We start from the raw sequence: 107,001 nt of genomic DNA on the forward strand, positions 1-107,001 counted from the left end.
CCAGGTCTTCCTCGGACAGGCGTCCTTCCATGAACGCCCGGGCGTACATGCCGGGGGAGGCGTGGCCCTGGAAGAAGACCTGGTCCCCGCCGCCGGGGTGGTCCTTGCCGCGGAAGAAGTGGTTGAACCCGACCTCGTACAGGGTCGCGGCCCCGGCGTAGGTGGAGATGTGTCCGCCGACCCCGATATCGGGCCGCTGCGCCCGGTGCACCATGACCGCGGCGTTCCACCGCATGTACGCCCGGTACCGGCGCTCGAACTCCTCGTTGCCCGGGAACGCAGCTTCCTGGTCCACCGGGATCGTGTTCACGTAATCGGTGGTGGTCACCATCGGCACACCCACGCTCTGCGCGCCGGCGCGCTGCAGCAGGCTCCGCATGATGTATTGGGCACGCTCGGTGCCCTGTTCCCTGATCAACGCGTCCAGGGACTCAACCCACTCGGCAGTCTCTTCCGGATCACGATCAGGCAGCTGGTTAGTCAACCCGCTGAGGATATGGGAGGTATCTTCTCCTGCAGCCACGTCCAACCTCTCTTTGCGCGCATGAATCGGCGCACTCAGGCCAGGCAGGGTGACTGCCCGGCGTATATACGCCGTGTGCGACGTATCGGTTACAACAGCCCGGTCATGTGTGCCGGGCAGCTTCCTAGCGCTCCTATGTCTGCACGGAGTCACAAGGTCGTCGTCCGCAGGCATAGTTGTCATCAGCCACTCTAGCCGTCACGGCAAGACGATGCGTAGCTGCGGTCCGGGTGCTGCAGTTGTATTTCGTTCGTCATACTGGTTGTGTGACGAAAAGCCCCTGTGCCGGGGCCGCTGTGGCCCGATGTGACGCAGAATATGCGCAGTCCAGGGGGCGGCAGCTTGAAGCGCGGGCACAAAGGGTGTTGGCTTGGGAGTAATGGAAATCACTATGCACACCGCATATATGAGGTATTGGAGGAACACGTGAGCGAGGCCGACGCCGCCACTTCGGTAAATGTGGCGGAAAAATTGGGTTTCAAAAATGGGGATCTGATTCAGGAGTTCGGTTACGACGACGATGTCGATTTCGACTTGCGTGACGATATTGAGGACCTCACCGGGTCCGAAATGCTTGACGAGGACGACCATGAGGTGGCGGACGCCGTCATCCTTTGGTGGCGCGACGGCGACGGGGACCTGGTGGACAGCCTGATGGATTCCCTCACCACCCTGAGCGAAAACGGCGTTGTCTGGGTGCTCACCCCCAAGTCGGGCCGGGACGGCTACGTTTCGCCGGCGGAAATCCAGGAGGCTGCTCCCACGGCGGGCCTGCATGTCACCACCTCAGCCGGGGTCTCAAAGGACTGGAGCGCCGTCCGCCTGGTCAGCAGGAAGAACAAGTGACGGCAGCGGTTGAGGCCGCGTCTGCAGCTGTTCCTTCGCTGGGCGCCGCAGCTCCCGATTTTGAGCTGGCCAACCAATACGGCGAGCCGGTGAAGCTCTCCTCTTTCCGGGGGCAAAACGTGGCGCTGGTCTTTTACCCCTTTGCGTTTTCGGGTATCTGTACCGGTGAACTTTGCGAAATCCGGGACAACCTGGGCATGTTCGAGTATTCGAATGCGGTTGTCCTGGCCGTGTCCGTGGACAGCAAGTTCAGCCTCCGGGCCTACGCGGCGCAGGAGGGCTACACCTTCGACCTTCTGGCTGATTTCTGGCCCCACGGCGCCGTGGCGAATGCCTACGGCGTGTTCGACGCCGGCAGCGGCATGGCGAAGCGGGCCACCTTCATCATTGATGGTGACAGGAGGGTCCGCTACAGCGTGGTGAACCCCCGCGGCCAGGCCCGCGACTTCAGCGAATACCGCGCCGCGCTGGCGGATCTTAAGCAGGCCTGAGGCAGCATGGCTGGGGAACGGCGGGGGACGGGCCTTACCGGCTTCGCCAGCATGCCGCCGGTAGCCCCGGCCCCGCCTTCCGGCAATGACCTCGACGTTCTGGCACGGATCCGGGACCTTCTCGCGGGCGCCCCCTTCGCCCTGCTGACGGGTGCCGGCCTCAGTACCGACTCCGGCATTCCGGATTACCGCGGTCCGGATTCGCCGCCCCGTTCGCCCATGACGTATCAGGAATTCGTCCGGGACGCGGCCAACCGGCAGCGGTACTGGGCCAGGAACCACATCGGCTGGTCCCACATGCGGCATGCAGACCCGAACCAGGGCCACTATTCCGCCGCGGCGCTGGAGCGGCGCGGATACCTCACCGGGCTGATAACCCAGAACGTCGACCGCCTGCACCAGGACGCCGGCAGCGCCAACGTGGTGGATCTCCACGGAAGGTATGACCAGGTGGTTTGCCTGGACTGCCGGCGCACATACTCCCGTCGCCTGCTGGCCGGTGTGTTTGAGGAACTCAACCCCGGCTTCCTGGAGCGGGCAGCGGCCGGCGGACTCGTGGAAATGGCCCCCGACGCTGACGCCACCGTGGAGGACCAGGCCCTCATCAGCAGCTTTGTGGTGGCGGTGTGTCCCGCCTGCGGCGGTACTCTGAAGCCGGATTTCGTCTACTTCGGCGAGAACGTGCCCAAGGACCGCGTGGAGCGCTCGTACGCAATGGTGGACCAGGCTGCGGCGCTGGTGGTTGCCGGGTCGTCGCTGACTGTCATGAGCGGCCTGCGGTTCGTCAGGCACGCCGCCAAGGAATCCAAGCCCGTCGTCATCATCAACCGGGGCGCCACCCGTGGCGATGACAAGGCAACCATCAAGCTGGAAACCGGTGTCAGCCAGGCACTGGATTACCTCGCCGCAGAACTTCCTTCGCTGTAGGCGGGACACTTCTTCCATGGATTCGCGTTTCCGGCCCACAGTCGGGTAGAGTCTATGTTCGTTGGTTACGGCGGAACGGCCGGAAACCACGCGATTTGGGTCTTTAGCTCAGCTGGTAGAGCGCCACGTTTACACCGTGGATGTCATCGGTTCGATCCCGGTAGGACCCACCAGCAAAACCCCGTTGCCCCCGCCTGATGGCGGAGGCAGCGGGGGTTTTTTTGTTGTGCCGCCCTCCCGGCGCCATTGTCAGTGCCTTGCCATAGCTTGCAGGAATGGAACACGTCATAGTGCACACAGACAGCGATGGAATGCCGACGGCGGTGCTGAGCCGGGGCAGGGAATGGGCTGTGGGTGCCGAGCCGGTGAGGTGGTTCGAGCGCGTCAACTGGTGGGAAACCAGCCGCCGGATGCCCAAAGGCAGCAGCGGTGTGGACGTCGAAGTCCTGCAGGTACAGGTCAGGCTGGGAAACAACTCCAGGTCGGCCCTGACCACTATGTATCTTCAGCGGGACGGGCCGGGCGGCGGCTGGCGGCTGAGGGAACCGGTGGCCGGCGCAGCGTAGGAGATCAGGCTCCGCGCCTTTGTCCGGGCATTGGAAAACCCTCCACCGCGACTATTGGGGGATGCCGCGGTGGAGGGCCTGGGATGAATATACCGTGAACTCCCGGAAACAAAAAGTCACATGTCGCGGGTATTACACGTTTCTTCCCGGTTCCCGCTGATGCTTACTGCCGAACAGGAATAAAGACCCGCGGCTGTTCCGTCCAAGTATCGGCCATTTGGGACATCGTGCGCCGCATGATCCGGTCCGAGGCCTCACGCGCGGACACAGCGTCGCCACGGGCGATCGCTTCCGCCACATCCTCATGCCACTGCAGGGCGGCCTGGTGCGGGTGGTCGGGCATCAGTCCGTGGACGGTGCGGCCTGTCAGGGTTTCCGCCACCTGGCCCATAAGGTTGGCGAACATCTCGTTTCCGGAGCCTGAGAGCAGGAGCGAATGGAAGCGGATGTCCAGTTCCAGGAACCGGGCCACCTCGCCGTTGTTGCCGGCCTCCCGCATGGCCCGGGCCACGTCCACGAGTTCCATCCGCAGCGCTGCCGGAGCGTTCTGCGCGGCCAGTTCGGCAGCCGCAGGCTCCACTGCTGCCCGCAGTTCGGCAAGGGAGCGCAGCTGGGCGCCGCGTGCATCGCTGGCCAGACGCCACCGGATGACCTGCGGATCAAAGGGATTCCACCGGCTGGCCGGCAGCACCCGGATACCCACCCGCTTGGTGGTTTCCACCAGGCCCAGGGACTGCAGGACCCGTACCGCTTCCCGGATCACGGACCGGGAAACCTTCAGTTCAACCTCAAGCTGCTCCGCGAGCATGACATGGCCGGCAGGAAGATCCCCCGAGATGATCCGCGTGCCCAGATTGTCGATGGCACGGTGGTGGAGGCTGCTGGTCATGAAGCTAAGCCTAGTTGTTGGCAGGCGTCCGGAGATCAGGCAAGCCAACGGCCCAGGACACTGCAAGGCAGCAGCCCTAGACTGGCACCGACACAAAGGGTTCCATGACGCGGACGTTACTTTCGCGTCACCGCCAGAATATATATGCTTTATTCCGACCCCCTGATCTGGCCCGGTGACTTCCCGCCCGCGGAAGCCGGCAGCCGAGGCCACCAATGAATTGGAGTTATTGATGTCTGCACACATCGGTGTCACCGGACTCGCCGTCATGGGCGCCAACCTCGCCCGGAACCTGGCCCGCAACGGCTTCACCGTTGCGCTGCACAACAGGTCCGTGGAGAAGACGGATGCGCTGCTGGAAAAGCACGGCTCGGAGGGTGACTTCGTCCGCACCGAGACCCTGCAGGAACTGGTGGACTCCCTGGAGAAGCCCCGCCGCGTCCTCATCATGGTCAAGGCCGGCAAGCCTGTCGACTCGGTCATCGAACAGCTGGAGCCGCTGCTGGAGCCGGGCGACATCATTATCGACGCCGGCAACTCCCACTACGAGGACACCCGCCGCCGGGAAGCGGCCTTGGCCAAGAAGGACCTGCACTTCGTGGGCGTCGGCGTGTCCGGCGGCGAGGAAGGTGCGCTGAACGGGCCGTCCATCATGCCCGGCGGTTCCAAAGAGTCCTACAAGGCACTTGGCCCGCTGCTGGAAAAGATCTCCGCAAAGGTCGACGGCGAGCCCTGCTGCGCCTGGATCGGCACCGACGGCGCCGGTCACTTCGTCAAAATGGTCCACAACGGCATCGAATACGCCGACATGCAGGTCATCGGCGAGGCTTTCGACCTGCTGCGCTCCGGCGCGGGCATCGAGCCGGCCGAGCAGGCAAAGATCTTCTCCGAGTGGAACCAGGGCGAGCTGTCCTCCTTCCTGATCGAGATCTCGGCCGAAGTGCTGGGCCACGTTGACGCCAAGACCGGCAAGCCGTTCGTGGACGTCGTCGTCGACGCCGCAGGCCAAAAGGGCACCGGCCGCTGGACTGTCATCTCCGCCCTGGAACTGGGCTCGCCGGTGTCGGGGATCGCTGAGTCGGTCTTTGCCCGTGCACTGTCCTCCCAGGCCGCGCAGCGCAAGCTGGGCCAGGAACTGCTGGCCGGCAACGAGGCCACAGTGGAGATCCCGGAGACGTTCGTCGAGGACGTCCGCCAGGCGCTCTACGCCTCCAAGCTGGTCTCCTACGCCCAGGGCCTGGACATGCTCACCTCCGCGGCCAAGGAATACGGCTGGGACCTGAAGCTGGACGAAATCGCGTCCCTGTGGCGCGCTGGTTGCATCATCCGCGCCGAGCTCCTCAAGGACATCACCAAGGCGTACGCCGCCGACGAGAAGCCGGCCAACCTGCTCTTCGCGCCGGCGTTCACCAAGGCCATCGCAGACGCCCTGCCGGCCTGGCGCCGCGTTGTTGCCACCGCCGTCCAGCTCGGCATTCCGGTGCCGGTGTTCTCGTCGTCCCTGGCGTACTACGACGGCCTGCGGCGCAAGCGCGTGGCTGCCGCCCTGATCCAGGGCCAGCGCGACCTGTTCGGCGCCCACACTTACGGCCGCGTCGACGCCGAGGGGACCTTCCACACCCTCTGGGGCGAAGACAAGTCCGAGGTCGAAGCGGTGGACACGCACTAGTCCGCACCGTTTCCGGCCCGGCGGCCGGCGCTACCCGATACTCTGGGGGCGCCGGCCGCTGGTGTTTCCTGCCGGAACGACCGTCGATCCGCGCTGCCTGCCCGTCCCGCCGCACCGTCCCAAGGAGTCCCGCCCATGAGCCAGCCTGTCGTTTTTGTCACCGGCGCGTCCACGGGAATCGGCTTTGAAGCCGCAAAAAAGCTCGCGGCCCACGGTTTCACCGTCTACGCCGGCGCCCGCCGGGTGGAGAAAATGGAACCGCTCAGGGCTGACGGCGTTCGGATCCTGCCGCTGGATGTGACAGACGAGGAGTCCATGGGTGCGGCCGTGGGGGAGGTTCTCGCAGCCCACGGCAGGATCGACGTGCTGGTCAACAACGCCGGGTACGGGTCCTACGGGTCGCTGGAGGAAGTGGAGCTGGCCGAAGGCCGGCGGCAGTTTGAGGTCAACCTTTTCGGGCTGGCCCGGATGACGCAGCTCGTCCTGCCGGCCATGCGCGCCGCCGGCAGGGGCCGGATCATCAATATCTCATCGATCGGCGGAAAGATGTACGAGCCGCTGGGCGCCTGGTACCACGCCACGAAGTTCGCGGTGGAGGGCCTCAGCGATTCGCTCCAGGTGGAGCTCAAGCCGCACGGAATCGACGTGGCCATTATCGAACCGGGCGGTACCCAGTCTGAATGGGGGGCCATCTCCTCCGAGGGCCTGTTGGCCAATTCAGGCACGGGACCTTATGCGGTGCAGGCCAAGGTCGTGGCAGCCGCGCTGGCCTCCACCGACGGCTCGGCAATGTCCTCGCGCCCGGAGGTTATTGCGGAGGCGATTGTCCATGCCGCCACCTCGCCGCGGCCCAAGACCCGGTATCCGGTGGGTAAGGGCGCGCGGGCCATCCTGCTGCTGCGCCGGCTGCTCCCGGACCGTGCCTTCGATGCCGTTCTGTGGGCCATCTACAGGCGTTTCCCCGGTTAGCAACGCAGCGGGCCGGCCCCGAACTGCGTCCGCTAGATCCGGTACTCGATGTCGTATTCGGCCGGATCCACCGCGGGCTTGGTCTCCCGCTGGGCATCCCGGTGCCGCCACTTGGCGGGAACTCCGGTGATGATGGACTCCGGCGGCGCGTCCTTGACCACCACGGCGTTGGCTCCCACGGCACTGTCCCGGCCAATGGTGATGGGCCCCAGGATCTTGGCGCCCGCACCGATGGTCACGCGGTCGCCAATCGTGGGGTGCCGCTTGATCCTGGCCAGCGAACGGCCGCCCAGCGTCACACCGTGATAGATCATCACGTCCTCGCCGATCTCGGCAGTCTCGCCGATCACCACCCCCATGCCGTGGTCGATGAAGAAGCGGCGGCCAATGGTGGCGCCTGGATGGATCTCGATCCCGGTCCAGGACCTGCCCAGCTGCGACAGGAGCCGGGCCGGGAAACGCAGCTCCGGCTTCTGCCACATGCGGTGGGTCAGCCGGTGGATCCAGATGGCATGCAGCCCGGAATAGGCGAAAAAGTTCTCAAAAGAACCTCGAGCCGCCGGGTCGTGGGACCGGGCGGCGTCGAGGTCTTCCTTTAGTCTTGCGAAAAAGCCCACAAAGTTCTTTCTACAGGAATCGGGCGGAGAGCGGACTGATCAGCCGCGGATGTCGTCATAGAGCACGGTGGAGATGTAACGCTCACCGAAGTCGCACACCACGGCCACGATCAGCTTGCCGGCGTTTTCCGGCCGCTTGGCCAGTTCCAGGGCAGCCCAGACGATGGCTCCGGAGGAGATGCCGCCAAGGATGCCCTCCTTGATGCCCAGGTCGCGGGCGACGCGGACCGAATCTTCGAGGGTGGCGTCGATGACCTCATCGTAGACATTGGTGTCCAGCAGTTCCGGGATGAAGTTGGCGCCCAGGCCCTGGATCTTGTGCGGGCCGGGGGCGCCGCCGTTCAGGATGGGGGAGTCCTTGGGTTCCACGGCCACGATCTGCACGCCGGGCTTGCGCTCCTTCAGGACCTGTCCGACGCCGGTGATGGTTCCGCCGGTGCCGATGCCTGCCACGAAGATGTCAACGGCGCCGTCGGTGTCGGCCCAGACCTCTTCTGCCGTGGTCTTGCGGTGGATCTCCGGGTTGGCTTCGTTGGCGAACTGCTGTGCCCAGATGGAGTTCTCGGTGTTGGCCACGATTTCCTGGGCCTTCTCCACGGCGCCGCGCATACCCTCTGATCCCGGAGTCAGCACAATCTCGGCGCCGAAGGCACGCAGCATGACCCGGCGCTCTGTGGACATGGTCTCGGGCATGGTGAGGATGACCTTGTACCCGCGTGCGGCACCCACCATGGCCAGGGCAATGCCCGTGTTGCCGGAGGTGCCTTCAACGATGGTGCCGCCGGGCTTCAGGGCGCCCGACTTTTCCGCGGCGTCGATGATGGCGACACCGATGCGGTCCTTGACGCTGTTGGCCGGGTTGTAGAACTCCAGCTTCACGGCAACGGTGGCGTCCAGCCCTTCGCTGAGCCGGTTCAACCGAACCAGCGGGGTCCCGCCGACCAGCTGCGTTACATCGTCATAGATCCGTGCCATGTACATACGCCTATCTCTAAGGGGTGGATACTGAGGTCAGCCTAACGAGGCCGCGTAACGCCGGGCTAAGCGTTAAGCCATGCAGAGTAATATTTCCTGGCCTTGGCCAGCTTGGGGTTGATGATCACCTGGCAGTACCCCTGTTCCGGGTGCTTTGCGTAGTAATCCTGGTGGAATTCCTCCGCCACATGGAACCGCGGCAGCCGGCTGACCTCGGTAACGATGGGGTGGGACCACAGGGCCTGGTTGCGGTCGATGGCTTCCTCGAACAGGATCTTTTCCTCGTCGGTTTCGTAGAACATCGAGGAGCGGTACTGCGTGCCCACGTCGTATCCCTGGCGGTTCAGCGTGGTGGGATCATGCAGGGCGAAGAACATGTCCAGGACCACCTCCGCCGGGATGATGTCCTCATCGAAGGTCACCGCCACAACTTCGGCGTGCCCGGTGGTCCCGCTGCAGACCGAGTAGTAGTCCGGGTGGGGGTCGTGCCCGCCGGTGTAGCCGGATACAACGGAGGTGACGCCCCTGGTCTTCTGGTAGACGGCGTCAAGGCACCAGAAGCACCCTCCGCCAAGAACAAAAGTTTTCATGACCTCTTCAATGGTTGACAGCGCCGGAAGATTCCCCGGGCACCCCGGCACAGCGCCGCAAACTGCGGCGGCGGGAAGCCCATGGGGTAAAACTAAGACTATGGAACCTGTGGACACCGACGTTACCGGCCAGGCAGATTACGACGGCGAGGCCTCCTCCGACACGCCGCCCGCGGCCGGTTCCGCGGACGCCCCGACTTTGGCTGAGCTGCTGCTTGCGGTTGAGGAGCTGTGGCCGGAATCCCTGGCGGAGACCTGGGATGAGGTAGGGCTCGTCGCGGGCCACCCGTCCGCCCCCGTCAAAAAGGTGATGTTCGCGGTCGATCCCACCCTGGAAGTCATTGAGGAAGCGGTTGAGTGGGGAGCGGAGCTGCTCATCACCCACCACCCCCTGCTGTTGAAGGGCGTCACGTCCGTGGCAGCCACGTCGGCAAAGGGGCGGGCGGTGCACCGGCTTATTGAGTCGGGGACGGCACTGCTGACCGTGCACACCAACGGCGACTCCGCCGTCGGAGGTGTCTCCGATGTCCTGGCTGACGCCCTGGGACTCCAGGACGTCGCCCCGTTGACCGTGGCGGCCAACGGGCTGCCGGAGGAAGGCATCGGGCGCGTGGGCGACCTCGCGGATGCCATGAGCCTGGGCGACTTCGCCGCCCGCGTATTCGGGATCCTTCCCTCCGTGGCCGGGGGAGTGCGTGTTTCCGGCGATAAGGACGGGCTGGTTCGGCGCATCGCGGTGTGCGGCGGTGCCGGCGATTCGTTGTTCAACGAAGTGCGGGCCAGCAATGCCGACGTCTACGTCACCGCCGACCTTCGCCACCACCCGGCGTCGGAGGCGCGCGAGGCCGCCCTCAATGGACGGCCGTACCTGGTGGACGTGTCGCACTTTGCCAGCGAATGGCTGTGGCTGCCTGCCGCCGCCGCGGCCCTGGGCAACGTCCTGTCCGACCAGGGCCATGACGTTGAGATCCTGGTCAGCACCACCAACAGCGATCCGTGGGACTTCATCCTCACTCCCGGCTAGAGTCTAGGAAGCGCCGGTTCGGTGCCCGGCCCCGGCCGGAAGGGATCTAGCGGAGGTAAACGTGGCCAAGGCAGCACCGGCGGAACAGTTGAAGTTGCTCGAACTGCAGGGGCTTGATGCCCGGCTGAAGGGCCTCGCCAACCGCCGCCGCACGCTGGAAAACGATCCCCGGATTAAGGACCTCGAGGCCGCCCTGTCCGTCGCCAACGGTGAACTGGGCGCAGCCAAGGTGGCCGTGCACGACGCCGAGGCCGCGCTGAAGCGGGCAGAGGCCGACGTCGAACAGGTTGCCTCGCGCATCGAACGCGACGAAGCCAGGCTCAACAGCGGCACCGGCCTGTCCAAGGACCTGGTGGCACTTCAAAAGGACATCGCGTCGCTGAACAAGCGGCGCTCGGACCTTGAAGACGTGGAACTGGAAGTCATGGAGCGGCTCGACTCGCTGCGGGAGCGGCAGGCAGCCCAGCAGCAGATCGTCGATGACATCCAGGGGTCCTTTGGAACCATCAGGGCCGAGCTCGATGCGGCCCTGGCCGAAGTGGAAACGGAAGCGGCGGGCCTGCGTGCCCAGCGCGGCGAATTTGCCCAAGGCCTGGACGCGGGCCTGGTGGCGGTCTACGAGAAGACGCTGGCCAAGCGGGGAGTGGGTGCGGCCAGGCTCTTCCACGGAACGTCGGAAGCCTCGGGCATGAAGCTCAGCCCCGGCGACCTCGCCGAGATCAAGGCAGCTGCTGCCGACGACATCGTTTTCTGCCCGGACTCCGGCGCCATCCTGGTCCGTTCGGACGAGTGGTCCTAAGCAGCCCACAGGCACCCTGCCGGGCGGTCAGCCCGGCAGGATGATGTTCAGGGCGTGCGGCTTGCGTGCGGTCCCGGGCACCAGTTCGGCGTCCCACTGTTCGCGGGCAGCTCTCAGGAGGTCCGACGGCGTGGCCGGGGCTTTGCCGCGGCGCACCAGCAGGTGCCGCGCAAGTTCGCCGCGCGTGTGCTTGGCGAAGTGGCTCACTACCTTGCGGACTCCTGCACTCTCGGTGAAGACATTCACGGAGACGGTCTGTTCCGCCGGGGGCGCCCACGCCGCTGCGTACGTGCTGGACCGGCAGTCCACCACAAGGTGTCCCTGGGCTGCTGCGCCCAGGGTGTCGGCAAGCTGCGCCTTCCAGAAGGGAGCCAGCCGGCCGACGTCGGGCAAGGACGTGCCCATGGACAACCGGTAGGCAGGAACGCTGTCGCCAAAGCGCAGGGCCCCCCACAGCGCCGAGATCACCAGGACGGACTCATCGGCCTTCCGGCGCTGAACCGGCGTCAGCGTCCGGTAGCCCAGGGCGTCATACAGGACGCCCGAATAAATGCTGTGCGCCGGCGCCGCCGGTTCGGCATGCAGTCGCGTATTGCGTTCGACGTCGTCCCGCAGGGATGCTCCGACGCCCAGCAGGGCGAGGGCATCCTGATGGGCGCTGACTGTTCCCAGCGCCTCAAGGACCTTGGCGCGGTACGGGTTGAGCTCCGGGAAGCCCAGGGCGGTCCAGTCGACGGCGGGGCCGCGGAGCGCGGGTGTCTTGCCTTCGGAAGGGGGAAGCAGAATCAGCACCGTCCGATCCTACCGGCGGCAAAAGGCGGCCGGCGGCGCCGGTAGACTGGGACCCGGATGGGACAGCCAGACGGCCGCGCGCCACGCAAGTGGCTCGAGGAACGTCCGGGCTCCGCAGGGCAGGGTGGTGGGTAACGCCCACTCGGGGTAACCCGCAGGCCAGTGCCACAGAAAACAGACCGCCTGCATTTCCGGCTCCGGCCGGGGAGGGCAGGTAAGGGTGAAACGGTGGTGTAAGAGACCACCAGCTTCCCGGGTGACCGGGAAGGCTAGGTAAACCCCACCCGGAGCAAGGCCAGACAGGACACGTTCGAGGGCTGCCCGCCCGAGTGTCCGGGTAGGCCGCTGGAGGGTGCCGGCAACGGTACTCGTAGATGGATGGCCGTCGCTCCCTTTCCGGTAACGGCAGGGGAGAACAGAACCCGGCGTATCGGCTGTCCCATCCTTTCAACAGGCCAGAATCCTCATGCAGACGGGGATTTTGGCCCTGTTTCCCGGGGATTATGCAAGCGGTGCTTGTCGCGGTAAATCGCGGTTCGATCCTGCTTAGATGGGATGTCTTGCCCATAATTTGCCCATAGGTTCATCCCTCAAAACTGTACGTACCGACCGTGCCACTCACCCTCGGCAGGGCGGCGCACGTCAGTCGCTGGGACCCAGCAGGTGCAGTGAGCGAAGACGTCATCGGTCCATTCCAAGCTGACCCAGTCTTGGGTGTAGTGGGTCGCGTAGCCGTGGACCTCGACCCCGCCACCGGCCTTCAGGGGGACTTGCGCGATGACCTTGGGCTCTCCGCCGTAGACGAACCTCCTGACGATCCCAGGGGCCAGCTCCGGGCGCAGATCCGCGTGCTCGTACTCGGCGCCGTCCTGCACGAACTTGGTCTGATCCTCGAAAAGTCCCACGACACCCACTTAACCACCAAGAAGGCCCCGCACCACTTCGGGGGAAATGGGTGCGGGGCCTTCGCTCGGCGGTTCGGATCCTTGGGGGAAAGCCCCGAACCGCCTCGACTAAATTACTGGCTGGAACGAGGGTCGGCAACATGCGTTTTTGCAGGCATGGTCTGCAGCCGTACACATTCAAAAGGCCAGCCCCACCTGAGTGCACAGGTTGCCGGGAAAGTGCAGGTGTTCCTGGGGCGCTCGATAGGCTTTAAGAGGTCAGCAGAATGCGGGCTACGACAGCGAGAGTAAGGGGATATCGAATGGCTGAAGAATCGGTGGAAGAACTGCGGGCTAAGGTGCGGGAGCTGGAGGAACGCGTCGCCAAACTCGAAGGTGACGTCAAGCCAGCTAACCTGGCGGATGCCGTGGCAAGGCGGCAGCGCGACTTGTCGGTCTGAGCATCACCTCGGCCTAGATCCTGACACAGCAAATAGCGCCCCATCTCTTCGGAGGTGGGGCGCTATTCAAAACCTCAGGCTGAAAAGAGATCCAGTTGGAGCTGGTCGGGGGATGATGCGGTTGCTGCTGCTACTGCGGAGTCTTCCCAGATGTGCCCGAGTCCGGCGGCCCGGTCTTTGTAGACCTGGCCCATGCGTATCCGGGTTGCCCCGAGGTCCTGGGCGAATTGGTTCTTCAGGACGGTGCGCACGCGGTGGCAGTTGGCGCACACGACGTCGCATTTGGCGACTTCCGCCTTGAAAGCTTCGAAGGTTCCGGAGGTCATGCGGTCCGAGATGTGGAAGAGCTTCACTTCGTCCGGCCGGTGGTCGAACTCAAGGACCTGCGTGTACTCGGGGTGGAGCCCACAGTCCATACAACCGGTCTCGCGTTTGATCTGGTCGACGTAGTCTTGGCGGGGTGCGCGCTTCTGCTGCTGGTATGCCTGGTTGCAGGACCTGCAGGGCAGAGTGGTCTTCTTTCCTCTGCGTGCGGCGGCGCGAATCTCAGCGTCCACGTAGAACTGGTCGATGGGCTGTGCCACTTTGCAGCGGTGGCAGGTGCGGGAGACAATGGACATATCAGCACTCCTAGAAAGTGTTGGTCACGCCCCCGGATTGTTGACGCAATCGCGGGGGTTTCTGGTCCCCTAATTGTCCCATGCCGCGCCGACAGTTTGGGCGCAGCATGGGGCGATCTTAGTTAGGGAACTATTCCGGTCTTATTGGCCGTAACCGGGGCCGGGTAGAATCGGGCCTATCACACTTCTCTTGGGGGATTCTTGAAACGCTTTGCCCTGGTCTCTGCTGTCGCTTTGCTCGCTCTCACGGGCTGCGCTCACACTCCGCCGCCGGTGTCGGACAAGGTGGCCGAGTACTATTCCCACCCTCCGCAGCCGTCAGCGGCGAAGGTTCTGCTCCCTCAGACTGCCCGCCCGCCCGTTGCCGAGGCCGCTGATCTGCTGCATGATCCCAATAGGGAGTGGTCGATGGTGGTCTTTGGTGACTCCACCGGGAACGACTCGGACGAGTTCGTGTTCCTCCTGGCGAAGCAGATGAGTGACCACTACAACCGGCCCGTGCTGATGCACCGCTGGATCAACTCCGCCTACACGGCGCCTCTGACTATCGGCGCGGGCGGTAACGCGCCAATCAACATCTGGAACGGTTCCGTGCCGGGCCAGACAGGTGACTATGCCCTGACGAACTTGGCGAAGATGGCCCCGGACGGTCTCGCCGTGGACTTGGTGATGATGAACTACGGGCACAACTACAAGGGCGTCTGGAACGCCGAGCAAACCACGCTGAAGCTCGCCCAGGCGGTGGACGACAAACTGGGTGCGAAGGCCATGCTGTACATGCTTCAGAACCCGGAGAACCCCGAGGCTGATAACTCTGCCGCCGTCGTGAACCTGTTCCGGAACCTGACCAAGGATTCCGGTTACGAGGCCGTGGACGTTTACGCAGCGTTCAAAGCCAAGGGTGACATCGCCCCGCTGCTGGTGGACAACATCCACCCAAACCCTGCCGGCAGCAAGGTCTGGGCGGACGCCGTCGCACCGAAGCTCATCCGCTAAGCCTCTGCCAGTACCACGTTCGGGATTTTCGCCGACCCGGTGGTGCCGAGGGTGACCGTGGCGGGGATCGGGAACATCGATGAAACGGTGCGGGCGAACGCTGTGCCATCCATCATGGTTCCCTGTGCTGCGACGACGGCGGACAGACCGTAAGCCTGCGCCGTGGTGTTGTCGAACGCGATGGCGATCCAGTACTTCGTGCCCGCTGTCAGTGCCACGCCGGGGCTGACAGTCTCCACTTTCGCGCCCGATGTCAGTGCCGTTGAGCCTTTGGACCACAGCCGGGTGCCGGTCGCGTCCAGGATGGCGATGTCGTAGTTGCCCGAGGCGACACCGGGCATCCAGCGGAGCGTGTTGATGGTGCAGTCCCGGTGCGGGATGACCGGCACACAGATGCCCTGGTTAGCGGCGCCCACGGTGAACTGGGTGTTCCCGGCCAGCGAGAGGGTCGGGGACGTGCCGAGGGTGGACAGGTGGTCCATCTGCGTAATGTTGGTCCCTGCCGGTCCCGCCACCCCGGCCTGGGCGTTAGCTGCCGAGTGCGGGTACTTGCCGACGGTCATTACAACGCGGTCGATGCTGACGTTACCGAGGCCGGCGGACGAGTCCGCATAGATGATGGCGCGGCAGTTCGTGGCCGTGGCCGGGATGAACCGGGTCACCGACAGCCAGCGGAAACCGCCAGTGCCGGAGGGTCCGGACGGCAGCAGGGTGGAGCCGGTGGAGTCGCTGATCCCGATACGCCCGACCGTGAGCGCGGCCCCTGCTGGGACGAACATGCGGACGGCGATGTTGACCCAGCGGCCCTTGACCCGGTTGATCGGCACGTACTGGGTCAGGGTGGCGCCCGCCGCCGTGCCGGTGATCTTCACCGAGTAGCCGGCGCCTGACTCGTAATTGGTGGTGTCCTTCGCGGCGGTGGCGTTGGTCAGGGTCCACTGGTCCGGGGTCGAGCCGGTAAAGGTGGAGAAGTCGCCGTTCTTCAGCAACTGTTCCCCGGCCTGCGTCAGCGTGGAGGGCTGCTGCGGGCGCGGGGACGCCTTCTTGGACAGCTTGAACGCGGCGTGCACGGTGTCCGCCCAGAGCTGGGAGCCGACAGCGCCCGGATGGATGCCGTCCACTGTCAGGTCCGCACCGTAATCGAGGAACGCCTGGGTAACGTCGATGAAGCCGTACCCCTTGCGGGACGCGACTTCGCGGACCACTTCGCGGCGCTGCTGCTGGTAGTTGTTCGCCGTCTCCGGGTTCTGCGCGACACAGACCAGGTCCGCACCCGGCAGCCGTTCCGTCAGGGACTCAGTGAGGCCGACGTACTGCCCGAACCACTGCGGCTCAGCGATGCCCACCTGCTCGTTGTGCATCAAGGACAGGACGATGAGGTCCGGGGTGAGCGAGTAGAGCGCGGCGTCGGCGCGTGCGGCCTGCCAGGAGTAGGTGGAGAAGCCGGGCACCGAGGCGTTGTAGATCGTCAGCGTCCGGGTGCCGGTGCCCGCCTGTACCGTCTCGGCTGCACCATAAGTCTGCGCGGTGTCGTCCCAGAGCCGGTAGAGGACCTTCCAGCGGGGCCAGTCAGCGGCGAGCTTGCTGGCGTGCAGCCTGATCCACTCGCCTGCTTCGTTGCCCGTCGAGTCGCCCACGTAGAGCAGTGAGGTGTCCCGCTGCTCGTTGTTCAGCAGCGCCATGAACCGCTGAGTCGAATCCACTCCCTGAAGAGAGTATGTGGACGCCGCCGATGCCTTGTCCACATAAGTGGCATTTCCTGCCGCACGCGTCTGGCTGTTTGGGTTGCTGAAGAGGGCCGCAACCGACGCGTCGTCCGCGATGCCGGCTGGGCCCGGGTCGCCCTTGGACGCGTACGGCAGGGCCGTCCACGTAGAGGTGCCGTTGCCGAACTTCTGCTTGCCGGTGTCCGTCTCAACACCGGGCTCACCAACAGCCAGGACCGGGTTCGCCGCGGCCCACTCGGCCGCCGTACCCCGGCGCAACTGAATTCGCTGTGCCATCAGACACCGCCTCCATCCATGATTTGTTCTGTGGCGTACACCGTGGATGGCGTCCCGCCGTCGTAATGAGCAGGAAGACGCTCCTGCAAGGCGGCGATCAGGTCCTCAGCCGTTTGGGCGTTGTCCGCGATCATCTGCGCTCCGCGCTTCACGAGCTCGGTGGCGCTGTCGGGTTTCTTGAACCCGTTCGGGGTGACCTCCACGGCCATGCCGGGCCTCCTACTGCTTGTCGGGTGCCAGCCAGGGAAGGTAGCGGCGGGCGAAGTCGATGGCCCGTGGCAGCGCCATGATGCGGGTGATGACCGCAGCTACTCCAGTCACGCCGGCGGCCACAGCAAGCATCCACAAGCGGAAGCCTGCCGGCAGATGCTCGCTGAACTGGTCAAGGATGGCTTGGACGATTTCCGGGAGCAGCGCGGCGAAGGCAAGGAACGCCGGGATGCCGACCTGCACGACTGTCCGGATCACGGCCTGCCACGGGAACAGGGCCTGCGTGGCCACGTTTGCGCGGTGGTCTGCCATCACTTGCCTCCGATCAGCTTGACGAGCTCGTCGCGGACGGCCTCAGCCAGCCCTGCGGCGTTGATCTGAGCGGCCACCCCTGCGGGGCCCTGTGCCACCAGTGCGCGAGTTGCCACCGCCTGGAAGTCCGCGAACCCGGCCAGGGTGGCCAAGCTCGTGGTCTGGCCCGTGTCCTGCCCCGTCACCGGGTCCTTGTAAGGGACCTGCTTGGTCAGGGTCGCAGCGGCCGACGCCGCGGCGATGTCCGGGACCTTCCCGTTGACGTGCTCCCGGGTGGCCACGTGGTGGGCGCCGTTGAGTTCATCGAGCTTGCCGACGACCTCGGAAGTGATCCGGTCGTACAGGTGGTTGATGGCTGCCTGGGTCGCTTCGGCGCTTGCCGTGACGATCTTGTCGATCTGTTCTGGGGTGGTCACGTCGTCCTCCTGGGATGTGGTGATGCTGCCTTGGTAGTTGATGGAGCTTGATGTGCGGGGCCGCAGGAAGCCGATGAGGCCGCGGCGGGGGAGGTACTGGATGGTGGCCGGGCCGGAGGACCACTTGGGGTAGGGGTTATCGGCGCGGGATGAGGTGCTGTTCTGCGAGGCGCACAGCAGCTGCAGGTTGGCGTCCCGGATCAGGACGGCGACATGGGTGGCTGGGTAGTACTCCTTGTAAGAGTCACCCCAGACCGCGATGTCTCCGGCCATGCCCGGCTGGTCGGGCTGGATTAGCTCATACGCGGCCTCGATTGCCGGCGTCTGGGGGTAGGCGGAGACCATGTTCCCGGCCCAGCCAACCCAATTGCCCGGGTAGCCGGTGTTGATCACGGGCAGGCCCAGGGTCTTGGACCAGTTCGCGGCGAGGTCCCAGCACTGGGCGCCGAAGCCCTCGTTCTCCGGGTTCCAGTCCTCGTTGATGTACTGGCCCTGGACCTTGGGGATCCAGACGCCGAGTGTGTCTTGCACGGCTTGGAGGGTGAGTGTCATGCCATGTCCTCCTCGGTCGTGGGTTTGTAGCCGTGCGGCGGGGCGGGGATCTCCACGTGCGGGAGGTGGTCCTCGATGATCTTCAGCAGAGTGGTGATGTAGGCGTACGCGGATGCGAGCCCTCGCTGCAGCATGTCGACCAGGGCGCTCAATTCCGCTTGTGCTTTGCCCTGCTCCTTCTGCTTTTCCTCGACGGCGGTCAGCCGCTCCTGCAGCTTGCCGTTGTTGGCCAGCAGGGTCGCGTTCACTGCGAGGACGGCGTCGAGGTTGGCGCGGTGGGTGGTGGCGACAAGGTTGTCGACCTCGGCCGGTGTTTTGAGGTTCCGGGCGTTCGCCTCGGACTTCACGTTGCGGCGGTTCACCAGCACCCCGGCGAGCGTGACCAAAGCGGTCAGGACGCCGGCGCTCATGATCGTGGGAAGGATTTCGTTCACTGCTCGTTGCCTTCCTCGTTGTCGGGCAACGGGAGTTCCTTGATGAGTTGGAGCCGGTTGTGCGCTTCGATCCACAGGGCCCGGGTTTTCACCACGCATGCGCCAGCAACGATGAAGTAGGTGAGGCAGCCCATGATCGCCCTGGTTCCGCTTTGGGTGATGCTCTCGGCGAGGCCGCCGGCGTAGGTGAAGAACACGATGGCGGCACAGACCATGCCTGTCATTTCGAGGCCGAAGGACCAGCGGTGGCGGCCGCGTAGGAGCCCGGCCAGCATGAGGGTCCCGGCCAGTAGGACAAGGACCCGGAACAGGATGTTCCATGGCCACTCCAAGGCGGCGATGGACGATGGTGTGTACTTCTCGTCTATGGCCATGGCAAGGCCCGATGCGAGCAGCACCAAGGCGATGGCTGACTCGAACGGTTGCGCGTAGACAGTGGCCAGGCGGTGGCCAACGAACCGGTGCGGCATCAGACGGCGCTCGTCTGGTACTCGATTTCGAACTCCATGTAGTCGCCCAGCCCGCCGGGGTATCCGGCCTCGCCGGGGGTTTTCACGGGGATCGTGGGCGCCCACACGGACGCCGTGGTCGAGGACCCAGCGAAGATGAACAGGGGCCGGATGATGCCCGTGGAGGTGACGTGGGAGCCGCCGCCGAGGTAGGCGTTCTCGCTGCCTGCGATCGGGTACCCGGCCGGGAGAGGGCAGTACACGGCGGCCGTGCCCATCTTCTCCGCCGGGGTTTTCGCCGCGTCCCCGAACTTGGCCTTCGCCCGGACGGTGACACGGTCACCGCTCACCCAGTACGTGCCGGTCAGGGAGCCGCCGGCGCCGAAGTCAGCGACACCAGACCACAGGGGCGTGTAGGAGACGCCGCGCTGGGAGGTCCAGGAGGAGCCGTTCCACCATTCGAGGGTGCCGCGGAAGTCCAGACGGCGGACGGTCATGCCGACGAACTTGTCCGTCAGGGCGTCCCGCTGGTCCTGGCTGCTGACGGGGATGATGACGTTAGCGGAGGTGCCGAACTGCTTGAGGTGTTCGGCGAGGTCGTAGTTGTCGCCGTTGGTGATTGATTTGATGCCGTTTTGCAGGGTCTGCATTATGCGGTCCAATCCATGTCGATCTTGCCGGATTCGGGGTCTTCCAGCCGGGACTGGAACCAGACGTAGTCGCCGCCGGCGATGCTGATCCCGCCGCCGGCCGCGATGATGGGCCCGAAGCTGGTGGGGAGGTTGATGATCTGGGCCTCAGCGTTGGGCTGGACGGTGACGGTGAAGGGGCCAGCGACCCGGGCGACGTCGTCCCGGGGTTTGTAGCTGGAGTTGTGCGCGTAGATGTTGACCGTCGCGGGGGTGTTGTAGTTGCCCGCCTTCAGCCGTCTCGGAAGCCTGAACCGGACCGCGGTAACGGTCTTCCCGGCGAGTTCCGGGCGGGGTGCCCCGTAGAACCAGGCACCGGTGAGGACGGTCCCGGCCCACGTCCCGGAGTAGATATGTTCCCGGCCCTGGGTGGAGAGCGCCCACCGGCCCCAGCCGCCGACACCGAACGTGTCCGTGCCGATGGCCGTGAGCGTCGTCGTGCCGCTGCCCACGACAGCCGCAGGCGGCGGGGCGATGGCCGGGGGTGGGGTGGCGATGGAGGGGATCTTGCCGATCACCGTGGGGGTGGCCGCGTCCCACGTGATGTACACGGGGTCCCCAGGGGAGTAGGAGCCGATGAACCGATCAGTGGTGTACTCGATCCCATCAGCGCCGGTGAGGACGATCTGGGTGGCGACCCCGGCGGGGATGATGGTATCCACCGTCCCCGTGGACGGGCGTGGCTGGTCCGTGTACCCGCCGATGACGAGGGCGCTGTATTGGCCGCGGCCCTCGTTGGAGATGTCCACAACGATGTTGCCGCCCTGCAAAGGCTGCATGGGGTCCAGCCAGCGGCAGCCCACGAGCTTGCCGTTGATGTTCGCCCACCACGCCGTGCCGTCGAAGTACGCGGTCCCGTAGGTGCGGCGGGTGCCGCCGTCTGGGATGGACTCCAGGGTGTGTTTGAATCCATCCACAGGCGGGCCTCCTAGGGCAGGTCGTTCCAGGTCAGGTCCGGCAGGGTGCCCCAGTTAGCGGGCATCCGGTCCCAGGTGAGGTCGGGCAGGTTCCCGGTGATGTGGTCGGCCCATTCGGTACGGCCGAGGGCTTGGATCACGTCGTTGTAGCTGCAGGACACGGTGAGGGTGGTGTAGCCGGGGACGTTGGTCCCTTCCCGGCGGATCCCGGTGATGGTGCCGAGGAAGTAGGCGACGTGCCCGGCGGGTACCGGGTATCCGACTTCGATGCGGTCACCGGCCTGCAGTTCCGGGCGGGGCACGGTGGTGACGGTGAGTTCCACGGCCAGGGAGGCGAGGAACTCTTCCCGCTGGGATACGCCGTAGGCGGCTGCCTGGTCGGCGCTGGTGATCATCTCCGAGGTGTAGAAAGTCTGGGCGCGGCCGTGGTCCCCGCCAAACCGCAGCGGGCCCGTGTCGATGGACACGGTCACCCGGACCGGGGCGCCGGACGTCGCCTCCTTCCCCTCCACCACCCACCGGTTGTACAGCCCATCAATGGCCTGTTTCCGGGAGACTTTGACGAGCCCGTTCCGGGGTTCCACCCGCCACACCGGCGGGGTGATCCGCGGGTAGATGTGGCATTCCCCGTCGCCGCCCATCCGGTACCGTGCACCGACCCGGGAGGCGAGGTCCTGGCAGGCGTCCATCCGTTCCCGGTCAAACACCGTCAGCCGGGAGATCCCGACGTCCGTGACGCCCGGGTCGAGGACCACGGGGAAGTAGTCGCGGGTGAGGCGTGCGAACTCGCCCAGCACGGTCGCCAGCGGCCCCGGGGATTCCGGGCCCTCCAGCTTGTCGCGGTCCGCGTTGTAGGTGCGGTCCACGGCCTGGAGCTGCACAACACCCTTCACCACGGGGACAATGCGTTCGTGCGGTGCGGTGTCGCTGTCCGGTTCCTCCAGCCCGTACTCCGGCAGGGTCCGCCACTCCACGACCTCGTCGGGTTCGTTGCTGATGATCCGGAGCCGTGCGAAGTTCACCGCGCCGGCGCCGCCCACCCGGTAGATGACCTGCAGCTCCGTGCCGCCCACACCCAGAGGGTCATCGAACCGCCACGCGCCGAGGGTCCCGTCCGGGTCCGCGATCGTGAAGTTCATCTGCTGCTTGACCTTCGCCGAGTCGGCCGCGGTGTCCGTCTCGGACCAGCTGATGATCTGCAAGGGTTCACCAAGGACGAGCTTCCCGCCACGCCACGCCCACACGGTGAGGGTGTCAGCGGGGCGGGAGCCTCCCAACGCCGTGGAGGTGTCCGGGTCGATGTTCCGCACGCTCAGCCTCCGATCGGGTTCTTCAGGTCATCCAGGTACGTCTTACCGGCCATGAGGTCCTGTTTCTGCTGGTAGGTGGACATCAGCATCGCCACATCCCCGTACGTGAAGGTCCCGGTGAGGACCTTGATCGCCGGTGCGTCCACGACATCGGATTGCAGGTCCCACCACGTCAGCCGGCCGCCCATCATCACGTTCACGGGGGTGCGCTTGTACGTGGCGTTCGCCAGGTACATGGTTCCTTCGAGGCCGAGGTCCCCCCATGCGGGGAGCGGTCGGAAGACGAGCTGCGCGGTGGAGTCCAGCAACGCTTTGAGGCGGGTGTTCTGCTCCGCTGACCGGATGCCGAGGCTGGTATCCAGCCCCTGCTCCGCCATCCGCTGCCCGAACAGTGCCATGGGTTTACGTGAGCCCATGACCTTGAACAGGGACACGTCCGCCGCGTGCTCCAACACTGACAGGGCCGGGCTGCGGAGGTAGATGTCCCCGTCATTCCGGCGCTCCCCAACCACTGGGATGGAGGACTGGGGGACCAGGGCGTCACTGATCCACCCGGTCACCGAAGGCAGGAACACCGGTGCACTGGTGGTGCGGGAGGCGCCGGCAGGGCCGGTGAGGACTTCCAGCTCGTACCGGACGTCCCGCCCAACTGGGCAGTGATGGTCCACCACATACGCGGCATCGTTCATCAGCACCCGCCGGTACCCTGGCAGCGCCGACCGTGTGTCGTCGGCCAGCCGCCAGATCGTGGCGGTGGAGTCCCCCACACCCAGCCCCGTGATCGTGATCCCGGACCGGTCCGTGGGGGCATCCATCAGGGCTTCCACTGTTACTGCTGGCATCAGGCGCCCTTCCTCATGAATCGTGACTGGCCATCGGCGGCCGATATGGCACCGGCGGCTTCCTGCCGGGCCACGCCGCGGAACGTCGCCCACGTCGCATCGGCGTTCAACTGCAACTGGCCCACGAGCTGCAGCCCGTCAAGGCTTGGCGTCGGTGCCGCCACCGTGTGCGTCATGATGGTGCGTGACGCCACCGTCGTGCCGACCGCGCCGCCGTCCGCCATGCCAGCGAACTGGCCAGCCCGGAGGCTGGCGCGGAACTTGTAGACGCCCTGCTGGCCGCCCAGCTTCTGCACGTCCCCGGAGTCGAGGACGTGCTCACCGTTGGAAAGCGCGTACAGGCCAGCCTGATCGCTGGTGTTCGTTCCCGGCCCGGACACAGCACCGCCGCTGGCAAGCCCCGGCCTGCCGCTGCCCGAAGCGTCCCCGTTCAGATCCGGCAGCGTGGCACGCTGCTCGATCTTGATGGTCTTCTCTTCGTTCACCGTGTAGGTCCGGACCACGCGCCCGTCGATCTTGTCGAGCTCGCCGGTCGTCGCCTGCGCCATCCGCTTGGCTTCATCCGACATCCACGAATCGATCGACACACCATCCGGTACACCGAGTACCTTCCGGGCCAGATCCTCCGCGGCGCCACCGGTGATGCCGAACTGCCCCGCAGCGGCCAGCAGGCCGTTGTAGGTATTGGCCAGTGCGCCCTGGACTTCCTCGTTCGAGGCCCGGTTCTTCGCCATCGCCTCAACGTTGCGGATACCCGCCTGCGCGACACCGTCGAACATGGCCTGGTTCTTGATGCCCTGCGCGGTGGTGTTGTCGAACGCGGTGCCGAGCTTGCCAACCTGCCCGCCGGTTCCGTCAGCCTGCAAGCCGAGATCCAGCAGCGCCTGGGACCAGCCACGGGCAGCATCACGTGCTGACAGCTGCAACAGGCCTGTGTTGAGCAGCGCCTGCGTGAACTTGTCCAGGTTGACGATGGACCCGTCCGCGCTGAGGCCGATCTCCTCGAGGGCCTTGGCGACCTCCTTGGTGATCGGGATTGTCTGCCCGCTCGCGCCCTGGACGTTGACCAACTGCTCAGCGACCTTGCCGGACCCCTCGGCAGCCTTCTGCATGGCCGGTGGGATCTCGCCCATGGCCCACTTCAGCAGGTCTGTTTCGCTGACGGTGACCTTCGCCTGGTTCGCCTGGTCACGGAGGGCATTGAGGTAGTTTGGGAACCGCTTGGCGGTCTCCTCCACCTCGATGCCCTGGTCCTTGGCCGACTGTGCGATGGCCTTGAACCCACGTGCTGCGATGTCCAGGTTCCCGGACGTGGCAGCACCGGCAATAGCCTTGTCGGCATTCTCGAACGCCTTGCTGATCTTGGCCATGCCGTTGTCCACGCCGAGGACTGTGGCGCCGAAGGATTCAATGGCCGAGTTGAAGTCCTGCTGCACCAGCTTCTTCAGGGCACCGCCTGCGCTGGTGAACTGTCCCTCGAACTCCTTGACGCCGATGTCCTTGAACGCGCCGTCCATGGAATCGCTCTGCTTGGCGAGCTTGATGAGGTCCTGCGTCCACTGCTCCGTTGAGCGGTCAGCTTCCTGCATGCTGTTGTGGACCGACTTGATGATCTCGAAGCCGATGAACGCGCCAGCAGCCAGGCCAGCCGCTGCACCGAACTTACCGAGGCCGCGGCTGCTGCCGTCCGCCTTGGTGTCCAGCGTCTGGAACGCTTCGATGCCGTCCTTGACCTTAGGCAACAGCAGCATGAGCCCGCCGCCAGCCAGGGCCGCGGCACCCACGACACCGCCGAGGCCGGTTATCGCGCCCTGCAATGGTGCGGGGAGGTTCCCGAAGCCCTGCGCGAGCCCGGAGACATTCTCAGCGATGCCCTGGATCGCCGGGAGCATCACGGCGCCGGCGTCGATCGCGGCGTCCTTGATGTTGTTCCAGGCCACCTTGACCTTGGACTCGGTCGTCTCGTACCGCTTGGTGGCCTCGTTGATCAGGGCGGTGTTTTCTTCCCACGCCTGGGAGCCGAGCTTCAGCGAGTCGGAGAGCAGGTTACCGGCCCCGGCGAGGGACAGCATTACCTGCATTTCCTCGGTGCCCTTCATGCCCATCTCGGTCATGAGGGCGACGACGTTGCCGCCTTCTTCCTTGGTGCGGGCCATGCCCTTGGTGACCATTTCCATGGCCGCGACCGGGCTGCCCCGGAAGGCTTTGGCGAAGTCCTCGGCGCTGGTGCCGGCCGCCTTTGCGAAGGCGTCCAGCTGCTTCCCGCCGCCCTGCACTGCGGAGTACATCTTCAGCAGCACACGGGTGGTCACACCGCCGCCGAGTTCCGCGTTGACGCCCATGGACGCCAGCGTGTTGGACAGGGCGAGGACGTCGGACTCAGACGCCCCGACGAGCTTGCCAGCGCCAGCGATGCGCTGGGCCATGGAGAGGATTTCCTTCTCCGTGGACGCACCCGCGTTACCAAGGGCCACCAGGGTGGCGCCGAAGTTGTCGATGTCGTCGCCCTTGGTGCCCATGACGTTCGCGATCTGGGCGATGTTCGTGGCCGCTTCGTCCGCGGTCAGGTTCGTGGTTTCGCCGAGGTCGATCATGGTCTTCGTGAAGGCAAGGATGTCCTGCCGCTTCACACCCAACTGCCCGGCGGCTTCGGCCACGGCGGCGATGTCCTCGTGGCTGGTGGGCAGGGTCTTGGCCAGGCCGCGGAGGCCGGACTCGAGCTCTGCCATCTGCTGCGGGGAGCCGTCGACGGTCTTGGTGACACCGGCCCACGCGGACTCCCAGTCCATGGCCGCCTTGGCCGAGGCGCCGAGGGCAGCGACAGTGGACGCGCCGAAGCCGACCAGGATCTTCCCGGCGGTCTCGGCAGATTCTGCCTGCTTCTTCTTGTACTCGGCGTCCTTCTTGCTGGCCTCGGCGGACTTCTCCGAGCCCTTCGCCGACTCCTCGCCGGAGGCGCCGTGCTTCTTGTTCGCCTCGGTGGACTTGTCCGTCGCCCCGGCTGCCTGTTGCTGCGCCTGGTCGATCTTCTTGCCGGCCGCCTCCGCAGCCGCACCCGCGTCGGAGGCGGCCTTCTCCGCCTTCTTGACGTTGTCGAGGTACTTGTTGACCTCAGCCTCGAGTACTACCTTCACGGAGCGCGTGGACATGGTGCCTCCTCAGAAGGTGCAGTATTCGATTAGGGGTGTGGCGGTAGCGGCTTGTTCTCCGGCCGGGTGTAAGTGGCGTAGACCTTCTCGCCCGGAGCTGGCTCGTAGGGGTCCTTGCCGTTGCCCCTGACTGCCCGTTCCTGGGCGGCGCATCGGTGGCACTGTGTCTTGTGCGCGTCGTACCAGCCGTCGTTATCCGGGTGATGGGCGATCGCTACGGGGGCGCCGCAGGAGCAGAGTCCGTCCTCGTAGATGGTTAGCGCCAGGGACCAGAGGTAGTCGCGTTCCGTCCACCCGCCGCGGTTGCCGTTGATCCAGTGGGACGGCGGCTTGCCGTGGGTGCGGGCGGTGCGGAGGATCTGGACTACTCGGCCCCATGCTCCGTGCCATAGGACTTGTGCAAAAAATCGGCGTCCACGGTGGGGATGGCGTTCTGTGCGTACTGGCGTGCGTTGAGGATCTCGGTCATTTGTGCCGGGCCGATGGCCTTCTCCAGCCGCTTGACGGTGTGGACGTCCCAGCGGACCTCGTGACGGTCCTCACCGACCGGCTGCACCGCGATGATGGCAGCGGCCAGCAGGTCGAATCCGAACTCGGCGTTCGCCTTCTTGGGCTCCCAGTTCTTGGTGCGCTCCTCGTGAGCTTCGCGGAGGTCGGCGAGTTCATCCGACGTCAGGGCCCGCACGAACACCGTGAGCTTGGACCCGGTGAACGTCTGCACCAGTTCGGTGTGGCGGCGCTCCATCGCGGTGAGTTCCTTGTCGCCGGTGGCGGTCTTCTCACCCCGGGCGGCGTCACGGCGGATGGCGATCTTGCGCTGCAGGGCGGAGAGCTCGCCGATCACGTCGGCACGCTTGTAGACGTCGGCGGATTCTTCGGGGAGGTTCGCGTCGGTGGCCCAGGCGTCGAGGTCAAAGGTGGCGGGGTTCAGTTCAGTCATGGGGTTTCAGGCTCCAAAGTTGTGGGTAACAGGCTCTTGTGGGAGTGGGGGGTGGCTGGGCGGAGCCTGAAATACGCCCAGCCACCCGGCTTTGTTAGGCCCCTGCGAGGACCGGCTCTTCGATGATCATGTTCTGAGGCAGGAACTCGATCCGTCGCTTGAGGTTGCCGTCGTTGTTCACCCGCATCGGGGCATCGGAGACGACTTCGCCGCCGAGGTCGATCACGTCACCGGAAGCCCACGGCTCGATGGAATCCTTATCGGATTCGCGGAGGTAGATCCAGGACGTGGTGCCCTTGACCCGGACCGCTGCGTAGCCCTTGTCATCGCCAATGACGTCGGCGCCGCCGGCCTCGAGGTATTCCCGCAGGAACGTCAGGGCGAGGTCGTAGTTCGACGCGCCCAGCGCCTGGGAGTTGCCCTTCACGCAGGCGGGCTTCTCGTTGAACCGGTCGGACGCGGTGGACGTCCAGTTCGCGTCCGAGTCGAGCACGGCGCAGGAGATGTCGATCCCTGCGTTGAGCTCGGTCACGGTGGGGATCCGGGACGCCGCGGCGGGCGCCTGGGTGAGCAGGGTGAACTTCTTCTTACCGTCAGCAGCGACTTTCATGCGCTTGCCTCCTTCTCATTCTCCGGCGTGGCCGGTTCGGTTACTTTGGCTGTGGCCGGAGTGGCCGGTTCCCGGGCCTGCCGTTTGGAGGGCGGGAGTTTGAAGTTGAACGGCTCGTCCAGGTAGTGGACGGGGACGCGGCGTTTCTCGCCGCCGTTCGGGGGTACTGCGGTGACGAACTTGGGTTCAGCCATTGCGTTCTCCTAGTTGGTGATGAGCCGCCATTGCCGGGGGAGCATGAAGCGGGCCGGGCTGGTTTGGGTGTCGAGGATGGGGTACTGCTGGTTGAAGCCGTCCGGGTTGGTGCGGACCCGGCCGGTGCGGACGGGCAGGTTGGTCAGCGCGGTACTCACGGCGGCGGTCACGGTCCGGCAGATGCCGGCGTCCGCTCCCACGGTGGTGGTCTGGAAGTCCCAGATGGCGCTGTCCCCGTCCTGCCTGCCGTCAGCGGGCAGCTCGTCCGGTTCGTCATCGACACCGGCCCAGAGGACCACGTACGGGTCGATGTAGCCGCCCGTTTCCGGGACGCTCTTGGGGACCGCGCCGTCGTACACCGTGATCCCGGGGATGGCACGGAGGGCCGCGAGCACGGGGCCGGTGAGGGTATCGGGATCAATCACCCAGGACCTCCTCCGCCAGTTGCGCCATGGCCGCCTCGAAAGCCGGGGTGATCAGGTCAGCGGCCGGGCCCATGTACGGTTGCGGCGCCATCCTCGAGGTGCCGAGTTCGACGTACTCGCCGTAGTTCGCGGTGGGCCCGAACTCGCCACCGATGGTTCCCGTGCTACCCACGGTGCGCAGGTCGGAGTGGCTGATGGAGCCCTTCAGGTTCCCGGTGTCCACTGGGACGCGGTTCTTCGCCGCGGCCACCCCGTCCACCAAGGACTTGCGGACCACGACCTGGGCGCGGGGCCCGGTCTTCGTCTGCGCCCTGGACAGGTCTGCGGAGAGCTTGCGGAAGTCTGATGCGTCTATGCCCACCACGGACCTCCTATGCGGGGTTCTGCTGCGTGACGTTGTCGGTGCAGATGAACGCGATCTCCCACAGCTCGGAACCGAACATGATGGAGGAGATCCGGAGCCGGCGGCCGAGGACGTCGATGATGTCGCCGCGCTCACCAGCCCGGAACGCGGGGGCGTCGATCACGCTGGTGGTCACGGTGTACTGCCGCTCGATGGTGGGCTGCTCGCCGGGGGTGCCGCCGCCTTCACGCTGCAGCGGCTGCACGTTAAACATCGCCTGATGGATCAGGGTCTCCCCGGTCCACCCCGCGGGCTTGGGGTACGGGGCGGGGCCGTCACTGATCCGCCACACCTTGCCCGGTGCCGTCTCAGTGCCCTCCGCGGTCGGCTGATGGTGCCTGGCCCAGTCCTTGTGGATCACCCTTGTGTTGGGCAGTGGCATCAGTACCACCGCATTTCGGCGCCTTCAGGCTTTGGGTAGCCGGGGGAGACGATCTCAAAGACGCTGGTGTCAGCGGCTGCGTCGACACTATCTGCGGCGGCGTCGTACGTGGCGGCGAGGGCCCGCAGCTCTGCGGACACTTTCGCGCCGTCTGTGCTCGTCCCCGCCTGGGTGCGGATGACCTTGCCGACCAACACCTCAGACGCTGCGATGACGCGGAGCGCCCGTGCGCTGGCACGGTTCACGTTCTCGCCGGACATCGTCAGGAACGCTGTCAGCTGGTCATCGGTGAACAACCGGTCGGCCGGGTTGTCGGCCACGTCCGTGATGTTCAGCCTCACCATGCCGGCCGGGGAGGCGTAGTCGATCGCCCCGGTCTCGGTGGTGGAGAAATCCGTTGTCGGCGTTCCGCCGTCGTAGATCGGTTCCGTCACGGTTCCTCCTGTGAAGTTGTGGGGGTCCGGAGTGCGCTGCCCTGCTGGATTGATTCGCCCAGCAGGGCAGCCCGGGAGGGATGATGATCAGCCGCCCCGTTATGGCCCGGTCACTCCGGAAGTGTTCGGCTAGGAGCCGAGGGACACGTAGGTGCCGATCGGGTCCGTGGCCACGCCACCGGTGATGTGCCGGCCGCGGTACTTGATGGTGTCGTCGCCGAAGCTGCCTTCGTCGATGCCCACCGCGCCGCCGCCGACGCGTTCGCCCTGGTCGCGCTTCACGCGGATGTCCGGCTGTTCCTCGCCCAACATCGTGGACTTGTACAGCGCCGGGTTGGCCGAGGCCGGGTCGGGCAGGATGTACCAGGTGGTGTCAGCCTTCGCGGACTGATCGATGATGCCGATCCGGTCCGACACAACGGCGGTGACCTTGCCGTACAGCGGGTTGGCGATCGGGTTGGGGCCGCCGTTCGGGTCAGCGATGGTCGGCGCAACCGCCATCTCCGCCTCAAACGCCAGGGCCTGGGAGGTGACCAGCAGCAGCTTGGTGCCGAGGGCACGGAAGGGGACGCCTTCGCGGTTCTTCCGCTTCCAGATCGCCTTCACGGCGGCCTGCACGTTGTCGCGGTTCAGCGGCAGCGCGGTCGGGGCGTTGCCGTTGCCGGCCTTGAAGAACGCGGTGTTCGGGCCGGCAGCCGTCACGAACGAGCCGAAGACCTTGGCGTCCTCGGTGTTCCGGGCTGCCGTGGCCAGGCGGCCGGGGAAGTCCATCAGGTCCGAGTAGTCGTTGTTCTTGCGCAGCTCGAACGTCAGGTCGAAGACGCGGCCGGTCTTGCCAATGCCGATCTCGTACTGGAACTCGGACAGCGAGGTCGACTTGTACTCTTCGCCCTCGGCGACGTCCTCGAACGTGTCCTGGCCGCCGTTGAGGTCGATGATGGTCTTCGGACGGAAGTCCTTCAGCTTGGTCTCCCGTGCGAAGCGCTTCCACTCCGGAGTGATCTCCTTGTACGTGGACTGCACTTCGATGTCGAATGCCTTGCCCAGCAGGACGGGGAAGTCCGAGGTGGAGAAGGCTTCCTTCAGGCGGTACTCCGCGGCGGCGGTCACTCCGCGGGCGCCCTCGTTGAACAGCTTCGCTGCTTCGAGGATGCGGGCCTTGACGGAGGGCGCGATACGGAAGCCCTCCTGGGCGATGATGTCGCCGGTGTTCAGGATGGTCATGTGAGTGCTCCTTACGCGCTTGCCGCGGTCTGGGTGGTGTAGCCAATGGGGGCTACTTCGAGGGGGCCAGTGCCTGCGCCCTTGGTGCCGAGGGAGACACCGAAGACGTAGTTGCCGGTGGAGGTGGCGGTCAGGGTGTTGTCCGCCTTGATGTAGACCGGGGCGCCCACGGCTGCGACGGCGCCGACGACGTCGAGGTTCCAGGAACCGTCGAGCCGAACGGTTGCCTCCCCGGTGGTGGCGTCCTTGGACGTGATGGCCACGCCGCAGATCAGGCCGACCTTGATCGGCTGGCCGGAGACCGTGCCGTCAGGGACAGGGATGCTGATGTGCAGGGCGTTGGTGTAACGCTGGTTCTTAGCCATGGTTAGGCTCCCTTCAGGGCGGTGAGGACGTCAGCGTCTGCCACGTCCACTGCTTCTTTGACGCCGGACGTGTGGCCCACACCGCGGACGGTGCCCGCGCCGTTGGCTACCTGGAGTTCGGCGATGGACTCGGCGATCTCGGCGGCCAGCGCCTCGGTGTTGAGGGCGCCGGATTCATCGACCGGGTAGCCCTTGGACAGCCGTGCGGCAGTCTTGGGGGCGGTGATGCCGGCTGCGGTGAACGCCGCCTCCACGACGGCGGCCGCGGCCGTGTCGTTGGCCCGGGTGAGTGCCGTCTCGGCGCGTGTGGCGCGTTCGGTGGCGGTGGTGATGTCAGCTTCGGCCGTGGTGGCCCGGCTGGCGGACTCGCGCAGGGCGGCGAGTTCCTTGTCATCAATGGTTGCCATGGTGGCTTCCTCCTGATTTTCGGTAACCGCTGCCGGGTTCGGAGCGGAATCTTTGGGTGCGGTGACGAGGTCGACGTCGCGGGCGGATTCGAGGACTTCGAGGATTGCCCCGCCGCGTCCGGCCATCGTCACAAAGTCGACGGATGCGGCATGTGTGAGCCGCTTGATGACCTGCACGGGACCGCCGCCGTTGTCCTCGATGGCGACTTCGGCCCCTGCGCGGATGGACACGCCGATGGTGTCCTTCATGTCGTTGATCTGCTCACGCCAGGAACTGAAGATGTTGGCCTCAGCAATGAGGGCGCCGTTCTCGAACACCGCGTCGGTCGCGAGCACTCCGACGAGGTCCTTGATGGACCGCTCAGGGCGTTGCCAGTCCTCGGACTCGGTGGGGTGGTCGGCGAACATGAGCGTGCCCGCGTTGAAGACCTTGTCGGTCGCGGCCTGCTCGAGGACGTCGGCGGAGTAGAACCCGGATGAGCCCTGTCCTTCGTTGATGATCTGGATCATTAGGCGGGCACCGGTTCCTGTGGTGGCTGTGCCGGCTTCCTGGACGATCTGTGGCATTGACAGCCTCCTAGAATGGGTGTGTGGGCCTTGATGACCGGAACGACTCTGTTGGTGTGCCTGGGGAGTGCCCGGGGCATGAGTGGTCTCCGGCGGTCATTCACCTGCGGGCGACTGGGGGGAGTCTTGAGGTGTCGTGCCGGTTTTGCGGTGCGGTGCAGTACGAGCCGTCCCTCAGTGATGGGACCTAAGCGGCGGCTTTTAGGTCACGCAGTGGGGTGACGGTGTGCGAGTCGCGCCAGCCTGGGGTCTGCTTCACCGTGGACAGTTCCGCCCACTTGATGTCCCCGTCCTGCAGCAGCTTGAGCCGTTCGGGGCCCATGATCGCTTTCTGCGTGTCCGGGGTGAGGGAGTTGAACACCGCCTCCGCGTCCTGCGTGACCGGCGCCGGTTCGGGGATGTTCTTGAATCCGAGTTCGGCCCATGACTTGGTGATGCTGACTCGGGTGCAGCGGCCGTTCTGGTGGTCGTTGGGCCCGTCCTCGTCCAAGGGGTGGCGGGTGCCGTGCTTCGCCCAGCAGGACGGGCAGGTGCGGGCTGTGAGCGCGGCGTGCCACTCCCATTCCTGCAGGATCTCCGTGTTGGCCTTCTCGGAAGCTTGTGTGGCTGCCCGGTGCGCGTCCAGAGTCTCTGTCCGGGCGATGGTCAGTGCCCGGGTGAGGCCGCCGTTGAACCGCTGCTCCGTTTGCTGGAGGATCCGCCGCGCCGTTACCTGTGGGTTAGCGCCCACGGCTATGCCGCGGACCAGTTCCCGCTTCATGATCCGTTCGACGTCGCCCGGGAGGGGCAGGGTGCTTGCGTGGATCTGCTCGGTGGCGCGTTCGACGATGGCCGCCAGGGCATCCTGCGAGATCCGGGTGAAGGACACGCCTGCGTTGGCTGTGGCCGGCGGCAGCTGCGAACCGATCAGGGCGGCGTGACCGTCCACAGCGTCAAGAACAGCCTGGGACAGGTCGTTCGTGACGACACTGTTGGTCTGCCCGGCCAGCTCGTCGAGCACCTCACGGGTGTGCCGGAGCGCGTCCCGTAACCGGATGTTCGCCGCGACCGTCTTGTACGGCACGACACTATCCCCGGCGCTGATCAGTTCCACCAGGGCGGTCTGAAACTCCGGCATGAGCACGTCCCATGCCTCCACCCAAGCCTTCGTCAGTGCGAGGGTTTGTGCGGCGGTCATGGTGTCCAGTTGCCGGCGGAGTTGGGCGACGATGCGCAGCGTCTCACCAGTCACCGCCATGCCCAACCTCCTATTGCAACGCTTGGCCGGGGTCTTGCCCGTCCCTGAATGCCTTCGCGGCCTGATCGCCGGCGGTCACGTCCGGGTGGACGTAGTCGCCGTTCTCGTCCGTGACCTCGGCAAGGATCTCGTCGACGTCCCGAACCTTGAGCGCCTGCAGCACGAGCTTGAGGAGGACCAGGGGTGGGGGCTTCACGGACATGGAGTCCGCGCCCACGATGGCCGCCATGAGCGTGGCGAGGGGGACCTCGTCGAGGCCGGGGAAGACGACCTCAACTGTGGTGGTGTTGGGGTCTTTCCAGCGGACGGTGAGCCTGTCCCCATCGCGGACGGCTGTGCCGAGGGTTCGGAGTGGGCCGCGGGGCGCGATGACAGCCTGTTCGAGGGCGTAGCCAACGCTGTCGGCGATGACCTCGGCGTGCAGCTCCTGCCGGGCTTGGAACGTGAGCCTCGTTGGGAGGTCGAGTGTTTCGGCGGTGGCGCGGGCCCCGGTCTGTCCCGGGTCGGCCAGCAGGATCGTGACCGGGAGGCCGATCGCGGATGCGGCCATGGTCGCCAGCGGCCGGGACGACTCGGAATCCAGGGTGGCGCCCGACTTGGGCAGCGCCTCGATCTTCTGATCATCCGTCATGGACACGCTGGATCCGGCCGGCACGTTCGCCATGCCCTGCAAAGCGGCACGCTTCGACTGCGCGTCACTGGATCGCTTCGACGACGTGACGAAAGCGATCTTCGCCAGCGCCTTCATCAGCAGCGCCCAGTCCTCCAGGAACCCTTTGTGGGAGAGGGCCCAGGGGATCGCGGCGTAGGAGTCGCCGATGCCGAACTTCCACCCGTCCCCGGCGTTGACCTTCACGTGCCGGACGGGGGCGTCCCACACGATCTCAACACCGTTGATGGCTCGGTACTTGGCGGCCGGCTGGTACTTTAGCGCCGGGTAGTACGCCTTCCGGGTGACATCCTTGAACGCACCATCCTGCTGCTGCTCGGACTCGGTCCATTCCCGCAGGTAGAACCAGGGTGTGGCCTTGTCGCCGGGGGCGGTGACCACGTCGCTGATCTCATCGAACGGGATGGACCGGACCTTCACAGCACCGGTGAGGGGGTTGGTGAAGTGGGCGAGGAAGAAGTTGCCCTCGTCGTACAGGCAGCCTTCGTACTTCTGCCGGGCTTGGGCGCCGTAGAACGCTTCCCTGTTGCCCTCGTCGTCGATGAACGCCTGCACCAGCTCGTTCACGGCCTCATCCCGGGCGGAGATGGCCACGCCTTGGCCCCACACGTAGGCGTGCCGGACTTCCCGGCCCCTCTTGATGAGTGGGTTGGCGATCCCGAAGACGCGGCCTTGGGTGGCTGCGGTTCGGAGCCCTTCGCGGGTGAAGTCCTGCGAGGCCATGTCGATGAGCCGCTGCCAGCCGTTGTTCTCCCGGGCCAGTTCGAGCTGGGCGAGGGATTCCTCCAGCCGGTAGGTCAGCGTGTCCACCGTGCCTTCGTGGACGCGGAGTTCTGACTGGGTTGCTGCCTCTTGAAGGCCGAGCATTTGCAGGAACTTCCCCACAGTGGCCTCCTAGACCGGGCTGATGGACCAGCCCTGCGCGTTGTACTCGTCGTAGATGTCGGGTTCGATGACGTTGCCCTGGTTCAGGATCGGCATGAGCAGGAGCCGGTTGATGGCTTGTGACATGGCGTCGATGGTGTCGTCGTGGGCGCCGTTCGGGAACGCTTTGCCCTCTTCGACGAGCTCCTCCACGTTCGGGAGCAGCGCCTCTGTTGGGAGGACCACGTTCCGTGAGTGCGCCATGGGGGAGATCGCCGATGCCCTGGCGAACTTGGACCCCTCCGGTTCGATGGGGATGAGCCCGACGAGCTGGGATTGCAGCGAGTTGATCGCCGCTGGCCCGTTGGCTTTGTCCTCCAAGAACTTCGCCACCGCTTCAGGCCACTTCGCTGACAGGGCCTTGATGGCCTGCAGCGACTCGTTGAAGTTCATCCGCCGGCGGACCTGGTCGAGCAGGTAGGCCGTATTGCCCACCCGCAGCCAGACCTGCCCGACAACAAAGTCGGACGTCGGCTTGTCCTTGAACGTGAGGTCCCAGGACTGCACAAGCTCGTGGTCGTCCCGGCCGATGCCGGGGACGCGGCGGGAACCGTCCGGCTGCTCTATCCAGAGGGGCTGCTCGTAGCGTGCCCATTCCTTGGGGAACACGTTGCCCGTCTCCGGGTTCGGTGAGCCTTGGTAGAGGGCGGAGAAGTCACGGGGCCCGGCCTGCACCCGGATCTGTTCCCACTCTTCGGGTGTGCGGGACTGCCCGGTCTTCTCGTTGGTCCTCGCGGACTTCATCCACTCGCCAGGCTGGCGGCCAAGGGGATCGACTTCCCCGGCGTCGGGGTCGTGGTTCGCCTGGGCGGGGATGTTGATGACCCTCCAGCGTGCCTTGTCCGGCTGGGAGAGCAGGAACCCGGCCATGTCGTCGACGTGCCAGCGGGTAAGGATCAGAATCACTGGTGCGCCGGGGGCGAGGCGGGTGGAACCAACGGAGCGCCAGAAGTTCTTGGCCCGTTCCCGGAATGTCGGGGACTCGGCCTGTTCACGGTTCGACACGGGGTCGTCGATGAACAGGATGTCGGCCGGCTTACCTGTCAGGCCGCCGGTGAGGCCCACAGCCTTGACTCCGCCCTTGTGCCCGTCGAGCTGCCATTCCGATGCGGCGCCGTTGTCGGGGCTGATCCGGAGACCGAGGTCGAGGGTTCCTTGTTGGCCTTGGTTGTCCGTGATGAATTTGCGGATGTCACGGCCGAAGGTGAGGGCGAGCCCGGCGGAGTAGGACACGACGGCGATGCGCCGGTCGGGGTTGCGGGTGAGGAACCAGAGCGGGCCGATTTTGGTGACCCTGGTGCTCTTCCCCTCCTGCGGAGGCATGGAAATGATGAGGCGGTCGCAGAGGCCGTTCTCCACATCCATGAGTGCCTGATCGATGTGGTTGAGGGCAGGGGTTTGGATGGTGGAGGGGTCGACTGCTTTGGCGAGTTCGCCGGGGGACTCCCACCTGGGTATCTGCCGGCGGGGCGGTGGCGGCTCGAACATGCGGGCCGCGTGCTCCCACATGTCCACGGTCACGGCGGCCTCCTGGGTTTGTGGTGGGAGAGCTTCCCGGCTCACGCTGCTGTATCTGTGAAGTGATTTGACCAGCGGCCGGTCTGCTCAGTGGGTCTCCCCGGATTCGAACCGGGACTGTGCAGCTTTTGAAACTGCCGTCTCTGCCGTTGGACTAGAGACCCTTGTGTTTGCGGGGCGGTCGGGCAGGTCCGTCCTTGGCAGGGTGGAAAGGTGTAAGCACCCCGGCCGGCCTTCACTGGGTGTCCCGTGGTAAACCATGTGTTGACCCTGGCCCCGCAAACAGAAGGACCCGCCACAATGGGGGGTGGGCGGGTCCTAGTGGATACAACCCGCGCCCCCAGCGGACACGAATCGCATCATGGAACGAAACTACGTGACAAGTCTGCCAGTGTCAAGCGTTCATGCAGCCAGTAAGACTCGTTTCTTTGCTGCCGGGTTGCCGAAGGGGGAAGCCTTCATCCGGCCCCAGAGGTTCCGGACCTTCCGGACCTGGTAGACGGGCTTCCCGTCCGCGTTCTCCCCGATGGGTGTGAGCTTCCCACGGCGCACCCACTGCCGAATCCTGGCCTGCGGCAACGCCTCGCCCGTAACTGGGTCCGAGAGCATCCGCGACAACTCGGCAGGGGTGCCTTCGTGGACTCCGGCGTAGTCCAGTGCCCGGCCACGCCACTCGGACACGTCCCATGCGCTCTTGCAGGCTGGACAGTGCGCGGTGACGCGGCCGGGGCGGGTGAACACGGCACGCCCACACTCGACGCCGTCCACGTCGGTGGGGCACATGCCGGCGAACACGAGTTCCCCGGCCCGGTCAGTTGCGCGGCGGCAGCCGTTGATGGCGTCCCGGAGTTCCTGCTTGAAGTCCCCGGCCCAGTCTTGCCGGCGGATGTCGTTCATCTGGGTGATGAGCCACAAAGCGAGGCGCATCGGGTCACCGGTGGGGTGGAGTTGGGGGAGGTGCGCCGCCCAGCCGCCCAGGACAACCCGGAGGGTTTGGGCTTTGTCTAGGGCATCGAGGTTCACGGCGAGCTGCGCTTCCTTGTACCCGGAGGAGCCAACACTGGCGGCGCCGACGTCGAGGCGTGCGCAGCTGGTTTGGATGTCACCCCAGAGGAAAGCGGCGTGCTTCAGATCCTCCGAGAGTATGGTGGCGCACTTGTGGCAGAGGGTCACCCCTTGTGCGTTGGTTGGGTGTTCCCCGCCGGTGCACTTCACCTGTTCTGCCACGCCATCCCCCGCCACTTCAGCAACAATTGTCACATGTTATTGTAGCAAGTTTCAGTTGTTTCCCGCCGCAAGCAGCCGCAACTGTTCGGGCACGATCTGCGGCACCAGGGCCTGCTGCTCCGGGGTGAGTCCGAGGGCGTTGAGGATTCGGCGGATGACGTCCGCGACCAGAGCGCCTTGGGATTCGGCGAGCTTGACCTTCCGCTCCTCGATGCCGGCACGCAGGGCGAGGGCGCACACCTTCGCCAAGTGCTCCCGCTCCTTGAGATAGAGCTGGTACCAGATGTTGATGCCTGCCTGCTCCACGACGGTCTGCCCTGCGTCGTCGCCTCCGGTCTTGTCCCGGTATTCGGTCTGCCCCCAGACGAGGGAGTGGGCGTTCGGGTTACCGGACTCGTCGGATCCTTCGTGGTATTCGGAGTCGCCGTCCTTGTTCCAGGTCGTCTTGTCGTCGGTCCCGCGAGTGAGGCGGTCCACTGTCTCAAGCTCCTGGACTTTCTCCCGCAGCCAGGCAACGTGCCCCGCGGTCCAGTGGATCTCATCCAGCAAGGCTTTGCCGGGGTCGACGTCCACGGGCAGGCCGAGGGTGCGCACGGCTTTGGTCATGGTCTCCCTTGCTTCCTGCTCCGCCAGCCTCTCGGCGGCTTTCTTCTGCACCTGGGGTGCCTTCCCGCCATGTCGGCCACACCGGGTGGCCCCGGGGACCGGGCCGAGGCCGCACGGCTCCGCTTTTTTGTTCTTCGCCCCACAGATCAGCCGTCCATCCCGGACCTGACCCGGAGCGAAACGCGGATCACTCGCCACGTGCCCACTCCTTCTGGTAGTCCGAGTGGTCGGAGTAGACGGCGGCGACTGCGCGAAGGGTTGGGCACGGCCAAGCAACACCTGGCGGGCCTTCACCAAGTTCCGATTTCCACCAATCAGCGCAGGTCTCGCAGTAGTCCCTGGTCGAGCTATCGTCTCGGCCGTGCTCGTAGATCACCGCCCGTTTCGCCGCGCACTCGGCCAGGGCGCGAGTGCAGTCCCACCAGCCGGCTGTTTCGTACACCTGATCCTCGTACTGCTGGTTCTCCCGAGCCTCTGCTTCGTCTTCGGCGATGCGGGCCTCGAGGAACTCGATGATGGTCATGCCGCTCATCCTTCCACCACCTTCACTCTCTGGCCTTTGAGTCCCATCTTTCGAGCCATGTCCAACTCGGCGTACACGTACTTCCCATCGCCGAGGTCGACGCAGATGGCTTCGTCCCCTACCGCCCAGGTTGGTTTGTGCTTGGCTCGCTGCTCGGCATAGGCGAACGCTTCGGGCTGATTCGGGTGGGCCGATATGCCCTGGTCGCAGGACGGCGAGTAGCGGTAGTACACGCACCATTCACCGCACTCGTCAGCGAAGTCGGCCGCGCAGTGCTGGCACCGGTTCACGATCCAGTCAGCCGCCATTCTTCGCCTCCGCAATGTGCATTCGGACCAGCTGCCTGGCATCTTCCCGGCTGCCAACTCGGATCCCGTATGTGGAAGGGTCCCAGCCGCAATTACAGATCGGGTCGGCGTTGTGGTCTTCCGTCAGGTGATGCCTGCCGCGGGGTTCTTTCTTGGCTTCCGTCCATCCGGCGATTGCCCGCGCTTGTTGCTCATGCCAGCCGACGTGCTGGCTCCGGAGGGTCATCTGCACCATGGCCCCGCACTTGAGGCAGGGCAGCATGCACATATCGGCGATGCTGTCAGGGGATGGGAAGTAGTCAGTGGTGAGAACTGGCTGGACCACGCGGGGTTTGATGTAGCTGGCGTCTTCCAAGCTCTCACCCTCTTCCCAGAGCTTTGCGTGCGCGTCGGTATTTGATGGGGTCCCAGATGGGGGAGAGGGTGCGCCAGTAGTCGGTGCCGGGGCCTTGGGTCCGGGCTGTGATGGGTACTTGGGTGAGGACTTGGATGCGTCCGTGGGGGCAGTAGCGGACGTCCCCGGTGCGGTGCACACGCAACCATGGGTTCTCCTGCTTCCAGCACTCGGAGTGCCGGCTGATGGTCCGGATGTTCGGGACGTAGGTGAGCTTCACGGTCCCTTCGGATGTGATGCGCACGCTCTCACCCTTCCTTGGTTGTTTCTTCAGCATCAACCGTTTCCCGTTCTCGGGCGCGGATCTCCCGCTCGATATGCTCAATGAGCCCGCACATCAGCAGCTCCCTTCATGGCCTTGACCACTGCCCGGGAGGCGTGTTCGCGCCAAGGGACCAGGATCTCGTGTGTTCCACATTCGCAGCACCAGCCGGTGTCATGGATGTAGCAGCGGAGCGCACCTTCTCGGTGCTGGCGCAGCGTCTCGGATACCAGCTCTGCGGCGCCATCCGAGAACATCACCTCATCGGCGGCGGCTAGAGCAAGGGTAGCGGCGCGGCGTGGGGCTGCGCGGAAGGGATGGTGCTGGTCTTTGCGAAGCGCCTCCATGGCTGCCAACATTCGTGGGCTGTCGTAGGTCATGCTGCTGCTTCCTCCTTGTGGGTGCAGGTCGCCCCGGTGGCGAGGCCTTTGAGTTTGCCGAAGTCGATGTGGCCGGCGCCCCATTGGAGTTCGAGTTCGAACGCGAGTTTCATGAGTGCTTCTTGGGCTTCACACATTGGGGCTCCTTCGCCGCCGTGCTGGTTCGGTAATCAGGGTCACGCACAGACCGGCTCACGAGGTGGCCCTGAGTGCGGCGCGAAGGTCAGCGGCTGACGTTCCCCTACGTAGTGCCGGCGTCCGTTCCCAATAGTCCGCCAGGCGCTCCACCCGGTCGATGATGGCGAGCATGTGGGCGAGGTCAGTGGGGGCGTGCGCGATGAGCTCGGCGTCGTTTTCCCGGACGTACTCGCCGGGTACGATGCCTACGCGCTCGGACTTGTTGGGGCCTGTTGAAACTGCAAGAGACAGGTCCTGCACCACGTCCCCATCAAATACCCATGGGCCGGGCGTTGATTCGTTCAGTCGTTCGCGGATCGCTTCCAGGTTCTCGCTCATGTTGTCTCCTTGTTGGTTTCCCATTCGCGGTGGGTGCGGTGGTCGCGGAGTGGCGGGAGGGGCTGGTTGTGGTCGAACACCCGCCCCGACGTTTCGGCTTGGTTCGTTAGCGCCTCGAACCGGGCCGTCCGGGTGGCTGCATCATCCCTGATCGCGTCCAGTTCCGTGGCGGTCACGTCCTGTCCCTCTGCGCTCGAACCCAGTCAACGGAACTCATTCCATCGGTCCAGTCATGCGCTATGCCCAGCAGGTCGCGGACTGAGTTGATCGGTTTCTCGTCGGCACAGTCCGGCCCGCGTTCACAGCTCCGGTACTCGCAGTCCCAGCAGAAGTCCTCGTTTTCGATGACGCGGCACTTGCCGCAGTCCTCGCACTGCACATGCTCGCTCATTTGGTGGCCTCCTGGGGTTTGGTGGCCGGGCGGGGGCGGACGGGCTGGTGGACTTGGAGGGTGCCGAACCACTCCACACGGGCCGTCATGATTCCCTCCCCGAGATCCAGACGTAGTCGTCCAGTTCGAGTTCCACCTCTGAGTCGCCGTCGATCTCCAGCTGCACATGGCGGCGGGTGATCTCTAGGTCAATCACTTGGTACTCCTTGGTGAGAGTGGCCCGGTGCAGGGATTGGAAGTCGATGCGGGTCAGGTAGCCGTTGATCTCGCCGTCGTCCTCGAACTCGATCAGGATCTTCTGGCCGATGTCGGTTGGCCTAAGTTCCTGCGCTTCAATTTCGGTGCGGTCGCTCATGGTTTTGTCTTTCCGAGGATGGTGGCGAGGAGTGCCGGGTCAAGGCGGCGGAGCTTCCCAATCAGGTGCGTGTCACAGGGTGGGAGACCAAAGGTTTCCGTGCCGGCGGTTTGGACTGGCGGGTTCATGCCGTCACGTCCAGGCTGAAGAGGTAGGCGCGGAACGCGTCGTCGGCGGCAATCAACTCGCGGGTCGTGATGTCGCCGGATACGTGGTTTACATTGGCGATCATCGCTGCCCGGTGGAGGTCGAGGAGCTTGTCCCGCTGGTCCGGAGTCACGCTGCCACCTCGAATCTCGGCGCTGCGATGATGTTGCGGCGGCACTCGGCCCGTTCAAAGTCCGTCAGGCTGAACCACTGGGTCAGGTTCATGTCCCATGCGTGGGCGGTCCGGATGTCTTCGTGGGTGATCTGCTGGACATGCACGGCTGGCCGGCGGCGCCGGAACCACGACACGCCCCTCATGCTGCTGCCAGCTTGTCGCGGAGGGGCTGCATGGTGCCCGCCTGGTACGCCTCGAAAGCCTGCGCGTAGGCGGCGTGTGTTGGGTACGCGTTGGGCTGCGGTGCCCGGAGGCCGGCGGCGAACAAAGCGTTACGGGCGGCCTGCTTGGCCTTGCTGTGGGTTTGAGTCTGAGCACTCATCGGGTTTTCCTTTTCGTGGTCCGGGCCGGGATTGCAGTCCGCTGGGCCGGGGGAGTGGCTGGTCCCCCCAGCTTAGCAACTGCTACTTGTTTCGGCAACGACTAGGAGTTGTTCAAGTGGTCACGGGAAAGAGTCAGCAATGCCACCAGGTCGCCCATCGTCAGGGTCACCCACTGATCCTCCGGGCGGCCCTTCCCGTGCCGCTTGTGCACCACCATGCCGGCCAGCGCGTCATCGTTCCCGCGCTCCACCTCAGCCTCCCCAGCCCACGGCCCCAGCAACGTCTTCGCCGCGTTCTTACACTCGATCACCAGCCGATGCCCATGATGCCTGAGTCCCGCGATGTCGCCCCGGTCCTTCGCCCCCGTCTTCACCCTCCGGTCAATCCGGTCATCCACATGCTCGGCGAGATAGTCCGCGACCATCCGCTCAAATGACGTGCCGGCCTTCTTCGCACTTGCCCTAGTCCTGGTCATGGGTTCCTCCTGCTGCTCTTCAAATGCTGATGGCGGCTGTTACGCGCCAGAATCGTTTCTGAGCGTCTAGTTTTAGGCGGCACGGCCAATCACCCTACCCCTGCCCTGCTGGACGTCCTGAGCGGCTGTGTGGCGGCTGTGGGTTGGCACTGCTTCGAGGGTCCTCGATGTGGCCTGTTTGGTTGCCCCCAAAGGGGGAAGGTTTCGTACCCGGTGTTCTTGGCGGTAGCGGTTGTTGCGTTCGTTGAAGTGGCGGCCGGTCTCTTGGCGGCGGAGGGCGCGGTACTCGGCGGCTTGTTCTGGGGTCCAGGATTTGCCGGGGAAGTATTTTTGGAGGCTGTCGCGGCTGATGCCTTCGGTGCGGTGGATTTCTTCGAATGACCAGCCGTCTTCGATCCTCTGTGCGGCGAGGGCGAGGCGTTCGGGGGTGAGGACGTGGTTGATGCTGATGCCGAGGGTTTTCTTGACGCGGCTGACGCTGTCCGGGTTGCACCCGAAGTGGGCCGCGAGCTGGTTTGTGGTCCAGCCCTGGTGGTGGAGGCGGAGGAGTTCGTCGCGGTCGATGGTGGCTTTCGGGCGGCGGGTGGACATGCCGAGTTCGTTGCGGATCTTCGAGACGGTGTCGAGCCTGGTCCCGAAGTGTTCGGCGAGCTGCGCGGGGGTGAGTCCTTCGGCGGCCATCCTGGCGAACTCGGTGCGGTCGATCTTGTTGTGCGGGGCCTTGGTGGTCATGATGCTTTCTCCTGTTCGTGGTGTTTGCCGAGTGCAGTTTCTGGTCTGAGTCCGGCTTTGATGTCTCCCCAGCAGCAGCGGCAGTTGTGGGCTTGCTGTTCGGGGTGGTCTTCGCAGGGCGGCCCTGCCGGCGCTACGGCTGGCGTTTCGCCTATCGGGTGTTCCCAGTGCTTCCCGGGCTGGTAGATCACTGCGGGGGTCCGGGCTACGTGCTGCCCGTCTGGGCCTTTGCGGTTGGCTGCCGTGACGGCGGCCAGGGTGAGGTGGGCGAACGATGCCGGGTGGTTGATGTTCCGGCCGATGAGGGTCATGAGCGCCGGGATGCCCCACTCGGGGCGGAGCTCGTGCAGGATGCGGGCCAGCGCTTCTGCTTGGGGTTTTGTGATGGGCTGATGGTCAGTCAAGTGTTCTGCTCCTCACGCGTTACCTAAGTGACGATTGACTGATTTCTTTTCCACAGCTGTTTTAAAAGCTGTTGATAAACAAAAGGTGAGATAGGCACTTAGGTGAGTAGTTAAGTGGTTATGTTTATGGTGCTAATGGTTTGCTAACCGTTTGCTATAGCAGGTGCCATGGCAGCTGCTAAGCGTTTGCTAACCGCTTTGGCAGAGTTCGCAGCCAGGATCGACCACCCCTTTCTTGACGTGGTGACGTACGTGGGCGCCCCGCTGCCCGGCTTCGGCTTTGTTCGCCTGGTACGCCTCGATCTGCACTTTCGAGTGCTGGTGTGAGAGGTAGTCGTGCAGTTCGTATGTGCCGTCCTCCAGCGCCGTCACTAGACCTGCTTCGATGAGTTCCTTCCCGGCTTTGGGTCCGCGGGAGTTTAGTTCGAGCTTGGTGAATTTCCCGTCTGACTTCGACTCGTTGCAGTCCGCGATGAGTTCCACATGCAGCCGGAAGGCTTTATCGGACAGCGCCCGGATTTTGCGGTGGCGGGGGTATTCGTTGGTGAGCGTGAAGTACGGCCTCGTGTCCTTGGCCACGGCTCTTTCCTTTCTGGTGGTGCCAGAACCAACAGCACTCGCACTGGGGCGAGCACTGCTGGTTTCTGAGGGCATAACAAAGACCCCGGGGCCTAGAACATCGGGTGGGTGTCGTAGACCGGCTCACAGGGCGCTGGGAGCGGTTCTATCGACTGCATGGACGGCGGGGCGAGGTGGTGCGTTGCGTGCCCAGAGAGGTCCACGTCGGCGAGCTGGTACGTCCAGAGCCGTGACATCTGCTCCGCGATCTCCCGGACGCCTGGCGCCCCGTCGTAGTCGCGGATGAAAAACCCCGACCGGTCCAGCCTGCCCACGCAGACGGTGCCGTTCGCCTTGGACAGCCACATCCACCGCAGACTGTTGTCCTGGGACCCGTGGAGGATCGCCACAGAGTTATCGAGGGTGGTCATCAGAACGCCTGCAGTGTCTCGGCCATGCACGCCACCAGGTCCCGGGCAGCCGGGGGAGTGACGGCGTTCCCGGCCATCTTCACCTGCTCCCGCTTGTTGCCGAGCATGATGTATTCCTTCGGGAAAGCCATGCCCGCCTTGATCTCGTGGGGCTCCAACATCCGGAACTCGCAGTCCTCAACGGATGGAACCTTCCACTCGGCGAGGCCGTGGTGCAGCCCGTTCGCGGCGAAGGTGTCGAGCGGCTGGCCGACGTCCTTGGGCGCGTTCTGCCCACGGAGGGTAGTGATCATCGCGAACCGGTCCACCGTGGTGATGGTCGGGATGGCCTTGGAAACGTGGTGGACCTGGCCGTTGCCGTAGTACTCCATGAGCATGTGGTCCCGCGGTGCGGTCAGCAGCCCGGTTTCGGCCAGCTGCGCCTGCTTGCCCTCCCGTCCCTCAACTGGGACGAGCAGGGACCGGGTGTAGGCGGTGGTCTGGGTCTGGAACGGTTCCTTGTTGACGGCGGAGAGGATCTGCGAGCCGCGCACGGAGTCGATGCTGACCGGTTCCTGTCCGTACTTGGCGAGGCCTGCGACGATCCTGGCGAGGGTCTTCGGCGCCAACGGCTTCTTCCGGTCGCCGATTCGTTCCCCGCGGAGGGACCAGTCGATGGCGGCTGACGCCGGCAGCCATCCAGGCTCCACAATGGCGTTCTTGCAGGCAGCCTTGGGGCAGCGGTAGACGTACTGGGCGCGGTAGCGGCCCCACTGCTCAGCCTTCTTGAAGACCTGCATGGCGTCCACTACCTCATCGCAGGAGCTGCAGTAGGCCTTGGGCCGGAAGTACTTCTCGACGTCGGGCGCCTTGTTGCCCTTCTTCCAGAACAGGACGTACATGCGGTCGCGGGACTGTGGTGCGGGCAGGCCGCCGTGCTGGGCGTGCATGCTGTTGAGGTACTGGACCTTGTGCTCGTAGCCGAGGGACTTCATGGCCATCAACCAGGCGTCGAACATGACCCATTTGGCCGCGTCCACGACATTCTCGGTGATGATGGCCCGGTAGTGATGGACCTCGGCGAAGCGGGGCACGTCCCACATGGTGGCGCGGGACCGGTCGGCCGCCTCGTCGGGCAGGGTGTCGCCGAACAGGTCAGCCTGGTTCGTGACGCGCTTCCGGCCCTTGGCCACCGAGTGGTTCGTGCATTCCGGTGAGGCCCAAAGAATGTCAGAGTTGCCGATGTACCGGGGGTCAGTTTCCTTGATGTCAGCCTGCACGTGGATGGTGTCCGGGTGGTTGGCGTTGTGGGACTCCAGAGCCTTGTCCCAGTGGTTGAGGGCGGTCTTCACCCTGATGCCCGGGAGCGACGTTGCCCCGGTGCTGGATCCGCCGGCGCCGCAGAACATGTCCGTCATAGTCAGGCTCATGCTGCCAGTCCTTTCGGTAGAGGGTACTTTCTTGTGATCTGCCGGAACTCTCCGGCCTGACGGTAGGTCCAGCCGCGCCCCGGGAAGTACTTCCGGAGGGTTTCGCGGGCGATACCGGTGGTCCGGCAGACTTCGGTCTGCGAAGCGCCGTCGTTGAAGAGGTCCGCTGCCTGGTTGAGGAGTTCCTGTGAGGGCAGTGCGTTCCGGCTGGTGCGTTTCATTTGGTGCATCCCCGGCACTCGCCCGTGGAGTTCAGGGGCCCCTCGCAGGATGAGCAGGTCGGGACTGTGGTGGCTTTGCGGGGCGCGGTGAGTGTGGGCTTCGGCGGCTTCAGGGCGATGGTGTTCACGAGGCAGCCTCCAGCTCTGCCGCGGGAACGTCCTTGGTCTTACCGTGGATGTGCTCGTCGATCTCGTAGACGTCGAAGCCGGACCAGTGGTGGTCACCTTCCGGCGTGGAGACGTAGACGACGGGCGCCTGCATGTAGCCGAGGGACTTGATGAACTCGAGGGCCGCTTCGTCGTGGCTGACGTCGACGACGGTGTAGTCGGCCCCTTCGATGAGGCCTTTCTTCTTGAACTTCCGCTTGGTCGCGTCACACTGGACGCAGGCGGGCTTGCTGTAAAGGACGACGGCGGCCCCGTCGCGGGCTTCGATGCGGGGCTGGATGTCGGTGATGGTCAAGGTGGTTCTCCTACTGGTAATGGTTGCGAACGCCTGCCACTGGTTTTGCAGGGCAGGCGTTCGCTGGGTGCGTTGAGGGCCCTAGAAGGGCGGCTCTTGGTCGGGGGCCTGGCCGCCCCATGCAGTGCTTGTGTCGGCTGTCTGGCCACCGCCCCAGCCGCTGCCGGTCGCCTGTCCGTTGCCTTGGCCGCGCTGGGTGCGGTTGACCTTGGCGGTGGCTGACTTGAGGGAGGGGCCGATTTCGTCGACTTCGAGCTCGATGATGGTGCGCTTCTCACCCTCCTTCGTTTCATAGCTGCGGGACTTCAGCCGCCCGGTGACGATGACGCGCATGCCCTTGGTGAGGGACTCGGCCACGTTCTCAGCAGCTTCCCGCCACACCCCGGCGCGGAGGAACAGAGTCTCGCCGTCCTTCCATTCATTCGCCTGGCGGTCGAACGTGCGCGGGGTGCTCGCGATGGTGAAGTTGGCCACCGCTGCGCCCGACGGAGTGAAACGGAGCTCAGGATCCTGGACCAGGTTCCCGATGACTGTGATGGTGGTTTCGCCGGCCATGGTTACGCCACCAGCCCGTCTTCGATAACGATGCCGCGTTCCCCGGAATCGTCGACCATCTCAATCCAGACTTGGAAGTCGTGCTCCTTGGCCATGGACTCGATGAGGGACAGGTTGTCAGCGTCCAGCAGTGACCCGTCAGCGATGCGGATGACGCGGAGTGTGGGGTTGAGGGCGATGGCCATGGCGAGGGAGACGCGGAGCTGCTCAGCGGATGATGCCTGCTTGAACGGCACGCCCTGGTAGGTGACTCCACCCTCGTCGAATCCGAGATCGGCGATCGGGAACTTCGCGGCGGCGAGCCCTTCGGCCTTCTGGATGTCGATCTGCTGAATTGCTTCCGTAAGTTCGGCGGCATCCTGCTCGGCGAGCTGCAGGGCAGCCCGGACTTCATCGCCCGCGTTCTGCTTGCGGATGGCGGCGTTCCTCTCCTCCGCACCGTCGATCTGCGCCTGGATTGCGTCGAGGTCAACCGGCGTCGGGGCGGTGTCCCAACGCTTCTTGGCGGCGACGAGTGACTTCTCCGCTTCGGCAAGCTCCTCCTTCAGTCGGGCGACCTTGGCCTCCCACGAGGCCACAGCCTGCTGCGCTTCGGCGATCTTGATGTTGAGGGCTTCGCCGGTGCGGTACTGGCCCACCAGGGCCGACACGCTGACTTCCTCCGTGGGCAGTCCAGCCGGCCGGGGTCCGTACTCTGCAGCGCGGGCCGTGAGTTCCTTGACTCGGCGGTTGGCGTCCGTGCGCTGGTCAAAGACGTCCTTCCTTTCGGCCGCCAGCTGGTCAGGGTCGAACGGAAGCTCCACGAGATCCAGGAGGGTTGCCAGCTGGTCCCGGTCTGACTGCTGAGTGAACGCCAGCGGGTCAAGGGACAGCTTGCCCAGCAGGTCATCGAGTCGCGCCTGCCCCTTGGGGAAGGCGGCGCCGTCCGGAGACGTGACCTTGAGTGTCGAGCCGGATGCGGTGAACTTCCGGGTCACAATCAGGTCTTCGGTTTCGAGGACGATCTCGGCGCGGTCCTCGCCGTCACGGATGGGCTTCGGCGTGGTCTTGGCGTTCACGCCTCCGAGGGCCGCGGTGATGGAGTCGAGGACGGAGGACTTGCCCTGCCCGTTCTTCCCGGCCACGATGACCAGGTTGCCGTCCTGGTCGGGGCGGATCTCTACGGCTCTGAGGCGCTTGTAGTTGGTGGACTTGAGGCTGATGATTTTCGACATTGCGTACTTTCCGTTTAGTTGGTTGAGCCGGCGAGCCACTGGGCGTCGACGTCGGGCAGGACGCCGTCAGCGTCAACTGGGGGCGTCTCGGCCTCCTCGATGAACCGGGAAGCCTCCGCCTTGGTGAGTTCCTTGGAGGAGTTGAGGGTGCGGCCGGTGAACTGGGAGAGTTCGGCGAGTCCGGATTCGCGGTCGTTGGCGCCGAGCTTGCCGAGGATGACGTGAATCTTGGTGAGCTGCGCCGACGTCGCGACGGGCTCACCCGGCGTTGCCTCCGGTTCGGGGGTGACCTCGTCCTGGGGTGCTTCGTGCACGACCTCTGGGAGGTCGGGTGCGGGCGCATTGGCGCGGGTGACGGTGCGCTTCGCCTTCGGCTCGGCAGCCGGGGAGGCCCCGGGGGTCTGCTCGCCGAGGTCGTCCAGCTCCACCTCTTCCACCGAGGTGGCGGCGATACCGGTGAGCACGTCGGGGGCGATGACGCGGCAGATCTCCGCCTGGCACTTGGCGGTGAGCATGCCGATGGGGTCCGTCTGGTACTTCTTGTTCGACGTGTACCCGGCCTTCTGGGCGCGGGCGATGGTCCACTCCACCCGGGTAAAGGCGGTCTCGCCCTTGCGGCGGCCTTCGTAGATGACCCGCTGCTCGGTCGCTTCGATACGACGGATGGTGTGGCCTGCCTGCATGACGAGGGCGGCCATGGTCCGGGCGTACATGGACGGGCGGCCGGAGACCACAAAGATGTTCGCGAGCGCGTTCATGGGGTCCAGACCGAGGGACTTCCCGGCGAGGATCGCGGCGGCCGCGGCTTCGGGCTTGCCCCGGAATGACGCGGGGACGAACTCTGTGCTGCAGAGGGCGGTGCCGAGCTGGTGCGCGGCGGAGAGTTCCTGCGCCCATTCCATGAGGGACACGGTCGCGGCGGTGGGCGGGAGCCCGGCGGCGCTGAACGCGGCCACGGATCCGGGCGCTTGGGGGATTGCTACTTCAGTCATGGTCAGGCTGCTTTCTGTGCGGTGGTGACCGGGGAACCGACAATGGCTTCCCGGAGTTTGGTGGTCTTGTGGGTGTAGGCGGCGGCCAAGAACATGGCGTAGTGGCCCTTCATCTCGTCGCGGTTCCTGGCGAGCGGGTAGAGGGTGGTGCCGAGGGGCGCGTCCCCGTAGCGGGCGTGGTCGCCGTCCCGGTCCATCGGGGTTACGTGGGCGACGTAGGTGGCGACGATCCCCGGGAGGGGATGTTCTGTGCCGTCCTCGTCGATGTAGAACTCGGCCAGGGAGTAGGCCGCGCACTGGAGGCCGGTTTCGCCGTAGACGTACTTGGAGGTCTTGAGGTCGATCATGATGGGCTGCCCGCCGTTGAGGAGGGGAGAGGTGCCGATCATGTCGAACTTGCCGGCGTACCAGTCCTTGCGGCTGGCGCACGGCCGCTCCATGAGCAGGGGAGTGATCTGGAAGCGGTCGAGGAAGTCCGCGTAGCCCTCGACGTACCCGGCGAGTTCCTCCGGGACGTCCTCCACGGTGCCGGTGGTGGCCAGGATCTCGGCGAAGTCGTGCACGGCGGTTCCGGTGACTCCTGCTTCGTCGCGGACCTTGGCGGGGATGGCGGCGAGTTCGCGGACCATGTCGACGTCATCACGGTTGCGGAGGGATTCGATCTCGGCCGGGTTCGCTTCGACATACTCGGCCACGGTCTTCCCGGACCAGTAGATAAGCGCCGGCTTGGGGATGCCTCCGTTGAGGATGGTGGTCACGCCGGTGACGGGGAGCCCGTCGAGGCGATAGCGGTGCCCATTATGAGTAAAGGTGAGGCCCTTCTGCGCTGGCTTCGTCTTGCTCGTCATGATGGATTCCTTTTCGTGTTGCAGTCGAGACAGGAGGGCACGAGGTTCTCCCTTGAGTTGTTCAGCTTGTTGAAGTCGAGGTGATCGACGTTGATGCAATTGGCTGCCGTGTCCGCCTGCCACGGGAGCAATCGAGAGCACCAGTGGCACGGGTGCGGCCCGGGCCCGATGGCATCAAATAGGACGCCTCGGTGTGCCAGGAGCTTGTCCTGGCTCGTTGCCAGGGGGTGTCCGCCACCGCGGACTACGAGGTATCCGTACTCGTTGATGTGGCCGGACCCGTAGTCCCGCTTCTGGGAGAGGGTGGAACCGACATGGCCGTCCCTGCGCAGCCGGGTGTAGTGCATAACGCAGATTCCCCGGGCGTACTTGGGACGCGAGCACTGGACGACGGAGCAGCATTCACGGCCTGGCTTCTGGTAGGCCCTCAAGGTAGTTGTGCTGCTCATCGTGGCTCCTTGGTTTGGTCGATGTCGTCGCACTGGCAGTTGGTGCAGGAGTGCTGGCCGCAGTTGGGGCAGACGGCGTGGCCGCGGCAGTAGCAGTTCATGGGGTTAGATCCCGAAGAAGTCGCCGAGGACGGCGAAGAAGAGGACCAGGGAGAAGAGGAATGCGATCCCGGCGAGGGAGCCGAAGACGATTTCGCCGCGTGCCGTGAGGCGGATCGGTTGCCGGCGGCTCATGCTGCCAGCTCCATGTGGTCCTTGAAGCGGGCGACGACGTCGTCGATCGCTTCGCTGAGTTGGCCTTCGAAGTACGCCATGGCTGATTCCTGGTCGCCGGGCTGCTCGATCATGTTGTGGTAGCCGCGTTCAACTGTTGCTAGTTCGTCCAGCGAATCTAAAGCGTAGTTGACGGCAGCAGTGTTTGGCATGATGCCGAGCAGGTGTGCGATGCGGACGGCGAGTCGTTCCTCATCCTGGGTGTCGGGGCCGTTGCCTTCGTGGTGGGTGACGATGAGGTCCCTGGCGACTTTGGTGGCCTGATCCTTGGTGAACCAGTACGGGGTGCTGATAACATTGGTGGCGTTCATCGAAGCGATTCCTTTTCGTGGGTTTCGGTGGGCTGAGGTCCGTGGGTTGCAGCCTGCGGGCCTCTTTTGTTGATGCCCTAACTCTAACTGCTACTAGCGACAGAAACAAGTACAACTTGTTTTTTATGCAACTCGAAGAGGCGGCTTGTCCTTCAGCTGATACGCCCACTGCACGGACGAACCCAACACCTCAGCGACCTCCGGGCCCCGGGCGCCGGCATCAAACGCAGCCCGCACCGCTTCACGCTTCCGGTCCTGCGCCGCAGCCGCGGCCGTCTCCGCCAGTACCGCTGCCTCATGGGCTTCGGTGAGCTCCTGCAATGCCTGGTCCTTCTTCACTGGTTACTCCTCGTCTTCTGGTAGTAGTCGATCGCTTTGGGCGGGATCCGCCACGGGCTGGTCTTGCCCCCGGTCTTGTACGCTCCCCGGAGCGCCTGAGTCTGGCAGTGCTTCTTCACGGTCTGCTGCGGCTCCGCGAGCATCACCGCGACCTCCGGGACCGTGTAAGCCATACGGGGCAGCTCGGCCGTCCTAGGGGCGGGCATTCGGCACACCCCTCCACGCATACAGGTGGCCGCCATGCCGGGACTTCCGCGGGCTCGACGCGTAGTCGGCCTTCTTGATCAGGCCCCGCTTCTTCGCCGTCTGGAACAGGCCACCCCACTGGTTGTGATGGCGGGGCTCGGGCAGCCCGCGCTCACGCAAAGTATCCGCCGTGAACGTCATGCCCGACTTGGCCAGGTCCTCAATCTTCTCCAGCGCCTGCTCCTTCCAAGGCACCTCCGGCTCCAGCACGGCGGCCGGGCCCGTGAATATCTCAAACATCAGCCTTCGCCTCCACTGGTTCTGTGCATTCAAGGCACTCACTTTCCTTGCCCTCGATGCGGTGGACCCGCAGCCACTTCTGCCCAGGGATCTCTTCGTCGTGGTCGTGGTGGTCCGGCTCAGGCCCGCAAGGGTAGGGCTTGATGAGTTCGGGCTTCACGCCATAGTGCACGGCGCGTTCATAGATCCACTCGCCGGATTCGTCCATGCGCTGCTCGGCCCAGTCCCACGCTTCCTGCCCCGTGAGCCCCTGCTGCATCGCGTCTGCCATTAGGGCGATCTGGCGGGCGTCCAGCACTTGAGCGGTGCGGGCCCCACGGAGCTGGATATCAGTGTCGAACCAGCCCGTGCCTTGGACATCGAACCCAATAGCGCGTGCGAACAGGTAGGGGAGTTCGACTTCCAACGGGCGGACCTCCCACTCGTTGCCGTGCGGGTAGAGCTCATGGGCGTAGCAGCGCTTTGTCCGGCGGTTCTCCTCGCTCACGCTGCCACCTCCACGGGGACTACGGCGGCCTTGATCTGGTCTACATGCTCAGTGGTCAGGCCCTCCCGCATCTTCGGGGTGATGCCAGTACCTTCGGGCCGGGTAGCCAACCACTCAAGTGCCGGTAGCTCGGCAGCGAGGTCGTCGTCGATCCAGAAGAACTTGTCCGGCGCGGTGGCTTCGACGTCGGCGCGGATGGCTTCGAGCTTCCACCAGCCTTCTCCGTGCCACGCGTCCTGGTCACCGGTGAGCACTGGCCATTCCTTGCCATTGATGCCGAGTGCGGGGCTGAGGTCTTCGGCTGCGTCTCGCTCCCAGGTGGTGAGCCACTTGATGGTGACGTCGTCACGGTTGGCCAGTTCGTTGAGTGCATCGACCAGGGCCGGCGCGTACATGATGGGGAAGCTGTTGACCTTGCGGCGGGCGTACTCGCCCCAGCCAGTCGTGGTGGGGACGTGCTTTGTGACCGCGTTGATCACACCGTCGACGTCCAAATAGATCGTGGTGGTCATTCGTTTTCCGTTTCTGTGGGTGTGGTGAGGGTCCAGCCCATGAGGGTTTCCAACTCGAGTAGTGCATTGTGAAGTTCGTCCGCGGTGGCCATGCCGGCGCCGTTGTCCTCGATCAGGTCGCGGAGCTTCTGCGTGCGGGCGGGGGCGGCGGTGTGGGTTTGAGTGGCTGAGACCATGGGCTGGGTTTCCTTCTGTTGTTATGCCGCTGCTGCGACGGGGTGACGCTTGGAGCCTGCTGCGTTTGTCATTCGCGGCACGCGTGTGTCCTCGTGCTTGATGAAGAGTTCGTCTACGTCGCGCTTGAGCCACTTACTGATCTGCGTTGCCAGATCCTCTGAGCAGCGAGTCATGGTCCCGGTTTCGAGAGCTGAGATTGCCGCCTGGGTGCATTTGCAGAGCTGGGCCAACTGGCGTTGTGAGTAACCTTCGCGCTCACGGCGCTTTTTCAAGACGGCCGTGCTGATGGGCTTCATAAAGACCTCCCCCCGGAGTCGTGTTCTTGGCCGCCTGACTGCGCGGCGCTTGTTATCTGTCTTGGCGGTGGTGCTGCCTCGTTGGTACGTGTACATCTAACTACCTTTCTCGTTTCCCTGACAAGTGAAGTTTGCACCAATCATCTTTTACTTGTCAACAGTCCTGCTCGTTTCTCCCGCCATTACTGGGCTTCAGACGTTTTACTTGTATTTGAGAAAGTTGAGGACGCTCGTACAAGTAGTACAACTAGGGCAAGGATTGAGCCATGCACAAAAGACCCAAGACGTTGAAGGACGTAGCCCAGGCTGCATCCGACAACAACGGCGGCGCTGGGGGGCGCCAACTGGGCCGAATCGCAGAGAAGGCAGGACTAACGATCGCCTACACAACGATCGACAAAATCCTCGCCGGCACCTACACATCGCGACCAGGAAAGAAAACCCTTGAAGCACTCGCCCAGCTCTCCGGCTTACCACTAGCAGTTGTTTACGAGGCAGCCCAAATGGAACTCCCACAAGCAAGGCTCGCTGATCAACTGCCGCCCGACGTCGACTCACTCACCCCGGAACAACGAAAGATAGTGATCGATCTCGCACGGCTCTTCGTCAAGCAGAACCGCCAATACCAAGAACTCGAATCCAAGACCACCACCGAGGACGCGCAAGACGACTACCGTCTCGCCGCCCGCGAAGCAGACCAACACATCGGGCTCGACCAGCTGCCCGAAGAAAACTAGGGGGACTCATGAAGAAAGCGATCACGCTCACGGTCTTATCCGGCGTGCTCCTGGCCGGCTGCTCAGGGCCAGCCAAGGACGCCGAGTACAAGAACATCAACGACCTCGGCAAAGCCTACGAACAGGCAGTCGGGGACGGGATGAAGTGCTCCGAGAACAAGAACAAGATCGATGACTACGGATGGGTGCAGACCACCTGCGGCCCGACCGGGATCATCATGATGTTCACCTCTGACGCGAAGCGCGAAGAGATCAAGCAGAAGAACCCGCTCGAATCCGGGCGCCGCTGGATCCAGGGCAAGAACTGGCTCGTCGAAGCGGACCAATTCCAAGCCGAGAAAGCGCAGAAGTCGCTTGGCGGCGAACTCCTCTCTAGCTAGACCCCTCAACTACTCATCCAAAGGAAACCCACTAATGTCCGAAGGCAAAGCAGTCCGCGGCCTCATCGCCTCCCGCCGCGGCGACCGTAACAACGCCGAACTCTCCCGAGACTGCGGCGGCATCCCCACCCAGTCCCGCCTGCAGCAGCTCGCCAACAACCCCATCAAGGTCTTCCCGGATCCCGACACCATCCGCGGCCTCGCACGCGGCCTGAACGTCACCATCGAGCAAGTCATCAGCGCCTGCGCGTCCGACCTCAACCTCCCCATGGGAGCACCGGACGACTCGGCGCTCGTCCTCGGCGGCGCCCGCTACCTCCCCGAGACCTCCCAGCAGATCCTGGTCAGCCTCTCCCGCGAAATGCAGCGCCTCCACGATACCGCCACAACCACCGGCAAGGGCGACTAAACCCCGTTGTCAGTGCCGGCCACTAAGTTCTTGCCCTATGGGGTACGAACGGATGGCCGAAGAAATGGGCGTAAGGATTATCTACAAACGCCCGCCTAACGGCTGGTGGGGTGCATGGGATCCTGACCGCCGACGTATCCTCCTCCACCCCGATCTGGGGCACATACAGCGCCGCTCCACCGCCTGGCACGAACTCGGCCACGCCCATTACGAGCACGTAGGGTGTAACCCGAAGCAGGAGCTACAGGCCCGCCAGTGGGCGGCCCGTCACCTAATCCGCACGCAAGCGTTCATCGACGCTGCCCGGATCACGGACGACCTCATCAGCATCGCGCACCGTCTCCAAGTCATGCCCGACGACGTCCGGGCGTGGGAGAGATCCCTGACCCTCGACGAGCTCATCCACATAAGGAAGGAAATCAATGGACACCCTGACTGACCGCGACAAGGGCATCCTCAAACTTGCCGTCGCGCCCTACAAGTACCCGGCCGCCCGTGAACGCCAAGCCACCGAAGAGTTCGGCCTCTCGCCCGTGAACTTCTGGCAGGAAGTCAACCGCCTGACCGACCATCCCGCCGCGTACCGGTGGGACCCGCAAACCGTGAACCTCCTCTTCCGCCGCCGGATCCACCGGGACCGGCCGCGCCTCGCCTCCAGGATCCTCTGATGGCCCGCGTCGAAGACCTCTGGGTCCGGAAGGACAAGACCCGCACCCCCGTCTACGGGAAGGGCATGCGGTACCGGGCAGAGTGGACACCCCTCGGTCAGAACAAGCAGCGCAAGAGCTTCGCCACCAAGGCCGCGGCCATGGCGTTCCTCGCAGAGCAGGTCTCCGGGATGAATCGCGGCACCTACGTCGCCAGCCGGCAGAAGGTCCTGTTCGCCGACTATGCGGATAAGTGGCGCCGGAACCAGCTGCAGCACCGCCCGTCCTCCAAGGAGCAGGTGGAGGGCAAGCTCCGGCTGTACATCATCCCAACGCTCGGTGGCCGGGCGCTGGACTCGATAAACCGTGCCGACATCCAGGAAGCAGTGGGGGAGTGGTGCGACTCCCTGGCACCATCATCGGTGAAGGTTACGTACGGTTACGTCTCCGCGATCTTCAAAGCCGCGGTCCTCGACGGCGTCATTGCCAAGAGCCCCTGCATCGGGATCAAGCTCCCACCCGTGGAGGACGTTCCCGTCGTCCCGCTCCGCACCGAGGTGGTGCAGCTGCTGGCCGAGCGGATCTACAAGCCGTTCCGGCCCATGGTGGTCTTCTGCGCCGCGACCGGGCTGCGCTCCTCCGAGCTGCGCGGCCTGACCTGGGACCGTGTGGACTTCGACACCTCCATGATCACCATCGACAGGCAACTCACTTCCGTGAACTCGACAGACCCTCTGTGGGGTCCGCTCAAGACGCCGTCGAGCCGCCGGAACATCCACGTCGGCAGCCACTCACTGCAGCTGCTGAAGACGCTGCGAGAGCAGCCAGCCGGACCCGGCGGCCTGGTGTTCCACGCGGAGGGGCTCATCATCATCAGGAAGTCCGCCAGCCAGGTGTGGCGCTCAGCCCGGGAGCGCGTCCCGGGCCTGGGCGGAGTGGGCACCGGCTGGCACCAGCTCCGGCACTACCACGCGTCCCAGCTGATCGCCGGGGGCATGTCACCGGTGGCCGTGGCCCACAGGCTGGGGCACAAGGACGCGACCGAAACGCTCCGCACTTATGCCCACCTGTGGCCCGATGATGACACTAAGGCGGCGGCCATCACGGACGGGGGAGTGACGATGGATTTGGAGGCATTTGCCCATGAATTGCCCACAGGTGGGGAAGTTGCCTAGTGCTGGCGCGGATTTGTACAGAACCCGGCGTATCGGCTGTCCCATCCTTAAACCGCGTTTGACCACGGGCTATGCGTCGGGGATCCTGAACCGTGCCCGTAATTCCTGAAACCCGTCCCGCACCCGCAGCGGGCATTCCCGGCGTCCGTTCACAGGGTGTTGCCCTCGCCGGTTTCCTGGCCCTTTCCGCGCTGGCCTGGGTACTCGCCTCAGTTCCCATCATCCTTAACTCCAACGGCTGGTACGCGGGCTCGCTGAAAGCTCCGTGGATGCCGCCGTCGTGGATGTTCCGCACCACCTGGATGGTGCTCTATGCCGGCGTGGCGGCAGCGGCCTGGCTGGTCTGGCGCAAAGGGCGCCTGTCCGGGGGCACCCTTGCCGGCTATGTGGGGCAACTGCTGCTCAACACTGCGTGGCCGGTGACGTTCTTCGCGATGTATCCCATGCTTGGAGTGGTGGCCCTGTGGGCAGCCTTTGCTGTCATCTGCGCGCTGACCGCAACCCTGGCGTTCCTGATCCTGCGCTTCGGACCGGTGGACGCCACCGCCGGGTACCTGGTGCTGCCGTACTTTTCCTGGCTCGTGTTCTCCGCCAGCCTGAACCTGTACTCTGCCATCCACAACTGAAGGCAGGCAGTTTGCGTGGTGCGGTCCGCCCGGGCGTGTGAGTGATTTCACGCAGCCCGAGCGTGTTCCGTGGACTGTGCCAAATTAGAATGGATTCCGGACGCAGGAGTTCTACCGCCGAAAGTTGCGTCCGCAACCGGCGGTTTTTCTTTGCACGCGATCCAGGCGCCTGGGGACCATCCCCTGCGGGCGCCGGTGCCCCTGGACATCATCAGGTGGCCTACATCTGTGTACGACGACGTACACGGCTGAACCGAGGAAGGTATTTCTGTGAGCCAGACGTCTGATTCTTGTCTTGATACGTGGATGGGCCGGGAGGCCCTCGCCGAGGCCATGATCCCGGTGATCGGCAGGCTATACCGCGAAAACAACGTGGTGACCAGCATCCATGGCCGGAGCCTGATCAACAAGTCCACCATGAACATCCTCAAGGCGCACCGCTTCGCGCGCCGGATGAGCAAGGACGAACTGCTCCTGGAGGACACGGCGCCCCTGCTGAACACGCTGGCCGGACTCGAACTGGGTGCCGCCGCGATCGACATCGCCCGCCTGAACCAGAAGTTCAAGGAAGAAGGCAACGGCGCCACGCTGGAGGAATTCCTCCGCGAAGAGCTCGCCGAAATCGTGGGCAAGCGGGGCGGCGATGACCGCACCAGCACCGACGTCGTGCTCTATGGCTTTGGCCGCATCGGCCGCCTCCTGGCCCGCCTCCTCATCGAAAAGGCCGGCGGTGGCCACGGCCTGCGCCTGCGCGCCATCGTGGTACGCCGCGGATCCGACAACGACCTCTCCAAGCGGGCCAGCCTGCTGCGGCGCGACTCCGTCCACGGGTCCTTCGAAGGCACCATCCGGATCGACGAGGCGGCCAACACCATCACTGCCAACGGTGTCCAGATCCAGGTCATCTACTCGAACGACCCCGCCACCATCGACTACACCGCCTACGGCATCAACAACGCCCTGGTGGTGGACAACACCGGCCGCTGGCGCGACGCCGAAGGCCTGTCCCAGCACCTGCAGAGCAAGGGCGTCGCGCGGGTCCTGCTGACCGCGCCGGGCAAGGGTGAACTGAAGAACATCGTCCACGGCATCAACCACCGGGACATCACCGACTCGGACAAGATCGTTTCCGCGGCGTCCTGCACCACCAACGCCATTACCCCGGTCCTGAAGGCCATCAACGACAAGTTCGGCGTGGTCCACGGCCACGTGGAAACCGTCCACTCCTTCACCAACGACCAGAACCTGATCGACAACTTCCACAAGGGCGACCGCCGCGGCCGTTCCGCTGCGCTGAACATGGTCATCACCGAAACCGGTGCGGCCAAGGCAGTGGCGAAGGCCCTGCCCGAACTCCTGGGCAAGCTCACCGGCAGCTCCATCCGGGTCCCCACCCCGGACGTTTCGCTGGCCATCCTGAACCTCACCCTTGAAAACGGCACCACCAAGGACGAGGTCAACAACTACCTGCGTGAAATGTCGCTCCACTCGGACCTGCGCAAGCAGATCGACTACATCGACTCGCCCGAGGTTGTCTCCACCGACTTCGTCGGATCCCGCCGCGCCGGGATCGTGGACGGCCTGGCGACCGTGTCCACGGACAAGAACCTGGTCCTCTACGTCTGGTACGACAACGAGTTCGGTTACAGCTGCCAGGTGGTCCGCGTCATGGAAGAGATGGCAGGCGTGAACCCGCCGTCCTTCCCTGCCAAGGAAAGCGCTGCCGCCCTGGCCGCGATCGCCGTCTAGCCACATCCGCCCGCGTCCTGCGAATTCCCGGCTGATTCTCTGGAATCAGCCGGGAAACGGGACCACACTGGTGGCATGGACAACGAATCGACACTTCAGCACGAAACCACCCTCGAGCACGCACTGGACGTGGCCAAAGCCAACCATAAGGAAGCCGTGCGGCTCCTGGAACGCGCCCGTGCCGCCCAAAGGACCGGCGACGTCACCGACGAGCGGGTGCGCCAGCTCGAGGACCTGCTGTCCATCGCGGAAGAAGACCTGCGTAGGGTCACCAGGGAACAATAACCCGGCGGCCACCACCGGGCGCTGTGACCCATCACTCGTCCTCAACAGTGTGGATATCAGCGGACGGCCGGCCCCATTGTCCTAGGCTCTTGGGGTGCCCGACTTTCCCCTCCCGGCGTCAACCCCGTGACCGTCAGCTGGTCCGCCTACCGCCGCGCACGCCGCCGTTCCCGGCAGGCCTGGGCGCTTCTGGTGACGGCCGCGGTCTCCGTCCTTGCCGCACTGTTCTGGTTCTTCACCGCCGGACAGTTCGCGGCAGCCGGGCCCGCCACGGAGGGGCCCACGGAGGCGCCGGTCTTCGACTCCGCATGGATGAAGCCGGTCCAGGAACCCAACCCGGTGCCGGCCGGCAGCGCCCTCGCAGCCCTTGACGGCCTGGCTGTCAAAGGGCGGGCGCCCAGCACCGATTACAGCCGGGAGGCCTTTGGCCAGGCCTGGCTCGATGTGGACCGCAACGGCTGCGACACCCGCAATGACATTCTTCGCCGGGACCTCGCCGATGTTGTGTTCTCGGAGGGTTCCTCCTGCAAGGTGACGGCCGGGCACTTCCGGGAACCCTACACGGGGCAGGATATTGATTTCCGGCGCGGTTCGGACAGCAGTCGCGCGGTCCAGATCGACCACGTCGTCGCCCTGGGTGATGCCTGGCAAAAGGGCGCCCAGCGTTTGGCGCCGAAGGAACGCCAGAGCCTGGCAAACGATCCCCTGAACCTCATCGCGGCGGACGGCGCCGCCAATCAGCAAAAAAGCGCGGGGGACGCCGCTACCTGGCTGCCCAAAAATACGGCAATCCGCTGCCATTACGTGGCCAGGCAGATTTCCGTGAAGGCCGCGTACGGGCTGTGGGTAACGGCAGCGGAAAAGGACGCCATGAAGCGGGTCCTGGCCTCCTGCCCCCAGCAGCAGACCATTACGGCAGGCTGACCGGCATCCGCAGGGCCGGCTCGGTGGCCGGCGGCCCAGTGGCTGGACCGGTCAGTGTCCGAAGGGATCCGGGTCAACGCCGGGCATCCAGGTCAGCCCCGGCACGCCCCAGCCGTTCTTCTTGGCCTGCTTCATGGCCTTGCGGGAATACCGGTCCAACAGCCGGTTGACGTACAGCTTGCCGTCCAGGTGGTCATACTCGTGCTGGATGACCCTGGCAAACCAGCCTGTGGCCTCGAAGCGGACCGGTTCCCCGAACCCGTCAAAGCCCTCCACCCGGGCCCATTCGGCCCGCTTGAGCGGATACTGTTCGCCCGGGAAGGACAGGCAGCCCTCTTCCTCTTCATCAGGATCGGGAGCAGCACCTGAGACCTTCGACAGGGTCAGGACGGGATTCACCAGGACGCCGGTTGGGGGAGCGCCGTCGTCATTGGCGTACTTGTAAACGAAGATCCGCTTGCCGACGCCGATCTGCGGGGCGGCCAGGCCCACCCCGTTGGCGGCGTCGTTGGTTTCGAACATGTCGGCAATCAGGGTGCGCAGTTCGTCGTCGAAGACCTCCACCTCGGCGGCGCGGCGGTGCAGGACAGGCTCGCCCCAGATGGTGATCGGCAGAACGGTCATATCAGTAGTCCTTCGGCTTCGCGGTGTCCCCGGCTGCAATGCGTGTGCCCGGTGGGGCACGACAAAGGAGGCCGCACCGGATATCCGGTGCGGCCTCCTTTGTTGACGGCTGCATGTGCCGCCCCGTGAGGGTGAGCGACGGGGGTTGAACCCGCGACCTCCTGGACCACAACCAGGCGCTCTGCCAACTGAGCTACGCCCACCATGTGCCTCAAGGGAATTCCACCGGAGCGGCTCCCTGGAAACGCAACTCAAATAGCTTACCTGCTCGAAGAGGGTGCTTTGTCCACTTTCAGCGATTTGAGCGAAATTTCCTCAAAACGTGGCGCAGATTACTCCGCGGACTGGTTCCCGGCGTCCCCGTTGGTGATTCCCCTGGCAATCTTCTGGGCGGTGGCGCTGTCCGGCCCGGGGGCGGGGACGAACACTGCCTCGCGGTAGTAGCGGAGCTCGTCGATGGAGTCCTTGATGTCTCCCAGCGCGCGGTGGCCACCCTTCTTCGCCGGCGACTGGAAGTACGCCCGGGCGTACCAACGGCGCGAGAGCTCTTTGATGGTGCTGACGTCAATGACCCGGTAATGCAGGTGCTCCACCACGGCAGGCATGTCGCGGGACAGGAACACCCGGTCGGTTCCCACGGAGTTGCCGCCCAGAGGTGCTTTGCGCGGATCCGGGACCCATGTGGAGATGTACTCCATGACCGCGGCCTCTGCTTCTGCCATCGTCTTGCCGTGCGGCAGTTCCGCCAGCAGCCCGGACTTGGTGTGCATGTCCCGGACGAAGTCGGACATCTGGGCCACTGCGGCATCGTCGGGTTTGATGACGACGTCGACCCCGTCACCAAGGATGTTGAGCTCCGAGTCGGTGACCAGTGCTGCCACCTCGATCAGGGCGTCGTTCTTGATGTCCAGGCCGGTCATTTCGCAGTCGATCCAGACGATTCGTTCGTTAGATATAGGCACCGGACCAGCCTACCGTTACACTTCCGGGCACCCTGCCGATGCTAGGATTTCGGTACGCGGCGGGTCGCCCTTCCGCCCCTTAATCGTGTCCCGGCCGGCCCGCGCGGCCCGCCGGCTCAACAGCGGAAAACGCAAGAAGATTGGACGATCCTGAGATGACGGCGCCTGTGCCCGCAACGGGGGAGATGGCGGCGGCCGGTATTGCCGGAACGGGCAGTGCCGAGGTGGACAATCCGCGCTCACCCCTGCTTGCCGGTTTCCTGGGCTCCATGTTCATGATGATTGGCTCCATTGGCGTCGGCTGGCTGGCCCCGGTCTCGGAACTGCGGCGGATGCCCGTGTTCATCTGGATGCGGACGGAGGCTCCCGGCGTGGCGCTGTCCATCGTCCTGGTGGCCATCGGCGGCATGCTGCTGGTGCGTGCCTGGCTGCGGCTGGGCCAGAAAGTCCGGGTGTGGGGTGAACAGGCACGGCGGGCAACCCTGTCCGCGGTGGTGGCTTGGGGACTTCCCATGATGTTCAGCGTGCCGCTGTTCAGCCGCGACGTGTATGCGTACATCGGGCAGGGGCGCCTGATGGTGGAGGGCTTCAATCCGTACGAAAACGGCATTTCCGCGCTGTCCAACTACTTCCAGCTCGGCGCCGACAAAATGTGGACCGAGGCGCCGGTTCCCTATGGCCAGCTGTTCCTGTGGATCGAGCAGTTCGTCGTCTGGGTGACCAACGTCCAGCCGGAGGCGTGCGTCATGCTCTTCCGGCTGGTGGCGCTGGCCGGTGTGGTGCTCTGCGTCGTCTACGTGCCCCGGCTCGCCGAACTGCACGGCGTGAACCCGCACCGCGCTCTCTGGCTGACCGTGGCCAACCCGCTCTTCCTGACCAATTTCATTGCCAGTGTCCACAACGACTCCCTGATGATCGGGCTCGCCCTGGCAGGCTTGTACTACTCCGCGACCCGGCGCCAGGTCCGTGGCATCGCCCTGGTGACCCTCTCCATCGCGGTGAAGCCCATCACCATTGTCTTCCTGCCCTTCATCGGCCTCCTGTGGGCAGGCCGGAACGCGGGCTGGCTCCGGAAAGTGGCGTTTTGGGCCCTGACGGCCGGCCTGAGCCTGGCGCTGTTGACCGCCTTGAGCATGGTCAACGGGTTCGGCTTCGGCTGGATCAACGGCCTGTCCGCGCCGGGCAGCATTTCGATCTGGTACGCCCCGGTGGGCTTGATTGGCATGGTGGTCGGATCCCTGGCCACCGCTTTCGGCTTTGACGGTTCGGTCCCCGCGGGCTGGGTATTCGACGCCGGCAAGCTGCTGGCCGTGGGCATCGTCGCCTGGCAGATCTTCAAGGGTGACTACGACCGCCTGATGCGCCGCCTCACGCTCGCCTTGGCGGCCGTGGTCCTGCTGGCCCCGATCATCCAGGCCTGGTACGTCGTCTGGCTCATACCGCTCTTTGCCGTGACCGGCATCAGGAACGACTGGCAGGTCAAGGCCCTGTACTTCGTGGTGTCCTTCTTCATGATCTACGCCATTTCGGACCAGTTGGACGTTTTCCCGTACCTCCAGACCCAGGACCTCGGCTTCGCCCTCGCCCTGGCCCGCGTTGCCGCGGCGCTGACCGCCCTGCTCTTTGCCCTGTACCTGATCTTCTGGGACCCCGGCACCCGCAGGCTGTTCCGCAAATCGCACCAGCCCGTCGTCGAACGTCCCGTGATCTAGCGGCCGCTATTGCTGTGCGGCCCCGGCGCTGATCCTGCGCAGGGCCTCCCGCCGCGACAACGGACTCATGGCGTCCTTGTTGCGGGAAACGAACGCCTCCACCCACTCCGGTGCGGTCTTGGCGTACTCGCGCAGCGCCCAGCCGATGGCCTTGCGGATGAAGAACTCCCGGTCCGCCAGGTTCGGCTCGATGATGGCGGCGAGCAGTCGCGTGTCGGTGGCCTTCCCGGCGCGCAACTGCGACGTGATGGCGGCCCTGCGGATCCAAAGGTCGGGGTCCCTGCTCCACTGCAGCAGGAGACCGGACATCTCCCGGGGGTGCGACTGCAGCAGGGTGCAGATCCGGCCGGACACGCCATCGGCAAAATCCCACCATGCACCTGTCCGGATCATTTCTGCGTACACAGGAAGCATGTCCAGGTCGGAGGCCACCAGCCGGTGTGCTGTCAGGTCGATGGCCGCGTACTTCTCCTCCCGGAACGTGGAGGTGCGCCACAGGTCAAGCACGGTGGCGCGCAGCTGCCCGGCGGAAACCGGCGGATGCTCCCGGGCAGCCCGCTTCGCGATGCGCCGCACCTCGGGAACCCGTACGCCGAGCGAGGGGAGCTCGGACTTCATGTAGGCCTGCGCTCCCGCGGCCCGGGTAGGCTCGGCCAGCCCGTGGAGTGCACCCCTGACGGTGGCGATGAGGTCCTGGTCGGCGGCCGTATCCATGGGGCAACTGTAGCCAGTGGACAGCGCCGGTGGTGCGGTAGGCTGGTGAGCGCTAACACACTACGACGCAGAGGTAACCATGCCCGGAACTGAAGTCCACCTCGCCCACGGACCCTACTCCGCCGTCGTCACCCTCCGCGGCGGGGCGGTTAGGGAACTCCGCCACGGGGACAGGGACTTGGTGGTGGGCTTTGGTCCCGACGGACCCGTACCCGACTACCGCGGCGTGATCTGCGCGCCCTGGCCCAACCGCCTGGCGGACGGCACCTACTCCTATGGGGGCAAGTCCTATGCCGCTGCCGTCAACGAACCGGAACGCGGCGCTGCCCTGCATGGCCTTGCCATCCACCGGCCATGGAAGGTGCTGGAAGCGGCCGCGGACCGCGCCGTCCTGGGTTGCCGCATTCCGGCCGGCCCGGATTACCCGGGTGACCTGGAGTTGTCGGTGACCTATACGCTCTCCGACGACGGGCTCCATGGCATGGTACGGGCGGTCAACACCGGTGCCGCTGCCGCCCCGTACGGGGTGTGCCCCCATCCCTATCTGGTGGCCGGTCCGTCCCCGCTGGATGACTGGACGCTGGATCTGCCGGCCGCTGCCTACCTGGAGGTGACCCCTGACCGGCTGCTGCCGGTGGGCATGCGGCAGGTGGACGGGGATGCCTTCGACTTCCGTTCGCCGCGGCGTCTGGGGCCGGTGAAGATCGACCATGCCTTCACGGACATCGCCCGGGACGGTGCGGGCCTGGCCCGGGTGCGGGTACTGGACCCATTGGGTACAGGTGTGGAACTCGAATGGGGCGCCGAATGGCCCTGGGTCCAGGTGCACACCGGCGACAAGCCCGCCCGCCCGGACCGGCTGGGCCTGGCTGTTGAACCCATGACGTGTCCGCCTGATGCCATGCATTCAGGCACGGACCTGGTGCACCTGCAGCCCGGCCAGGCCCACTCGGCGGGCTGGACCATCCGCGCTCTGGGCTAGGCCGGTCCGGCCTCGGCGGGGCCGGCCGTGGCGGCTTGGTGGACGGAGTCCGTCCATCCGGCACGCTGCAGCCAGGCTGCGCACAGTGCGGTCCACTGCCGTGGTCCGGGGTGGTCCGCGGCAAGCCCCAGCCCATGCCGTCCCTGCGGGAAGACATGCAGTTCCGCCGGAACGCCGGCGGCAAAGAGCGCCCTGGCATAGTTCAGGCTGTTGCTCACCGGAACGGCGTCGTCATCGGCTGTATGCCAGAGGAAGGCCGGCGGCGTCCGGGGAGTGACGTTCAGCTCCGGCGAGAGGGCCCTGAGGAGGTCCGACGGCGGCGCGCCGCCAAGGAGGTTTGCCACCGATCCCTGGTGCGCCTCGTGGGTCAGTGATGCAACCGGATAGCAGAGCACCGAGAGGTCGGGGACGGCTGCGGCCACATCCAGGTCCGGGTTTCCGGTGGCAGCTGCCGTGCTGAGGGTGGCCGCCAGGTGGCCGCCGGCGGAGAAGCCCAGGACGCCGATGCGCTCCGGGTCGACGGCGAACCGGTGCTGTCCCTTCCTGATGTGGAGCACTGCTTCCTTTGCATCCTCCAGGGGAGCAGGGTGCCGGTCAGGGGCCACCCTGTAGCGGAGGACGAAGGCGTGGATTCCCAGGGAGGCCAGCCACTCTGCAACGGGCTCCGCTTCGTGGTCAGCCTGGCGGGCGTATCCTCCTCCCGGCAGGACCAGGATGGCCGGCCGGGCGCCGGCAGCCCCGGGACGGGCGGGAACTGCCGTAAGCGCACGCGCCGCCATCAGGCGGCAGCTTCGGTGCTGCGCCGCAGCGTGACCTCGCCTGTGATGTCACCGGGTGAAGCGTCGTCGGCGCCGTCGCCGTCGTCGCCGGCAAGCCTCCGCTGGGTGGCCCGGGTGGCCACGCGCCCAATGTCCTCCAGCGGCAGGCGGACCGTGGAAAGGGCCGGCCGGAAGTCGCGGAGGGTCTCAATATCGTCGAAACCGGCGATGGCGGCGTCGCGGGGGATGCGGAGCCCCTCGGACCGCAATGCTGCCGCGGCCCCGATGGCCATCACATCGTTGACGGCGAAAATGCACAGCTTGGGTGCGCCGCCCCCCTCGCCGGACGGGCCCGCGTTGGTCCGGGCTGCCTTGATCCGGGCGGCCAGTTCAAGTCCGGCGTCATATCCTCCGGACCGGTTGAACGCGCTGCGGAGCACTTCCGCCGGCCGCCGCCCGGCCCGTTCCAGTCCCTCCTGGAAACCGCGGACCCGGTCATCAGAGGTCAGGAGGCCTTCGGGACCGCCGACAATGACGAAGTCCCCGTCCCAGCTGCCCGCAAGTTCGGTGGCCAGCCGGCCGGCCAGCTCCTGGTTGGGCACTTTCACCACGTGGTACCCCTCCGGAGCAGTTGCACCCACGACGGGGTGGCCCACCACCGCCACTTGGCCGCCGTTGCGGCAATACCGGTCAAGTTCGGCTGCCAGCTCGCTGTTGCCGTCCTTGTCCTCGTCGCGGCTTGAGCGGGAACCGGCGATCACGATCGAGTCTGCCCGGCGCGCCGCGAACGCAGCCACCGCTTCCTTTTCCTCCGCGGGGCCGCCGCCGGTGGTGGCAAGGAGTACCATCTTTCGCTGTTCCCGGGCGGCTTCCTGCACGCCCCTGGCAATGGCCGCGAAGTAGGGATCGGCAATGTCATGGACGATCAGGCCGATCAGGCCGGAACTGGATTTCGCCAGCCCCTGTGCCTGTGCGTTGGGGATGTAGCCGAGCGACTCAGCCGCCTGCCGGACCCGTTCGGCAATGTCCTTCCCCGGTTTGCGGGCGGATCCGTTCAGCACGCGGGAGGCCGTGGCGGGGGAAACGCCGGCAAGGCGGGCCACCTCGGTAAGGGTACTTGCAGCCACTGCATCTCCTGGTCTTGTACGGGCTCGAAGGCTAAAGCACATTATGGCAGTTCAAACTAGTTCCGGAAAGCGCTTGCCAAGGGGGAGCGCGCCGTGCATCATGGAGGCAGTGGGAATGCGCTTTCCCAATTAGCTTGACTACCTTGCTCACTCACCGTGGAGGACACATGGGCTTCGAAACAAAGACAATCCGCATCGCCATGAACGGCATCACCGGCCGGATGGGCTACCGCCAGCACCTGCTGCGCTCCATCCTGCCCATCCGCGATGGCGGCGGCTTCACCCTCCCGGACGGCACCAGGGTCCAGGTTGAACCCATCCTGGTGGGCCGCAACGAGGCCAAGATCCGGGAACTGGCGGAAAAGCACAAGGTGTCCGAGTGGACCACGGACCTGGACGCCGTGATCAACGACCCCACGGTGGACGTCATCTTTGACGCCTCCATGACCAGCCTGCGCGCCGCAACCCTGAAGAAGGCGATGCTGGCCGGCAAGCACATCTTCACCGAGAAGCCCACGGCCGAGACCCTCGAAGAAGCCATTGAACTGGCCCGCATCGGCAAGGAGGCGGGCGTTACTGCCGGCGTCGTCCACGACAAGCTCTACCTCCCGGGCCTGGTCAAGCTCCGCCGCCTGGTGGACGAGGGTTTCTTCGGCCGCATCCTCTCCATCCGCGGCGAGTTCGGCTACTGGGTCTTCGAAGGCGACATCCAGGCCGCGCAGCGCCCGTCCTGGAACTACCGCAAGGAAGACGGCGGCGGAATGACCACGGACATGTTCTGCCACTGGAACTACGTCCTGGAGGGCATCATCGGCCAGGTCAAGAGCGTCAACGCCAAGACCGCCACCCACATCCCCGCCCGCTGGGACGAGGCAGGCAACGAGTACAAGGCCACCGCCGATGACGCCTCCTACGGCATCTTCGAACTCGAGACCCCGGGCGGCGACCAGGTGGTCGGCCAGATCAACTCCTCCTGGGCAGTGCGCGTCTACCGCGATGAACTGGTGGAGTTCCAGGTGGACGGCACGCACGGTTCCGCCGTGGCCGGCCTGAACAAGTGCGTCGCCCAACAGCGGGCCCACACCCCCAAGCCCGTGTGGAACCCGGACCTGCCCGTCACAGAATCCTTCCGCGACCAGTGGCAGGAAGTTCCCGCCAACGCTGAACTGGACAACGGCTTCAAGCTGCAGTGGGAAGAGTTCCTGCGCGACGTTGTGGCCGGCAGGGAACACCGCTTCGGCCTGCTGTCCGCCGCCCGCGGTGTCCAGCTCGCCGAACTTGGCCTTCGGTCCAATGACGAGCGCCGCACCATCGACATCCCGGAGATCACGCTCTGATGACTTCCCTTATCCTTCCCTCCGAGGACGGCGGCACCAGGGAGTACCGCCTCCAGGGCGCCACGCCGTGGGCCCGCCCCACCGCCCCGCTTACCGCCCGGCGCGCCTACGCCGCGGCCCACGTCATCCCCGAGGTCCTCGCCGACAACACTCCCGGAGCCCCGGCGCGCCTGGACTGGGACGCCACCATGGCGTACCGCCACGAGCTTTGGTCCTATGGTCTTGGCGTGGCCGACGCCATGGACACCGCCCAGCGCGGCATGGGCCTTGACTGGGCCGCCACGCAGCAGCTCATCAAGCGCACCGGCGTCGAGGCAGCCTCGGTGGTCTCGGCCAACAACCCGGCCACCGCCGGCAAATCGGTCCGTGACCTCGTGTCCTGCGGTGCCGGTACCGACCAGCTGGACCTCGACGCCCTGCCCACGGGTGAGGCCGGCCTGAAGGCCGTCCTCGGGGCATACCGTGAGCAGATTGCCGTGATCAGCGAGGCCGGCCCCAAGGTCATCATCATGGCATCCCGGGCACTCGCCAAGGCAGCACGTGGGCCGGAAGACTACCTGAACGTCTACTCCACACTTCTGCAGGAGGTTGACCAGCCGGTCATCCTCCACTGGCTGGGCACCATGTTCGATCCCGCCCTGGCGGGCTACTGGGGCTCGGACGACGTCGCCACCGCCACTGAAGCCTTTCTGGGCCTGATCAGGGACAACGCGGCCAAGGTGGACGGGGTCAAGGTCTCCCTGCTCGACGCCGGCCACGAGGTGGCCCTCCGTGCCGCCCTACCCGATGGCGTCCGCCTGTACACCGGGGACGACTTCAACTACCCGGAGCTCATCGACGGCGACGGCAGCCACCACTCCGACGCCCTGCTGGGCATCTTCGCGGCCATCTACCCGGCCGCTTCCGTGGCCCTGCAGAACTATGACGCCGGAAATCCGGCCAGGGCACGGGAAATTTTGGACTCCACCCGTGAACTGGGCAAGCACATTTTCAGCGCCCCGACGTTCTACTACAAGACCGGCATCGCGTTCATGTCCTGGCTCAACGGCAAGCAGCCCGGGTTCCAGATGGTCGGCGGCCTGCACTCCGGCCGCTCCGTCTGCCACCTTGCCCGGACCTTTGAGCTGGCCGACCAGGCCGGCTTGCTGAAGGACCCGGCGCTGGCCGCCTTCCGCATGTCCGATTACCTGCGGATCAACGGGGTGGGAGTATGAGCGACTTCTCCCGCCTGTCCATCAACAGCGCCACCACCAAGAAGTGGACGCTTGCCCAGGTGGTCGAGGGCTGCGTCAACGCCGGCATCCCCGCCATCGGCCCCTGGCGCGACCGGGTGGCGGAGGCCGGTCTGGACAAGGCAGCACGCCTGATCAAGGACGCGGGCCTGCGTGTGTCCTCGCTGTGCCGCGGCGGGTTCCTCACGGCGGCGGACGCGGAAGGCCAGGCAAACGCGCTCGCCGACAACCGTGCGGCGATCCTCGAAGCCGTGGCGCTGGACACCACCGAACTGTTCCTGGTGGTGGGCGGACTCGCGTCAGGGGAGAAGGACATCGTGGGCGCCCGGCAGCGTGTGGCTGACCGGCTCGCGGACCTGGTCCCTTTCGCGCAGGAAAACGGCGTCCGCCTGGTGTTGGAACCGCTGCACCCGATGTACGCCGCGGACCGCGCACTGATCTCCACCCTGGGGCAGGCCCTGGACCTTGCGGCGCCCTTCGACGCATCGACAGTTGGCGTCGCCGTCGATACTTTCCACGTCTGGTGGGACCCGGAACTGAAGGCGCAGATCGAACGCGCCGGCCGGGAGAACCGCATTGCCTCCTACCAGGTGTGCGACTTCAACATGCCCATCGCGGCCGATCCGCTGCTCTCCCGCGGGTACATGGGCGACGGCGTGGTGGACTTCGCCACGATCGGCACCTGGGTCCGCGACGCCGGGTACACCGGCGACATCGAAGTGGAGATTTTCAATCAGGAGATCTGGGACACGGACGGCAACACCGTCCTGGCCACGGTCAAGGAGCGGTACGCGGAGCTTGTCCTGCCGTACGCCTGACCTGGTTCAAGACCGCGGGCTCCTGCTGCGTCACGGCAGGAGCCTGCGCCCCACATGAAAGGACCCGGACCCAGGGAGGGTTTCCCACCCTGGTTCCGGGTCCTTTTTCCTGCCCGCTGCCCTGCTGCAGCCCTATGCGTAGAGCGAGGCGAACCGGCGGTACCTTGCCAGCACGCCGGCGTCGTCCTTTCCCAGCGGAAGGTCGACGGCGTCTGCCGCCCACTCGGGGAAGCGTCCGGTGAGTGCCGCCGCAGCCTGGCGCGCGGCGCCGTCGGCCACGTACTCGCCCGGCTGCGGCACGGTGACGCCGGTTCCCAGCAGGCTGGCGGCCACTTCCTGCACGGCTGCTGACTGGGCTCCGCCGCCCACCAGGAGAATCCGCCGGGCGGTCACGCCCTGGTCCTGCAGTGCTGCCAGGCCATCCGCCAGTGAGCAGACAACACCCTCGACGGCGGCGCGCACCAGGTTGGCGGGGGTGTAGTTGGCCCGCGTGACGCCGTGCAGGGAACCGGTGGCGTCCGGCAGGTTGGGCGTCCTTTCCCCATCGAAGTAGGGGACCAGGGTGAGGCCGCCGGCGCCGGGCCCGGCAGACAACGCCAGCCGGTTGAACTCGGCCAGGTCCACGTCCAGCAGGGAGGCGGTGGCATCGAAGATGCGGGTGGCATTCAAGGTGCACACCAGCGGCAGGAAATGCCCGGCGGCGTCGGCGAATCCGGCCACCAGTCCCGAGGCGTCAGCCGCCGGTGAATCCGAGACCGCGAAGACGGTCCCGGACGTGCCCAGCGACATCACCACATCGCCCAACCGGGCCCCTGCACCAAGCGCGGCCGCCGCATTGTCCCCGGCGCCTGCCGCCAGGAGGGTGCCCGCCGGCGTCTTTCCCGCCGCTTCCAGGGGCCCGAGGACCCGGGGGAGGACCGGCACATGGCCGAGTGCCGCGGACAGGACGTCCGGCAGGTAACTGCCTTCCGCCGTCGAGTAGTAGCCCGTACCGGATGCGTCGGAGCGGTCCGTGGCCAGTGCGGCCAGCCCCTCTTTACCGCTGCCTGGCCCGTGGCCGGCGAGCCGCCAGGTGAGCCAGTCATGCGGCAGGCAGACCGCAGCCACCCTGGCGGCGTTTTCCGGTTCATTTTCCGCCAGCCAGCGCAGCTTGGTCAGCGTCAGGGAGGCCACCGGCACCGTACCGGTGGCGCGCGCCCAGTACTGCGCGCCGACGGCTGGATCGCCGCCGCCGGCGGATTCGATGAGTTCCAGGGCGGCGCCGGCGCTGCGGGTATCGTTCCACAGCAGCGCCGGCCGGATCACCGCACCGTCGCTGTCCAGGCAGACCATGCCGTGCTGCTGGCCTCCGACAGACACGGCGCGGACGTCATCCAGTCCGCCGGCGTCTGCCACCGCCTTCTGCAGTGCGGTCCACCAATGGTCCGGGTGGACCTCGGTGCCGTCAGGGTGGGGGGCCCGGCCCTGGCGGACCAATGCCCCGGTATCCGCATCGCGGATCACCACCTTGCACGACTGGGTGGAGCTGTCGATGCCTGCGACGAGCACCATGGCCTAGTGGGCGCCCAGGAGGTGCTCGACGGCGAGCTGGTTGAGCCGGACGAATGCGAAGGAGCGCTCAGCAGCCTTGTCGGCGTCGAAGTCCTCGAAGGCTGCGGCGTCTGCCAGCAGGTCTGCGGTGCTTTCGCCGGCACTGAGGGTGGGCTCGCCGAGTTCGAAGACGCCGGAGGTCTTGAGTGCTTCCTGGACCTGCGGGTCTGCGCGGAACGCCAGCGCCCGTTCCTTCAGCAGCAGGTACATGGCCATGTTGGCCTTGGCGGACTCCCACACGCCGTCGTAGCCGTCGGTGCGGGAGGGCTTGTAGTCGAAGTGGCGCGGGCCGTCGTACTTCGGGCCGCCGCCCGGGAAGCCGTTCTCCAGCAGGTCGACCGTGAAGAAGGCGCTGGTGAGGTCGCCGTGGCCGAACACGAGGTCCTGGTCGTACTTGATGCCGCGCTGGCCGTTGAGGTCGATATGGAAGAGCTTGCCGGCCCAGAGTGCCTGCGCAATGCCGTGGGTGAAGTTCAGTCCCGCCATCTGCTCGTGGCCGGTCTCGGGGTTCAGGCCCACGATGTCGCCGTGTTCGAGCTGGGCAATGAAGGCCAGGCCGTGGCCGACAGTGGGCAGGAAGATATCGCCGCGGGGTTCGTTCGGCTTGGGTTCAAGGGCGATCCGCAGGTTGTAGCCCTTGTCCTTGATGTAGCCGGCCGCGGTGTCAACGCCTTCCTTCATGCGGTCCAGGGCGGCTGCCAGGTCCTTGGAGCCGTCGTATTCGCTGCCTTCGCGGCCGCCCCACATGACGAACGTTTCGGCGCCGAGCTCTGCGGCGAGGTCGATGTTGCGCAGGACCTTGGAGAGGGCAAAGCGGCGGATGGAACGGTCGTTGGAGGTGAAGCCGCCGTCCTTGAAGACCGGGTGGCTGAACAGGTTGGTGGTCACCATGGGGACCTTCAGCCCGGTCTCCGCCAGGGCTGCGCGGAAGTTTTTCAGGATCAGGTCCCGCTCTGACGCGGAGGCATCAAAAGGAACAAGGTCATTGTCATGGAACGTGATGCCGTAGGCGCCCAGTTCTGCCAGGCGGTGGACTGCCTCCACCGGATCCAAAGCGGCACGGGTGGCCACGCCGAACGGATCGGCGCCGGTCCAGCCGACCGTCCAGAGGCCGAAGGTGAACTTGTCAGCGGGCGTGGGGGAGAGAGTCATGATGCGTCCTTGCGATCGGGTTGCGCCGCGGAATTGCGAAGCTTTAGTTCATTGCCTGAACTATATGAGCGGACGTAGGGTGGGGTCAATAGTCCAGCGTGGAGACCGCCGAAAAACTTGGCGGAAGCGTCTAACCAAGGAGCATTGTGATGGTGATGCCGGCGCCTGCAGCGGCGGGGTCCGGATCCCCGGCCCCCGGAAACGTGGGGGACGTGAGGCGCAGCAATCTTGCGCTGGTCCTCGGCGCGATTGCCGAGTTCCCGCCCGGCACGCATCCCAGCCGTGCCCAGGTTGCCGGCGCCACCGGATTGACCAAGGCGTCGGTGTCCAGCCTGGTCCTGGACCTCCTGGACGCCGGGGTCATCCGCGAAATCGGGCTTAACCCCCAGGGCCGCGGCCGGCCGGGCGTGGGGCTGGAGCTCAGCCCCAGCCGTGCGGTCATGGGAATGGAGGTCAACGTCGACTACATCTCCGCCGCCGTGGTTGACCTGTCAGGGAAGGTGCTGCTGCGCGAGGTACGGGAGCGCGATAACCGGAACAGCCCGGACAAGCCGGTGCTGGCTGCGCTCGCAGGCCTGGCAGCCAGGGTGCGGAGCGCGGCCGGGGAACAGGGCGTCGACGTCGTGGGCGGCGGGCTGGCGGTGCCCGGACTGGTGGACCCGGCCAGGGCGCGCGTGCTGACCGCTCCCAACCTGGGCTGGGTCAATGTTGACCTCGACCTTGACGCCCTGCTGCCCGAAACAGCGCTGGGGGTTGCACTGTTCAACGAGGCCAATGCCGCAGCCCTGGCCGAACTGCGGCACCGGCCGGACCGCGCAGCGAACTTCCTTTTCGTCTCCGGTGAGGTGGGCGTGGGCGGCGGGATTGTCATCGGTTCCGAGCTGTTCACCGGCCCCGGGGGCCATGCCGGCGAAGTGGGACACATCGTGGTGGAACCGGACGGCGGCCATTGTTCCTGCGGCGGGACCGGCTGCCTGGAGACGGTGGCCGGCCAGGACGCCATCTTCATTGCTGCCGGCCTGGCCCCGGACGGGAGTTCACGGTCTGCCGCGATGACAGCGCTCCTGCAGGCACTCGAGGGCGGGGCACCCAAGGCGGTATCCGCCGTCGAACGTGCGGGCCGCTGCCTGGGCATAGCGCTTGCTTCAACGGCGCGGGTGGTAGATATCGATTCGGTGGTACTGGGCGGCCATTTCGCAGTCCTTGAGCCCTGGCTGCGTGCCCCGTTGCTGGACAGCCTGCAGAAATATGCGCCCGGAAAGTATGCGTCGGAGCAGGTAACGGTGTCCGCGGTGGGGGAGTTTGGTGCCCTGCTGGGGGCTGCCGGCAGCGTGATCCGGTCCCTTGTGGACGCGCCGCACCGGCTGCAGGCATAGCGGCGGGTGCACAACGCCCCGGTCCGAAGACCGGGGCATCAGCCACCAAGGTGCCCCAGGAGGGAATCGAACCCCCGACCGGCGGATTAGAAGGCCGCTGCTCTATCCCCTGAGCTACTGAGGCATCAGCTTCCGGCCTGCAGGCCGGGCGCCTCAAAAAGTTTACATTGTCCGGCATGGCGGCGGCGTCATCCGGCCTGCACTGTTCCTCCCCATGTGGCGTGGTGGGCCCTGTTGTCCACATACGGGCAACCGGGCCTCCTGCCCGCGGGCATCCGGGGCGATGCTGGTCATGCCTGCTACAGGCGCCACCATCCAGACAGGACGTAGACATGAGCGAAACGATTACCATCCGGGGCTTCGTTGCCACTGAGATCACGAGTTCCACCACGCCGGGAGGAGTGGCCACAGCCTCCTTCCGGCTCGGTTCCACCACGCGCCGCTTTGACCGGGAATCCAAAACGTGGGGCGACGGGCACACCAACTGGTTCACCGTGCAGGGCTACCGCAACCTCGCCGGGACCCTGGGCTGCAGCATCCGGAAAGGCCAGCCGGTCATCGTCGTGGGCAAGCTGAAGATCCGCACCTGGGAAAAGGAAGGCCGGGTCTACCACTCCACCATCATCGATGCCGAGGCCGTGGGGCATGACCTTACCTTCGGCTCGGCAAACTTCATCCGGACCGCTTCAAGGCCTGCGCTTTCCCTCGTGGAGCAGCCGCAGTCCCCGGAGGATGCCCCTGCCATGGACCCGGCCCTTGACGAACCGGAGGACCGTGAGGACGACCATCCCGGGGAGCTTGGCCATGCAGCGGTCGTCATCGAGGACAACGACGGCGGACTCGCTGCCCTTGACCTGGAAACCGGGGAACTCGCCGAAGTCTAGGAAACACGCATCAGCTGTCAACATTCCCCGTTCAGTCCCGGGCGGACGGACCGGTGGCACCCCCGCCCGCCGACCGTCCGCCCGCCTCCATCCCACCCCCGCCACCATGCGTCCGCACCGGCGCGCGGGTGGACACCTGCAGCCGGCCATACCGGCCGGGCGTCCGGCGCATGGCACAATGACACCATGCGTCCCACCCCTCACCGCCGGCAGATAAACCGGGCCGGTGCAGCCCTGACATGTGCTGTCCTGGCCGCTCTCGTGTCGGGGTGTGCAGCCGGTCCCGCAGCGGACAATCCGCGGGTTGAGGGCAGCGGTGACGGATCGTTGAAGGCACCGGCACCGGCAACGGCAACGGCGGCACCGGCCACGCAGGAAGCTGCAGCCCAGGGTGCCAATCCAGCGGCCCCAGGCAGCGCCGCCGACGGGGAAACGTTGGCCAACACGTCAGCCGGTGCCAGCACCTCGGCCGCCGCGGCCACCGAAACCGTAAAGCGGACCCTAACCGACGCCCTGGCCAAACTGGCAGCAGGAACACCCAAGCCGGCCACGGCCCAGGTCAGCGACGCCCTGACGGGAGCCGGCATCGCGCCGGCAGTGCTCCAGGTCTCGCAGAGCCGGACGCCCACCGGCCTGGAGGCGGACGCCATTGAGGCTGCCGTGCTGCAGGGCAAAGACTGCGTCATTGGACAGGTGCGCGAGGGTGCAGTGACCGTCACCGTCCTTCCGGTCCTGGCCAACGGCAAGTGCTTCGTGGGTTCCTGATCCTGCTGACTTTCCGGCTGTAAATGTGAGATCTGCCCGCCAACCCACTAGATTTGAGACCATGGCGGAATTTATCTACACAATGACCAAGGCCCGTAAGGCCGTTGGCGAAAAACTCATTCTTGATGACGTAAGTATGTCCTTCTTCCCGGGCGCCAAGATTGGTGTTGTGGGCCCGAACGGTGCCGGTAAGTCCACCATCCTCAAGATCATGGCAGGGCTGGACACGCCCTCCAACGGTGAAGCCAGGCTCAGCCCCGGCTACAGCGTGGGCATCCTGCTCCAGGAACCGCCCCTCAACGAGGAAAAGACCGTCCTGGGCAACGTCCAGGAAGGCGTGGGCGAGATCTACGGCAAGATTCAGCGCTTCAACGAGATCTCCGAGGAAATGGCCAGCCCCGATGCTGACTACGACACCCTCCTCGAAGAAATGGGCAAGCTGCAGGAAGCCATCGACGCCGCCGACGCCTGGGACCTCGACTCCCAGCTGGAGCAGGCCATGGACGCCCTCCGCTGCCCGCCGGCCGATGCCGACGTCACCAACCTCTCCGGTGGTGAGCGCCGCCGCGTAGCCCTGTGCAAGCTCCTCCTGCAGAAGCCGGACCTGCTGCTCCTCGACGAGCCCACCAACCACCTGGACGCGGAAAGTGTCCTGTGGCTCGAGCAGCACCTTTCCAGCTACCCCGGCGCCGTCCTCGCCGTCACCCACGACCGTTACTTCCTGGACCACGTGGCGGAATGGATTGCCGAAGTGGACCGCGGCCACCTGTACCCGTACGAAGGCAACTACTCCACCTACCTGGAGAAGAAGCGCGCCCGCCTCGAGATCCAGGGCAAGAAGGATGCCAAGCAGGCCAAGCGCCTCGCCGAGGAACTCGAGTGGGTCCGCTCCAACGCCAAGGGCCGCCAGACCAAATCAAAGGCCCGCCTGGCCCGGTACGAGGAAATGGCCGCAGAAGCGGACCGCACCCGCAAGCTCGACTTCGAGGAAATCCAGATCCCGCCGGGACCGCGCCTGGGTGGCCTGGTCCTGGAGGCCAAGAACCTCCAGAAGGGCTTCGACGACCGTGTCCTGATCGACGGGCTCTCCTTCAGCCTGCCGCGCAACGGCATCGTGGGTGTCATCGGTCCCAACGGTGTGGGCAAGTCCACGCTCTTCAAGACCATCGTGGGCCTGGAACCGCTCGACGGCGGCGAGCTGAAGATCGGTGACTCGGTCAAGATCTCCTATGCCGACCAGAGCCGCGGCGGCATCGACCCCAACAAGACCCTGTGGGAGGTCGTCTCCGACGGACTCGACTTCATCCAGGTGGGCAACGTCGAGATGCCGTCCCGTGCCTACGTGGCAGCCTTCGGGTTCAAGGGTCCGGACCAGCAGAAGAAGGCAGGCGTGCTCTCCGGCGGTGAGCGCAACCGCCTGAACCTGGCCCTGACCCTCAAGCAGGGCGGGAACCTGCTGCTGCTCGACGAACCCACCAACGACCTCGACGTCGAAACCCTCAGCAGCCTGGAGAACGCGCTGCTCGAGTTCCCCGGCTGCGCCGTGGTGGTCTCGCACGACCGGTGGTTCCTTGACCGGGTGGCCACGCACATCCTGGCCTACGAAGGTGACGACGAGAACCCCTCCAAGTGGTACTGGTTCGAGGGTAACTTCGAATCCTACGAGGAGAACAAGGTGGAGCGTCTGGGCCCGGACGCTGCCAAGCCGCACCGCGTCACCCACCGGCGCCTGACCCGCGACTAACAGCGCGGAACCGGGCCAAAAGCCTGACAGCACAAAAGAAGGCCGGCACCCCGACAATTTTCTGGGTGCCGGCCTTCTGCGTACCTGCAGGGTCAGCGTGCCTGCACGGATGCGGTGCCTTCGACCTCAGGCGCCCGGGGGGTCGGTGGGAATGCGCACCATCCCCTCCTGCGCAACGGAGGCGACATGCTGGCCCTCGCGGTTGAAGATCTTGCCGGTTGCCAGGCCGCGCGCACCGTGGGCGCTGGGGGATTCCTGGACGTAGAGCAGCCACTCATCAACCCGCGCGGGCCGGTGCCACCACATCGCGTGGTCCAGGCTGGCAACATTCATTCCAGGCGTGATCCAACTCAGTCCGTGCTGCCGAAGGATGGATTCAAGCAGCGTGTAGTCACTGGCGTACGCCAGGGCGGCCCGGTGCAGGTTGGAGTCGTCCGGCATCGGCCCGAAGGTCTTCATCCAGACAGCGTTGCGGGCTTCCCGCGGGCCGGCCGCTGAAACGTACAGCGCCGGGTTGACGTGCCTGATGTCGAATGGCCGCTCATACGCCCAGTGCCGTGCCACCGGATGATCGAACTTGCCCAGCAGGTCCGCCGTGCTGGGCAAAGATTCGGGGTCCGGGATTCCTTCCGGCATAACAGACGAGTGCTCGACCCCTTCGTCCTCTCCCTGGAACGAGGCGATCATGGACAGGATGGGCACGCCGTCCTGGTAGGCGTGGACCCGCCTGGCCGAAAAAGACCGGCCGTCGCGCAGCCGCTGCACCCCGAAGGTAATGGGCTTGTTGGCGTCCCCGGGCCGCAGGAAATAGCCGTGCATGGAGTGGACGAACCGTTCGGGGTCAACTGTCCGGATCGATGCCACCAGTGACTGCGCCAGCACCTGCCCGCCGAATACCCTGTGGTGCGGCTGCTGCTGGGAGGGGCCCAGGAAAATATCCTCATCCGTGCGGGCGCCCTCAAGCTCACCAAGGTCCAGCAGTTCGATCAGCGATGAGGTGGGGTCGCCAGTGGGCGGCGCCAGCAGTCCGGCTTCGGCTTCAGTCATGGTCCGACTCTAGACGGCGGCCCGCAAACCACTCAACCGGAGTGCAGCCGGTAGTGTTCTAGATGTGTCTGAACTTCTCACCTCGTCCTTCCGTTTCGCAGACCCGCGGGATCTCGCCGACCTGAAGACCTTCGCCACCCGGGCCAAAGCCATTGATGACGGTGCCATCCGCCTGCAGGCCGTCGGCTCCGTCCTGGCCGCCTACGTGTGCGTCCTGCGGCCCAGGCTCCTGGGCGAATCCACCCCGACGATCCTGGGGCTGCGCACCATGGCACTGGCGGAACCGTCCGGAACGGATGTCACCGTTGCATTGTCATCCGTCCTGGACCGGCTGGCACGGGCAGGGGAGGGCGACGTCGAATTGCCGGTTCCGCCCACCACCGTCACCGAGTCCTGGACCGGGGTAGGCGCCCCACGGGGCGGATGGGAACTGTTGGGGTCCGTCAGCGATTCCCGCCTGCGGGCGGCAGCCGAGGCGGGCATCGCCGAGGTGGCGGGCATTGTGCCGGACAAACCGGGCGCACTCATCGTGAACAACGCACGGGCCGCGGTATGGGGGCGGGAACTGGACGACGCCGGCCTGCCCGCCGGCGCTGCCTTCGCCGCCTTCGCGCTGGGGTTCCTGGGCGACGGCGACCAGAAGCTCTACCGGGCCGGCCGCTGGTTCCGGCTTACCGGACCCCGCGGCCACGTCCTGGCGCGCACCGGCAGCGGCCTGCTCTAGGCCAGACCGCAGGGCGCAAGCCGGATAAGAGATTCAGGAACCGGAGGGGCTGTTCACCATCGACAGCGCGGCCCGCTCCATGTAGTCCCACAGCGTTCCCTCGTACAGCGGCGGCAACTCCAGGGCGTCCACGGCGGTGCGCATGTGGAACAGCCACCTGTCCTTAGCCTCTGGCGTGACCTTGAAGGGCATGTGGCGCATGCGCAGGCGCGGGTGGCCGCGCTCCTCGCCGTACGTTGTGGGCCCGCCCCAGTACTGCTCGAGGAACATCAGGAAGCGGCGCTTCGCGGGCGCCAGGTCCTCTTCCGGATACATCGGCCGCAGCAGGGGATCGGTGGCCACTCCGTCGTAAAAGACGTCAATGAGCTTCACGAAGGTCTCGTGGCCGCCCACGGCGTCGTAGAAGCTGTCGGTGTAATCCGGCTTGCTGAAGGGATCATTCTGCATCAACTGGGGCCGCTGCCCGGGGCGCGGCTCAATGGGAAGCGACATGCTAGTCCCCGGCTTTCTGGTCAGTCTTTTTGGTCTCAACGTGCGCCGAGCCCTGGTCGGTGGTGCCGTCGTCGGACTCATGCAGTGGAACGTACCGTCCCTGCGACCGGTTGCCCACGCGCAGGATCTCGCCGTTGCGCAGGTACCAGATGGCGCCGTCGTCCGAGCGGACGCGGGTGATGCGCAGTCCCATGGACTCCACCACGCCCACCACTTCGCTGGTTTCGATCACATCACCGATCCCGTACTGGTCTTCAATGGTAATGAAGATCCCGGCCAGGAAGTCGCGGATCAGCTGCTGGGCGCCGAAACCGATGGCCACACCGAGGATACCCACGCTGGTCAGCAGCGGGGCGATGTTGATGTCCAGGTTCTGCAGCACGTACATGCCGGTGATGATGACCACCAGCACGCCCACCACGCTGTTCAGCAGTGAACCGATGGTTTCGGCACGCTGGACCCGGCGTTCGTGGTCAAGGGCCCTAAAGGCCGGAGCAGCCCACCTGAACGTGGGCTTCTTGAAGAAATTGCTCCCTGACGCCACCCGCTTGGTGATGCGGGAAATGATGAACGTGGCCACGAGCCAGACGGCAACGCCGACGCCGAGGCTGATCACGATGCCTGGGAGGCTCACGCCACTCGGCTGGCTGGTGGCTGGGGGAAGGATGGACAACATGCTGACCATGGGTGGAAATAGCTCCTTGGGATATTGCGCTGTTCTCTTTCAACCCTAGCGCCGTAGCGTGGAGCAATGCGCATCCTCATCCTCGGCGGAACAGCCTACCTCTCCCGGGAAATCGCCAGGCAGGCGGTGGCCGCGGGGCATCACGTCACGTGCCTGGCCCGGGGAGTGTCCGGCGAGCCGCCGCCCGGCGCCGAGTGGGCCAGGGCGGACCGATCGGCGGGCCCGGCAGCGTACTCCGGCGCGGCCGGCACGTGGGACGCCGTGATCGAGGTTGCCCGGGACCCTGCACCTGCCCGGGACGCCCTTGCCGCCCTCGCTCCGAAGGCCGGCCACTGGACCTTCGTTTCCAGTTGCTCAGCCTATGCGGACCATTCCGTCCCCGGAGCGGCAGAGGACGCCGGGCTCCTGCCGGCTCTTGCCCCCGGAACTCCCTCCACCCCCGGGAACTACGGCGAGTCCAAAGTGGCCATCGAGCAGGCCACCCTGGACGCCACACGCGGCAGGGCCCACATCTGCCGCGCCGGCCTGGTCGGCGGCCCTGGCGACCCCACCGACCGCTACGGCTACTGGCCGGCCCGCTTTGACCGCAGACAGGGGCCGGTGCAGGTCCCGGACATCGGGCACCGGCCCACCCAGGTCATCGACGTCCGGGACCTGGCGGCGTGGATCCTGCGTGCAGCCGAACAGGGAACCACCGGCCCGCTGAACGCCAACGGAGACCAAGTGGCCTTCGCAGAGCTCACCAGCGCCTGCGGCGAACTCTCCACCGCCGACACGCCCGCCACCGTCACCGCCGGTGAAGAATGGCTGGTGGCGCAGGGCGTTAACTACTGGTCAGGGCCCGATTCCCTTCCGCTTTGGCTCCCGCCCCATCACGAGGGCTTCATGGCCCGCAGCAACCAGGCAGCCAAGGCTGCGGGAATGGTGCTGCGGCCCTGGCAGGAAACCCTGGCCGACACCCTGGAAGATGAACGCGTCCGCGGGCTGGACCGGTCCCGGAAGGCCGGCTTGCAACCCGCCACGGAGCATCGGCTCGTCAAGCTGCTCCAGGGCAGGGAAGCCTAGGCGGCCACCGTCACCGGCTGGTGCTCCACCGGGAAGTTCACGCTCCGGGCAATGAAACAGACCTGGTTGGCCTCATGGTGCAGCGAGGCGGCCAGTTCCGCCTGCGCGGCGTCGGCCACCGTCACGTGCGGGTGCAGGGTGACACGCTCGAACTGGCCGCTGCCGTCCCGGTTGAGCCGCATCAGTCCGGTAGCCTCATCCCGGTAATCCGTGACCACCACGCCGTGCTTCACCGCCACGTGCAGGTAGGACAGCATGTGGCACTGGGCCAGCGCAGCCAGGAGAAGCTGCTCCGGGTTGTACCGTTCCCGGTCTCCATGGAAGGTGGGATCTGCCGAGCCCTTGAGGACGGGCAGGCCCGGAATCAGCACGTCATGGTCCCGGGAGTAGCTCCGGTAGGACGACGTGCCGCCGCCCCGGTTGCCTGTCCACTGGACGGTCAGCGAGTACCGGTGTTCGTTGAGGCTCACGCCGGGCTGCCCTCCTGCAGGACATCGGCGGCTCGGGCACGCAGGGCGCGGGCCACGCCGTCGCGGTTCTCCAGCATCATCCGCCGCAGCGCAGCGCTTTCCGCCGGCAGCGACGCCAGGAAGGCGTCCGTCCGGTCGATGGTGGCCTGCGTGGTCAGCAGCGCCGGGTAGAGGCCGACGACGATCTGCTGGGCGAGTGCGTGCGTGCGGGTTGCCACGATGCCCGGCACAGCCGCGAAGTACAGCTCCGAGTACGGCTCCAGCAGCGAACGGTCCAGCACCCGCATGAAGCCGGTCACCGCCGATCCCTGCAGTGCGTTGGACAGTTCTCCCTTGACCACAATGGATTCCCAGGCCGCGGCCTTCGCCTCCGGGGTGGGGATGGCAGCCTTGGCCAGTGCGGCCGCGTTCTGGCCGCTGGAGGTGTTGTCCCGCTCCAGTTCGGCGTCGATGCCGTCCTGCGCCATCCGGCCGCCGGAAACCAGCGAGGCCACCAACTCCCAGCGGAGGTCCTGGTCAACGCTCAGGCCTTCCAGGACCACGGACCCGTCCAGGAGGCCGGACACCCGGTCCAGCTGGGACGCGCTGCGGGCCAGCAGCGCGAAGGACTTGATGAACTGCAGCTGGCCGTCGGAGCCGCCGGGAACAGTCGAAGCCAGATCCCACAACCGGTCCACGGCCGCAACGGTGGTGGCTTCGCGGTGTTCCTCGGCCACGTAGAAGTTCAGGGTGGTGGCCAGCTGCCGCAGCTGGACCAGGATCACGGAAGAATCCGTCTCCGCAGCGACGTTGGCCAGGATCAATTCCACGTACTTCCGTGCCGGACTCTCACCGTCACGGGCAGCATCCCACGCGGAGTTCCAGACGAGGGTCCGCGGCAGGCTTGCAGCGAAGTCCTTCAGGTGCGCGGTGGCGGTGGCCAGGGACGCCGGGTCCAGCCGCACCTTGGCGTAGGCAAGGTCGTCGTCGTTGATGAGGATCAGGTCCGGCCTGGCCAGGCCGGCCAGCGCCGGCACCTCCGTGCGTTCGCCGTCGACGTCCAGTTCCTCGCGGTGCACCCGGGTGAGCTTGCCGGCGTCGTCCAGGTTGTAGAACCCCACGGCAAGGCGGTGCGGGCGGATGGTGGGCCACTCCGGAACCGCGGACTGCAGGATGGCAAAGGACCGCAGCTTTCCGTCGGAATCCACCTCCACCTCGGGAGCCAGCGTGTTCACTCCCGCGGTCTCCAGCCACTGCCGGCCCCAGCGGTCCAGGTCGCGGCCGCTGGCCTTCTCCAGCTCCACCAGCAGGTCCTGCAGCTCCGTGTTGTGCCAGGAGTGCTTGGCGAAGTACTCACGGACACCCGCCATGAACTGTTCCGGCCCAACCCAGGCCACCAGCTGCCGCAGCACCGAGGCGCCCTTGGCGTAGGTAATGCCGTCGAAGTTGACCTCAACATCCTGCAGGTCGTTGATCTCCGCGAAGATCGGGTGCGTGGTGGGCAGCTGGTCCTGCCGGTACGCCCAGGACTTTTCCACGGAGGCGAAGGTGGTCCAGGCGCTGGTGAAGGACGTGGCCTCCACCGCCGCCAGGTGGGACATGTACTCGGCGAAGGACTCGTTGAGCCACAGGTCGTTCCACCACCGCATGGTCACCAGGTCCCCGAACCACATGTGCGCCAGTTCGTGGAGCACAGTGATGGCGCGCCGCTCGATCTGGGCGCCAGTGACCTTGCTGCGGAACACGTAGCCTTCCAGGATGGTCACCGCTCCGGCGTTCTCCATGGCCCCGGCGTTGAACTCGGGAACGAACAGCTGGTCGTACTTCTCAAACGGGTAGGGGCAGCCGAACTGTGCTTCGAAGAACCCGAAGCCCTGCCGCGTGAGCTCGAAGATGTTGTCCGCATCGAGGTACTGCATCAGGGATTTGCGCGCGAAGACGCCCAGCGGGATGACCCGCCCGTCAGAGCTGGTGACCTCGCTGCGGACAGACTCGTACGGGCCCGCGATCAGGGCGGTGACGTAGGAGGACAGCCGGGGCGTTGGTGCGAAGGTCCACACGGACCGGGCGCCGTCGCCGGCCTCCACGGGAGCAGGTGTGGGGGAGTTGGAAATGACATCCCAGTGGGACGGCGCGGTGACGGTGAAGGCGAACGTTGCCTTCAGGTCCGGCTGCTCGAAGACGGTGAACATCCTGCGGGAATCGGGAACCTCGAACTGGGTGTACAGGTAGACTTCGTTGTCCACCGGGTCCACGAACCGGTGCAGCCCTTCGCCGGTGTTCATGTAGGGCATGTCCGCCACGACCGTCAGCTCGTTGTGCTCGGCCAGGTCCGGCAGCTGGATCCGCACGCCGTCGGCCACGGTGGCCGGATCAAGGGACCGGCCGTTGAGGGTCACGCTGTGCACGGTGCGGGTGACGGCATCGATGAAGCTGGCCGACCCCGGCGCCGCCGTGAATTTCACGGTGGTGGTGCTGCCGAAGACCTCTCCGCCGCGGGTCAGGTCCAGGCTGACATCGTAGGACTCGACGGTGATCAGTTCGGCGCGCTCACGGGCTTCGGCGCGCGTCAGGTTCATGCCTGGCAAAAGAGGGCCTCCAGAGAAGTTTCGGCTGCCGGCCGGTGGTCCCGGTTCCGGCACTGTCATGCATTCTTTCATCCCTGGGGTCCTTGGCAAGTTGCGCAGCTCACAGCCGCCTCCGCCCGGGCGGGGCGCTTGGCCGGGCAGCCACAGGGGTAGCGTTAAATGCATGGGAAAGCTGCTGGATTCGGTGGACACCAAGGCACTGCGCTTCGCCGTCGGGTTCCCCGTCGTCCTGGCCGCCGCCTTTGCCTACTGCGCGTCGCTGCTGCGGCCGGACCTTCCGGAGCCGGTCGCCATCCGCTGGACGGACGGCGGCGGGGCCGACTTCGCGCCCTTCGGCGCCTACGTGGGGGTTGGCGCCGCCGGAATTGTCCTTGCCGGCTGGCTGGTCCTGCTCCAGGCCGTGCCCCTTGGACGGCCGGTCATGATGCGGCGGATCATGATGGGTGCCGGACTCTTCCTCAGCCTGTTCATCACCTCCGCCCTTGCCGCGGGCCTGATCGGCCAGACCGGGCTGGCCGACGCCCGGCAGTCGCATGTGGACATGACGGTGCTGGCCCTTGGCAGCGGTGCCGCGGTATCGCTCGGGGTGACCATGGCCATGGTCTACAAAGCTGACCGGCAATGGTCGCCGGATGATGACAGGGCGCTCCAGGTCGCCATCGCCAAGGAACTTGACCCCGACCTTGCCCGGGACAGCATCAGGCTCTGGGTCCACGCCCGCAGTTCCGTCTTCGTCATGATCGCCATCGCCTCCCTGTTCCCGGCGGCCCTCATCGCCGTCGTGGTGCCCTGGCTCGGGATCCTGCTCGTGGTCCTGGCCCTGGTGGGGACAGCGTTCCTGTTCGCCCGCATCAAGGCGGACCGGCGCGGACTCAAGGTCCTGCTGGCCGGGGTGGTGCCGGTCATGGACGTGCCTGCCGGCGCCATTTCCGACGCCAGTGCCGCAGAGGTGAGGGCCGCGGACTACGGCGGGTGGGGCTACCGGCACCACCACGGAACCGCAGCCATGCTGGTCAGCAGCGGCCCCGCCGTCGTCGTCAGCAAGACCGACGGCCAGCGCCTTGCCGTCAGCGGCGGCAGCCAGGCCTCGGCCGCGCGGCTTGCCGAAGTCCTGACGCGGGTGGCCGCCAGGGCCCGCCGCGGGGGCGGAACGCCGCCACCTGCGGAAGGCCAGAGCCCCGACCCCGGGCGGCCCTAGTATCCTTATCCGTGTCGTTCCGGCCCCACCCGGTGGCCGCCAGCTCCCACAACCGAACGGACTTAGCACGTGACCACTACCCCTGCCTACCCGCGGGTCCACATCGCCACCGACCATGCAGGCATGGAGCTCAGCGCCCACCTGGTGTCCCACCTGACCGGGAAGGGATACGAGGTGGTTGACCATGGCCCCAAGGTTTACGACGCCCAGGACGACTACCCCTCGTTCTGCATCAACGCGGCCCTCGCCGTGGTGGCTGACCGGGAGGCCGGCGTCCATGCCCTGGGCATCGTGCTGGGCGGCTCCGGCAACGGCGAACAGATTGCCGCCAACAAGGTGAGGGGCATCCGTGCCGCCCTCGCCTGGAACCTTTCCACGGCCACCCTTGCCCGCGAGCACAATGACGCCAACGTGGTGGCCCTGGGCGGCCGCCAGCACACGGTGGAGGAAGCCACTGAACTGGTCGAGGCATTCCTGGCCGAGCCCTTCAGCAACGATGAACGCCACATCCGCAGGATCGAAAAGATCGCTGTTTTTGAGGCCACCGGCGAGGTCATCGAGTAGTGCCCGAGGGCCATTCCGTCCGCAGGCTCGCCCGCCAGTTCGGCGACGTATTCCTCGGCGAGGCACTGGCTGTGTCCAGCCCCCAGGGCAGGTTCAGCGGGGGAGCGGCGCTGCTGGACGGCCACGCCATGGTCGCTGCCGAGGCTCACGGCAAGCACTTGTTCCTGCACTTCGACAACTCGCTGGTGCTGCACGTCCACCTTGGCCTGTACGGGGCCTGGAGCTTCGGTGGTGACAGCACCTTCGCCGGCGCTTCAAGCATCGGTGCGCCGCGTCGGGTAGGTGAGCAGGAGGCGTTCGCCGACGGGGACGACGACGGCGGCGCGCCCTACGCAGGTCCGCCGGCGCCCGTCGGGGCCGTCCGGGTCCGGCTCGCCGGCAGCCACGGCTGGGCGGACCTTCGCGGGGCCACCACCTGCGAGACCATCACCGCAGCAGAGGCCGACGCCGTCCTGGCGCGGCTGGGGCCGGATCCGTTGCGGAACCTTCGCGGGGACGCCGGGCGGTTCGCCGCCAATGTCCGGACCCGGAAGACCCCGCTGGCGGCCCTGCTCATGGACCAGAAGGTGATTGCCGGCGTCGGGAACGTCTACCGTGCCGAAGTGCTGTTCCGCCGCCGCCTCGATCCGTTGCTGCCCGGCACCGCGCTGCCGGACAACGACGCCCGCAGGCTGTGGCGCGACATCGTCGCCGTCATGAACGACGGCGTGGCCGATGGGCGGATCATCACCACCCCGCCCAAGTACTGGGCGCTCGATGGCATCACGGCCGCCAAGGCGGCCGCGGCAGGGGAACCGGTGCCGCCCAGGAGCGCACATTTCCCGCACCGGGACGACGTCCACTTTGTCTATAAAAGGCACGGGCTGCCCTGCAGGGTGTGCCGCACCATCGTGCTCATGGCCGACCTTGCCGGCCGGAACCTCTACTGGTGCCCTTACTGCCAGCAGCCGCAGGCGTAGAAGAACAAACGCAAAAAGGCCCCTCGGTCGAGGGGCCTTTTTGTTGTCCTGGAGGGGACGACGGGAATCGAACCCGCGTAATCAGTTTGGAAGACTGAGGCTTTACCATTAAGCTACGTCCCCGAAGGAAGATCCGATTTTCAGCGGAAACTCCGGGCTGGCTGTTCAAGCCGGATACAACTAAACCTAATCCATGGCCTACGTGTCAAATGTGCAATCGCGACGCGTATCACCGTAGACTTGCCTGTGCACTTACGGGGTGTAGCTCAGCTTGGCTAGAGCGCCTGCTTTGGGAGCAGGAAGTCGCAGGTTCAAATCCTGTCACCCCGACTCTGCGGCCAGGACCAGCAGGCCTGGACACACATTGCGTTTGCAGAAAACCCCCATCCCACAACCCAGGAGTACTTAGACCGTGAAGAGCGCTGTCGAGAACCTCACCCCCACGCGGGTCAAGCTCAATGTTGAGGTCCCCTTTGAGGAACTGAAGCCCAGCATCGACTCGGCCTACAAGACTGTTGCCTCGCAGATCCAGGTCCCCGGGTTCCGCAAGGGCAAGGTTCCCGCCAAGCTCATCGACCAGCGCGTTGGCCGTGGCTACGTCCTGGAGACCGCCATCAACGACGGCCTCAACGGCTGGTACCAGGCTGCCGTGCAGGAATCCGGCATCCGCCCCCTGAGCCGCCCCGAGGTGGAAATCACCGAGGTTCCCGACCCCTCCGCCACCGACGGTGGCTTGAAGTTCGCCGCCGAGGTTGACGTCCGCCCCGAGATCGAACTCCCGGACTACGCCGGCATCGAGGTCCAGGTTGCGGCCGCGGAATCCTCCGACGAAGACGTGGACAAGGCCCTGGACGAACTGCGCGGACGCTTCGGCACCCTGAAGTCCATTGACCGTCCCGCTGCCGACGGTGACTTCCTCACCATCGACATCACCGCCACCATCGACGGCGAAGAGGTTGACTCCGCTGCCGGCCTGTCCTACCAGGTTGGCGCCGGCACCATGCTCGAGGGCATGGACGAAGCCGTGACCGGCCTCAGCGCCGACGAGGACGCCATCTTCGACACCACCCTGGTGGGCGGCGACCACGCCGGCGAAGCCGCCCAGGTCAAGGTCGTCGTCAAGGCCGTCAAGGAACGCGAACTGCCCGAAGCGAACGACGACTTCGCCCAGCTGGCCTCCGAGTTCGACACTCTCGCCGAACTCCGCGAGGACCTGGCCAAGCAGGCCGCAGAGTCCAAGATCGTGGAGCAGGGTGTTGAAGCCCGCGACAAGGTCCTGGACAAGCTGGTGGAACTCGTCGAGGTTCCGGTTCCGGACTCCGTCGTCGAAGAGCAGCTCGAAGCCCACTTCCAGGAGGGCAACGGCCACGGTGACGGCGAGCACGACACCGAAGAGCACCGCGAAGAGGTCCGCGCCAACACGGCCCGCGCCTTCCAGAACGAGATCATCCTCGACGCCATCGCGGAGAAGGAAGAAGTCAACGTCAGCCAGAACGAGCTGATCGACTACATCGTCACCACCGCCAGCCAGTACGGCATGGACCCCAACCAGTTCGCCCAGATCATCGATCAGAGCGGCCAGGTCCCCATGATGGTTTCCGAGGTCCGCCGCCGCAAGGCACTGGCCGTCGTGCTGGGCCAGGCCACGGTGACCGACACCGAGGGCAAGACTGTTGACCTGAGCGACTTCGTCCGCCCCGCCGGCGAAGAGGCACCTGCCGCAGAAGCTGCCGACGCCGACGCCACCGAAGCTGCCGAGGCAGAGGTTGTCGAAGCCGAGGACACCACGGCTGACGCCAAGGCATAGTCCTTTTTGAACCGCAGCAACGGCCCCCGGATCCTTTCGATCCGGGGGCCGTTCGCGTTGGACCGGAAGCGGCGCGCTGCTGATTCGCTGATCGTGCGCCGTCAGCGAACAGCCGTCGGTGCGCGAACAAAACACCCGTGAAACCGGTTAGTGTCCAAGTAGTGATTTTCAGTGATGTCACCGTCACCAGTGAGAGGTAAGTAAACATGTCACAGCACTCAGAGGCCCCCCGGATGGCGACCGTCGATCCTGCAGCCCAGGACAACTACATTTACAACCGCCTTCTCAAGGAGCGGATCATCTGGCTGGGCTCGGAGGTGCGTGACGACAACGCCAACGCGATCTGCTCGCAGCTGCTCCTGCTCTCGGCCGAGAACCCGGAAAAGGACATCTACCTCTACATCAACTCGCCCGGCGGCTCCGTCACGGCAGGCATGGCCATCTACGACACCATGCAGTTCATCCCCAACGACGTCGTGACCGTCGCCACAGGCCTTGCCGCGTCCATGGGACAGTTCCTGCTGTCCTCCGGCACCAAGGGCAAGCGGTACGCCACGCCCAACGCCCGCGTGCTGATGCACCAGCCGTCCGGCGGCATCGGCGGCACCGCTTCCGATATCAAGATCCAGGCCGAACTCATCCTGCACATGAAGAAGGTCATGGCGGAACTCACCGCCGAGCAGACCGGCCAGACCGTTGAAACCATCCTCAAGGACAACGACCGCGACAAGTGGTTCACAGCCACCGAAGCACTCGAATACGGTTTCTTCGACAAGATCGCCGCGCACGCCGGCTCCGTCTCAGGCGGCGGCGGAACGTCCAACGGTTCCTCCGGCGAGTCAGCCTCCCAGAACTAACCGGCATCCAGAACCCCTTTCGATCAGGAGCAAACACAATGAACTACAACTTCGGGTGGTCAGCCGGCAATCTTCCGTCCAGCCGCTACGTCCTGCCGCAGTTCGAGGAACGCACCCCCTACGGCTTCAAGCGCCAGGACCCGTACACCAAGCTCTTCGAGGACCGCATCATCTTCCTCGGCGTGCAGGTGGACGACGCTTCCGCTGATGACATCATGGCCCAGTTGCTGGTCCTGGAGTCCACGGATCCGGACCGCGACATTACGCTCTACATCAACTCGCCCGGCGGCTCCTTCACCGCCATGACGGCGATCTACGACACCATGCAGTACATCCGCCCCGAGATCCAGACTGTCTGCCTGGGCCAGGCCGCCAGTGCGGCTGCCGTCCTGCTGGCGGCGGGTACACCCGGCAAGCGGCTGGCACTGCCCAACGCCCGCGTCCTGATCCACCAGCCGGCACTGTCCGGCGGCCAGGGCGGCCAGGCCTCCGACCTGGAGATCCAGGCCGCTGAAGTCATGCGTATGCGCTCCTGGCTGGAGGACACCCTGGCCCAGCACTCCGGCCGCACGTCGGAGCAGGTTAACAACGACATCGAGCGCGACAAGATCCTCACCGCCGACGAGGCCCAGGCATACGGCCTCATCGACCAGGTTCTTGATTCACGCAAGATCAAGCCCCAGGCGATCACGAGGTAGCAGTACCGAAAGCCGGTGCGGTCCAGCTCATTTGGCCGCACCGGCCTTTTCATTCCACCCTTGGGGCCGAATGTGACCTAGAGTGGATGTTGTCACAAACCGTGCCGTGCCGGCCGGGAAAGATTTCAGCAATGGTGCAGGGCTGCCTGGCAGCAGGATACTAAGGGGTTCATATATGGCTCGGATTGGCGAGAGCACGGATCTGCTGAAGTGCTCTTTCTGCGGAAAGAGCCAGAAGCAGGTGCGCAAGCTCATTGCCGGCCCCGGTGTCTACATCTGCGATGAATGCATCGAGTTGTGCAACGAGATCATCGAGGAGGAGCTCGCGGAGGTCGCTGATCTCGGCAGCTTCGAATTGCCCAAGCCGCGTGAAATCTTCGACTTCCTGCAGGAATACGTCATCGGCCAGGAGCCCGCCAAGCGGTCCCTCGCCGTCGCGGTCTACAACCACTACAAGCGCATCCAGGCGGGCCATGCGCCGAAGTCCGGAAACCTGGGGGACAGCGGCCATCACGACGACGTCGAGATCGCCAAGTCGAATATCCTCCTCATCGGACCCACCGGCTGCGGCAAGACCTACCTGGCCCAGACCCTCGCCCGGCGGCTGAACGTGCCGTTCGCCGTGGCGGACGCCACCGCCCTGACTGAGGCCGGATACGTGGGTGAGGACGTGGAGAACATCCTCCTCAAGCTCATCCAGGCCGCTGACTATGACGTCAAGAAGGCCGAACAGGGCATCATCTACATCGACGAGATCGACAAGATCTCCCGCAAGAGCGAGAACCCCTCCATTACCCGCGACGTGTCCGGCGAGGGCGTGCAGCAGGCCCTCCTGAAGATCCTCGAAGGGACCGTGGCCTCGGTACCGCCGCAGGGCGGACGGAAGCACCCGCACCAGGAATTCATCCAGATCGACACCACCAACGTGCTGTTCATCGTCGCCGGTGCCTTCGCCGGCCTGGAAGAGATCATCGGTTCCCGCTCCGGCCGCAAGGGCATCGGTTTCGGCGCCCCGCTCAACGAGGCAAGCAAGAAGGTGGATTCTTACGGTGAGGTCATGCCGGAGGACCTGCTGAAGTTCGGCCTGATCCCTGAATTCATTGGCCGGCTCCCCGTGATCACCACCGTGTCCAACCTGGACCGGGACGCCCTGATCCAAATCCTTTCCACCCCCAAGAACGCCCTGGTGAAGCAGTACCAGAAGATGTTCCAGATCGACGGCGTCGAGCTGGTGTTCGACGACGCCGCCCTGGAAGCCATTGCCGACCAGGCATTGGAGCGGGGCACCGGTGCCCGTGGCCTCCGCGCCATCCTGGAGGAGGTCCTGCTTCCCGTGATGTTCGATCTTCCCAGCCGCGAGGACGTGGCCAGCGTGGTGATCACCGAGGACGTGGTCCTGCGGGGAGCCGAGCCCACCATGATTCCGCACGTGGCCAAGCGCCGTAAGTCTGCCTGACCGAGAGGACTCCGTGACTTCACCTTCCAAGAACAAAGCCGACTTCTGGTTCGACCCCCTCTGCCCGTTCGCCTGGGTCACCTCCCGCTGGATCGGGGAAGTGGAAGCCGTCCGGGACATCGAGACGGAATGGCACGTCATGAGCCTGGCTGTCCTGAATGAGGGACGTGACCTGGAGCCCGGCTACCGGGAATCCATGGACAACGCGTGGGGCATGGTCCGCGTGATCATTGCCGCCCGGGAAGAGCATGGGCCGCAGGTCATCAAACCGCTGTACGACGCCATGGGAACGCTGATCCACAACCAGGGCGAAAAAGACCGGGCCGTGGTCATCACCAAAGCCCTTGCCGAATGCGGCCTCCCCGCCTCCCTGGCCGACGCCGCCGCCACGGACGCCTACGACCAGCAACTCCGGGCCAGCCATGAGGAAGGCATTTCGCTGGTGGGACAGGATGTTGGAACCCCGGTGGTGGCCTTCAATGGAACAGCCTTCTTCGGGCCGGTCCTGACCCGCATTCCCCGTGGTGAGGAAGCCGGCAGGATTTGGGATGCCACCACGGTTATCGCCGCGTATCCGCACTTCTTCGAGCTGAAGCGCAGCCGTACCGAAAGCCCTGAGTTCGACTAAAAACACCAGGCTGCACCGCTTGAGAGGGCGCCCAAAACCGTGGAAGGGCCCCGGGAAAACTACCGGTATGTAGTTCTCCCGGGGCCCTTGCACGTGGTCCGGCACAGGAGAACAATGGTTCCTACCACTTCGAAAGAAGTGGACGCAGGAACCAAAGATTCAGTGATATGTAAGTCGACGCAGCCATCGGCAAAGTTGAATGCAAGCTACCAGTGACGGGGTAGTAAGACCTGAAGTTCAGCGGATCCTGCCAGACCATCAGAGCACGTCACCGGATGGCCGAAAAAGTCGAAGCCCCACCAACGGCAAAACGCTGATGGGGCTTCCCCTTTGCCCGGAAACCGGGGCTGGCCCGGATCCGGTCCGGTGTCAGGCCTTGGCGGGCTCGTCGCTTGGAGCCAGGGCGACGTCAGTGACCGTGAGGTCACCGTCACCCACGGCCAGGGTGATCTCCCGGGCGTTGGACGCAGCCTTCAAATCAGCCAGACCGGCCTGCAGCTGTGCGGTCAGCGCCTCCGGGGCAGTGATGGTCGCCGACAGCACTTCGGTGCGCTGCTTGACCTTGGCCTCAGACTTGGCTTTGCGGACACCGCTGAGTGCCACGCCCACGGTCGCAAGCATGGTGGTATCCCCGCCGGGGATCTCCAGGGCGGCAGGCCACTGGGCCCGGTGCACCGACCCGGTACGCCACCAGCTCCATACTTCCTCGGTGGCGAAGGGCAGGAACGGGGCGAAGAGCCGCAGCAGGGTGTCCAGCGTGGTGGCCAGCGCGGCCAGCACGGAAGCCTGCTCCGCTTCGCCTGCGGCCCCGTAGGCCCGGTCCTTGATCAGTTCCACGTAGTCGTCGGTGAACTGCCAGAAGAACGACTCCGTGAGCTGCAGGGCCCGGGCGTAGTCGTAGTTGTCGAATGCCTTGGTGGACTGCGCCACCACCTCGGCCAGCTGGGCCAGCAGCGCCCGGTCCAGGGGGTTCGCCAGGACGGAAAGATCGCCCGACAGTACCGAGTTCTCCGTGGCACCCAGGTTCAGCACGAACTTGGAGGCATTCAGGAGCTTGATGGCCAGGCGGCGGCCGATCTTCATCTGCGCGATCTCGTAGGCGGTGTCGGCGCCCAGGCGTGCAGAGGCAGCCCAGTAGCGGACGGCGTCCGAACCGTACTCGTTCAGCACGTCCGTGGGCACCACCACGTTGCCCTTGGACTTGGACATCTTCTTGCGGTCCGGGTCCAGGATCCAGCCGGAGATGGCCGCGTGCTTCCAGGGGGCACAGTCCTGGAGGGCGTCCGCGCGGACCACCGAGGAGAACAGCCACGTGCGGATGATGTCGTGGCCCTGGGGGCGGAGGTCGAACGGGTACACCTTGGCGAACAGGTCCTCGTCCCGGCTCCAGCCACCCACGATCTGCGGGGTCAGGGAGGACGTGGCCCAGGTGTCCAGGACGTCGGCGTCGCCGGTGAAGCCGTTGGGCTGGTCGCGCTGTGCCTCGTCGAAGCCGGGGGCGGCGTCCGCGGCGGGGTCGACGGGGAGCTGCTCGTCGGAGGGCAGGACGGGGTGGTCGTAGTCCGGGTTTCCCTGCGCGTCGAGCGGGTACCAGACGGGAATGGGCACGCCGAAGAACCGCTGGCGGGAGACCAGCCAGTCACCGTTCAGGCCGGCGATCCAGTTTTCATAGCGGGAGCGCATGAAGGACGGGTGGAAGTCGATGTCCTTGCCGCGGCCAATGAGGCGTTCGCGGCGGTCCTCGTCGCGGCCGCCATTCCGGATGTACCACTGGCGGGACGTCACCACTTCCAGGGGCTTGTCGCCCTTTTCGAAGAAGTTCACCGGGTGCGTGATCTTCTTGGGTTCCCCATCGAGCAGGCCGGCTTCCTTGAGCAGCTCCACCACGGCTTCCTTGGCGGAGAAGGCAGTCTTCCCGGCGATGGCGGCGTACGCCTCCTTGCCGGCCTCGCTGGTGATCCACTCGGGGGTTTCGGCAATGATGCGGCCGTCGCGGCCCATGATGGCGCGGGTGGGAAGCTGCAGTTCCCGCCACCACGTGACGTCGGTCAGGTCACCGAAGGTGCAGACCATGGCGATGCCGGAACCCTTGTCCGCCTTTGCCAGCGCGTGGGCCTTGACCTCGAGCTCAACGTCGAACAGCGGGGACTTCACGGTCTTGCCGAACAGCGGCTGGTACCGCTCGTCGTCGGGATTCGCCACCAGCGCGGCACATGCTGCAAGGAGCTCCGGGCGGGTGGTCTCGATGAAGATCTTCCCGCCGTCTTCGGTGAAGAAGGGGTAGCGGTAGTAGGCGCCCGGGACCTCGCGGTCCTCAAGCTCGGCCTGGGCCACGGCGGTACGGAACGTGACGTCCCACAGCGTGGGAGCCTCGGCCATGTAGGCGTCACCGGCGGCCAGGTTGGCCAGGAAGGCACGCTGGGACACGGCGCGGGAAGTGTCATCGATGGTGCGGTAGGTCAGGTCCCAGTCGACGGACAGGCCCAGGGTCTGGAACAGGTTCTCGAAGACCTTCTCGTCCTCAACGGCCAGTTCCTCGCACAGTTCGATGAAGTTCTGCCGGGACACGACGTCGAAATCGCGCTGGTTCTTGGCCGGCTGGGCGGGCGGCCGGTAGTCGGCGTTGTAGGGGATGGCAGGATCGCAGCGGACACCGTAGTAGTTCTGGACGCGGCGTTCGGTGGGCAGGCCGTTGTCATCCCAGCCCATGGGGTAGAAGACGTTCCTGCCGGTCATGCGCATGTACCGGGCCTGGACGTCCGTCTGGGTGAAGGAGAACATGTGCCCCACGTGCAGGGATCCCGACGCGGTGGGCGGGGGAGTGTCGATCGAGTAGACCTGCTCCCGGGTGGTGTCGGGGTTGAACTTGTAGGTTCCCTCGGCCAGCCAGCGCTGGGTGAGCGCGGCTTCGAGGCCTTCGAGGGCCGGCTTGTCCGGAACATTGATGGGGGCGGTGGTGGGCGTGTCTGTACCCTGCGTGTCTTCAGCCATTTGCCAATTCTTTCATGCCCGCTTGCGTCCCACCCAACCCGTCCCGCCCGCACGGACGCGGACACGGGTAGCATGCGGGCCATGGGAGAGTTCCGGGCAACCTTCGGGGTGAAGCGCATCTACGACCCACCGGCGGATGACGACGGCTTCCGCGTGCTGGAACTGGCGCGCGCACACCCCCGGATCACCCTCCTCTACGCTGCCCGGAACACCGGGGCGAACAATGCGCACGTCCTGCTTGATTACCTCCGGGGACAGTCCGCCGGCTGATCCCGCTAGGGTGGTGCCATGACTGAGGACTTGCAGAAAAAGGCAGCATTGGTGACCGGCGCGAGCAGCGGAATCGGAGAGGCAACAGTGCGTGCGCTGCGCGCCGACGGGTGGACGGTCTTTGCCGTGGCACGCCGGGCTGACAGGCTCGCGGCGCTGGAAGGCCGGACAGGCGCCGTCGCGATTCCCGCAGACATTGCAGAGGACGACGACGTGTCCCGGCTCCTCGCCCAGGTCACCGAAGCGGGCGGCATCGACACGCTGATCAACATCGCCGGTGGTGCCCGGGGTGCTGACAAGGTAGGCGATGCCAACACCGCCGACTGGGAATGGATGTACCGCGTCAACGTCCTGGGAACCCTCAAGCTCACCCGCGCGTTCCTTCCGATGCTGCGGGCCACCGGCGCGGGAACCGTCCTGAACCTCACCTCCACCGCGGGGCTGGACGCCTACGAAGGCGGGGGCGGCTACAACGCCGCCAAGTTCGGGCAGCACGCCATGACCAACGCCCTCCGGCTCGAAGAGGCTGAGCACAACGTGCGGGTCATCGAGGTGGCGCCCGGGCTGGTGCAGACCGAGGAGTTCGCCCTCAACCGGCTCGGGGATGCGCAATCCGCAGAAAAGGTCTACCAGGGCGTGGAGAAGCCGCTCACCGCAGAGGATGTGGCCGACGTCGTCCGCTACGCCGTCAGCGCCCCGCACCACGTCAACCTTGACCAGGTCGTCATCCGGCCGGTGGCCCAGGCGGCCACGCACAAACTCATCCGGAAGGCCTAGGGCACGGGGATGCGCAGGGTGGCCACCACTGCGGCATGGTCCGTTCCCTCGATCCGGTGGACTGAATAGCCGGAGGCGGTAATGTCGCGGCTGGTCACCAGATGGTCCAGCGTGATCCCGGGCAGGCGGTACCCACGCATCGGCCAGGTGGGCACCAGCCTGCTGCCCAGGGAGGCGGCCACGTCCACCAGCGTCCGGCCGCCTCCCTGGCCCGCCAGCAGCGCCCTGAATTCCCGGTGGTCGTAGGTCGCGTTGAAGTCCCCGGCCAGCAGCAGGGGACCGGACCCGCTGTCCGCCCTGGCCACCGTGGCCAGGTCCCTGCGCCACTGGCCAACGGCGTCACCCACCGGCGCCAGGGTGTGCACAGCCACCACCCGCAGGGCGGCCCCACTGCCGTCCGCCAGGTCCAGGCTGGCTACCGGCATGGTGAATTGGGTGGCCGGAAGCACCCCGCCGTCCTTCAGGTTTAGCGAGGAATAGATGGCCGTACCGCCGGCGCCGTCCCTGGGATGGGCAACCCGGTGCGGGAGCAGCCCGTCGAGGCCCGCCGCGGTGAGCCGCCGTGACAGCTGGGGCGTGTATTCCTCCACCGCCAGCAAATCCACGTGCTGTTCACGGACCAGGTCCACGATGCCGGCAGCGTCCGCATCCCCCAGCTCCGCGTTGATGCTCATCGCCACGAGGGAAACCGGCCTTCCGGCGGCCTCGGCTGCAGGCCCGCGGACGTCCACCGGGAAGAGCCAGAACGCCTGGCACGCCAGCAGGGACCCCGCCAGGACCCGCTGCCACCGGCTGCGCCCAAGGAAGGCCAGGACCAGCGCTGCCGCGGCAGGCACTGTGAGCCAGGGCGTGAAAGCCACCAGCTGGACCCCCAGGACGGGCCACTCGACGGGGACAGCGCGCACTACGGACACCGCTGCGACCGGCAGCGCAAGGGGAATGAACAGCCACCGGCATGCGGCGGCCGCGCGCCTCCGCCCGGCAGGGCGCCCGGAAGCTGTCATGAGCCGAGTCTAGGGAATGCGCGGTGGTGGCGTCAGCCCCAACGGCCCCTGGATGCTCTGAGTGGCACGGGACGCTGTGAATGGCAGGGATGCTCTGAATGGCAGGGATGCTCTGAATGGCACAGGACGCTGCGGCGATAGTAGACTCTTTATGGCTATGACCCGGCAATCACCGGTGAGCTTCCGGAAGAACGCGCAGTGTGCCCCTGCAGGGTGGCTGTGCCAGTAGAACCGGACGGGTAAGCCCGTCACAGCAGTAATGAGAGGCCGGGGCGGCAGGTGTTCCTCACGGAAGACACGCGGCGCCGGTAAGTGAGGTGGTACCGCGGTGGGCGTGCAGTCTTTTCGGGACGGCGCGGCAGCCGTCCTCGCATCCTGAACGGAACCTCCGGCCCCGCCGGGGTTCACCACGCTCAACCCAGGATGTCGAACATGACGTTTTACCCCAAGGCCTCAGCCTCCAGCACCTCGTCCAACGGCAGTGCCGGCGTTTCCGCCTCCGTGAAGTTCCCGGAGATCGAAGAGCGCATCCTGAAGTACTGGGACCAGGACGGCACCTTCCAGGCCAGCATCGACCAGCGCAGCGCCGACGTCCCCGGCGGCGAGCCCGGCAGCAACGAATTCGTGTTCTACGACGGCCCGCCCTTCGCCAACGGCCTGCCGCACTATGGCCACCTCCTCACCGGCTACGCCAAGGACCTGGTGGGCCGCTACCAGACCCAGCGCGGCAAGCGCGTGGAGCGCCGCTTTGGCTGGGACACCCACGGCCTCCCCGCCGAACTTGAAGCCATGAAGCAACTGGGCATGACGGACAAGACCCAGATCGAAGCCATGGGCATCGACAAGTTCAATGACGCCTGCCGCGCCTCCGTGATGAAGTACGCCGACGAATGGCGCAGCTACGTCACCCGCCAGGCCCGCTGGGTGGACTTCGACAACGACTACAAGACCCTCAACGTCGAGTACATGGAATCGGTCCTCTGGGCGTTCAAGCAGCTGCACGACAAGGGCCTGACCTACAACGGCTACCGGGTCCTGCCGTACTGCTGGAAGGACGAAACGCCGCTGTCCAACCATGAGCTGCGCATGGACGACGACGTTTACAAGAACCGCCAGGACCAGACCGTCACCGTCACGTTCCCCATCCTCGCGGGGGAGTCGGAGGTTTCCAGGGAGCTTGCCGGCGTGCAGGCCCTCGCCTGGACCACCACCCCCTGGACGCTGCCCACCAACGCCGCGCTCGCCGTCGGGCCTTCCATCACCTACGCCGTGCTGCCGGCCGGCCCCAACGGCATCAAGGCGGCCTCCGCAGACGCCCCTGTCACCGGGAGCTTCATGCTCGCGGCGGACCTGCTGGGCAGCTACGCCAAGGACCTTGGCTACGACAGCTTCGAGGATGCGGAAGCCGCAGTGGTCTCCTCCCACACCGGCGCCGAGCTGGAGGGACTGGAATACCAGCGCCTCTGGGACGACTTCGCGGACAACGAGAAGTACGGCATGGAGAACGCCTGGCGCTTTGTGGTGGCCGACTACGTCACCACCACGGATGGCACCGGCATTGTGCACCAGGCGCCCGCCTACGGTGAAGACGACCAGAAAGTCTGCGAGGAGGCAGGCATCCCCGTGGTGCTCTCAGTGGATGAGGGTGCAAAGTTCCTGCCACTGTTCAAGCACGGCGACCTCCACGACATCGTGGGGCTGCAGGTCTTCGAGGCCAACAAGCCCATCACCCAGGTGCTCCGTGCCCAGGGCCGCCTGGTCCGCCAGGCCAGCTACGAGCACAGCTACCCGCACTGCTGGCGCTGCCGCAACCCGCTGATCTACCGTGCGGTGTCCTCCTGGTACGTGGAGGTCACCAAGTTCAAGGACCGGATGTCCGAACTGAACCAGGAGATCAACTGGATCCCCGGCAACGTCAAGGACGGCCAGTTCGGCAAGTGGTTGGAAAACGCCCGCGACTGGTCCATCAGCCGCAACCGCTTCTGGGGCAGCCCCATCCCGGTGTGGCAGTCAACGGACCCCGAGTACCCCCGCACCGACGTCTATGGCTCCTTGGCCGAGATCGAGGCGGACTTCGGCCGGCTGCCGCTGAACAAGGCCGGCGAGGTGGACCTGCACCGCCCGTTCATCGACGAGCTGACCCGGCCCAACCCGGACGACCCCCGCACGCCTGAAGAGGGCCAGTCCGTCATGCGCCGCGTGGAGGACGTCCTGGACGTCTGGTTCGACTCCGGCTCCATGCCGTATGGCCAGGTGCATTACCCGTTCGAGAACGAGGCCTGGTTCAACACCCACAACCCGGCTGACTTCATCGTCGAATACATCGGGCAGACCCGCGGCTGGTTCTACATGCTGCACATTCTGTCCACGGCACTGTTCGACCGGCCGGCGTTCCGCAACGTCATCAGCCACGGCATCGTGCTGGGCTCCGACGGCCAGAAGATGTCCAAGAGCCTGCGCAACTACCCGGACGTGTCCGAGGTCCTGGACCGCGACGGTTCCGACGCCATGCGCTGGTTCCTCATGTCCAGCCCCATCCTGCGCGGCGGCAACCTGATCGTCACCGAGCAGGGCATCCGCGACGGCGTCCGCCAGGTGATCCTGCCGCTGTGGAACGTGTACAGCTTCTTCACGCTCTACACCAACGCTGCAAACAGCGGCGGGGGATACGACGCGAAGCTGCGCTACGACGGCTATGCGGACACCCTGGACCAGTACCTGCTGGCCAACACGGGCGACCTGGTTCGGAACATGACCGTGCAGCTGGACACCTACGACATCTCCGGTGCGTGCGACTCCCTGCGCAGCTACCTGGACATGCTCACCAACTGGTACGTGCGCCGCAGCCGGCAGCGGTTCTTCGACGAGGACCAGGACGCCTTCGACGCCCTGTTCACCGCGCTGGAGACCGTCACCCGCGCTGCTGCGTCGCTGCTGCCCCTGGTTTCCGAGGAGATCTGGCGCGGCCTGACCGGCGGCCGCTCCGTGCACCTGGCTGACTGGCCGGACGCTGACCTCTTCCCGGCCAACCCGGCCCTGGTGGAGGCAATGGACCGGGTCCAGCAGATCTGCTCCACCGGGTCCTCGCTCCGCAAGGCAGCCAACCTGCGTGTCCGCCTGCCCTTGCAGGAACTCACCGTTGTGGCACCCGGGGCGGATGCGCTGGAAGGCTTTGCCGCCGTCGTCGCCGATGAACTCAACCTCCGGTCCGTCCGCCTGCTGGACGCGGCCACCGCTTCCCCCGAGGAATTCGGCATCCAGCAGAAGCTGGTGGTGAACGCCCGTGCCGCCGGCCCGCGCCTGGGCAAGAATGTCCAGGTTGCCATCAAGGGTTCGAAGTCCGGCGACTGGTCAGTGGACGACGACGGCGTGGTTACCTCCGGGGGCCTGCAGCTGGAGCCCCAGGAATACACGCTGGAGACCGTGGTGGCAGAGTCCGAGGGCGGCTCCGCCGCTGTCGCCGTGCTGCCCGGAGGCGGGTTCGTGGTCCTGAACACGGAAGTCACGCCCGAGCTGGAGGCCGAAGGCCTGGCACGCGACATGGTCCGCGCCATCCAGCAGGCCCGCAAGGACGCCGGGCTCAACGTCAGCGACCGGATCCGGACCACCGTCACGGCCCCGCAGAACGTGGTGGACGCCCTGCTGGCCAACGCTGAACTGGTCAAGGGCGAGACCCTGACGGTGGAGCTGGCCGCTGAGCCGGGCGATGTGCCAGAACCGGCCGTCGCGGTCGAAAAAATGGAGGCCTAGGACATGACCGACGAATTTTCCGTGGAAAGCGTCTACGCCGAACTGCTGGGCCGGGCGCCGGAAAACAAGATGGAGCCGCGCCTGGCGCCGCTGTTCCGCGCCATGGACGTGCTCGGCGAACCCAACAAGGCCTTCCCGATCATCCATGTGACCGGAACCAACGGGAAGACCTCCACCTCCCGGATGATCGAATCCGTGCTCCGCGCCCATGGCCTGAGCACGGGACGCTACACCAGCCCGCACCTGTCCAAGGTCACCGAACGGATCAGCATCGACGGCCACCCCGTCTCCGATGAGACGTTCGTCAGGATCTGGGACGAAATCCGGCCCTACCTGCAGATCGTGGACTCCGAGCTGGAAGCCGAAGGTCAGCCGCGGCTGACCTACTTCGAGTGCCTCACCATCCTGGGCTTCGCCATCTTCGCCGACCAGCCCGTCAACGTGGCCATCATCGAGGTGGGCCTTGGCGGCATCACCGACGCCACCAACGTCGGTGACGGCCAGGTGTCGGTGGTGACGCCGATTTCGCTGGACCACACCGACCTGCTGGGCGACACCACCGAGGACATCGCCTACGAAAAGGCCGGCATCATCAAGCCCGGCGGCTACCTCATCAGCGCAGCGCAGCCCCTTGATGCGGCCCAGGTGCTGCTGGAAAAGGCCAAGGAAGTGGGCGTGCCCTTCCGCTTCGAAGGCGTGGAGTTTGGCGTGGAGTCCCGGACTGTGGCCGTTGGCGGCCAGATGGTCACCATCCAGGGCATCGCCGGCCGCTACCCTGACCTCCTGGTACCGCTGCATGGCGCCCACCAGGCGCAGAACGCCGCCGTGGCGGTAGCCGCACTGGAAGCGTTCTTTGGCGGCGAAAAGGAGCTCGACTTCGAGGTCCTGCAGGAAGGCTTCGCCGCAGTGACGTCACCGGGCCGCCTCGAGGTGGTACGCACGGCACCCACCATCATTGTGGATGCCGCGCACAATCCCGACGGCATCAAGGCCTCTGCTGCAGCCCTGCAGGAAGCGTTCACCTTCACGCGCCTGGTGCCCGTGGTGGGCGTGCTCAAGGAAAAGGACGCAGAAGAAATCCTGCGGGAGCTGAGGGAATCCCTGGGGGACGTGGCCGTGGAGTACTGCTTCACCCAGTCCAACTCACCGCGCGCCGTACCGGCAGCGGAACTGGCAGAGCTTGCCATCGACCTGGGCTTCGGCGAGGACAACGTCCACGTCGCCGAGAAACTGGATGACGCCCTGGAATGGGCCGTGGAGCGGGCCGAAGCCAACGAGGACCTGTCCGGGGCCGTCCTGGTCACCGGATCGATCACCTTGGTGGCCGAGGCCCGGATCCTGCTCGGGAAAACGGAGGCGTGAGCATGGCCAGACTGACAAAAGCCCAGCGGGAATGGCGTCCCGGCATGCCCAAGAAGCGCCGTTCCACCAAGGTGATGTTTGCCTCCACGGTGCTGCTCCTGGAAGCGTTCGTCATGTTCTTCGCCACCCTGGTGGTGTTCGGCCTGCGCCGCGGGGAGTTCCCGCCGGCCCTGATCCTCGGCGTGGGCATCGCCCTCAGCGTGGTCATGATCTTCGCCTGTGCAGTCCTCAACAAACCCTGGGGCATCGGCCTGGGCTGGATCCTGCAGCTCGTCCTGATCCTCACCGGTATTTTCGAGCCGGCCATGTTCCTGGTGGGTGCACTCTTCGCCGTGGCCTGGTGGTACGGGATCCGGACCGGCATCCGGCTGGACCGCGAAGCCGCGCAGCGCGCACGCGAACAGGCGGAATGGGAAGCCGCCCACCCGGACCAGGCCACCGGTCCCGCCCAGCCCCAATCCCCGTAAGCCCGTCCCCGTAGACTTATCCCGAAACCCCACCAACGCATTGGAGCAGTTGTGACTACTGAGCGCACCCTCGTCCTGATCAAGCCCGACGGCGTCGCCCGTAACCTGACCGGCGCCATCCTGGCCCGGATTGAAGCCAAAGGCTACAGCCTTGTTGAGCTGAAGAAGGTCGACGCCACCCGTGAGCTGCTGGAGCAGCACTACGAGGAGCACGTGGGCAAGCCGTTCTACGAGCCCCTGGTGGAATTCATGCTCAGCGGCCCCGTGGTGGCGGCCATCTTCGAAGGCCACCGCGTCATCGAAGGCTTCCGCTCCCTGGCGGGCACCACGGATCCCACGACGGCGGCCCCGGGCACCATCCGCGGTGACTTTGGCCGGGACTGGGGCCTGAAGGTACAGCAGAACCTGGTGCACGGTTCCGACTCCACGGATTCCGCGGACCGCGAGATCAAGATCTGGTTCCAGTAAGCCAGGGGAAATAGCAGATAAGGCCAATGTTCTTCGTGAACATTGGCCTTATCTGTTATACGTATACGGCGCAGGGGAGGGCGGGGATTAGGGGTCTAGAACCCCGACGTTCCTGCGAAGACCTGGATGAACGCGAAGAAGATGGTGGCGATGACGGCCACGTACAGCAGCGCGGTGATGATCCAGCCGGAATCACCCAGGACCCGGGCTGCACCTGCAGGCATGGGAATGACACCGGCCGTGATGTTCCGGATGGTTGTCCACACGAAAAGCGGGATCATGGCCGCCCAGACGATCATACAGAACGGGCACAGGATGTGGATGGCGTACAGAGCCTGGGACCACAGCCAAACGACGAACGCGAAGCCGAGCGTGACGCCCACCTGCAGTCCCAGCCAGTACCAGCGGGCGAAGGTCGCCCCGGACAGCAGGGCCATGCCCACCGTGATGGTGATGGCGAAGGCCACGATCCCGATGAACATGTTGGGGAAGCCGAACAGCGAACTTTGCCAGGTCTGCATGACCTGGCCGCAGGAGATCCAGGGATTCACGTCGCACACGGTGGTGTGGTTGGGGTCCTTGAGCACTTCGAGTTTTTCCAGGACCAGGGTTCCGGAGGCAAGCCAGCCGACGATTCCGGTGATGACCAGCAGCCAGCCGAAGGGCCGGTTCCGGGCCATGCGCGGGATGCTGCCGGCGGCGCTGGTCTGCGGATCGGCGGCGCGTTCCTCTTCATGGGCGCTGACGGGGGAGATGCTGGGCATGGGTGTTGCGTCCTTTTCGTCCGGTGCTCCTGTGCCTGATTGTAACGCCGGTGGCTGGACCCACCACACAGCAACGGGAACAGCAACGCCCGCTTCCGCGGCGATCCAGCGCGGGTATGAGAGAATGAACGTGGCTGGAAGCCGATCCACATTCGGACTCCGGTCCGGTGGTTTGTTCCCAAGACCGCCAATGATGAGCAGGGCAGGCTTTGGATTCTTCCAGCACACCCGCGACTCCATTGGGCGGCACCTGGTTGTGGCACGCAGAACAACGGGTTTTCAGAACATCCACCGGCTCCCACGGGCTGCCGCACCCCAATGACGGTGCGAACCTGGGAGTATCCACTTGACTTCTGTCAATGCCTGCGGGTGTTGACAATATGTGCCCCAATGGGTGCCGGATGTGGCGGTACGTCAGGGGCAGGAGTGTTGCCACAAATGGACAATGATCAAGAACTGGCCGTTAACGACGAAGCAGTGGCTGCCGGCGCTGCTGCCCCCAAGAGGGCTCCGCGGACCCGCCGCAAGGCGGCTTCCAGGGCCGGGGACGCCCCCACGGATGCCGTGAGCACGGCACCGGAAGTTGCCGAAGCACCCGCCGCTGAAGAAGCCGGCACTGAAGAGGCCACCACAGCGGCCAAGGCTCCCGCCCGGCGCACCCGGTCCCGGAAGAAGGCGGACGCAGCAGAACCGCTGCCCGCTTTCGCCGCCGAAGCGGAACCGGCCGCCGCGGCCCCCAGTGGCACCCCCGCCACCGCGTCGGGTGCAGCTGATGAAAGCGCCGCTGCCGTTCCTGCCCCGGACACAACGGCAGACGCCGAAACCAAGCCGGTGCGCCGCCGTCGGGTAGCTACCCGCAAGGCTGCGTCGCCGGTTTCCGCCCCGGAAGCGGCCTCCGCAGCCGCCGCCGAAGTGGCGCCGGAACCGGCCGGGCCCGAAGCCGTGGTGCCCGAAGCCGCGGACCAGGCCGCCGCGCAGAACGTGGAGCAGGCGCAGGAGCCCGCCGCCCAGGAGCCCGCCGCCGCGCCCGCAGCTGCCGCCGCACCGGAGGCCGCCCGGCAGGAGCAGGCGCCTGACGCCGCCGGAACGAAGGACGGCGGCGCCGCCGCCAGCCCGTTTGGCTCCCTCTTCCTGGAACCGGCGTCGCCGACGTCGGTGCTCTTCCAGGCACCGGACCTCAGCACCGTGGTCCGGCCCGCCGCGCCCGTCGCGGAGGAGCCTGAAGAGGAAGAGACCGAAGACATCGACGATTCCTCCAGCCGCCGCCGGCGCCGCAGCCGTGGCCGCAGGGGCCGCAGCCGCATCGGCGACAGGATGGAAGAGGACAACGAGGACGGCAGCGCTGAGGCTGACGCCGAGGACGAGGCTGACGAGGATACCGCCGGCCAGCTGGAGGACGGTGTAACCTCCCGCCGCCGGCGCCGCCGCCGCCGCGGGGACCAGGACCTTGAACTCACGGGCGGCGGGGATGACGACCCGCCCAACACTGTGACCAGGGTCCGTGCGCCGCGCGCCGTCAGTGAAGCACCCGTGAGCAACCGCGTGACCAGCGTTAAGGGCTCCACCCGCCTGGAGGCCAAGAAGCAGCGCCGCCGCGAATCCCGTGACACCGGCCGCCGCCGCACGGTCATTACCGAGGCCGAGTTCCTGGCGCGCCGGGAGTCCGTGGACCGGCAGATGATCGTCCGCCAGCGCGACGACAGAATCCAGATCGCCGTCCTCGAAGACGGTGTCCTGGCCGAACACTTCGTGTCCAAGACG

General features: G+C 65.7%; 129 protein-coding genes, 6 tRNA genes, 1 other RNA gene and 1 pseudogene (1 of these 137 only partly in view). 49 read left to right on the forward strand and 88 right to left on the reverse strand.

Features of this window, described 5'->3' with window-relative positions; translation table 11 throughout:
- Positions 1-523 (reverse strand): annotated as a pseudogene (locus MRBLMD1_RS18515) (pyruvate dehydrogenase (acetyl-transferring), homodimeric type); the annotation flags it as partial.
- 426 nt (positions 524-949) lie between these two features.
- Between MRBLMD1_RS18515 and MRBLMD1_RS18520 the strand changes: the two are divergent.
- The 5 genes from MRBLMD1_RS18520 (at position 950) to MRBLMD1_RS18540 (ending at position 3,353) form a co-directional block, all read left to right on the forward strand.
- A complete protein-coding gene (locus tag MRBLMD1_RS18520) occupies positions 950-1,369 on the forward strand; it encodes a DUF3052 domain-containing protein (RefSeq protein ID WP_141160169.1) in 420 nt (139 codons plus the stop codon).
- A complete protein-coding gene (locus MRBLMD1_RS18525; RefSeq protein ID WP_364402371.1) occupies positions 1,366-1,860 on the forward strand; it encodes a peroxiredoxin in 495 nt (164 codons plus the stop codon). The genes MRBLMD1_RS18520 and MRBLMD1_RS18525 overlap by 4 nt, the downstream gene beginning before the upstream one ends.
- Positions 1,861-1,866: 6 nt before the next feature.
- Complete coding sequence (locus tag MRBLMD1_RS18530) at positions 1,867-2,787, forward strand: NAD-dependent protein deacetylase (protein ID WP_159631756.1); 921 nt, start codon at positions 1,867-1,869, stop codon at positions 2,785-2,787.
- Between the two features lie 97 nt (positions 2,788-2,884).
- Positions 2,885-2,960 (forward strand) — tRNA-Val (locus MRBLMD1_RS18535).
- A 102-nt stretch (positions 2,961-3,062) separates the two neighbouring features.
- On the forward strand, positions 3,063-3,353 hold the full coding sequence (locus MRBLMD1_RS18540; protein ID WP_364402374.1) for a hypothetical protein: 291 nt from the start codon (positions 3,063-3,065) through the stop codon (positions 3,351-3,353).
- 163 nt (positions 3,354-3,516) lie between these two features.
- Here MRBLMD1_RS18540 and MRBLMD1_RS18545 read toward each other — a convergent pair whose 3' ends face one another.
- Positions 3,517-4,242: a FadR/GntR family transcriptional regulator gene (locus MRBLMD1_RS18545; RefSeq protein WP_159631758.1), complete on the reverse strand. Its 726-nt coding sequence runs from the start codon at positions 4,240-4,242 to the stop codon at positions 3,517-3,519.
- A gap of 232 nt (positions 4,243-4,474) precedes the next feature.
- Between MRBLMD1_RS18545 and gndA the strand changes: the two genes are divergently transcribed.
- Together gndA and MRBLMD1_RS18555 are read left to right on the forward strand one after the other, a co-directional pair.
- The gene (gene gndA / locus MRBLMD1_RS18550; RefSeq protein ID WP_159631759.1) at positions 4,475-5,911 is read left to right on the forward strand and encodes an NADP-dependent phosphogluconate dehydrogenase; all 1,437 of its coding nucleotides are present in this window, start codon (positions 4,475-4,477) and stop codon (positions 5,909-5,911) included.
- A 135-nt stretch (positions 5,912-6,046) separates the two neighbouring features.
- On the forward strand, positions 6,047-6,880 hold the full coding sequence (locus MRBLMD1_RS18555) for an oxidoreductase (protein ID WP_364402378.1): 834 nt from the start codon (positions 6,047-6,049) through the stop codon (positions 6,878-6,880).
- A 32-nt stretch (positions 6,881-6,912) separates the two neighbouring features.
- Here the strand turns inward: MRBLMD1_RS18555 and epsC are convergent, their stop codons facing one another.
- The 3 genes from epsC to msrA all read right to left on the reverse strand — a co-directional run bounded on the left by epsC (position 6,913) and on the right by msrA (position 9,062).
- The gene (epsC, locus tag MRBLMD1_RS18560) at positions 6,913-7,497 is read right to left on the reverse strand and encodes a serine O-acetyltransferase EpsC (protein WP_159631761.1); all 585 of its coding nucleotides are present in this window, start codon (positions 7,495-7,497) and stop codon (positions 6,913-6,915) included.
- Between the two features lie 39 nt (positions 7,498-7,536).
- Positions 7,537-8,472, reverse strand: a complete 936-nt coding sequence (gene cysK / locus MRBLMD1_RS18565; protein ID WP_159631762.1) for a cysteine synthase A — start codon at positions 8,470-8,472, stop codon at positions 7,537-7,539.
- Positions 8,473-8,537: 65 nt separating this feature from the next.
- The gene (gene msrA / locus MRBLMD1_RS18570; protein WP_224026381.1) at positions 8,538-9,062 is read right to left on the reverse strand and encodes a peptide-methionine (S)-S-oxide reductase MsrA; all 525 of its coding nucleotides are present in this window, start codon (positions 9,060-9,062) and stop codon (positions 8,538-8,540) included.
- Positions 9,063-9,162: 100 nt separating this feature from the next.
- Between msrA and MRBLMD1_RS18575 the strand changes: the two genes are divergently transcribed.
- Together MRBLMD1_RS18575 and MRBLMD1_RS18580 are read left to right on the forward strand one after the other, a co-directional pair.
- Complete coding sequence (locus MRBLMD1_RS18575) at positions 9,163-10,086, forward strand: Nif3-like dinuclear metal center hexameric protein (RefSeq protein WP_364402382.1); 924 nt, start codon at positions 9,163-9,165, stop codon at positions 10,084-10,086.
- Positions 10,087-10,147: 61 nt separating this feature from the next.
- Positions 10,148-10,885, forward strand: coding sequence for a zinc ribbon domain-containing protein (locus tag MRBLMD1_RS18580; protein ID WP_159631764.1), 738 nt, complete (start codon positions 10,148-10,150; stop codon positions 10,883-10,885).
- 27 nt (positions 10,886-10,912) lie between these two features.
- On the opposite strand, the gene MRBLMD1_RS18585 is transcribed toward MRBLMD1_RS18580, so the two are convergent.
- Positions 10,913-11,677, reverse strand: a complete 765-nt coding sequence (locus tag MRBLMD1_RS18585) for a YaaA family protein (protein WP_224026379.1) — start codon at positions 11,675-11,677, stop codon at positions 10,913-10,915.
- 58 nt (positions 11,678-11,735) lie between these two features.
- Here MRBLMD1_RS18585 and rnpB point away from each other — a divergent pair.
- Positions 11,736-12,123, forward strand: an RNA gene (gene rnpB / locus MRBLMD1_RS18590) — RNase P RNA component class A.
- A gap of 144 nt (positions 12,124-12,267) precedes the next feature.
- On the opposite strand, the gene MRBLMD1_RS18595 is transcribed toward rnpB, so the two are convergent.
- Entirely contained in the window at positions 12,268-12,582 is a 315-nt protein-coding gene (locus MRBLMD1_RS18595) for a hypothetical protein (RefSeq protein ID WP_364402386.1), read from the reverse strand.
- Positions 12,583-12,884: 302 nt separating this feature from the next.
- Between MRBLMD1_RS18595 and MRBLMD1_RS18600 the strand changes: the two genes are divergently transcribed.
- Positions 12,885-13,022 carry a hypothetical protein gene (locus MRBLMD1_RS18600; RefSeq protein ID WP_364402389.1) on the forward strand — a complete coding sequence of 46 codons (138 nt, stop codon included), beginning with the start codon at positions 12,885-12,887 and terminating at the stop codon, positions 13,020-13,022.
- Between the two features lie 74 nt (positions 13,023-13,096).
- On the opposite strand, the gene MRBLMD1_RS18605 is transcribed toward MRBLMD1_RS18600, so the two are convergent.
- Entirely contained in the window at positions 13,097-13,642 is a 546-nt protein-coding gene (locus MRBLMD1_RS18605; RefSeq protein WP_364402392.1) for a hypothetical protein, read from the reverse strand.
- A 408-nt stretch (positions 13,643-14,050) separates the two neighbouring features.
- On the opposite strand from MRBLMD1_RS18605, the gene MRBLMD1_RS18610 reads away from it, so the two are divergent.
- A complete protein-coding gene (locus MRBLMD1_RS18610; protein WP_364402399.1) occupies positions 14,051-14,638 on the forward strand; it encodes an SGNH/GDSL hydrolase family protein in 588 nt (195 codons plus the stop codon).
- Here MRBLMD1_RS18610 and MRBLMD1_RS18615 read toward each other — a convergent pair.
- From MRBLMD1_RS18615 to MRBLMD1_RS18920, 62 genes are all read right to left on the reverse strand, one after another.
- On the reverse strand, positions 14,635-16,641 hold the full coding sequence (locus MRBLMD1_RS18615) for a GDSL-type esterase/lipase family protein (RefSeq protein ID WP_364402402.1): 2,007 nt from the start codon (positions 16,639-16,641) through the stop codon (positions 14,635-14,637). The genes MRBLMD1_RS18610 and MRBLMD1_RS18615 overlap by 4 nt on opposite strands.
- Positions 16,641-16,850: a hypothetical protein gene (locus MRBLMD1_RS18620; RefSeq protein ID WP_364402405.1), complete on the reverse strand. Its 210-nt coding sequence runs from the start codon at positions 16,848-16,850 to the stop codon at positions 16,641-16,643. Before MRBLMD1_RS18620 ends, MRBLMD1_RS18615 begins: the two co-directional genes overlap by 1 nt.
- A 10-nt stretch (positions 16,851-16,860) precedes the next feature.
- A complete protein-coding gene (locus MRBLMD1_RS18625) occupies positions 16,861-17,163 on the reverse strand; it encodes a hypothetical protein (protein WP_364402408.1) in 303 nt (100 codons plus the stop codon).
- Positions 17,163-18,131, reverse strand: coding sequence for a hypothetical protein (locus MRBLMD1_RS18630; RefSeq protein ID WP_364402411.1), 969 nt, complete (start codon positions 18,129-18,131; stop codon positions 17,163-17,165). Before MRBLMD1_RS18630 ends, MRBLMD1_RS18625 begins: the two co-directional genes overlap by 1 nt.
- Positions 18,128-18,565 carry a hypothetical protein gene (locus tag MRBLMD1_RS18635; protein WP_364402413.1) on the reverse strand — a complete coding sequence of 146 codons (438 nt, stop codon included), beginning with the start codon at positions 18,563-18,565 and terminating at the stop codon, positions 18,128-18,130. The genes MRBLMD1_RS18630 and MRBLMD1_RS18635 overlap by 4 nt, the downstream gene beginning before the upstream one ends.
- On the reverse strand, positions 18,562-19,035 hold the full coding sequence (locus tag MRBLMD1_RS18640) for a hypothetical protein (RefSeq protein ID WP_364402416.1): 474 nt from the start codon (positions 19,033-19,035) through the stop codon (positions 18,562-18,564). Before MRBLMD1_RS18640 ends, MRBLMD1_RS18635 begins: the two co-directional genes overlap by 4 nt.
- Complete coding sequence (locus MRBLMD1_RS18645) at positions 19,035-19,664, reverse strand: hypothetical protein (RefSeq protein ID WP_364402418.1); 630 nt, start codon at positions 19,662-19,664, stop codon at positions 19,035-19,037. Before MRBLMD1_RS18645 ends, MRBLMD1_RS18640 begins: the two co-directional genes overlap by 1 nt.
- Complete coding sequence (locus MRBLMD1_RS18650) at positions 19,664-20,620, reverse strand: hypothetical protein (RefSeq protein ID WP_364402421.1); 957 nt, start codon at positions 20,618-20,620, stop codon at positions 19,664-19,666. The genes MRBLMD1_RS18645 and MRBLMD1_RS18650 overlap by 1 nt, the downstream gene beginning before the upstream one ends.
- Before the next feature lie 11 nt (positions 20,621-20,631).
- Entirely contained in the window at positions 20,632-21,930 is a 1,299-nt protein-coding gene (locus tag MRBLMD1_RS18655) for a hypothetical protein (RefSeq protein ID WP_364402424.1), read from the reverse strand.
- 2 nt (positions 21,931-21,932) lie between these two features.
- Positions 21,933-22,772 carry a hypothetical protein gene (locus tag MRBLMD1_RS18660; RefSeq protein ID WP_364402427.1) on the reverse strand — a complete coding sequence of 280 codons (840 nt, stop codon included), beginning with the start codon at positions 22,770-22,772 and terminating at the stop codon, positions 21,933-21,935.
- Positions 22,772-25,921: a phage tail tape measure protein gene (locus tag MRBLMD1_RS18665; RefSeq protein ID WP_364402430.1), complete on the reverse strand. Its 3,150-nt coding sequence runs from the start codon at positions 25,919-25,921 to the stop codon at positions 22,772-22,774. Before MRBLMD1_RS18665 ends, MRBLMD1_RS18660 begins: the two co-directional genes overlap by 1 nt.
- Positions 25,922-26,285: 364 nt before the next feature.
- Positions 26,286-26,861 carry a hypothetical protein gene (locus MRBLMD1_RS18670; RefSeq protein WP_364402432.1) on the reverse strand — a complete coding sequence of 192 codons (576 nt, stop codon included), beginning with the start codon at positions 26,859-26,861 and terminating at the stop codon, positions 26,286-26,288.
- Positions 26,862-26,955: 94 nt separating this feature from the next.
- Complete coding sequence (locus MRBLMD1_RS18675; RefSeq protein ID WP_364402435.1) at positions 26,956-27,471, reverse strand: hypothetical protein; 516 nt, start codon at positions 27,469-27,471, stop codon at positions 26,956-26,958.
- Positions 27,468-27,665: a hypothetical protein gene (locus tag MRBLMD1_RS18680; RefSeq protein ID WP_364402438.1), complete on the reverse strand. Its 198-nt coding sequence runs from the start codon at positions 27,663-27,665 to the stop codon at positions 27,468-27,470. The genes MRBLMD1_RS18675 and MRBLMD1_RS18680 overlap by 4 nt, the downstream gene beginning before the upstream one ends.
- Before the next feature lie 9 nt (positions 27,666-27,674).
- The gene (locus tag MRBLMD1_RS18685; RefSeq protein WP_364402441.1) at positions 27,675-28,091 is read right to left on the reverse strand and encodes a hypothetical protein; all 417 of its coding nucleotides are present in this window, start codon (positions 28,089-28,091) and stop codon (positions 27,675-27,677) included.
- Positions 28,084-28,452 (reverse strand): HK97-gp10 family putative phage morphogenesis protein, encoded by a 369-nt coding sequence (locus MRBLMD1_RS18690; RefSeq protein WP_364402444.1) that lies wholly within the window; start codon positions 28,450-28,452, stop codon positions 28,084-28,086. Before MRBLMD1_RS18690 ends, MRBLMD1_RS18685 begins: the two co-directional genes overlap by 8 nt.
- A gap of 10 nt (positions 28,453-28,462) precedes the next feature.
- Positions 28,463-28,876: a DUF6093 family protein gene (locus MRBLMD1_RS18695; RefSeq protein WP_364402447.1), complete on the reverse strand. Its 414-nt coding sequence runs from the start codon at positions 28,874-28,876 to the stop codon at positions 28,463-28,465.
- Entirely contained in the window at positions 28,876-29,310 is a 435-nt protein-coding gene (locus MRBLMD1_RS18700; protein WP_364402450.1) for a hypothetical protein, read from the reverse strand. Before MRBLMD1_RS18700 ends, MRBLMD1_RS18695 begins: the two co-directional genes overlap by 1 nt.
- 129 nt (positions 29,311-29,439) lie before the next feature.
- The gene (locus MRBLMD1_RS18705; protein ID WP_364402452.1) at positions 29,440-30,534 is read right to left on the reverse strand and encodes a hypothetical protein; all 1,095 of its coding nucleotides are present in this window, start codon (positions 30,532-30,534) and stop codon (positions 29,440-29,442) included.
- A gap of 11 nt (positions 30,535-30,545) precedes the next feature.
- On the reverse strand, positions 30,546-30,899 hold the full coding sequence (locus MRBLMD1_RS18710) for a DUF2190 family protein (RefSeq protein WP_364402455.1): 354 nt from the start codon (positions 30,897-30,899) through the stop codon (positions 30,546-30,548).
- Positions 30,900-30,901: 2 nt separating this feature from the next.
- On the reverse strand, positions 30,902-31,873 hold the full coding sequence (locus MRBLMD1_RS18715; RefSeq protein WP_364402458.1) for a hypothetical protein: 972 nt from the start codon (positions 31,871-31,873) through the stop codon (positions 30,902-30,904).
- A gap of 187 nt (positions 31,874-32,060) precedes the next feature.
- Positions 32,061-33,110, reverse strand: coding sequence for a phage minor head protein (locus tag MRBLMD1_RS18720; RefSeq protein WP_364402460.1), 1,050 nt, complete (start codon positions 33,108-33,110; stop codon positions 32,061-32,063).
- Between the two features lie 10 nt (positions 33,111-33,120).
- Positions 33,121-34,665, reverse strand: coding sequence for a hypothetical protein (locus tag MRBLMD1_RS18725; RefSeq protein ID WP_364402463.1), 1,545 nt, complete (start codon positions 34,663-34,665; stop codon positions 33,121-33,123).
- 9 nt (positions 34,666-34,674) lie between these two features.
- Positions 34,675-36,267 (reverse strand): phage terminase large subunit, encoded by a 1,593-nt coding sequence (gene terL / locus MRBLMD1_RS18730; protein WP_364402465.1) that lies wholly within the window; start codon positions 36,265-36,267, stop codon positions 34,675-34,677.
- A gap of 46 nt (positions 36,268-36,313) precedes the next feature.
- Positions 36,314-36,386, reverse strand: a tRNA-Leu gene (locus MRBLMD1_RS18735).
- 238 nt (positions 36,387-36,624) lie between these two features.
- Positions 36,625-37,482 (reverse strand): hypothetical protein, encoded by an 858-nt coding sequence (locus MRBLMD1_RS18740; RefSeq protein ID WP_364402468.1) that lies wholly within the window; start codon positions 37,480-37,482, stop codon positions 36,625-36,627.
- Between the two features lie 18 nt (positions 37,483-37,500).
- Positions 37,501-38,106 carry a hypothetical protein gene (locus MRBLMD1_RS18745; protein ID WP_364402471.1) on the reverse strand — a complete coding sequence of 202 codons (606 nt, stop codon included), beginning with the start codon at positions 38,104-38,106 and terminating at the stop codon, positions 37,501-37,503.
- A gap of 136 nt (positions 38,107-38,242) precedes the next feature.
- Positions 38,243-38,578, reverse strand: coding sequence for a DUF6221 family protein (locus MRBLMD1_RS18750; RefSeq protein ID WP_364402474.1), 336 nt, complete (start codon positions 38,576-38,578; stop codon positions 38,243-38,245).
- Between the two features lie 5 nt (positions 38,579-38,583).
- Positions 38,584-38,868, reverse strand: coding sequence for a hypothetical protein (locus MRBLMD1_RS18755; RefSeq protein ID WP_364402477.1), 285 nt, complete (start codon positions 38,866-38,868; stop codon positions 38,584-38,586).
- 7 nt (positions 38,869-38,875) lie between these two features.
- A complete protein-coding gene (locus MRBLMD1_RS18760) occupies positions 38,876-39,241 on the reverse strand; it encodes a hypothetical protein (protein WP_364402480.1) in 366 nt (121 codons plus the stop codon).
- 4 nt (positions 39,242-39,245) lie between these two features.
- On the reverse strand, positions 39,246-39,524 hold the full coding sequence (locus MRBLMD1_RS18765) for a hypothetical protein (protein WP_364402483.1): 279 nt from the start codon (positions 39,522-39,524) through the stop codon (positions 39,246-39,248).
- Positions 39,525-39,601: 77 nt separating this feature from the next.
- Positions 39,602-39,922, reverse strand: a complete 321-nt coding sequence (locus MRBLMD1_RS18770) for a hypothetical protein (RefSeq protein ID WP_364402486.1) — start codon at positions 39,920-39,922, stop codon at positions 39,602-39,604.
- On the reverse strand, positions 39,919-40,059 hold the full coding sequence (locus MRBLMD1_RS18775; RefSeq protein ID WP_364402489.1) for a hypothetical protein: 141 nt from the start codon (positions 40,057-40,059) through the stop codon (positions 39,919-39,921). Before MRBLMD1_RS18775 ends, MRBLMD1_RS18770 begins: the two co-directional genes overlap by 4 nt.
- Before the next feature lie 55 nt (positions 40,060-40,114).
- Positions 40,115-40,438 carry a hypothetical protein gene (locus tag MRBLMD1_RS18780; RefSeq protein ID WP_364402491.1) on the reverse strand — a complete coding sequence of 108 codons (324 nt, stop codon included), beginning with the start codon at positions 40,436-40,438 and terminating at the stop codon, positions 40,115-40,117.
- The gene (locus tag MRBLMD1_RS18785; protein ID WP_364402494.1) at positions 40,435-40,614 is read right to left on the reverse strand and encodes a hypothetical protein; all 180 of its coding nucleotides are present in this window, start codon (positions 40,612-40,614) and stop codon (positions 40,435-40,437) included. The genes MRBLMD1_RS18780 and MRBLMD1_RS18785 overlap by 4 nt, the downstream gene beginning before the upstream one ends.
- Positions 40,611-40,829: a hypothetical protein gene (locus MRBLMD1_RS18790; protein WP_364402497.1), complete on the reverse strand. Its 219-nt coding sequence runs from the start codon at positions 40,827-40,829 to the stop codon at positions 40,611-40,613. The genes MRBLMD1_RS18785 and MRBLMD1_RS18790 overlap by 4 nt, the downstream gene beginning before the upstream one ends.
- A gap of 85 nt (positions 40,830-40,914) precedes the next feature.
- On the reverse strand, positions 40,915-41,184 hold the full coding sequence (locus MRBLMD1_RS18795; RefSeq protein WP_364402500.1) for a hypothetical protein: 270 nt from the start codon (positions 41,182-41,184) through the stop codon (positions 40,915-40,917).
- A 124-nt stretch (positions 41,185-41,308) separates the two neighbouring features.
- Positions 41,309-41,464 carry a hypothetical protein gene (locus MRBLMD1_RS18800; protein WP_364402503.1) on the reverse strand — a complete coding sequence of 52 codons (156 nt, stop codon included), beginning with the start codon at positions 41,462-41,464 and terminating at the stop codon, positions 41,309-41,311.
- The gene (locus MRBLMD1_RS18805; RefSeq protein ID WP_364402506.1) at positions 41,461-41,640 is read right to left on the reverse strand and encodes a hypothetical protein; all 180 of its coding nucleotides are present in this window, start codon (positions 41,638-41,640) and stop codon (positions 41,461-41,463) included. The genes MRBLMD1_RS18800 and MRBLMD1_RS18805 overlap by 4 nt, the downstream gene beginning before the upstream one ends.
- A gap of 5 nt (positions 41,641-41,645) precedes the next feature.
- Positions 41,646-41,828: a hypothetical protein gene (locus MRBLMD1_RS18810; RefSeq protein ID WP_364402509.1), complete on the reverse strand. Its 183-nt coding sequence runs from the start codon at positions 41,826-41,828 to the stop codon at positions 41,646-41,648.
- A 101-nt stretch (positions 41,829-41,929) separates the two neighbouring features.
- The gene (locus MRBLMD1_RS18815; RefSeq protein ID WP_364402512.1) at positions 41,930-42,304 is read right to left on the reverse strand and encodes a hypothetical protein; all 375 of its coding nucleotides are present in this window, start codon (positions 42,302-42,304) and stop codon (positions 41,930-41,932) included.
- Between the two features lie 72 nt (positions 42,305-42,376).
- Positions 42,377-43,036 (reverse strand): hypothetical protein, encoded by a 660-nt coding sequence (locus MRBLMD1_RS18820; protein WP_364402515.1) that lies wholly within the window; start codon positions 43,034-43,036, stop codon positions 42,377-42,379.
- Entirely contained in the window at positions 43,033-43,440 is a 408-nt protein-coding gene (locus MRBLMD1_RS18825; protein WP_364402518.1) for a hypothetical protein, read from the reverse strand. Before MRBLMD1_RS18825 ends, MRBLMD1_RS18820 begins: the two co-directional genes overlap by 4 nt.
- A 189-nt stretch (positions 43,441-43,629) precedes the next feature.
- Positions 43,630-44,019, reverse strand: coding sequence for a hypothetical protein (locus MRBLMD1_RS18830; RefSeq protein WP_364402521.1), 390 nt, complete (start codon positions 44,017-44,019; stop codon positions 43,630-43,632).
- A gap of 92 nt (positions 44,020-44,111) precedes the next feature.
- Positions 44,112-44,429, reverse strand: coding sequence for a hypothetical protein (locus MRBLMD1_RS18835; protein ID WP_364402524.1), 318 nt, complete (start codon positions 44,427-44,429; stop codon positions 44,112-44,114).
- Positions 44,429-45,838, reverse strand: coding sequence for a DNA cytosine methyltransferase (locus MRBLMD1_RS18840; protein WP_364402527.1), 1,410 nt, complete (start codon positions 45,836-45,838; stop codon positions 44,429-44,431). Before MRBLMD1_RS18840 ends, MRBLMD1_RS18835 begins: the two co-directional genes overlap by 1 nt.
- Positions 45,835-46,059 (reverse strand): helix-turn-helix domain-containing protein, encoded by a 225-nt coding sequence (locus tag MRBLMD1_RS18845; protein ID WP_364402529.1) that lies wholly within the window; start codon positions 46,057-46,059, stop codon positions 45,835-45,837. The genes MRBLMD1_RS18840 and MRBLMD1_RS18845 overlap by 4 nt, the downstream gene beginning before the upstream one ends.
- A gap of 124 nt (positions 46,060-46,183) precedes the next feature.
- Positions 46,184-46,495, reverse strand: a complete 312-nt coding sequence (locus MRBLMD1_RS18850; RefSeq protein WP_364402953.1) for a glutaredoxin family protein — start codon at positions 46,493-46,495, stop codon at positions 46,184-46,186.
- Between the two features lie 108 nt (positions 46,496-46,603).
- Entirely contained in the window at positions 46,604-47,077 is a 474-nt protein-coding gene (locus MRBLMD1_RS18855; protein ID WP_364402532.1) for a single-stranded DNA-binding protein, read from the reverse strand.
- Positions 47,078-47,079: 2 nt separating this feature from the next.
- Positions 47,080-48,291 (reverse strand): AAA family ATPase, encoded by a 1,212-nt coding sequence (locus tag MRBLMD1_RS18860; RefSeq protein ID WP_364402535.1) that lies wholly within the window; start codon positions 48,289-48,291, stop codon positions 47,080-47,082.
- A gap of 14 nt (positions 48,292-48,305) precedes the next feature.
- Positions 48,306-49,283, reverse strand: coding sequence for a hypothetical protein (locus tag MRBLMD1_RS18865; RefSeq protein ID WP_364402538.1), 978 nt, complete (start codon positions 49,281-49,283; stop codon positions 48,306-48,308).
- A gap of 2 nt (positions 49,284-49,285) precedes the next feature.
- Complete coding sequence (locus MRBLMD1_RS18870; RefSeq protein ID WP_364402541.1) at positions 49,286-50,131, reverse strand: hypothetical protein; 846 nt, start codon at positions 50,129-50,131, stop codon at positions 49,286-49,288.
- The gene (locus tag MRBLMD1_RS18875) at positions 50,128-50,580 is read right to left on the reverse strand and encodes a hypothetical protein (RefSeq protein WP_364402544.1); all 453 of its coding nucleotides are present in this window, start codon (positions 50,578-50,580) and stop codon (positions 50,128-50,130) included. The genes MRBLMD1_RS18870 and MRBLMD1_RS18875 overlap by 4 nt, the downstream gene beginning before the upstream one ends.
- Before the next feature lie 105 nt (positions 50,581-50,685).
- On the reverse strand, positions 50,686-50,814 hold the full coding sequence (locus MRBLMD1_RS18880; protein WP_364402547.1) for a hypothetical protein: 129 nt from the start codon (positions 50,812-50,814) through the stop codon (positions 50,686-50,688).
- Entirely contained in the window at positions 50,811-51,164 is a 354-nt protein-coding gene (locus tag MRBLMD1_RS18885) for a hypothetical protein (RefSeq protein WP_364402550.1), read from the reverse strand. Before MRBLMD1_RS18885 ends, MRBLMD1_RS18880 begins: the two co-directional genes overlap by 4 nt.
- 123 nt (positions 51,165-51,287) lie before the next feature.
- Positions 51,288-51,503 carry a hypothetical protein gene (locus tag MRBLMD1_RS18890; RefSeq protein ID WP_364402552.1) on the reverse strand — a complete coding sequence of 72 codons (216 nt, stop codon included), beginning with the start codon at positions 51,501-51,503 and terminating at the stop codon, positions 51,288-51,290.
- On the reverse strand, positions 51,500-51,676 hold the full coding sequence (locus tag MRBLMD1_RS18895) for a helix-turn-helix domain-containing protein (protein WP_364402555.1): 177 nt from the start codon (positions 51,674-51,676) through the stop codon (positions 51,500-51,502). The genes MRBLMD1_RS18890 and MRBLMD1_RS18895 overlap by 4 nt, the downstream gene beginning before the upstream one ends.
- 19 nt (positions 51,677-51,695) lie before the next feature.
- Complete coding sequence (locus MRBLMD1_RS18900; RefSeq protein ID WP_364402558.1) at positions 51,696-51,989, reverse strand: hypothetical protein; 294 nt, start codon at positions 51,987-51,989, stop codon at positions 51,696-51,698.
- Entirely contained in the window at positions 51,982-52,476 is a 495-nt protein-coding gene (locus MRBLMD1_RS18905) for a hypothetical protein (protein WP_364402561.1), read from the reverse strand. Before MRBLMD1_RS18905 ends, MRBLMD1_RS18900 begins: the two co-directional genes overlap by 8 nt.
- A complete protein-coding gene (locus MRBLMD1_RS18910) occupies positions 52,473-52,988 on the reverse strand; it encodes an HAD domain-containing protein (RefSeq protein WP_364402564.1) in 516 nt (171 codons plus the stop codon). The genes MRBLMD1_RS18905 and MRBLMD1_RS18910 overlap by 4 nt, the downstream gene beginning before the upstream one ends.
- Positions 52,985-53,164 carry a hypothetical protein gene (locus tag MRBLMD1_RS18915; RefSeq protein WP_364402566.1) on the reverse strand — a complete coding sequence of 60 codons (180 nt, stop codon included), beginning with the start codon at positions 53,162-53,164 and terminating at the stop codon, positions 52,985-52,987. The genes MRBLMD1_RS18910 and MRBLMD1_RS18915 overlap by 4 nt, the downstream gene beginning before the upstream one ends.
- A 21-nt stretch (positions 53,165-53,185) precedes the next feature.
- A complete protein-coding gene (locus tag MRBLMD1_RS18920) occupies positions 53,186-53,461 on the reverse strand; it encodes a helix-turn-helix transcriptional regulator (RefSeq protein ID WP_364402569.1) in 276 nt (91 codons plus the stop codon).
- A 266-nt stretch (positions 53,462-53,727) separates the two neighbouring features.
- Here MRBLMD1_RS18920 and MRBLMD1_RS18925 point away from each other — a divergent pair, with 266 nt between their 5' ends.
- The 10 genes from MRBLMD1_RS18925 (at position 53,728) to MRBLMD1_RS18970 (ending at position 60,393) form a co-directional block, all read left to right on the forward strand.
- Positions 53,728-54,198, forward strand: coding sequence for a hypothetical protein (locus MRBLMD1_RS18925; RefSeq protein ID WP_364402571.1), 471 nt, complete (start codon positions 53,728-53,730; stop codon positions 54,196-54,198).
- Between the two features lie 8 nt (positions 54,199-54,206).
- Positions 54,207-54,578, forward strand: a complete 372-nt coding sequence (locus MRBLMD1_RS18930; RefSeq protein WP_364402574.1) for a hypothetical protein — start codon at positions 54,207-54,209, stop codon at positions 54,576-54,578.
- Between the two features lie 34 nt (positions 54,579-54,612).
- The gene (locus tag MRBLMD1_RS18935) at positions 54,613-54,987 is read left to right on the forward strand and encodes a hypothetical protein (protein ID WP_364402577.1); all 375 of its coding nucleotides are present in this window, start codon (positions 54,613-54,615) and stop codon (positions 54,985-54,987) included.
- Positions 54,988-55,024: 37 nt separating this feature from the next.
- Positions 55,025-55,426 (forward strand): ImmA/IrrE family metallo-endopeptidase, encoded by a 402-nt coding sequence (locus MRBLMD1_RS18940; RefSeq protein ID WP_364402580.1) that lies wholly within the window; start codon positions 55,025-55,027, stop codon positions 55,424-55,426.
- Complete coding sequence (locus MRBLMD1_RS18945) at positions 55,410-55,655, forward strand: DUF3263 domain-containing protein (protein ID WP_364402583.1); 246 nt, start codon at positions 55,410-55,412, stop codon at positions 55,653-55,655. The genes MRBLMD1_RS18940 and MRBLMD1_RS18945 overlap by 17 nt, the downstream gene beginning before the upstream one ends.
- Positions 55,655-56,809 carry a tyrosine-type recombinase/integrase gene (locus MRBLMD1_RS18950; protein WP_364402585.1) on the forward strand — a complete coding sequence of 385 codons (1,155 nt, stop codon included), beginning with the start codon at positions 55,655-55,657 and terminating at the stop codon, positions 56,807-56,809. Before MRBLMD1_RS18945 ends, MRBLMD1_RS18950 begins: the two co-directional genes overlap by 1 nt.
- A 92-nt stretch (positions 56,810-56,901) precedes the next feature.
- The gene (locus tag MRBLMD1_RS18955; protein ID WP_201302415.1) at positions 56,902-57,435 is read left to right on the forward strand and encodes a TspO/MBR family protein; all 534 of its coding nucleotides are present in this window, start codon (positions 56,902-56,904) and stop codon (positions 57,433-57,435) included.
- Positions 57,436-57,705: 270 nt separating this feature from the next.
- On the forward strand, positions 57,706-59,184 hold the full coding sequence (locus MRBLMD1_RS18960) for a glyceraldehyde-3-phosphate dehydrogenase (RefSeq protein WP_159631766.1): 1,479 nt from the start codon (positions 57,706-57,708) through the stop codon (positions 59,182-59,184).
- Between the two features lie 75 nt (positions 59,185-59,259).
- Positions 59,260-59,469, forward strand: a complete 210-nt coding sequence (locus MRBLMD1_RS18965; RefSeq protein ID WP_159631767.1) for a hypothetical protein — start codon at positions 59,260-59,262, stop codon at positions 59,467-59,469.
- Positions 59,470-59,595: 126 nt separating this feature from the next.
- Positions 59,596-60,393: an HNH endonuclease family protein gene (locus MRBLMD1_RS18970; RefSeq protein ID WP_364402589.1), complete on the forward strand. Its 798-nt coding sequence runs from the start codon at positions 59,596-59,598 to the stop codon at positions 60,391-60,393.
- A 51-nt stretch (positions 60,394-60,444) separates the two neighbouring features.
- Here MRBLMD1_RS18970 and def read toward each other — a convergent pair whose 3' ends face one another.
- The 3 genes from def to orn all read right to left on the reverse strand — a co-directional run bounded on the left by def (position 60,445) and on the right by orn (position 61,979).
- Positions 60,445-61,017 (reverse strand): peptide deformylase, encoded by a 573-nt coding sequence (gene def / locus MRBLMD1_RS18975; RefSeq protein WP_224026377.1) that lies wholly within the window; start codon positions 61,015-61,017, stop codon positions 60,445-60,447.
- A gap of 130 nt (positions 61,018-61,147) precedes the next feature.
- Positions 61,148-61,220, reverse strand: a tRNA-His gene (locus MRBLMD1_RS18980).
- Between the two features lie 129 nt (positions 61,221-61,349).
- Positions 61,350-61,979, reverse strand: a complete 630-nt coding sequence (gene orn / locus MRBLMD1_RS18985) for an oligoribonuclease (protein WP_364402591.1) — start codon at positions 61,977-61,979, stop codon at positions 61,350-61,352.
- 155 nt (positions 61,980-62,134) lie between these two features.
- Between orn and mptB the strand changes: the two genes are divergently transcribed.
- A complete protein-coding gene (gene mptB, locus MRBLMD1_RS18990; RefSeq protein WP_201302416.1) occupies positions 62,135-63,691 on the forward strand; it encodes a polyprenol phosphomannose-dependent alpha 1,6 mannosyltransferase MptB in 1,557 nt (518 codons plus the stop codon).
- Positions 63,692-63,697: 6 nt separating this feature from the next.
- Here mptB and MRBLMD1_RS18995 read toward each other — a convergent pair whose 3' ends face one another.
- Complete coding sequence (locus MRBLMD1_RS18995) at positions 63,698-64,405, reverse strand: DNA alkylation repair protein (protein WP_364402593.1); 708 nt, start codon at positions 64,403-64,405, stop codon at positions 63,698-63,700.
- Between the two features lie 79 nt (positions 64,406-64,484).
- Between MRBLMD1_RS18995 and MRBLMD1_RS19000 the strand changes: the two genes are divergently transcribed.
- Positions 64,485-65,387, forward strand: coding sequence for an aldose 1-epimerase family protein (locus MRBLMD1_RS19000; protein WP_364402595.1), 903 nt, complete (start codon positions 64,485-64,487; stop codon positions 65,385-65,387).
- On the opposite strand, the gene MRBLMD1_RS19005 is transcribed toward MRBLMD1_RS19000, so the two are convergent.
- Positions 65,384-66,166 (reverse strand): alpha/beta hydrolase, encoded by a 783-nt coding sequence (locus MRBLMD1_RS19005; protein WP_364402597.1) that lies wholly within the window; start codon positions 66,164-66,166, stop codon positions 65,384-65,386. The genes MRBLMD1_RS19000 and MRBLMD1_RS19005 overlap by 4 nt on opposite strands.
- Positions 66,166-67,272, reverse strand: a complete 1,107-nt coding sequence (locus MRBLMD1_RS19010) for a LacI family DNA-binding transcriptional regulator (protein ID WP_364402599.1) — start codon at positions 67,270-67,272, stop codon at positions 66,166-66,168. Before MRBLMD1_RS19010 ends, MRBLMD1_RS19005 begins: the two co-directional genes overlap by 1 nt.
- A 167-nt stretch (positions 67,273-67,439) precedes the next feature.
- On the opposite strand from MRBLMD1_RS19010, the gene MRBLMD1_RS19015 reads away from it, so the two are divergent.
- From MRBLMD1_RS19015 to MRBLMD1_RS19025, 3 genes are read left to right on the forward strand one after another with little or no spacing between them, the layout of a single operon-like run.
- Positions 67,440-68,609 (forward strand): Gfo/Idh/MocA family protein, encoded by a 1,170-nt coding sequence (locus MRBLMD1_RS19015; protein WP_364402601.1) that lies wholly within the window; start codon positions 67,440-67,442, stop codon positions 68,607-68,609.
- Positions 68,609-69,823 (forward strand): dihydrodipicolinate synthase family protein, encoded by a 1,215-nt coding sequence (locus MRBLMD1_RS19020; RefSeq protein ID WP_364402603.1) that lies wholly within the window; start codon positions 68,609-68,611, stop codon positions 69,821-69,823. Before MRBLMD1_RS19015 ends, MRBLMD1_RS19020 begins: the two co-directional genes overlap by 1 nt.
- Positions 69,820-70,659, forward strand: coding sequence for a sugar phosphate isomerase/epimerase family protein (locus MRBLMD1_RS19025; RefSeq protein ID WP_364402605.1), 840 nt, complete (start codon positions 69,820-69,822; stop codon positions 70,657-70,659). Before MRBLMD1_RS19020 ends, MRBLMD1_RS19025 begins: the two co-directional genes overlap by 4 nt.
- Positions 70,660-70,791: 132 nt before the next feature.
- Here MRBLMD1_RS19025 and xylB read toward each other — a convergent pair whose 3' ends face one another.
- Both xylB and xylA read right to left on the reverse strand, forming a co-directional pair.
- Positions 70,792-72,210: a xylulokinase gene (gene xylB, locus MRBLMD1_RS19030; RefSeq protein ID WP_364402607.1), complete on the reverse strand. Its 1,419-nt coding sequence runs from the start codon at positions 72,208-72,210 to the stop codon at positions 70,792-70,794.
- Positions 72,211-72,213: 3 nt separating this feature from the next.
- Positions 72,214-73,401: a xylose isomerase gene (gene xylA, locus MRBLMD1_RS19035; RefSeq protein WP_364402609.1), complete on the reverse strand. Its 1,188-nt coding sequence runs from the start codon at positions 73,399-73,401 to the stop codon at positions 72,214-72,216.
- 149 nt (positions 73,402-73,550) lie between these two features.
- On the opposite strand from xylA, the gene MRBLMD1_RS19040 reads away from it, so the two are divergent.
- The gene (locus tag MRBLMD1_RS19040; RefSeq protein ID WP_364402611.1) at positions 73,551-74,777 is read left to right on the forward strand and encodes an ROK family protein; all 1,227 of its coding nucleotides are present in this window, start codon (positions 73,551-73,553) and stop codon (positions 74,775-74,777) included.
- 51 nt (positions 74,778-74,828) lie between these two features.
- Here MRBLMD1_RS19040 and MRBLMD1_RS19045 read toward each other — a convergent pair.
- Positions 74,829-74,901 (reverse strand) — tRNA-Arg (locus MRBLMD1_RS19045).
- Between the two features lie 208 nt (positions 74,902-75,109).
- Here MRBLMD1_RS19045 and MRBLMD1_RS19050 point away from each other — a divergent pair.
- From MRBLMD1_RS19050 to ettA, 3 genes are all read left to right on the forward strand, one after another.
- Positions 75,110-75,661 (forward strand): single-stranded DNA-binding protein, encoded by a 552-nt coding sequence (locus tag MRBLMD1_RS19050; protein ID WP_159631781.1) that lies wholly within the window; start codon positions 75,110-75,112, stop codon positions 75,659-75,661.
- 186 nt (positions 75,662-75,847) lie between these two features.
- Complete coding sequence (locus tag MRBLMD1_RS19055) at positions 75,848-76,426, forward strand: DUF6993 domain-containing protein (RefSeq protein ID WP_364402613.1); 579 nt, start codon at positions 75,848-75,850, stop codon at positions 76,424-76,426.
- A 61-nt stretch (positions 76,427-76,487) separates the two neighbouring features.
- Complete coding sequence (gene ettA / locus MRBLMD1_RS19060; protein WP_159631783.1) at positions 76,488-78,170, forward strand: energy-dependent translational throttle protein EttA; 1,683 nt, start codon at positions 76,488-76,490, stop codon at positions 78,168-78,170.
- A 126-nt stretch (positions 78,171-78,296) separates the two neighbouring features.
- Here the strand turns inward: ettA and MRBLMD1_RS19065 are convergent, their stop codons facing one another.
- The gene (locus MRBLMD1_RS19065; protein ID WP_364402615.1) at positions 78,297-79,217 is read right to left on the reverse strand and encodes an acyl-CoA thioesterase; all 921 of its coding nucleotides are present in this window, start codon (positions 79,215-79,217) and stop codon (positions 78,297-78,299) included.
- 64 nt (positions 79,218-79,281) lie between these two features.
- On the opposite strand from MRBLMD1_RS19065, the gene MRBLMD1_RS19070 reads away from it, so the two are divergent.
- Entirely contained in the window at positions 79,282-79,941 is a 660-nt protein-coding gene (locus MRBLMD1_RS19070) for a hypothetical protein (protein ID WP_364402617.1), read from the forward strand.
- Between the two features lie 33 nt (positions 79,942-79,974).
- Here MRBLMD1_RS19070 and MRBLMD1_RS19075 read toward each other — a convergent pair whose 3' ends face one another.
- Complete coding sequence (locus MRBLMD1_RS19075; RefSeq protein ID WP_275180260.1) at positions 79,975-80,433, reverse strand: globin; 459 nt, start codon at positions 80,431-80,433, stop codon at positions 79,975-79,977.
- Position 80,434: 1 nt separating this feature from the next.
- Positions 80,435-81,118, reverse strand: coding sequence for a mechanosensitive ion channel family protein (locus MRBLMD1_RS19080; protein WP_159631787.1), 684 nt, complete (start codon positions 81,116-81,118; stop codon positions 80,435-80,437).
- 66 nt (positions 81,119-81,184) lie between these two features.
- On the opposite strand from MRBLMD1_RS19080, the gene MRBLMD1_RS19085 reads away from it, so the two are divergent.
- On the forward strand, positions 81,185-82,183 hold the full coding sequence (locus MRBLMD1_RS19085; RefSeq protein WP_364402620.1) for an NAD-dependent epimerase/dehydratase family protein: 999 nt from the start codon (positions 81,185-81,187) through the stop codon (positions 82,181-82,183).
- Here the strand turns inward: MRBLMD1_RS19085 and MRBLMD1_RS19090 are convergent.
- Together MRBLMD1_RS19090 and pepN are read right to left on the reverse strand one after the other, a co-directional pair.
- Positions 82,180-82,653, reverse strand: a complete 474-nt coding sequence (locus tag MRBLMD1_RS19090; protein ID WP_364402623.1) for an OsmC family protein — start codon at positions 82,651-82,653, stop codon at positions 82,180-82,182. The two genes, MRBLMD1_RS19085 and MRBLMD1_RS19090, sit on opposite strands and share 4 nt — an antisense overlap.
- Positions 82,650-85,211: an aminopeptidase N gene (gene pepN / locus MRBLMD1_RS19095; RefSeq protein WP_224026313.1), complete on the reverse strand. Its 2,562-nt coding sequence runs from the start codon at positions 85,209-85,211 to the stop codon at positions 82,650-82,652. Before pepN ends, MRBLMD1_RS19090 begins: the two co-directional genes overlap by 4 nt.
- Before the next feature lie 172 nt (positions 85,212-85,383).
- Here pepN and MRBLMD1_RS19100 point away from each other — a divergent pair, with 172 nt between their 5' ends.
- From MRBLMD1_RS19100 to MRBLMD1_RS19110, 3 genes are all read left to right on the forward strand, one after another.
- Positions 85,384-86,418 (forward strand): hypothetical protein, encoded by a 1,035-nt coding sequence (locus MRBLMD1_RS19100; RefSeq protein WP_364402626.1) that lies wholly within the window; start codon positions 85,384-85,386, stop codon positions 86,416-86,418.
- A gap of 69 nt (positions 86,419-86,487) precedes the next feature.
- Positions 86,488-86,982, forward strand: a complete 495-nt coding sequence (locus MRBLMD1_RS19105) for a ribose-5-phosphate isomerase (RefSeq protein WP_159631792.1) — start codon at positions 86,488-86,490, stop codon at positions 86,980-86,982.
- Positions 86,982-87,941, forward strand: coding sequence for an Fpg/Nei family DNA glycosylase (locus MRBLMD1_RS19110; RefSeq protein WP_364402630.1), 960 nt, complete (start codon positions 86,982-86,984; stop codon positions 87,939-87,941). The genes MRBLMD1_RS19105 and MRBLMD1_RS19110 overlap by 1 nt, the downstream gene beginning before the upstream one ends.
- 49 nt (positions 87,942-87,990) lie before the next feature.
- On the opposite strand, the gene MRBLMD1_RS19115 is transcribed toward MRBLMD1_RS19110, so the two are convergent.
- Positions 87,991-88,064 (reverse strand) — tRNA-Gly (locus MRBLMD1_RS19115).
- Between the two features lie 132 nt (positions 88,065-88,196).
- Here MRBLMD1_RS19115 and MRBLMD1_RS19120 point away from each other — a divergent pair.
- The 6 genes from MRBLMD1_RS19120 (at position 88,197) to MRBLMD1_RS19145 (ending at position 93,387) form a co-directional block, all read left to right on the forward strand.
- Positions 88,197-88,271 (forward strand) — tRNA-Pro (locus MRBLMD1_RS19120).
- Between the two features lie 82 nt (positions 88,272-88,353).
- Entirely contained in the window at positions 88,354-89,748 is a 1,395-nt protein-coding gene (tig, locus tag MRBLMD1_RS19125; protein WP_364402633.1) for a trigger factor, read from the forward strand.
- A gap of 233 nt (positions 89,749-89,981) precedes the next feature.
- Positions 89,982-90,605 (forward strand): ATP-dependent Clp protease proteolytic subunit, encoded by a 624-nt coding sequence (locus tag MRBLMD1_RS19130; protein ID WP_018761581.1) that lies wholly within the window; start codon positions 89,982-89,984, stop codon positions 90,603-90,605.
- A 38-nt stretch (positions 90,606-90,643) separates the two neighbouring features.
- Positions 90,644-91,303, forward strand: a complete 660-nt coding sequence (locus MRBLMD1_RS19135) for an ATP-dependent Clp protease proteolytic subunit (RefSeq protein WP_138606612.1) — start codon at positions 90,644-90,646, stop codon at positions 91,301-91,303.
- A 175-nt stretch (positions 91,304-91,478) separates the two neighbouring features.
- Positions 91,479-92,759, forward strand: a complete 1,281-nt coding sequence (clpX, locus tag MRBLMD1_RS19140; RefSeq protein ID WP_159631795.1) for an ATP-dependent Clp protease ATP-binding subunit ClpX — start codon at positions 91,479-91,481, stop codon at positions 92,757-92,759.
- 13 nt (positions 92,760-92,772) lie between these two features.
- Positions 92,773-93,387, forward strand: a complete 615-nt coding sequence (locus MRBLMD1_RS19145; protein WP_159631796.1) for a DsbA family protein — start codon at positions 92,773-92,775, stop codon at positions 93,385-93,387.
- A 369-nt stretch (positions 93,388-93,756) separates the two neighbouring features.
- Here MRBLMD1_RS19145 and valS read toward each other — a convergent pair whose 3' ends face one another.
- The gene (gene valS / locus MRBLMD1_RS19150; RefSeq protein ID WP_364402638.1) at positions 93,757-96,378 is read right to left on the reverse strand and encodes a valine--tRNA ligase; all 2,622 of its coding nucleotides are present in this window, start codon (positions 96,376-96,378) and stop codon (positions 93,757-93,759) included.
- An 81-nt stretch (positions 96,379-96,459) separates the two neighbouring features.
- Between valS and MRBLMD1_RS19155 the strand changes: the two genes are divergently transcribed.
- Positions 96,460-96,648 carry a hypothetical protein gene (locus tag MRBLMD1_RS19155; RefSeq protein ID WP_275180253.1) on the forward strand — a complete coding sequence of 63 codons (189 nt, stop codon included), beginning with the start codon at positions 96,460-96,462 and terminating at the stop codon, positions 96,646-96,648.
- Positions 96,649-96,666: 18 nt separating this feature from the next.
- Entirely contained in the window at positions 96,667-97,425 is a 759-nt protein-coding gene (locus MRBLMD1_RS19160) for an SDR family oxidoreductase (protein ID WP_364402641.1), read from the forward strand.
- Here the strand turns inward: MRBLMD1_RS19160 and MRBLMD1_RS19165 are convergent.
- The gene (locus MRBLMD1_RS19165; protein ID WP_364402644.1) at positions 97,422-98,429 is read right to left on the reverse strand and encodes an endonuclease/exonuclease/phosphatase family protein; all 1,008 of its coding nucleotides are present in this window, start codon (positions 98,427-98,429) and stop codon (positions 97,422-97,424) included. The two genes, MRBLMD1_RS19160 and MRBLMD1_RS19165, sit on opposite strands and share 4 nt — an antisense overlap.
- A gap of 432 nt (positions 98,430-98,861) precedes the next feature.
- Here MRBLMD1_RS19165 and ileS point away from each other — a divergent pair, with 432 nt between their 5' ends.
- From ileS to ndk, 4 genes are read left to right on the forward strand one after another with little or no spacing between them, the layout of a single operon-like run.
- Positions 98,862-102,179, forward strand: coding sequence for an isoleucine--tRNA ligase (gene ileS / locus MRBLMD1_RS19170; protein WP_364402646.1), 3,318 nt, complete (start codon positions 98,862-98,864; stop codon positions 102,177-102,179).
- Between the two features lie 3 nt (positions 102,180-102,182).
- The gene (locus MRBLMD1_RS19175) at positions 102,183-103,541 is read left to right on the forward strand and encodes a bifunctional folylpolyglutamate synthase/dihydrofolate synthase (RefSeq protein WP_224026304.1); all 1,359 of its coding nucleotides are present in this window, start codon (positions 102,183-102,185) and stop codon (positions 103,539-103,541) included.
- 2 nt (positions 103,542-103,543) lie between these two features.
- A complete protein-coding gene (locus MRBLMD1_RS19180) occupies positions 103,544-104,008 on the forward strand; it encodes a DUF4233 domain-containing protein (RefSeq protein WP_275180249.1) in 465 nt (154 codons plus the stop codon).
- Between the two features lie 51 nt (positions 104,009-104,059).
- On the forward strand, positions 104,060-104,476 hold the full coding sequence (gene ndk, locus MRBLMD1_RS19185) for a nucleoside-diphosphate kinase (RefSeq protein ID WP_159631802.1): 417 nt from the start codon (positions 104,060-104,062) through the stop codon (positions 104,474-104,476).
- A gap of 95 nt (positions 104,477-104,571) precedes the next feature.
- On the opposite strand, the gene MRBLMD1_RS19190 is transcribed toward ndk, so the two are convergent.
- Positions 104,572-105,240 (reverse strand): vitamin K epoxide reductase family protein, encoded by a 669-nt coding sequence (locus tag MRBLMD1_RS19190; protein ID WP_159631803.1) that lies wholly within the window; start codon positions 105,238-105,240, stop codon positions 104,572-104,574.
- Between the two features lie 438 nt (positions 105,241-105,678).
- On the opposite strand from MRBLMD1_RS19190, the gene MRBLMD1_RS19195 reads away from it, so the two are divergent.
- Positions 105,679-107,001: the 5' portion of an Rne/Rng family ribonuclease gene (locus tag MRBLMD1_RS19195; protein ID WP_364402652.1), read on the forward strand. Its footprint extends 2,073 nt past the window's final position; the window shows 1,323 of its 3,396 coding nt (coding positions 1-1,323); the start codon lies at positions 105,679-105,681; its stop codon lies beyond the right edge, outside the window.

Origin of the sequence: Pseudarthrobacter sp. LMD1-1-1.1 (assembly GCF_040676255.1) — a bacterium.
GTDB lineage: Bacteria > Actinomycetota > Actinomycetes > Actinomycetales > Micrococcaceae > Arthrobacter.

Excerpts from the sequence above, each read along its gene's own strand:
- MRBLMD1_RS18530 (WP_159631756.1), top strand. The coding sequence starts at position 1,867 with ATGGCTGGGGAACGGCGGGGGACGGGCCTTACCGGCTTCGCCAGCATG.
- MRBLMD1_RS18540 (WP_364402374.1), top strand. The coding sequence starts at position 3,063 with ATGGAACACGTCATAGTGCACACAGACAGCGATGGAATGCCGACGGCG.
- MRBLMD1_RS18545 (WP_159631758.1), bottom strand. The coding sequence starts at position 4,242 with ATGACCAGCAGCCTCCACCACCGTGCCATCGACAATCTGGGCACGCGG.
- gndA (WP_159631759.1), top strand. The coding sequence starts at position 4,475 with ATGTCTGCACACATCGGTGTCACCGGACTCGCCGTCATGGGCGCCAAC.
- MRBLMD1_RS18555 (WP_364402378.1), top strand. The coding sequence starts at position 6,047 with ATGAGCCAGCCTGTCGTTTTTGTCACCGGCGCGTCCACGGGAATCGGC.
- cysK (WP_159631762.1), bottom strand. The coding sequence starts at position 8,472 with ATGGCACGGATCTATGACGATGTAACGCAGCTGGTCGGCGGGACCCCG.
- msrA (WP_224026381.1), bottom strand. The coding sequence starts at position 9,062 with ATGAAAACTTTTGTTCTTGGCGGAGGGTGCTTCTGGTGCCTTGACGCC.
- MRBLMD1_RS18575 (WP_364402382.1), top strand. The coding sequence starts at position 9,163 with ATGGAACCTGTGGACACCGACGTTACCGGCCAGGCAGATTACGACGGC.
- MRBLMD1_RS18600 (WP_364402389.1), top strand. The coding sequence starts at position 12,885 with ATGGCTGAAGAATCGGTGGAAGAACTGCGGGCTAAGGTGCGGGAGCTG.
- MRBLMD1_RS18605 (WP_364402392.1), bottom strand. The coding sequence starts at position 13,642 with ATGTCCATTGTCTCCCGCACCTGCCACCGCTGCAAAGTGGCACAGCCC.
- MRBLMD1_RS18610 (WP_364402399.1), top strand. The coding sequence starts at position 14,051 with ATGGTGGTCTTTGGTGACTCCACCGGGAACGACTCGGACGAGTTCGTG.
- MRBLMD1_RS18615 (WP_364402402.1), bottom strand. The coding sequence starts at position 16,641 with ATGGCACAGCGAATTCAGTTGCGCCGGGGTACGGCGGCCGAGTGGGCC.
- MRBLMD1_RS18620 (WP_364402405.1), bottom strand. The coding sequence starts at position 16,850 with ATGGCCGTGGAGGTCACCCCGAACGGGTTCAAGAAACCCGACAGCGCC.
- MRBLMD1_RS18625 (WP_364402408.1), bottom strand. The coding sequence starts at position 17,163 with ATGGCAGACCACCGCGCAAACGTGGCCACGCAGGCCCTGTTCCCGTGG.
- MRBLMD1_RS18630 (WP_364402411.1), bottom strand. The coding sequence starts at position 18,131 with ATGACACTCACCCTCCAAGCCGTGCAAGACACACTCGGCGTCTGGATC.
- MRBLMD1_RS18640 (WP_364402416.1), bottom strand. The coding sequence starts at position 19,035 with ATGCCGCACCGGTTCGTTGGCCACCGCCTGGCCACTGTCTACGCGCAA.
- MRBLMD1_RS18645 (WP_364402418.1), bottom strand. The coding sequence starts at position 19,664 with ATGCAGACCCTGCAAAACGGCATCAAATCAATCACCAACGGCGACAAC.
- MRBLMD1_RS18660 (WP_364402427.1), bottom strand. The coding sequence starts at position 22,772 with ATGCCAGCAGTAACAGTGGAAGCCCTGATGGATGCCCCCACGGACCGG.
- MRBLMD1_RS18665 (WP_364402430.1), bottom strand. The coding sequence starts at position 25,921 with ATGTCCACGCGCTCCGTGAAGGTAGTACTCGAGGCTGAGGTCAACAAG.
- MRBLMD1_RS18670 (WP_364402432.1), bottom strand. The coding sequence starts at position 26,861 with ATGACTGAACTGAACCCCGCCACCTTTGACCTCGACGCCTGGGCCACC.
- MRBLMD1_RS18675 (WP_364402435.1), bottom strand. The coding sequence starts at position 27,471 with ATGAAAGTCGCTGCTGACGGTAAGAAGAAGTTCACCCTGCTCACCCAG.
- MRBLMD1_RS18680 (WP_364402438.1), bottom strand. The coding sequence starts at position 27,665 with ATGGCTGAACCCAAGTTCGTCACCGCAGTACCCCCGAACGGCGGCGAG.
- MRBLMD1_RS18695 (WP_364402447.1), bottom strand. The coding sequence starts at position 28,876 with ATGCCACTGCCCAACACAAGGGTGATCCACAAGGACTGGGCCAGGCAC.
- MRBLMD1_RS18705 (WP_364402452.1), bottom strand. The coding sequence starts at position 30,534 with ATGACCATCCTGAACACCGGCGACATCATCGCCCAGGAGGGCTTCCGT.
- MRBLMD1_RS18710 (WP_364402455.1), bottom strand. The coding sequence starts at position 30,899 with ATGGCTAAGAACCAGCGTTACACCAACGCCCTGCACATCAGCATCCCT.
- MRBLMD1_RS18715 (WP_364402458.1), bottom strand. The coding sequence starts at position 31,873 with ATGCCACAGATCGTCCAGGAAGCCGGCACAGCCACCACAGGAACCGGT.
- MRBLMD1_RS18720 (WP_364402460.1), bottom strand. The coding sequence starts at position 33,110 with ATGGCGGTGACTGGTGAGACGCTGCGCATCGTCGCCCAACTCCGCCGG.
- MRBLMD1_RS18750 (WP_364402474.1), bottom strand. The coding sequence starts at position 38,578 with ATGACCATCATCGAGTTCCTCGAGGCCCGCATCGCCGAAGACGAAGCA.
- MRBLMD1_RS18770 (WP_364402486.1), bottom strand. The coding sequence starts at position 39,922 with ATGACCTACGACAGCCCACGAATGTTGGCAGCCATGGAGGCGCTTCGC.
- MRBLMD1_RS18775 (WP_364402489.1), bottom strand. The coding sequence starts at position 40,059 with ATGTGTGAAGCCCAAGAAGCACTCATGAAACTCGCGTTCGAACTCGAA.
- MRBLMD1_RS18780 (WP_364402491.1), bottom strand. The coding sequence starts at position 40,438 with ATGAGCGAGAACCTGGAAGCGATCCGCGAACGACTGAACGAATCAACG.
- MRBLMD1_RS18790 (WP_364402497.1), bottom strand. The coding sequence starts at position 40,829 with ATGAGCGAGCATGTGCAGTGCGAGGACTGCGGCAAGTGCCGCGTCATC.
- MRBLMD1_RS18795 (WP_364402500.1), bottom strand. The coding sequence starts at position 41,184 with ATGAGCGACCGCACCGAAATTGAAGCGCAGGAACTTAGGCCAACCGAC.
- MRBLMD1_RS18810 (WP_364402509.1), bottom strand. The coding sequence starts at position 41,828 with ATGAGTGCTCAGACTCAAACCCACAGCAAGGCCAAGCAGGCCGCCCGT.
- MRBLMD1_RS18815 (WP_364402512.1), bottom strand. The coding sequence starts at position 42,304 with ATGACCAGGACTAGGGCAAGTGCGAAGAAGGCCGGCACGTCATTTGAG.
- MRBLMD1_RS18820 (WP_364402515.1), bottom strand. The coding sequence starts at position 43,036 with ATGACCACCAAGGCCCCGCACAACAAGATCGACCGCACCGAGTTCGCC.
- MRBLMD1_RS18835 (WP_364402524.1), bottom strand. The coding sequence starts at position 44,429 with ATGACCACCCTCGATAACTCTGTGGCGATCCTCCACGGGTCCCAGGAC.
- MRBLMD1_RS18840 (WP_364402527.1), bottom strand. The coding sequence starts at position 45,838 with ATGAGCCTGACTATGACGGACATGTTCTGCGGCGCCGGCGGATCCAGC.
- MRBLMD1_RS18845 (WP_364402529.1), bottom strand. The coding sequence starts at position 46,059 with ATGAAACGCACCAGCCGGAACGCACTGCCCTCACAGGAACTCCTCAAC.
- MRBLMD1_RS18855 (WP_364402532.1), bottom strand. The coding sequence starts at position 47,077 with ATGGCCGGCGAAACCACCATCACAGTCATCGGGAACCTGGTCCAGGAT.
- MRBLMD1_RS18860 (WP_364402535.1), bottom strand. The coding sequence starts at position 48,291 with ATGTCGAAAATCATCAGCCTCAAGTCCACCAACTACAAGCGCCTCAGA.
- MRBLMD1_RS18865 (WP_364402538.1), bottom strand. The coding sequence starts at position 49,283 with ATGACTGAAGTAGCAATCCCCCAAGCGCCCGGATCCGTGGCCGCGTTC.
- MRBLMD1_RS18870 (WP_364402541.1), bottom strand. The coding sequence starts at position 50,131 with ATGACGAGCAAGACGAAGCCAGCGCAGAAGGGCCTCACCTTTACTCAT.
- MRBLMD1_RS18875 (WP_364402544.1), bottom strand. The coding sequence starts at position 50,580 with ATGAGCAGCACAACTACCTTGAGGGCCTACCAGAAGCCAGGCCGTGAA.
- MRBLMD1_RS18880 (WP_364402547.1), bottom strand. The coding sequence starts at position 50,814 with ATGAGCCGCCGGCAACCGATCCGCCTCACGGCACGCGGCGAAATCGTC.
- MRBLMD1_RS18885 (WP_364402550.1), bottom strand. The coding sequence starts at position 51,164 with ATGAACGCCACCAATGTTATCAGCACCCCGTACTGGTTCACCAAGGAT.
- MRBLMD1_RS18895 (WP_364402555.1), bottom strand. The coding sequence starts at position 51,676 with ATGGCTTACACGGTCCCGGAGGTCGCGGTGATGCTCGCGGAGCCGCAG.
- MRBLMD1_RS18900 (WP_364402558.1), bottom strand. The coding sequence starts at position 51,989 with ATGTTTGAGATATTCACGGGCCCGGCCGCCGTGCTGGAGCCGGAGGTG.
- MRBLMD1_RS18910 (WP_364402564.1), bottom strand. The coding sequence starts at position 52,988 with ATGACCACCACGATCTATTTGGACGTCGACGGTGTGATCAACGCGGTC.
- MRBLMD1_RS18915 (WP_364402566.1), bottom strand. The coding sequence starts at position 53,164 with ATGGTCTCAGCCACTCAAACCCACACCGCCGCCCCCGCCCGCACGCAG.
- MRBLMD1_RS18920 (WP_364402569.1), bottom strand. The coding sequence starts at position 53,461 with ATGAAGCCCATCAGCACGGCCGTCTTGAAAAAGCGCCGTGAGCGCGAA.
- MRBLMD1_RS18925 (WP_364402571.1), top strand. The coding sequence starts at position 53,728 with ATGCACAAAAGACCCAAGACGTTGAAGGACGTAGCCCAGGCTGCATCC.
- MRBLMD1_RS18930 (WP_364402574.1), top strand. The coding sequence starts at position 54,207 with ATGAAGAAAGCGATCACGCTCACGGTCTTATCCGGCGTGCTCCTGGCC.
- MRBLMD1_RS18935 (WP_364402577.1), top strand. The coding sequence starts at position 54,613 with ATGTCCGAAGGCAAAGCAGTCCGCGGCCTCATCGCCTCCCGCCGCGGC.
- MRBLMD1_RS18940 (WP_364402580.1), top strand. The coding sequence starts at position 55,025 with ATGGGGTACGAACGGATGGCCGAAGAAATGGGCGTAAGGATTATCTAC.
- MRBLMD1_RS18945 (WP_364402583.1), top strand. The coding sequence starts at position 55,410 with ATGGACACCCTGACTGACCGCGACAAGGGCATCCTCAAACTTGCCGTC.
- MRBLMD1_RS18950 (WP_364402585.1), top strand. The coding sequence starts at position 55,655 with ATGGCCCGCGTCGAAGACCTCTGGGTCCGGAAGGACAAGACCCGCACC.
- MRBLMD1_RS18965 (WP_159631767.1), top strand. The coding sequence starts at position 59,260 with ATGGACAACGAATCGACACTTCAGCACGAAACCACCCTCGAGCACGCA.
- def (WP_224026377.1), bottom strand. The coding sequence starts at position 61,017 with ATGACCGTTCTGCCGATCACCATCTGGGGCGAGCCTGTCCTGCACCGC.
- mptB (WP_201302416.1), top strand. The coding sequence starts at position 62,135 with ATGACGGCGCCTGTGCCCGCAACGGGGGAGATGGCGGCGGCCGGTATT.
- MRBLMD1_RS18995 (WP_364402593.1), bottom strand. The coding sequence starts at position 64,405 with ATGGATACGGCCGCCGACCAGGACCTCATCGCCACCGTCAGGGGTGCA.
- MRBLMD1_RS19000 (WP_364402595.1), top strand. The coding sequence starts at position 64,485 with ATGCCCGGAACTGAAGTCCACCTCGCCCACGGACCCTACTCCGCCGTC.
- MRBLMD1_RS19005 (WP_364402597.1), bottom strand. The coding sequence starts at position 66,166 with ATGGCGGCGCGTGCGCTTACGGCAGTTCCCGCCCGTCCCGGGGCTGCC.
- MRBLMD1_RS19015 (WP_364402601.1), top strand. The coding sequence starts at position 67,440 with ATGGGCTTCGAAACAAAGACAATCCGCATCGCCATGAACGGCATCACC.
- MRBLMD1_RS19020 (WP_364402603.1), top strand. The coding sequence starts at position 68,609 with ATGACTTCCCTTATCCTTCCCTCCGAGGACGGCGGCACCAGGGAGTAC.
- MRBLMD1_RS19025 (WP_364402605.1), top strand. The coding sequence starts at position 69,820 with ATGAGCGACTTCTCCCGCCTGTCCATCAACAGCGCCACCACCAAGAAG.
- xylB (WP_364402607.1), bottom strand. The coding sequence starts at position 72,210 with ATGGTGCTCGTCGCAGGCATCGACAGCTCCACCCAGTCGTGCAAGGTG.
- xylA (WP_364402609.1), bottom strand. The coding sequence starts at position 73,401 with ATGACTCTCTCCCCCACGCCCGCTGACAAGTTCACCTTCGGCCTCTGG.
- MRBLMD1_RS19040 (WP_364402611.1), top strand. The coding sequence starts at position 73,551 with ATGGTGATGCCGGCGCCTGCAGCGGCGGGGTCCGGATCCCCGGCCCCC.
- MRBLMD1_RS19050 (WP_159631781.1), top strand. The coding sequence starts at position 75,110 with ATGAGCGAAACGATTACCATCCGGGGCTTCGTTGCCACTGAGATCACG.
- MRBLMD1_RS19055 (WP_364402613.1), top strand. The coding sequence starts at position 75,848 with ATGCGTCCCACCCCTCACCGCCGGCAGATAAACCGGGCCGGTGCAGCC.
- ettA (WP_159631783.1), top strand. The coding sequence starts at position 76,488 with ATGGCGGAATTTATCTACACAATGACCAAGGCCCGTAAGGCCGTTGGC.
- MRBLMD1_RS19065 (WP_364402615.1), bottom strand. The coding sequence starts at position 79,217 with ATGACTGAAGCCGAAGCCGGACTGCTGGCGCCGCCCACTGGCGACCCC.
- MRBLMD1_RS19075 (WP_275180260.1), bottom strand. The coding sequence starts at position 80,433 with ATGTCGCTTCCCATTGAGCCGCGCCCCGGGCAGCGGCCCCAGTTGATG.
- MRBLMD1_RS19080 (WP_159631787.1), bottom strand. The coding sequence starts at position 81,118 with ATGGTCAGCATGTTGTCCATCCTTCCCCCAGCCACCAGCCAGCCGAGT.
- MRBLMD1_RS19085 (WP_364402620.1), top strand. The coding sequence starts at position 81,185 with ATGCGCATCCTCATCCTCGGCGGAACAGCCTACCTCTCCCGGGAAATC.
- pepN (WP_224026313.1), bottom strand. The coding sequence starts at position 85,211 with ATGAACCTGACGCGCGCCGAAGCCCGTGAGCGCGCCGAACTGATCACC.
- MRBLMD1_RS19100 (WP_364402626.1), top strand. The coding sequence starts at position 85,384 with ATGGGAAAGCTGCTGGATTCGGTGGACACCAAGGCACTGCGCTTCGCC.
- MRBLMD1_RS19130 (WP_018761581.1), top strand. The coding sequence starts at position 89,982 with ATGGCGACCGTCGATCCTGCAGCCCAGGACAACTACATTTACAACCGC.
- MRBLMD1_RS19135 (WP_138606612.1), top strand. The coding sequence starts at position 90,644 with ATGAACTACAACTTCGGGTGGTCAGCCGGCAATCTTCCGTCCAGCCGC.
- clpX (WP_159631795.1), top strand. The coding sequence starts at position 91,479 with ATGGCTCGGATTGGCGAGAGCACGGATCTGCTGAAGTGCTCTTTCTGC.
- valS (WP_364402638.1), bottom strand. The coding sequence starts at position 96,378 with ATGGCTGAAGACACGCAGGGTACAGACACGCCCACCACCGCCCCCATC.
- MRBLMD1_RS19155 (WP_275180253.1), top strand. The coding sequence starts at position 96,460 with ATGGGAGAGTTCCGGGCAACCTTCGGGGTGAAGCGCATCTACGACCCA.
- MRBLMD1_RS19160 (WP_364402641.1), top strand. The coding sequence starts at position 96,667 with ATGACTGAGGACTTGCAGAAAAAGGCAGCATTGGTGACCGGCGCGAGC.
- MRBLMD1_RS19165 (WP_364402644.1), bottom strand. The coding sequence starts at position 98,429 with ATGACAGCTTCCGGGCGCCCTGCCGGGCGGAGGCGCGCGGCCGCCGCA.
- ileS (WP_364402646.1), top strand. The coding sequence starts at position 98,862 with ATGACGTTTTACCCCAAGGCCTCAGCCTCCAGCACCTCGTCCAACGGC.
- MRBLMD1_RS19175 (WP_224026304.1), top strand. The coding sequence starts at position 102,183 with ATGACCGACGAATTTTCCGTGGAAAGCGTCTACGCCGAACTGCTGGGC.
- MRBLMD1_RS19180 (WP_275180249.1), top strand. The coding sequence starts at position 103,544 with ATGGCCAGACTGACAAAAGCCCAGCGGGAATGGCGTCCCGGCATGCCC.
- MRBLMD1_RS19190 (WP_159631803.1), bottom strand. The coding sequence starts at position 105,240 with ATGCCCAGCATCTCCCCCGTCAGCGCCCATGAAGAGGAACGCGCCGCC.